Here is a 115,343-nt window from a genome sequence, read left to right on the forward strand (position 1 = left end):
GAAGAACCAGAAGAAGAACAGCCTGAGGAGACGAAATTAGATATTGATCCAGTAGATGATGGAGCGATACAATTAGAAGACGATGGGCAAGTGACCTTATCTTTAGAGTAAATAAAAAGCCGTTTCTTATTGAAACGGTTTTTTTTAAACCTGATTTTTATCGTGTTTTATGTTTTGAATTTGGTTTATTTTTGCAGAATAAACAAAAACTAATTCAATTAGTATGAAATTATTTCCTTCAGATATAGAAATTGCTCAAAAAAGCAAGATTTCTTTAATAAAAGACATTGCGCAAAAACTACAAATAAACGAAGACGATTTGGAGTTGTACGGTAAATACAAAGCCAAATTACCATTACACTTGCAAAAAGAGCAACCTAAAGGAAAATTAATTTTAGTTTCGGCTATGTCGCCAACTAAATATGGTGAAGGCAAAACCACCATGACAGTGGGATTAACAGATGGGTTAAGTAGCCTTGGCAAAAAAGCAATCGCAGTTTTACGTGAACCTTCTTTGGGACCTGTTTTTGGTTTAAAGGGAGGAGCTGCTGGAGGAGGTTATGCTCAAGTTTTGCCTATGGAAGATATTAATCTTCATTTTACAGGTGATTTTTCAGCCATTGAAAAGGCTAATAATTTGCTTTCTGCCATCATTGATAATCATTTTACATAATCCATCACCGGAATTAAATTTAGATCCTAAATCTATTGTTTGGAAACGTGTTATGGATATGAATGATCGTGTGTTGCGACAAATCATAGTTGGTGTTGGTGCCAAAGGAAATGGCGTGATGCGTGAGGAAAATTTCAATATTACTCCTGCCTCTGAAATTATGGCTATTTTATGTTTGTCCAAAGATATAGCTGACCTCAAAAAAACGTTTAGGGAATATTTATGTGGGAAAAACGGTAGAAGGTACTCCTGTTTTTGCCAGTGATTTGAAAGTGGTAGGGGCAATGGCTGCTTTGTTGAAAGATGCTATTAAACCTAATTTGGTGCAAACTATCGAAGGAAATCCAGCCATCATCCACGGAGGACCTTTTGCGAGTATTGCACAAGGAACCAATTCGGTGATTGCTACCAAAATGGGATTATCTTTGGGGGAATATGTGGTTACCGAGGCAGGTTTTGGAGCCGATTTAGGTGCTGAAAAATTTTTTCATATCAAATGTGAACAATCTGGGTTGCGACCGGATGCAGTGGTTTTGGTAGCTACCTTAAAAGCCATAAAGCATCACGCAGGTTTGATAGCAGAAGAATGTAAAGCACCCAATGTTGAGGCCATAAAAAAAGGCTTTTGTAATTTAGAAAGACATATTGATAATATTCAAAAGTTTGGCATACAACCTGTGGTTTGTATCAATGCTTTTCCTACTGATACACAAGAAGAATACGAAGTGTTAATGGCATTATGTGCTAAAAAAGGAGTTAAGGCAGCTGGCACGCTTTGCCTCCATCTGTAAAAGCAGTACTCACAGCTGCCTTAACTCCTTTTTTAGCACATAATGCCATTAACACTTCGTATTCTTCTTGTGTATCAGTAGGAAAAGCATTGATACAAACCACAGGTTGTATGCCAAACTTTTGAATATTATCAATATGTCTTTCTAAATTACAAAAGCCTTTTTTTATGGCCTCAACATTGGGTGCTTTACATTCTTCTGCTATCAAACCTGCGTGATGCTTTATGGCTTTTAAGGTAGCTACCAAAACCACTGCATCCGGTCGCAACCCAGATTGTTCACATTTGATATGAAAAAATTTTTCAGCACCTAAATCGGCTCCAAAACCTGCCTCGGTAACCACATATTCCCCCAAAGATAATCCCATTTTGGTAGCAATCACCGAATTGGTTCCTTGTGCAATACTCGCAAAAGGTCCTCCGTGGATGATGGCTGGATTTCCTTCGATAGTTTGCACCAAATTAGGTTTAATAGCATCTTTCAACAAAGCAGCCATTGCCCCTACCACTTTCAAATCACTGGCAAAAACAGGAGTACCTTCTACCGTTTTTCCCACATAAATATTCCCTAAACGTTTTTTGAGGTCAGCTATATCTTTGGACAAACATAAAATAGCCATAATTTCAGAGGCAGGAGTAATATTGAAATTTTCCTCACGCATCACGCCATTTCCTTTGGCACCAACACCAACTATGATTTGTCGCAACACACGATCATTCATATCCATAACACGTTTCCAAACAATAGATTTAGGATCTAAATTTAATTCCGGTGATGGATTATGTAAATGATTATCAATGATGGCAGAAAGCAAATTATTAGCCTTTTCAATGGCTGAAAAATCACCTGTAAAATGAAGATTAATATCTTCCATAGGCAAAACTTGAGCATAACCTCCTCCAGCAGCTCCTCCCTTTAAACCAAAAAACAGGTCCCAAAGAAGGTTCACGTAAAACTGCGATTGCTTTTTTGCCAAGGCTACTTAACCCATCTGTTAATCCCACTGTCATGGTGGTTTTGCCTTCACCATATTTAGTTGGCGACATAGCCGAAACTAAAATTAATTTTCCTTTAGGTTGCTCTTTTTGCAAGTGTAATGGTAATTTGGCTTTGTATTTACCGTACAACTCCAAATCGTCTTCGTTTATTTGTAGTTTTTGCGCAATGTCTTTTATTAAAGAAATCTTGCTTTTTTGAGCAATTTCTATATCTGAAGGAAATAATTTCATACTAATTGAATTAGTTTTTGTTTATTCTGCAAAAATAAACCAAATTCAAAACATAAAACACGATAAAAATCAGGTTTAAAAAAAACCGTTTCAATAAGAAACGGCTTTTTATTTACTCTAAAGATAAGGTCACTTGCCCATCGTCTTCTAATTGTATCGCTCCATCATCTACTGGATCAATATCTAATTTCGTCTCCTCAGGCTGTTCTTCTTCTGGTTCTTCATAAGGTAAAGGGGTTAACAAATTAACCTGTTTCAATTTGTCGGAGGTCACTTGATTCCCTAGGGCCTTAAAGCCTTTAACAGCAATAAAACTTTCAACGTCGATTTCTTGTCTTTCCTTTTGAACACCTTTTACCTTAGCAAAAATCAACTCTACTACCGGACGATAATCGGTGGCAACAATTTCTAATTTTGAATTGGGGTGATCTGTAATAAACGATTCTTCTTTATTTTCTACCTCCACCAAGAAACGTTTCAAAAAGTACCGTTCTTTTTCGCCATCAAAATAAAGGGCAGAAATTGGTTTTTTGGGATTCCATTTTTCCAACACAATCATATCCTCATCAAAATGAGTAGACAGCTCTGGAATAATAACTTTGAGTTTTCCTGTCTGAGAAATGACTAATATCTTGTCGCTTGGTCTAAATTCGCCCAACAACTCGCCTCTTCCATCGACATTTAAGCGCTGCACGGTATCGTCAAACCAAACTTTTCTAGGCAATAAAGTAGAAATCCCTTTCTCTTTCAATTCAATTTTTTTGATGGGATATTTGCTGACCAAATTTCCTTTTGAGGCGCGTCCTTTATGGCTAATTTGGCAAAATCAATATCAAATTTGAGCTTTTTGATACTACCAACTTGACGTAGGATGATATTAATTACCTCCGCTTCACCATTTGGATTGCATGAAAAATAAAGAATTTGCGAACCTGCAGCTCCATTGGTTAAATCGTAGGCTTTATCTCTAGTTACCCCAGAAACATTGAATCGTTTAATATAAGAAGGTCCTGATTTACCATCACGATAAATCAAATTGTAAATTGTACGTTTATCGCCTTTATCAAAAATAGCAACGTGAATAATGTCTTTACCCACAAATGTCTTAGCATCGACTTTGGTAATCATCATCGTTCCATTACGTAGAAAAACAATTACATCATCGATATCAGAGCAATCTACTACATATTCATCTTTTTTCAAGCTAGTTCCACAAATCCTTCTTCGCGATTGACGTATAGTTTGGTATTACGCAAAACCACTTTGGTCGCTTCGATGTCATCAAAAATGCGGAGTTCCGTTTGGCGTTCTCTTCCTTTACCGTATTTTTCTTTAAGTTTGGCAAAATAAGCTATCGCAAAATCGATAATGTGATCCAAATGATGTTGTACTTCCTTCATTTCGTCCTCCAATTTCGCAATGAAATCATCGGCTTTATCCGAGTCAAAACGCGTGATTCGAATCATTGGGATTTGCGTTAGTTTTTGCAAATCATCATCGTTAATTTCTCTCACAAAGGACGCTTTGAAAGGCTCAAAACGATCGTACATGTATTTGTACAACGCTTCTCTGTCCGAATACAATTTGAAGTCAATGTACATTTCTTCACGAATGAAAATCTTTTCAAGTGTAGCAAAATGCCATTTGTTTTTTAATTCTTCTAATTGAATTTCGAGTTCTTGACGCAATAAATCTACCGTGCGGTCTGTCGAAATTTTCAACATATCCGAAACCCCGATAAAAAGCGGTTTGTTGTCTTCAATCACACAACCTAACGGTGCCACTGACGTTTCGCAAGCAGTAAAAGCGAACAAGGCATCGATGGTTTTATCTGGAGAAACACCTGGGAAAAGATGGATTAAAATCTCAACCTCGGCAGCAGTATTGTCTTCGATTTTCTTGATTTTGATTTTCCCTTTTTCATTGGCTTTCAAAATACTATCAATCAAACTAGATGTATTGGTCGAAAACGGAATTTGTGTAATCACCAAGGTATTTTTATCCAACTGCGCTATTTTGGCTCGTACCCTTACGCGTCCACCACGCATTCCGTCATTATAATTGGACACATCAGCGATACCTTGTGTCATAAAATCTGGATACAAAGTAAATGGCTTTCCTTTCAGAATTTTTATGGAAGCATCGATTAATTCATTGAAGTTATGAGGCAAAACCTTAGTAGAAAGTCCCACCGCAATTCCCTCAGCTCCTTGTGCCAAAAGCAACGGAAACTTCACTGGAAGATTGTTCGGTTCTGCACGACGACCGTCATAGGATACGCCCCAATCCGTAATTTTAGGCGAATACAATACCTCTAAGGCAAATTTGGACAAACGCGCCTCGATATAACGAGAAGCAGCTGCTCCATCTCCCGTTAAAATATTCCCCAGTTTCCTTGGCAGTCAATCAATAAATCTTTTTGACCAATTTGCACCATTGCATCAGCAATACTCTGATCCCCGTGAGGATGGTATTGCATAGTGTGTCCCACCACATTCGCTACTTTGTTATAACGACCGTCGTCTAATTCTTTTAACGAATGCATAATACGGCGTTGTACCGGCTTGAATCCGTCTTCGATTGCGGGTACGGCACGTTCTAAGATTACATACGAAGCATAATCCAAAAACCAATCTTTGTACATTCCTGTAACTTTGGTAATGGTATCGTGCTCGTCTGCATTATTTTCGTAAAAATGGTGCATCCCACTTGAAGTCGATATATCATCAAAACCCTCTTGATCATTAGCATCAAAACTGGCGTCGTTGTTTTCGTCTTCGTTCGAAAGGATGTTATCTTCTTCTTCGTCTTTCATTTATATCTTTATAAATCTACTTAATCGTTATTTCAGTGCTAAAAAGAATACTTTTCTTTGCAAATATGTTCTTTTGTGGTCACCCAATTTCCGCTTTTGTCTTTCGTTTTTTTGGTCACTATTCCACATTCTTTGTGATCATTGCTTCTGATGATAAAAAATGTCCCACCAAAACCTAGGGCAAAAGCTAATATAATAATTACTACTGTTTTCTTGTTCATTTTTCATTACATTTCAATTCAAATTCAAAAGGCCTTTACGCTTTAAAAACTCCGTTTCTTCTTGAGGATCTTCAAAAGTTACAAAAAGTTTTATTCCAAATTTTCGAAATAGTTCTGCCATATCAGAATAACAATACTTTTGAAAACCTTCTAAATTGCCCGAATTATTTGAACCACGGCAATCAATACAAAACTCATTATAACCAAGAATTTTATTTTTTTTATCTCTAAATACTATCATGTGTCGAGGCATATAACATGCAGCTTCCATCTCTTGCGGAACACAAGTGTCGCTTATTAATAGATTTAAAAGTTCTTTTTCTTGAGTTTTATTTAATACTATTTTTTCTTGTATGAATGTACTATCAAAAGAAAACTCGCCATTTTCAACTAAAATATCACTGTAAGGCTCAACAACATTATAAGACATTGTATCCCATTTAGTTCTGTCGTAATAAGACAACAATTCAATCTTTGAAAAATTCTTTATTGGAAACTCTCTCTTGCTAATTATTTTACTAATTGATTTTTCAATCGGAATCCCTTCGGATTCTATTGGTTGTTGTGCAGCATTCTCATTTTTACAAGAAACTAATAGTAAAATAGCAATTAAAAATATTATTTTCCGCATAAACTAAATTTTCACTTTAAAACAATACTATTCTTTCTCAATGACATCCAAATCTACCTTCAAGTTTTTGATGATAAAATCTTGTCGATCTGGTGTATTTTTACCCATATAAAAAGACAATAATTGCTCAATTGAGGTATTTTTATCCATCATAATAGGATCTAATCGGATGGTTTCTCCAATGAAATTTTTGAACTCATCTGGCGAAATTTCCCCTAGTCCTTTAAATCGCGTAATTTCTGGTTTGGGTTTTAATTTTTCAATGGCATCCCTGCGCTCTTCATCAGAGTAGCAGTAAATGGTTTCTTTTTTATTTCGAACTCTAAAAAGTGGCGTTTGCAAAATATACAAATGCCCTTCTTTGATTAATTCAGGGAAAAATTGCAAGAAAAAGGTAATCAACAACAAGCGAATGTGCATTCCATCGACATCAGCATCGGTTGCAATTACAATATTGTTGTAACGCAAGTCACCCATATCTTCTTCGATATTCAAAGCCGCTTGCAACAAATTGAATTCTTCATTTTCATACACAATCTTCTTACTCATTCCGTAAGAATTCAAAGGTTTACCACGCAAACTAAAAACCGCTTGTGTATTCACATCACGCGATTTGGTAATCGACCCCGAAGCCGAATCTCCCTCGGTGATAAACAACGTACTTTCTAAATATCTTGGATTTTTGATATCTGGTAAATGCACGCGACAGTCTCTCAACTTCTTATTGTGCAAACTGGCTTTTTTAGCACGGTCTTTGGCTAATTTTCGAATGCCTGATAATTCTTTTCGCTCGCGCTCGGCTTGTAGAATTTTTCGAAGCAACAAATCGGCGGTTTCTGGATTTTTGTGTAAAAAATTGTCTAATTTATTTTTCACAAAGTCGTTTACAAACGTTCTTACAGATGCCATTCCTGGCTCAGAACCCATATCTGTAGAACCTAATTTCGTTTTGGTTTGGGATTCAAAAACAGGTTCCATCACCTTGATACTAACCGCACTCACAATGGATTTACGAATATCAGAAGGGTCGAAGGTTTTATTGTAAAATTCACGTATGGTTTTGACTACGGCTTCTCTAAAAGCTACAAGATGCGTTCCACCTTGCGTCGTATTTTGACCGTTTACAAAAGAATGGTATTCCTCGCTGTATTGAGATTTACTGTGGGTCATGGCTACCTCAATATCATCCCCTTTGAGATGGATAATAGGGTACACCATATCTTCCTCGGCAATATTTTCATCTAATAAATCTTTTAATCCATTTTCAGAAAAATATTTTTCACCGTTATAGATGATTGTTAGCCCAGTATTTAGGTAACAATAATTTTTTAGCATTTTGACTATATATTCATTTCTGAATTTATAGTTTTTAAAAATGGCTTCATCGGGGATAAAAGTAACTTTGGTTCCTTTACGTTTGGTGGTTTCGATAATATCTTCTTCTAAAACCAAATTCCCTGCTGAAAACTCAGCCGCTTTTTGCTTCTCATCACGAACCGATTCAACTCTAAAATAATTGGACAAAGCATTCACCGCCTTGGTTCCTACTCCATTCAATCCCACCGATTTTTTGAAAGCAAGAGAGTCATACTTTCCTCCCGTGTTCATCTTAGAAACCACGTCGATGACTTTACCTAAAGGAATACCTCGGCCATAATCACGAACCGCTACGGTTTTATCCTTAATGGTTACCTCGATTGATTTTCCGGCTCCCATGACAAACTCATCAATACAGTTGTCTAAAACTTCTTTTAATAAGATATAAATACCGTCATCCGGTGACGAACCGTCTCCCAGCTTCCCGATATACATTCCAGGACGCATTCGGATGTGTTCTTTCCAATCGAGTGAACGTATATTGTCTTCGTTATAAGTATTTTGCTCAACCATAAACCAATTTTGGATTTTCATGCAATATAGCACATATAACCAAAAAATGAAAGGCGATCATTTGCTATTTTTAGAAACCCAACATTACAAAGAGTTTACAAGATTTTTGAATAAATACCCGTGATTTTTTTTGAGAATTATGTCTTAATCCGAATGATCCCCTTATTATTTGAAACCCTACAAAAAGAAGTAAAAAAATAAAGACACAAAAAAAGCCTTGAATTTCTTCAAGGCTTTTATTCTGGGTGGCTGACCGGGTTCGAACCGGCGACCCGCGGCACCACAAACCGCTACTCTAACCAGCTGAGCTACAACCACCATTTTTGCTTAGCGGTTGCAAATATAGAACAATTGTTTGCTTCTGCAAAGGTTTTTTGAAAAAAAATACAATAAAATTACTTCAAATCACTTAAACTATTGACTGCCAAATACCTTTCGACTGTAAAACCTTCAGCATGTTCTACGCCTGTTAAGCGACCTAAATCGCGGGAGCGATAATTTAGGCTTTCTAAAAAGTTTTTACTTGATATGGGTGACTCCGGTTCCTTAGAATTTGGATCGTAAAATTGAGAACGATAAGCCAAAATAGCGGCAGTTTTTTCCGTTTCAAAACCTGAAACATCTACTACAAAATCTGGCACGATATTTTTCCACTGGATGTAATGGTAAACCACTTTAGGGCGCCAAGCTTTTTGCAATTGCCCATCAAGAGTAGTTTCGATACGCACCAAACCCGACAGAAAGCATGAGTCTGAAACCAGCTGACTCCCTTTGGCATGATCGATATGACGGTCGTCTACGGCATTACAAAGTACGATTTCGGGTTGGTATTTTCGGATCATTTTTATGACTTCGAGTTGGTGGGCTTCATCATTTATGAAGAATCCATCTCTAAAACTTAAATTTTCTCGTACGGAAACACCCAATATTTTGGCGGCTGCAGCGGCTTCTTGATCGCGAATTTCAGCTGATCCTCGCGTGCCTAATTCGCCACGGGTAAGATCTACAATACCTACTTTTTTTCCTAAAGCTATTTCTTTTAAAATGGTTCCCGCGCAGCCCAATTCCACATCATCGGGGTGTGCGCCAAAGGCTAGTATGTCTAACTTCATGATTGTTTAAAATATTTATTGGTAAATATACTAAAAAAGTACTTTTGCTCTAGAAGGATTGATGCGTCAAATGCGTCCCCTAAAGATCGTTCTTCTATCCACTTTGCTTCTCGTTCTTCTATTATGCCCCAGATAGTAGTGGAAAGCCCGGACCTCCAAACTGCCTTTTTTCTTGGCTCAAAAGAGCGACCAACGGAAGCTCCTTTTGGGCCTTAGAAAAAGACAGTTTGGAGGGAGGACTTGTAACGGATAGCTGGATTAGGCACATTATAAAAAATAGACTATTTTTACTTTTGGTTTTTACTCCGAATTAAGTGGGCAGGAAATAGAAATGATTTTTTTTCTACCACTAAGAAAATTAAGTTATTACTTTTTAAAAACCACACAATTAAGGATAAAACCTTATTTTTTATAAAATAGTACTATGACCAAACAGGAGAAAGTTGACTTTGTAATTGAAACTTTACAAGATTTATACCCTACAATTCCCATTCCATTAGATCATAAAGATCCGTATACATTATTGATTGCTGTACTACTTTCGGCACAATGTACGGATGTGAGAGTGAACCAAATTACGCCCCTTTTGTTTGCTAAAGCCGATAATCCGTATGATATGGTAAAACTTTCGGTGGAGGAAATTAAAGAAATTATTCGCCCCTGTGGCTTGTCGCCCATGAAATCAAAAGGTATTTACGGATTATCGGAGATTTTGATCGAAAAACACAATGGGCAAGTCCCTGAGAGTTTTGAACTGCTGGAGGAATTGCCTGCTGTGGGACATAAAACGGCCAGTGTGGTGATGTCTCAGGCTTTTGGTGTACCGGCTTTTCCCGTAGATACGCACATTCATCGTTTGATGTACCGATGGAATTTGACCAACGGAAAAAATGTAGTGCAAACGGAGAAAGATGCGAAACGATTGTTTCCAAAGGAGATTTGGAATGATTTGCACTTACAAATCATTTGGTACGGACGGGAATATTCGCCCGCAAGAGGATGGGACATGGAAAAAGACATTATCACAAAAACGATTGGGCGCAAATCCGTTCTTGAAGATTATTATAAAGGAAAATAATGATCTGAATATTCGTTGATAAAACAAAAAAGAGGTCGTCTGTTTATAGACCACCTCTCTGGAATAAGGATTTTAATTCTTTAGAATTTGATAGCTTTTTGTAGCGGTTTTTACAACGCTAAGGGCTTTGGAGTAATCTAAAAGAAAAGAAACTACGGTTGCCTTCGGTTTCATTTCTTGGATAACTGCCTTTTTTTTAGAGTAAAGTTTTGCCATATATTGCAATAATTATGAGTTAAAAAATTAAATAACTCTAAAATAACGACAATAATTAGTTTTTAGTATTAATTCGTTAAAATAATTTGATGTTTGTCTATCACTTTTCTCAAATTAAGCAAGGCATAGCGCATTCTTCCTAATGCAGTGTTGATGCTAACTCCTGTAGATTCTGATATTTCTTTGAAACTCATGTCTTGATACATGCGCATCATCACGACTTCTTTTTGATCTGCTGGGAGTTCCTCAATAATACGTCTCAAATCCCTTTCTACTTGATTAGTTATCCATTGATTTTCGATTGTCAAGCTATCATCTGACATGATGGAAAAGATTGAAAAATCCTCTGTTTCACGAAATAATGGCATTTTTTTATTTCTCCTAAAATGATCTATAATCAAGTTATGGGCAATACGCATCACCCAAGGCAGAAACTTCCCTTCTTCGTTGTATGTGGTTGTTTTTAAGGTTCGAATTACCTTCATGAAGGTATCTTGAAAGATATCATTGGCCAAGTCTCTGTCGGGAATTTTGGAATAGATGAATCCAAATATTTTTGATTCATGGCGTTTAATTAACAATTCTAATGCTGCTTCATTGCCTGAAACATAAGCTTGCACTAAATATGCGTCTGTGAAGTTTTTAGTTGCCATAACTATACTTTTTAGTTGAATTAAATTTGGGGAATTTTCTAAAAAAGTAATTTTATGCTATAGGCTCTACAAAATTTTGGTTGGTTAATTGTGTCAAATTTAACTATTTTTCCCAAAAACAAACTGTTTTTTTTAACTTTTTTAATAAAAAGCAATTCTTTGAAACAATACAAGTACTGCCATCAAAAAAGTAGTTTATGAATTCTCCTATTTATATAATTATTCCCATTGCAACAAAAGCCTAATAGGAAATAATAAAAATATAAAACCGTCTTAAGAAAATATCGCGATCAACCTTTGATCCTGAGATTTCCTTAAGACGGTTTTATTGAATGCCCCTATTTAAATACTAGTTGATTAATTGAAAATCAGCTTGTAACGTTTGAGCCGAGTTACCTCCTACAAACACTTTGAATTCCCCTTTTTCAGCTTCCCATTTATTATTGGCAGAATAAAATTCTAACATTTTTTCGTCAATGGTAAAGGTTACCTTTTTGGATTCGTTAGGTTGTAATTCAATCCTTTCAAAACCTTTTAGTTCCAGTACTGGACGCGTTACGCTGGCAAATAAGTCATGAATATACAATTGTACCACTTCTTTTCCTGCTACTTTTCCTGAATTGGTTAACACAACAGACACTTCAATTGTTCCATTTGATTTTAAAGTAGGAGCAGATAATTTCAAATCCGCATAATCAAACTTAGCATAACTTAATCCATATCCAAAAGGGTACAAAGGCGCGTTTTTTTCGTCAATAAAATGCGACCAAAAAACGGTACCAGGATCTAACGCATAAGGACGTCCTGTGTTTTTGTGATTGTAATAAATTGGTACTTGCCCTACGCTACGTGGAAAGGTCATGGGTAATTTTCCACTCGGATTGTAATCACCGTATAGCACTTGTGCAATGGCATTCCCACTTTGAGCTCCTAATTGCCATGCTTCAACAATGGCTGGAATGTTTTCATCTGCCCAAGGAATAGCCAAAGGACGTCCGTTTTGTAATACTAAGACAATATTTTTGTTGACTGCATAAATCGCTTCTAATAATTCTTGTTGCACACCCGGTAAGGTAATATCGGCTCTGCTTCTCGCCTCACCTGATTGTAGTCCGTGTTCGCCCAAAACCATCACCACTACATCAGCTTTTTGGGCAGCCGCAATGGCTTCTGGAAAACCACTTTTGTCAGTGGTATTAAGTTTGGCTTCAAAAACAAATTTAGGTTCTTCGGTCACCACCTCAGCCCCTTTGGCAAAAATCAATTCATTTTCGGTATAGGCTTGCATTCCTTCTAAAACCGATACAGCTGAATTTTCGTCAGCAGCTAAACGCCAGTTACCCAGCGGACTGGTTTTATCCGAAGCCAAAGCGCCAATTAAAGCAATTTTTTGACCTGATTTTTTCAAAGGCAACAACTCATTATTGTTTTTTAATAGAACAATAGATTTTTTGGCCATATCCAAAACGGTTTGTTGAAATTCGGGTTTCCCTACCGTGGCGGCTTCATACGCTTCATCACAATATTTGTACGGATCATCAAACAGGCCTAATAAAAATTTGGTTCTTAAAATACGTTTCACCGCATCGTCTACCAAGCTTTCTTTTACTTTTCCTTCGCGAACCAATTGTGCCAAATGATCAACATAGGCATAGGATTCCATGTCCATATCCGATCCAGCATTTAGAGCAAATTCAGCTGACTGTTTTAAATCCTTGGCATAACCGTGCAATTGCATTTCTAGAATAGATCCCCAATCAGAAACGACAAATCCTTGAAATCCCCAATCGCCTTTTAAAATTTTACGTTGTAAATATGCATTACCCGTTGCAGGAATTCCGTTGAGTTCATTGAATGAATTCATAAACGACAACACTCCAGCATCTACCGCTGCTTTAAAAGGAGGCATCACTATATTGTGAAGCGTTGATTCGCCAATGTCTACCGTATTATAATCTCTACCAGACTCGGCAAAAGCGTAGCCAGCAAAATGTTTGGCACAGGCCAAAATATTCTTATTCGAACTGAAATCGCCTTGAAAACCTTCGACTCTAGCTTTGGCAATTAAACTACCTAAATAAGGATCTTCTCCTGCTCCTTCCATTACGCGTCCCCAACGCGCGTCTCTACCAACATCAACCATGGGCGCAAAGGTCCAGTTGATACCAACGGCTCCAGCCTCTTCCGCAGCCATGGCCGCCGAGGCTTTAATGGCTTCTAAATCCCAACTCGCACTTTCCGCTAATGGAATAGGGCTTATGGTTTTGTAACCATGAATCACATCGAAACCAAATAATAAAGGAATACCTAAACGGGTTTCTTCTACCGCAATTTTTTGCAAGGCACGCACGTCTTTTACCCCTCTAACATTAAGCATCGAGCCAACATAACCCTTTCTTAGGTCTTCATATTTCTTGGCCGCTTTCCCCTCTTGTGGTTTGGGTCCCGTAACATCCCAAAAACCATTGTATTGGTTCAATTGTCCCACTTTTTCTTCGAGTGTCATTTTTTTTAATAACCCTGACACCTTTTTATCTAAACTAACCGCAGTGTATTTGGATTTATTTTGAGCCAAAACACTACTAATTTGCAGTATCAAACTCATAAGTATCAATAGTATTTGTTTTTTTCTCATTTGTTTATATTTAATTAGATTCAATTTCTTTCCAAGTTTATTAGTGTTCCAAATATTGTAAATCATGTAGAATACATCCGAAGTCACATCTTACAACAAACTTTTATTTATTTAAATGCAAAAAACAATACTACTTGCATAGTATTGTTTTTTTTCTTTGCTCCTTGAACAAAAAAACGAATAATTTACAAATAAAGGAAGCAGCACTATAACTTTATCATTTTTTTGACTAAATGAAGTATGTTTTCCTACTTTGTTAAGGCTTTCCTTTGATCCAATGCTTGTTTAATTTCTTTGGCTTTTTCTTCGCTCAAATCATAGTCTTTCATGATCCACATGGCGATCAAGGTCCCACAAATAGGAATTCCTGAAAAGAAAAGTCGTAAACCAGTAACAGCGCCTTCAGGTTGAGTAGCAGCACCTGCTTCAAAGGCCACAGCCGACATAATTACGCCTGTTAAAAGCCCTGCAATAGCAAAACCAAACTTTACCATCCACCAGTAAATAGCTCCAAACACTCCTTCCCTTCTTTTTCCTGAAGCTAATTCATCCATATCACACACATCGGCTGTCATAGACATCATCATGGTAAATAAACTTCCGATACCAAAGGAGAAGAAAGGCAAGGCAAACAAAAACATATAAGGTTTACCTGGAATAAAGAGAAACCAAAGCAAAATATAGCCAAAAATGGAAATACCTTGACAAATTAAAAAGGTTTTCTTTTTTTCGATTTTCTTAGACATCCAGGCTACAATCGGAATGACGATAAAAGTGGTCGACAATGCCCCAATACAACCAAAAAGTGTAGGCCAAATACCCGAAGCCGCGGTATCTCCATTAAACAAATAATAGACCACAATAAAAAAAGTAAATCCTGCTACTGTATTAAAGGCATTAAAGATAAAGAAGGTAGCAATACACAACTTTCTAAACGGTTTATTACGAAAGGCTTCTTTAAAATTCAACAAGATTTCTTTCATACTTCCTCCAATGGTTTTGAAGGTTAATGGCTCTAATTTATCATCAAATTGTGTGGATTTACTTTTGATAAAAATAGCTGGTACCATAGCCAAAATCATGAACACAATACCCACCCAAACTGCTAAAGTTCTAGTCGCAGTATCGGCATTAGGAAACCATGAAGGGTCGTACATAATTACCCAAAACCAAGGCGCAATTACCCATGCCCATTGACCAATCCATTGTGAAACAGCCATGATGGATGTACGCTCATGAAAATCATCGCTCATCTCATACCCCATGGCTACATAAGGAACACTAAAAATAGATAGTCCGATGTGAAAAATAAGCGACCAAATCAGGAAAAAAGTAAAATTGTACAACACACTATCTTCTCGATATAACTGCCACATAATTATAAATGAAATCCCCATAATTATGGAACCCAAAAAAACATACTGTCTTCTTCTGCCCCAAACTGATTTGGTATTATCTGAAATAAATCCCATGATAGGGTCGAAAAACGCATCGACAATTCGTGGTACAAAAAACAATACTCCCCACATCCAAGAGGGCATGCCTAAATTCTCTACCAAAACCACCATAAATATACCCAGTGCCGCAGGAAACATTTGGTTGGCTAACATCCCCAATCCAAAAGCTATTTTTTGTCCCATCGGTACTTTATTGACCAAGCTTTTACTAGTATTATTCATATTTTTTTTATTTAAAAAAGTAATGAGCTATCATATCGAAGCAGTTTTACCTCATCAACATTCCATTCCATTACTTTTCGTTACTTTAATTAATGCTTCATTGCGGGAGTTTTAACTTCTTTCCACAACGCTGCTTCGTTTCCATCGTAAGTTTTTGTAATGGACTTTCCATCACGGGTAAGGTTTTTAAAAACGCCTTGATCTACTAAATTCCATAGTGCATATTTGGCTTGGCCTTGTAAATTGATCAATCCAAAGTGATTTTCGGACCCCAAAGAATTTTTGCTGTCTTTCCATTGTTCGTCAAACCCTTCGAAGTAAAAAAGTGACACACCTGTTGAAGCACTCCAGTCTCTCATCAGTTGGTAATAGACCGCTGCTTTGTATTCGTCGGTAGCTTTGGAGCCTTCGGCACCGTAAAACTCGTTCGACACACTGGCCCAACCTGTTTCGCCAATATGCATCGGTTTGTTGATGCCTAAGGAGGTCATGTGTTTTTTTACGTTCGAAAATTGCGAAATGGCATAGTCTCGAGCGCGTTCCATCGCCTTGTCAATTTTTTCTTTTTCAGAAAGATTCGCTTCCTCTGGCAGCACTCCCCAAAATTGTGGGTTGTAATGCGTATCATGCATCGGATAGGTGTGCACTGAAATATAATCTATCGCTTTCATCAATTGGGTCAAGTCTTCCACATGATATTCTTTGTCGCCCCCGCCCCAAGAGGCAAAATTGTCGGAGCTGGTAATCCAAAGGTCTTTGGGTAGGTCGCCTTTTTGCTTTAAGGCTTGCAAATGATTCACCCATTTCAAAATAATATTGGGTTCTACATAATAGGCGTAGGCCCATTTGACCATGGCTTCATTGCCCACGGCAATTATTTTGATGATGTCGGGATACAATTTTGTCAAGCGAACGGCTTCGGCAATTTCGATAGGATTACGTTCGCTGTCTTGATTACGAATCAAAGGTTGATCGGTCCATGAATTCTTGCAATCGATCCAAGCGCCTAGCATCACGTACATTTCAAAAGCTGGGTTTTCCTTTCGGAGCAATCGAATGGCTTCTAACAGACGGGCCGTTTCCGCATAATGCACATTATAGGTGCGCAAGACTTTAACATTCATAGCCGAAAGTATCCTCAAATCGTCTGCAATTTGCGCCAACGTAGGCACCACTTCTCTGGAATTGGTTCGGTACCCACCATAACACATGGCTTGGTAGTTGGGATTGCCCAAGAGCGTTGCCGCCGAAACTTCTTTGGGTAAGGAAGTTTGGGTGGATTTACAACTCAAAAAAGCCATCGTTAGCAGTAGGACTACAATAATTGGGCTGTTTTTTTTCATTTTAAATGGACTTTAAAGAAACCGTAAGCAGCCTAATTTCACCAGTTCTGTTGGCAATTTTTTGGCTTAACTCGTGGGTCAAGGTAGTACCGTCCCACTTTTCTTTGGCTCCTGATTTAAAATGTACTTCGATTGCCTCTTGCTCCGCCAATTGGTACACTACAGGTACCTGACACACCGTAAAAGCCAAACTTTCAGGGTGTAACGTCAGGGTGTATTTCTCATTATGAAGATCATAAAACGTTACTTCTTCCGTTTGCGTCAAGAACTGATTTTTATCTAAAAAGGTAGGAGCAAATGACAAAACACCAGCTTTGACTTGCAATCCTAATTCGCCTTTTCGGGTCAAAATATCCTCTTTTACTTGTCCCGTCATACCCGGTTGTTGTGCGCCACGGTGTGATGGTGTATGCGAATACGGATCGGTGGTAAACACACCATACAATTTCGTGGTTTTATGTACGCCAATTCCGGCTTTCACTCCATAATAATGCTCGCGTAAAGCCCCAACTAGCGTTGGTTCTTTTTGTTCTTCGGTGGCTTTTTGCAGCACTTCTTGAACCGCTACGTGCAGTTTCGAAATCATGTGCCAGAATGTAGAACCTAAACCTTCATAACCAAAGAATGTCCCGGAGCGTCCTGTAAAAGCTTTATGATTGAATACCTCTTCAAAAATTTGAAAGATCAGTGCCGATTCTTGTGCCACTAAAGCGCTGTATTGCTCCTTTTTCTGAAGTTGTGCTAAGGATTTTTTCACATCATCGACATTATGGAAATTACCGTTAAAATGATACACCCCTTTCCTATCTTGATTCACAATAGCCCCATTTCCATCGGCTAATAATTGGGAAAGCAATTTTGATTTTTGAACGCTTAGTGCTGGAATACAGTTTTTTTCTAAAAACTTAGGTAAGTCTTTGTTCGGATACAACATGTAGGTGTTTTGATCTGCGCGATACAAAGCACTGTTTCGCATTGCATCAATCGTTTTTAGCGCCGCTTCTGAACTCAAATAGCCCGAACTTAAAACCGCCACTTGCCCTTCTAGCATTTCGCTTAAGTAAGAAATCGTTACGCCTTCATTTTCGATAGACATCAAATTGTAGGCGTGGTACAAGTCGTCTGTACGTTCATTGGCTTTGATCGTATGATCTAAAAAGCGTAACGTTAAAGCCGTGAAATCCAATAATTCCGACACTTGCAAGGCGTGTTTTTGCCCAGAGAAACCAAAACTATAAATGTGCAAACGGTATTTTGAAGCGGCTTCACCCAACTCATCCAAGATGGCTTTGCGTTGTACATTGTCAATTTTTCCTGCCAGCCCCTTTTCATTTTCGATGAAACATTCTGAAATACCAGCAAAAAACTGCAACAATTCATTAGAAATTGCTACACTTTCCTTTGGATAAGCAGCCAACATCGTACCGAATGAAGTCATGAAACGACGTAAATAATACAGGGTCACCATAGACACGCCATTCCCCACTAAAGCATTATTGGCATCATTCCATTCTGGACGTTGTGTGTTCATCCAAATTCCACCTTCGGGTATAAAGTTGGATAATTTGGCTAAGATCATCGCCAACATCTTTTCGATGAAATTCACATGATGAATTTCATTTTTAGCCGTCACCAACAAAGCGCCATCAGCTCCTAATTGGGCTTTACGCTCGAGAATTACTTTTTCCCAACTGTGACTGTAATCGATGGTCTCTTTTGAATTCTTTAAAATGTCTTGGTAAGGTTTGATGGTATACGGCACGGCAGCATATACGAAGCAATTTTTATCAAAATACTCTTGTAGTTTTCCAGGGTAGTATTTTTCGGCAAATTCTAAAAATTTCTGCAAGTAAATCACTTGATGATCGCCCCAGTAGCCGATGTAGGACCAAGGATTATCGGGTTCTATGGCTTCCCAATCGAAACCACTTTTGGTCACACGGTACGGATTGTAGCCATCAAAAGTAGAAGCATTCAAGAATTTATGAATCATACCTTCGATGAAATTAGGATAGGCATAGGCTAAGGCTTCCCAGTTTTGGAAAATATCTCTCCAATTGCCTTCATAATCTAGTACTTTGGAACCGTCTGACTCGTTGCGGGTGTTAATGGAAAATTTATTCCACGGACGACTTGGATCGCCATGACGACGACTGAATTTTAACGGTAAATATTCGGTACACAATCGCACTAGATCCTGATCTTCTTGATTTTCTAGGCTTTGCAATAAGTCGGTATAATTGAATTCTTGTCCTAAATTATCAAAGAAAGCTTGGTTTTTGGCAAAAACTTCGGCATTGGCTTTTTCAAAATAAGACACAAAATCGTCTTTTCCGATCAGATAATTTTCGTCAAAAATTCCGCCACGCATACAGTTGAACAGTACATTAGAGAAATGACGCGCATCGGAACGTTTGTCAGCGGTATATTGTAAGCCATCGGCTGCGGCATTGAGCGCCATTAAATTTTGGGTACCCAACACGACATCTTGATCCAACTGATTTTCTAGGGAAGCATCGGTAGTAATCGCTTCGCAAAGGGCCACTACTTGTGCTTGATTTTGATTCACATTGGTCACGAACTTCCAAGATTTGGTAGCATTCGCGGCTATTGAAAGTTCACTTACTACAAAATAAGCGCCTTTTTCACCTTTATTATCGGTTTCTTGAGTTACTTTTTGCCCTTTTCTAAAAGTAGGCAATTGTTTTGAAGACACTAAGTACGTTGGGTTTTCAGTACCTAATGACCATACTACATTGGCTTTCAGCGCCTCGCTAGGTTCGGCCCTGTCCACAATGATGGCACTTAAGGCAAAAATACCTAAACCGCTTTCTGCGTGCAATTCGGAACGTTTGTAGGCATCTACCAAGTTGCTCGTGCTGTTTTGTAAATCGCTATGCACCCCATATGGCATGACATTTTGAAGACCGTCTAACACGGTAATTTGATACTCTTTATCCGAGCTATTGATAACAGATGATTTTTTTACAAATCCAAAACGATCGCTAGAACTCCATTGGTAACGGAAGGTCAATTTCAAATCGGTATTGATTTCTTCAAAAATGATGCTATTGCCATAGAAACTTTTGTACAAATTTTTGGTCAAGGTGTACTTTTCGTTGAAACGATCGCTGAAAGGTTCCCAAAGTTGCGTTTGCCCGTCCAAATGCATTTGAACAATCGTTTTACTTCCGGTAGTATCTACTAATTCGGTAATTTTATCATCGGTATAATAAGGGAACAAAGCAAATTGGGCGTTTTTTCTACCTGCGGTTAGACCACCGTTGCTGGAAATAAACATCCAGTGATCGGAATCGCTAACGATGCTCATAAAAAATGGTCTTAACTCGTCGCTATTTTCTATTTTATAATATTTTTCTCCTTCTAATTCTACTAGAGTCATGAGATATTATTTTTAATTTATTATCTATTTAGTTCAATTGTTTTGGATATCAGAAACAAATTACTTCTGGTATTATTCCAATTATTTTATTTTTATTTTATTGACTTCAATGGCTTTTATCTTCTTTTGAAGTTTTGCCCTCGAGAAGTTTTTGGCATACGGATTAATTTGGTGTATTTCTTTCAAAAGATAATAGGCCAATCTCGGTTGTAGTCCATAGACTTCATTGTCAGCAGCTTTTTGTTTGGCACAAATCCCAAACCATTCCTCGTTCATGTTGTTTTTTCCTTTTTCGAAGTCAAAAACATATCCTCCGTTGGCCCATGATGCGTGGGTATCATGCACATTCAAATTAGTGGTTTGTCCCATTTTCCACCAACCATCACTAAATTGGAAAGTGAAACCGCCAATACAATTTTGACTTTTTCCCATTCCAGCGGCATTTTCATAAATTTCTTTCCAATTGCCTTTTAGAATTTCGGCTTGAGCTTTTTGGTCTTCTTTTTGGGTGATGGCATTAAAAGCATCCGATCCGAATTCGGTAAATACTACCGGTTTTCCGAATGATTTGACTGTTTCAAACAAATCACCAAAAGAAATGCCGCGATAGACATTGATGCCTAATATATCAACGGCTGTACACTCTTCCTTAATCATATTAAGGAACAACACATCACCATTACAAATAGCAACTGGATGCGCTACGTCTGCCGCTTTCATAGCAACTGCCGCTTCATTAAAAAGCTGATACATGGCTCTAGCGCGTTTGGTTGATTTTTTGTCTTCAACGGGAATATTCTCGGTTTCGGCACCTTCCCAAAAAAGACCATAATTATTTTCATTCCCCAATAAATACAATAACAATCCTTTGGTGTCTTTATATTCTAGGGCTAACTGTTGGACTTCTTTCAGGAGTGATTCCCGAACTTTAGTATCGGCATACTCGGTATTTGGCATCCAATTTCCATCCACAGCCACGCCGTAACGACCAAAAGAATGATTGAGCATGGTATAAATTCTAAACTTTGAATAAATGTATTCTATCCATTTTTTGGGGATTCCAGTGTACACTCTAATGGTGTTTACACCCATGTTTTTTAACAGCCCCATTTCATGATCCAAAGCCTTAACAATAAAAGCTTCGGGTTGTTCCCACAAGATGTAGGAATAATTTTTATCTATTGGAAAGTAATCCCAATTCATGCCATTGACCATGAATTTTTTTCCATCTACTTGAAGTGCTAAACCTGTCTTGTCTTGATGTACAACTACCTTGTTATTTTGAGCATAAAAAGATAATGAGCCGATTAAAAAAACAACTACTACAATAATTTTGTTCATGTAATTTTTTGATATTTTATTGCAATGTTTTTCTCAACATCCTTAGAAATTGAAAAAAGCATTAAAAAAAATGGTTGGAAAATATGATTTAAGCAGTATTGTATCGTACTACATTATAAAAAAAGCTTCAAAAACAGGTGTCAAAACTAAACACAAAACTGCTTTTGATTATAGTATCAATAAACGAGTAAGCTGCTTGTACAACTTACTCGTTATTGATTACTTAAAACTATTATTTACCATATACTCTAATATAATCTACTTCCATGGTAGACTGAGTGAAAGAGGATTCAACAGGCCCTCCTAAAGTTCCACCCATTGCCACATTCAAGATTAAGAAGAAATCTTTGTTGTAAACAGTAGCAGCATTGTTGTCTAATGAGCTATACAATTTATCATCTACATACAATTTGATAGAAGTCTCGGTCCAAATAGCTTTGTACACATGAAACTCAGTAGCTGCATTAGAAATAGTCGTTTTACCTACGATAGCATTGCCTCCTGAATTGCCAGGGAAATGGAACGCACCGATTACTTCATTTGGATTTTTTCCAACATATTCTAAGAAATCAATCTCACCACAATTAGGCCATCCTATTGTTTTAAAATCTTGACCTAAAGACCAAACAGCTCCCCAAGTACCCACACCTGCTGGCATTTTGGCTCTAAATTCAACTTTACCGTATTTGAATTTAAATTTATCTTCGGATTTAATTCTAGCAGAGGTGTAATTAGAACCGTCTTTTATTGCTGTAATTTTAAGCATTCCGCCTTCAACTTTTACATTTTCAGCTTTATTGGTATAGGTTTGCAATTCACTATTGCCCCAACCTCCAGCACCTAATTCATACGACCAGTTAGCCGTGTTAGGTGCACCAGCAGTATCAAAATTATCTTCCCAGATTAATTTGTTGAAATTATCCACGGGGCTTGTGTAGGTTTTGTAGTGGTCAAAATTAAATACCATGCTTCTGCAGGTACACTTCCATGCACAAAACGAACAACCATTCTATTCTCTGTGATAGAAAGGATTTCGAATTGTGTGGCACCAGCATAATAACCGATAAAACCTCCGTCAGAAATGTTCATCACTGTTCCTGTAGTTTGTGTCGCTGCTTCTTTGTTTTTAGTAACAAAAGAAGTAGATGGTGCTAAAGCAACAACTTTAGTCCCTGCTGAATTGAAAGGTAGACATTGATCATCACCACCATTAGTACCACCGCCAACACTCTTATATAATTTATTGAAAAACGTATTGCCTTTGTTGTCTTGAGTGTATTGAATTTTGCCATTTACCAGAGCAAAAGTAAAATCTCCATCATAAAAGCAAGTAGCTCCTTTTTCAAAAGGACCAGCACTATACCAAAGCGGGAAATAATTTTGTTTTTCATCTGTACTATTGGGGCCTACTCCAAAATGCCCTGCTTCGTTAGCAGCAATGTACCATTTTTTACCAGCAGCCGTTCCGCCAGTAAGTAAAGTAGTAGATTTTTCATCACTAAAATTACTGAATACTTTTACATCTACAGTGACAGAAGAAGTTACACCGCCTTTACCGTTGGCAATTACAGTAACGGTATAGGTATTGATTCCTACCGTGGTAAAACCATGTTCTGCCGTTCCTGAAGGAGCAATTTCTGAAACGCCGTCTCCATAAACGTATTTATAAGAAATTGCATTATCAGCTTTGGCTGTAAATTTCACTTTTCCTGAGCCATCTCCATCTGGAGTTTGTGCCGTTTTACCAACTATATCAAAGGTTACAGCCAAGTTAGTAGGTGCGCCCAAAGCGCCAAACTCTACGTTATCGTCTTGACAATTTACTAAAGCTAGTAAGCTGAAGAACGCTATTATATTTAAAAATACTTTTTTCATGTTCTTTTGAATTAATTAGATTGTTTCAAATCATCGAAATAATAAGTCGCTCCTGTTCCTGCCACATCGAAATCAGGAAAAACAGCTACCTTGTTATACGTTTTAGTAGCATCGTATTTACCTGCCAAATCAAAGGTCAGCACTTCCCACGCATTAGCAACGGTGGTTGTTGCTTTTACCTCAAAATTGATTCCACCGTTGGTTTTATCTTCCATTTTGAATAAAATAGTTGCACCAACTTTTGGAGACCATACGGCAATTTTTACTTTAGTTCCTTTGGAGAAATCAATTTTAGAATCCAACTCAATAGTAGCACCAGCCCATGTTTGAGCACCAGAAGGTTTTTCAATAGATACTACTTTATTTGATACATTAGCTCCAGACTTATCAGGATTAGCAATTACTTTTGCTTTTCCTTCAATACCTCCAAAACCTTCCCATCCATAAGTCAACAATGAAGACTCAAAATCAATAGGGAATTCTAATAAAGCACCCGGAGTTTTATAAAAATAGATGTTATCAATAAATACTGATCCTTTTCCAGAAGGAGTTCCTTCAAACTTGAATTGGAAAATATCGCTAACATCTAATCCTTGATCCGTAAAAGCTTTAATTGGGATCTCAATGCTGTTCCATTGACCCACCACCAAATCTTTGGTTACAGCTTTCTCAATCGGACCTGGCTTGATCAGTGAGGTTTCAATTTTTTCTAAATCGGTAGTCCAAACATCCATGTGAATGAATTCCATACCTGATACATCAATAGTAGTTCCATCTGCCAAAGCGATACCTTGATAACTCAAGTTAATATAATTTAACATTTTGTCGCCATTCAAATCAAACTCAGTAGCAGCATAACCCGCTTGAGATTGCCCCCAATATGGGAAAAAGTTGGTTCCGGCTACGTTAGTGTATTTTGAACCGTACAAAGAAATCACATCGCCAGCCTGACGGTTCGGGGGTGTTGGTGCAGCAGCAAAAGGCTTGTTAACTACCGTCACTGTAAAATCTTGACTAAACTCCGTGGTTTGAATAGCAGCACTTTTGGATACTATACGAATTTTGTACACACCCGGTTGATCATAAGTATAAGAAACCGCTTCTCCGTTGTTTCCAGAAATTGGATTAGGCTTCCCAGCTTCTCCAAAATAAACATCATAGAACAAAGCAAAATCAGCTTTGGCAGTAACGGTTACTTTTTTGGAAACTTGCTTATCGTTTTCAATTGTCACCACCAAATTTTGTGGAGCTTTAAACGAAACCACTACTTTTTGAATAGTTTCAGTTTTATTTCCATTTAAAGTAGTACCCACAATTTTAGCATCATAAACGCCTTCTTTGTATTTGTGATCAACCGTTCCACCTGGCACAACATAAGCAGGTTCTTTGGTACCGTCCCCAAAATAAATTTCGTAACGTGTAACTCCTTCCCCGCGAGGCAAGAAGGTAACCAATCCCGTATTGTCTTGTGTTACGGTGGTTAATGCCGAAATGTTCTTTGGGTTTTCCAATCCATTGATATCGACTACATCATTCTCGTTAGTACAACCCACCATGATGGCAAGCACTAACATATTTATAACATATACTATTTTTTTCATAATATTTATTGTTTAGTATCCAGGGTTTTGCTCCCAATTGCCGTTTGAAAATTGAATTTCTTCGATAGGTAAAGGGAAAATTTCGTTTTTTCCAGCTTTAAAGTTTGGAATGGCTCCTGCTGCTTTTCCAGTACGTACCAAGTCAAAGAAACGGTGCCCTTCGCCTAATAATTCTAATCTTCTTTCTCTGTAAATGAAATCAGTTAATGCTGCACCAGAAGCAGTAATATTGTGATTATCATCCGCAAAAGCACGTTGACGTATTTTATTTAAATACAATCTTGCTTTGGTATCATCAATTCCTCCACGGTTAAAGGCTTCGGCTGCCATTAACAACACATCGGCATAACGAATCGCTCTGTAATTGTTTGGATTAGTCAAGTTCAAATCTCCTGCAGCATCAGCACTACGTTTTCTTGGTAAATACTTTCTATTAAAATATCCTGTGTGTTCGTTTCCTTTTCCAAAAGTAGCTCCAGTACTTGCAGCCCAAGCTTCGATATCAAGAATGGCAACCGTTTTTCGGTTATCTCCACCTTCATAAGCGTTAAAAGCCTCTTTAGTAGGAACGTTAAAGCTAAACCCTGAAGTGAATAAACCACCTGAGTAGTTTCTCACACCATTAAACCCTACTGCTACGTTACCTTCACTACATTGTAAACATCCAAAACCAGCACCTTTAATATCAGTATACTGAACTTCAAAAACAGACTCAGCGTTGTTTTCTCCTGCCATTTCAAAAATAGAGTTGTAATCTGTAACCAAAGAGTACGTATTGGTAGTAATTAAACTCTCTAAAGTTGTAGCTGCTTGCGAAAATTTGTTTTGATACAAATACGCTTTTCCTAATAATGCTAATGCTGCTCCTTTGGTGGCTCTTCCTTTTTCAGAAGGAATGGCTGCCAAGTTTTGAGAAGCATAGATCAAATCGGCTTCAATAGCAGCATATACTTCTGCTGGTGTGCTTCTTTTGATGGTTTTTTCGTCTCCAATTTTAAAACGAGCATCTCCTTTCATTGGAACTCCACCAAACCATTTTACCAACTCAAAATGGTAATATGCTCTTAAAAAACGAGCTTCAGCAATAATTTGCTCTTTCCCAGTAAAATTAGTTTTGTCCTTAAATTCTAGGATATAATTAGTTCTTTGCACTCCAGCAAACATCCAATTCCAAATATCACGTAGGTTGTTATTTACGGGAGTATGAATCATGTCGTCAATTTGTTGAAAACCGATGACATCTGTTGGACTTTCACCACCTGCCAATGTATTATCAGAGGCAATTTCACCTAATAAAACATTCACATACGAAGATTGCAATAAGTCATAAGCTGCAATTAAAGCTCTGTCGTATTCTTCTTTAGAATTAAAATAATTTTCAGAATCAATTGAATATTCTGGCTGACGATCTACAAACTCATCCGTACAAGAAGTAACGGAGAGCGAAGTAACGATAAGTGTTACAATCGATATAAAAAGATATTTTTTCATTGTAATGGCAATTAAAAATTAATGTTTAACCCTAACAAATAGGTTCTTGGTATTGGGTAAAACCCGTAATCAATTCCTCCTCCAATAGGTTTTCCATCAGACGCTCCTGGATCATAACCTTTGTATTTAGTAAAGGTGTATAAGTTGTTTACTCCTGTGTACAACCTGAATTTTGAGATTCCGATTTTTTCAGTAAAATTTGGACTTAACGAGTACCCTATTTGAATATTTTGAATTCTTAAATACGAAGCATCTTCTACGAAATAATCAGAGAAAACATTGTTAGAAGTAGCACCAGTTGTTACTCTTGGCGTTGTGTTGGTAGAACCTTCGCCAGTCCAACGGTCTAAAACATAATTCAAACGGTTGGCATCAGATAATGTTCTTTCGTAATTACGCACCATATCATTACCCACTGAAGCAAAAGTATACACAGCAAAATCAAGATTTTTGTAATTCAATTGCACATTGAATCCCATGGTTGCAGCAGGAACTGGATCACCAATATTGGTTCTATCTTTAGTATCAATCACACCATCGCCATTGTTATCTACAAAACGAATATCACCAGGAGCAGCATTAGCACCTAGAGCTAATTGAGATGGATGTGCGTCAACTTCGGCTTGATTTTGAAAAACACCATCGGTTTTATATCCATAAAAATAGCCAATTGGTTTTCCTACTTCCATTCTTGACGGAGCGGGTTGACCTACTCCAAATGAACCTCCTTCAATAAAACCTGTACCGTTGTTTACCTCTAATACTTCATTATTCAAGAAAGTAACATTGTACCCAACACTTAAAGATAAATCATTACTAAATGTTTTTTTATAATCAAAAGACATTTCTAAACCAGAGTTACGAACGGTACCAGCATTGATTGTTGGTGAACTAGCACCTGGCGCATTGGTACCAATAATACCAGAAACTGGAATATTTGGAATTAATAAATCTTTACGAGTATCTATAAAATAATCGGCAATAACTGATAATTTATTGTCTAAAAATTTGAAATCCAAACCTACGTCAAATTTACGTGCTTCTTCCCATTTTAGGTCGGAATTAGGGGTTTGTCCTACGGCAGTACCATTGGTTAATATGCCATCAAAAACATAAGAAGCCTCACCATTTAAAAATCCTAAATATCCATTGTTAGGAATTTGATCGTTACCTAAAGTACCATAACTCGCTCTTAATTTCATGAAGTTGAATGCTTTTGGCTCACCAAAGAAACCTTCATCTGAGATAATCCATCCTGCAGTAAAAGAAGGGAAATAACCTACTCTATTGTTAGGGCCAAATTTAGTAGAAGCATCACGTCTTAACATCGCAGATAATAAATACTTTCCTTTGTAGTCGTATTGCATTCTACCAAAATAAGACAATCTACGCTCATCATACACATAAGAACTATTGGTTTTTGCTGCCAAAAATCCGGTAGTCAATGAAATATCGGCAAAATCCCAAGAGTTGTTTGGTACATCGTAACCTGTAGCAGATAATCCGCTTCCCCATTGTTTAAAAATAGTATTACCCAAGGTAGCTACTAAGTTGTGATCTTCACCAATTTTTTTAGTGTACGTACCATAAATATCGAAAGAGTAATCGTTATCATTTACTTTTCCTTGTGTTACTGAGCTACGCACTACATCAAATACTTTTCCACCGTAGCTTACTTGTTTGGCAAAGTTTCTAGAATCGCTATGAGCGGTATTGAAACCCATTGTAGCAGAAAGTACAAATCCGTCAAACATTTTGTAATCTAAACCAAAATTACCATTCAATTTTTTGAAATTGTAATCATTGTATGTATTGTCAATTTGCTCAAGCGGATTAATAATTTCATTTCCTAATCCTGCAGTACTTGGAACAAGTGTAAAATCACCTTGAGCATCATATGGTTTTAAAGTAGAAGGAACGTTCAAAGCGTTGAACAATACAGATCCTAAACCGTTCTCATTTAATGTTTTTCTATTGAAATAGGTATAAATAACATTGGTTTTCAACTTTAATTTATCAGTTAAATCTGCACCAAGAGAAATTCTAGCAGTGTTTCTTAAAAACCCAGATTTATCATTTCCTACGATACCTTCTTGGTCTAAATGAGAAGCACTAATGGCGTACGTCATTTTTTCGGCACCACCAGAGATGGTAAAATCATGGTTGATAATTGGAACACCCGTTTTGATAACTTCTTTTTGCCAGTTAGTTCCTTTTCCTAACCCAGATACATTTGGATAAGGAATGGTTTGTCCGCCATTAGCGTAGCTTTCGTTTAGTAACAAAGCATATTCGGTGGCATTTAAAGTAGGTAATAATCTTGAGGCTTCTTGAAAACCAACATAAGTGTTGAAGTTTACTTTTGTTTTAGCATTCTTTTTACCTGTTTTGGTAGTAATCAAAATGATACCATTAGCACCAATCGTACCGTAGATCGCTGCTTGAGCATCTTTTAATACCGTAATGGTTTCAATATCATTTGGGTTTAACAGTCCTAACTCACCAATGTAACCATCTATAATGGTAGTTGGTCTGTTTTCACCGTTTGTAGCAATACCACGAATTCGAATGTCTAACCCAGCTCCAGGCGCACCTGATTGTGCCGTTACGTTTACTCCTGAAACCGTTCCTTGTAAAGCTTGCTCTACTTTAATAGGTTTAATCACATCCAGAGATTTAGCATCCAAAACCGAAACGGCTCCTGTTACTTCTCTTTTCTTTTGACTTCCGTATCCAATAACCACTACTTCTTTGAGGGCATTGGATTCTTCATTCATTTTAATAACTAATTTTTCGTTACCTGAAACAGTAACTTTGTAATCAACATAACCTATATAACTAAAGATTAGAGTTGATTTTGGAGCCACTTTAAATAATTTAAAGCCTCCATCAAAGTCCGTTGAGGTACTTTGATTACTGTTGCTTACCTTAACATTAACACCTGGCAGTGCTAATCCCGTTTTGGCATCTAAAACAGTTCCGCTGATTTCATTTGATTGCGAATATCCTAAAATGGATAGCAACATAAATGAAATAAATAGTAGTTTCGATTTCATACTTTGTTTTTTTTATTGATTTGTTAAAATTAGCTAACTATCACGTTGTAGTTCCAAAAAGTACCTCAACAAAAAACATACAATCCTAAAAAAAACAAAAAAAACAACGGAAAGCCTTGTATTTAATAGCCTTACAAAAGTTAAATCATCCGGCATCCGGAAACAAAAAACACCTCGCATTTTATAAATGTTGAGGTGTTGTATAGGTAATTTTTAGATTTAATTAACATTTTAAACTTTCAAAATATAATCTACCAAGCTTTGTTCATGTAACAAGTCCATTTTTTTACGCAAACGATATCTTTTAATTTCTACACTACGTACCGATATATTTAACAAAGGAGCAATCTCTTTAGAGGACAAGTTCACTCTAAGGTAAGCACAGAGTCTTAAATCGTTTGGCGTTAATGTTGGATGCAATACTTTTACCTTCTTTAGAAAATCTTTATCTACATTATCAAACGCCTCTTTAAACACATGCCAAGAATCATCTTTAGTAATATTTTTATTAATAGTCGAAATCACTGTACGTATGTTTGAGGTAGAATGGGATGCAGACTTTTTTAAATCTTCTTTGATAAATTCTAACAATTCATTCTTATTATTCAAACTCATGGTGGAAACAGCCAATTCACGACTTTTGGAATCTACATCTTGTGATAGTTGCTCATTTCTAACGCGCATTAATTCCTTTTCGTTCTCCAATTCTTTAATTTCAAGTAAAAAATTGTTTTCCTCAATTAATTTTGCTTCTTGTTTAGCGTAATTTTTTTGATAAGCAGCATGAATGTAATAGCCCATGACCAAGGCCAAAATGAAATAAATCAATACAGCTAAATTAGTCCAATACCATGGTTTTAAAACCGAAAATTTATATTGAGCTGTCGTTCCCAATCTATTATCCGAAAATTTAGCACGTACTTTAAAAACATAATCACCTGTTGGTAAATTTTTGAAATTTATTGAAGATTTAGCACTCCAACTACTCCAACGCGCATCCAATCCCTCCAACATATATTGGTATTCAGCTTTCATAAACTTATTATACTCAGGCACAGTATAATTGAATAAAAAATTATTGAGTTTGTGGTTATATTCTCCTTCAGCCTCTGTTGAAAACGCTTCAGCTTCTTCATTCAACCGATTCACTGTAATATTAGTAATGGCTACTTTGTATTTCTTTAGCTTTAAGTCATCTAAATTTAAAGTATAATAACCGTCAACCGTACCAAATAAATAAACAGAATTAGAGAGTTGCGTGCAATTTTCGTAACCCACCATAGAATTGGTGATGTTTAAAGGCATTGGAAAGGCATTGTCTTTTAATTGTGCATCGAGTTTGCTTAGTGACAAATAATGAACATAATTTTTAGTAAATAACCATAAACGGTTGGCATCATCCACTATCATTCTTCCGGAAGTATATTCTTCTTTTTTAAAAATAGCACTTAAGAAAGCATCTTTTTCAAATTGTTTGGTCTTTGGATTTAACTTAAAGATTCCCTCTTTATAGGCATAGTAAATAACGCCATTGTATTTAATCAAACTTGCGTTCTTTCCTTTTTTAGGCGAGGAATACGTATAAAAAGACTTGGTTTTAGTCAATTGCTGATCCAACTGTAATCGAAATATTCCCTTGTATTCATGGCTAACATACACCTCAAGGGAAGGAGTGATTTCAAAATTCTTAGCCGAATAATTAAATCCTTCAATTTTATTTTTATACACCCATTGATTATTGATTTTCTGGAGTACTGAAATACCTCTATAATCACCTTGTAAAAGAACATCTTTCTTATTGGGAATAGTACTAAACTTCCAAGTACCTGAACCTCTATAAATAGGAACTGCAATTGCGCCTTTCACTACAAATGTCCCTGAATCATGTCCACAAAACAATTCACCATTCCAAGCAAACAAGGACCAGACCTGACCCTTCGTTCCAGAAACAAACCTAAAAGAATCATTAGCATTGTATTTTTTAAAGAAAAGACCTTGATTGGTTCCTACGTACAAAAAATCGTTTATTTTCTTTGAAACATAAATGGTTCCCAAAACACCCGAGTTATCTGAAAAAGTTTTAACAGGTGAATTCAAGTTGATGCAATTGATACCATTATCCAAACCTAACCACAAATTCGCATCATTATCCTCAAACAACGACAAAACGGTATTATTACTTAATCCGTTACTCTGATTGATGTGATGTTGCAATGCGCCATTCTTATCAATGATAAAAACACCGTTCGATATGGTTCCGATGGCAATTGCTCCATTGGACAACCTCCAACTACTATAAGCTTTGCTAGAAAACAATTGCGCATCAATAGAAGTTGTAAATTTAGAAACCGTACCTTCAATTAAAGTATAAAAACCTTGGTCCTGAGTTTGTATCAACAACCCTTTCTCTATGGCAAAAACATTAATAATTTTATTGCGCTTCAAGATAGGATCATTAGAAATTTTAATGGCTTTACCACTTACAATTTCATACAATTCATTATCGTTCGTTTGAAAACAAATAGCACTAGAAGTTCTAAACGATTTTAAAATACCCGATTTTGGATGGATTATTTTAAATGTATTTTTTTTAGTATTAAAAATAAAAATTTTGTTCAAAGACTGAAAAACAACCCAATGATCATAACTATGAATGTTCCAAAATTGCTCATCCGATTGAATTTTACTAAAAATTTTCTTGCTTAACGAAGTATACAGTAAGCGACCGTTTTTATGTCGAATCCAATATCCAAATTCCATATAACAGCCCGTGTAGATTCGCTCACCTATTACTTTCACTGATCGGAAAATCGTTTCGTTGGGAGAAGGATACAAGTCCCATTTTGAACCATCAAAAGTGAGCAAACCTTCATTATTGGCAAAATACAAATATTGATTTTGATCTTGAGCAATCATCCAATTTTGATTACCTCCTCCATAACTTATTGGAGAATGTTTTATAATGGGTGGAAGTTCCTGTGCAGATACATTTAAAAAAGTAAAAAAAGTAAGCAACAGTATCTTTTGAAGTAAACGCATAGTAGTATGATTTCTGTAAAATTATACATAAAAACCTTTAATAAGATTAAAAAGGAGCTATAAGAAAAGAAAAAAATATTAATACAAATAAAAATCAATAGTTTAAAAAAAGATCATTTTGTACCGCTACCGAACTTTTCTAAAGCAGCATCCCAACCAAAATTGTTTACTTTTGTACAAATTCATTTTTATTATGTCGATTGATCTTACTACACTAGACCCCAAAAAAAATATAATTATCAAAGGCGCTCAAGTTCATAATCTAAAAAATGTGGATGTGGTGATTCCTCGAAATAAATTGGTGGTCATCACTGGTCTTTCAGGTTCTGGTAAATCAAGTTTGGCTTTTGACACCTTATACGCCGAAGGTCAACGCCGTTATGTAGAAAGTTTATCGTCCTACGCCAGACAATTCCTTGGTAGGTTAGACAAACCCAAAGTGGAATATATCAAAGGTATAGCACCTGCTATTGCCATTGAGCAAAAAGTAAATACTACTAATGCACGCTCTACTGTGGGAACTTCTACTGAAATTTATGACTATATTAAATTATTGTATGCCCGAATTGGTCGTACGTACTCCCCAATTTCTGGACAAGAAGTCAAAAAAAACACAGTAACCGACGTCGTTAATAGTGTTAAAACATTGGCGCCTGACAGCAGATGGCTGCTACTTGCTCCTTTACATGTGGAAGAAGGAAGAAAAATTGACGATAAATTAAAAATACTACAGCAACAGGGCTTCGCAAGGGTTTTAGTCGATCATGAAATGCTCCGTTTAGACGATTTCATAGCTTCAATTGCCGATAAAAAACCAAAAGAAGTAGAAAAATTAGCCATCGAATTGGTAATTGATCGTATCGTGGTAAAAGACGAAGAGGAATTCTATAATCGCTTGGCTGATGCTGTCCAAACTGCATTTTATGAAGGAAAAGGCGAATGCTTTTTACAAGAACTAAATCAAACCCATCGAATCTCTTTTTCGAATAATTTTGAATTGGACGGCATTTCATTCTTAGAGCCCAATGTGCATTTGTTTAGTTTTAATAATCCTTATGGCGCCTGTCCGGCTTGCGAAGGCTATGGCAATATAATAGGTATCGATCAAGATTTAGTCGTACCCAACACCACACTTTCTGTATTCGAAAATGCCATTTATCCTTGGCGTGGCGAAAGTATGAGTTGGTTTAGAGATGAATTAGTCAATACCGCTTACAAATTTGATTTCCCGATTCATAAACCTTATTTTCAATTAACTCCTGAACAAAAGGAACTCATTTGGACAGGAAATCAATACTTTCAAGGGTTGAATGACTTCTTTAAAGAGTTAGAAGAAAAGAATTATAAAATACAAAATCGCGTCATGCTTTCTCGCTACCGAGGAAAAACCAAATGTCCAACGTGTAAAGGAAGACGCTTACGCCTAGAAGCATCCTACGTTAAAATCAATAGCAAAACCGTTTCAGACTTGGTAGATTTACCCATTAAAAATCTGGTAGCCTTTTTCCAAAACATCCAATTAGATAGTTACGAACAACAAATTGCCAAACGTTTACTTATTGAAATCAATAATCGATTGGCCTTTTTAACCGAGGTAGGGCTGGATTATTTAACTTTAAATCGCAACTCGTCTACCTTATCGGGAGGAGAATCACAACGTATTAACTTGGCTACTTCGCTCGGAAGCAGTTTAGTGGGTTCCATGTATATTTTGGACGAACCTAGCATTGGTTTGCATCCTAAAGATTCTGAACGCTTAATTACCGTTTTACTTTCCTTACGTGATTTAGGAAATACCGTGATTGTGGTAGAACATGACGAAGATATCATGAAAGCCGCCGATATGATTATTGATATTGGTCCCGAAGCCGGTACTTTGGGAGGAAATCTTGTAGCTCAAGGCACGTATACTGAAATTTTACAAGCGGACTCCTTAACTGCTCATTATTTGAGTGGCACCAAAACTATTGAGACGCCTAAAAAACGAAGACCCTTTAAAAATTATATCGAAATTATTGGCGCTAGAGAAAACAATCTTCAAAACATTGATGTTGTTTTTCCACTTGATGTACTGACCGTGATTACTGGGGTTTCAGGAAGTGGCAAAAGTACTTTAATCAAAAAGATACTGTTTCCGGCCATGCAAAAAAAACTGGAAAACATTGGCGAAAAAGCTGGTCAATTTACCGAAATAAAAGGCTCCTTTTCGCACATCAAACACATTGAATATGTGGATCAAAATCCGATAGGAAGAAGTTCTCGTTCTAATCCTGTAACGTACATCAAAGCCTACGACGACATTCGTGATTTGTTTGCCAAAGAAAAGCTTTCCAAAGTAAGAGGCTACCAAGCCAAACATTTTTCTTTTAATGTGGATGGCGGTCGTTGCGAAACCTGCAAAGGAGAAGGCAGCATCAATGTAGAAATGGTCTTTATGGCCGATGTACAATTGCCTTGTGAAACCTGCAATGGAAAACGCTTTAAAAAAGAGGTTTTAGAAGTTACCTTCGAAGGAAAAAGCATTCATGACATCTTAACGATGACCATCGATGATGCGATTTCCTTTTTCACCCAACACAAACAAAGCAAAATCATGCAAAAACTTCAACCTTTGCAAGATGTTGGCTTGGGCTATGTACAATTGGGGCAATCTTCTTCGACTTTGTCAGGTGGCGAAGCACAACGCATCAAATTAGCATCGTTTTTAGTGAAAGGAGCTACCAAAGAAAAAGCGTTGTTTGTATTCGATGAACCTACAACTGGACTACACTTTCATGATATCAAAAAACTACTCGCTTCCTTTGAAGCTTTGATTGACAAAGGACATTCAATTTTGGTGATCGAACACAATCTCGATTTGATAAAATGTGCCGATTGGATTATTGATTTGGGACCTGAAGGTGGCGAAAATGGAGGGCAATTATTAGCAGTTGGTACACCTGAGGCAATCGTTACCAACAAAAAATCGGTTACAGCTAAATATTTAAAAGACAAATTGAAATAATAGTATTCTAAATAAAAAGCCACGAATTCAGATACAACATATCTCAATTCGTGGCTTACTCTTCTACAAGTATAATTAACTAAGATCCCATATAACAGTTTTCCTGAAAAATATTGCCATCTTCGTCCATACCCACTACAATTTTCTTGGCTTTAGAAATATGGCTCAAATACAACCAAACAAAAGACCAAACGCCAAGCGTTAAACAAGACAATCTAAAGTTAAATTTATGGTTTACTCTTTTACGTTTTTTAGATAAAACGGCAAAAGGTAGCGTATCATTTTTTTCTTCTAAAACAAATCCTTGCTCTAACTTAGAGTTGATAGACTCGGTAAATCTGGCTAATTCTTGCGCACTCATAGGTTGGTTAATTTTGTATTTCTGTTTCGGTACATAGCAATTTTATACCGCAAATCTACCATAACAACAGCGCTTAAACAATACCCACTTTTAGTGATATTTTAGAAAAAAACAAGAAATTACAAAGTTCATTATTACAAAAAATTCATTTACTCGGTTTGTTGCTTTTTATCTTCAATAGTTACTCCAAAAGAAGTGGGTTTATAGTGTTCTGTTAAATACGCTTCAGGAATTGTTGATTGATTTCCATCACGAAGGGCTTTGTAATGTGGTGACATAATTTCGATGCCCGCTTCATTAAAACAATCTTGAATATTTTGATGCAAACTCGAATAAATTATGGGCTGTTTTTTAGGCGATTTTGTAAAAGCATTAATTTGGTATGACACGTAAAAATCATCCAAACTAGTTTGTAATACAAAAGGAATAGGATCTTTTTCAATTAATTCTGTTCGGCTTGCTGCTTCAAGTAAGGCTTTGTGAACTTCACGCCAAGGACAATCATAACCAATCGTCACCGTGCTATGAATCACCAAACCCGATGTATTCTTATCCGTATTTGAAGAAAAATTGATAGAAGAACTCGATAAAACTGTGGCATTTGGAATCGTTACATCTTCCATTTTTGTAGTTCTCAGCCGAATAACCAAGGCTGTTTTTTCAATAACTTCGCCACTTACCTCTCCAATTTTTATAAAATCGCCGGTTTTAAAAGGTCGCATGTATGTGATAACCAATCCAGCCACCATATTGGCAATGGCATTAGACGAACCGATGGAAAACAACACCCCTACAAAAACAGTAACTCCTTTAAAAATAGGAGAATCTGAACCCGGTAAATAGGGAAAAATAATCACCAACATAAACGCATATAAAAGAACACGAATTATATTGAAGGTAGGTTGCGCCCAATCACTATAAAACCCATTAATTTGTATTTTGCCTTTTTGAATTTCAATTACAAAAAAACGTAAAATCTTCACCAAATATCGAAATACCAGAAAGATTACCAATATTGAAAACAAATTAGGAAGGTATGCTAAAAAACTAGAAACAAAATATTTTGCAGGTTTCAAAATCCAATACATCAACTTTGTAGCATAACCTTCTGTTGAAGGAAAAACACTAAAAAGTAAGGGAATGGACAGATAGAAAACTAAACCGTAAAACACCAAACGAAGCGTTTTTATCAATTTTAAAGTAAAAAAGAGTTGGTTTCTAGGTGTTAAAACATGATAATTATTTAAAAGTACGCCTTTAAAAAATCGTTCATCGTTTTTCATGAGATAAAACATGAACCGTTTAAATGCCACGTTAATTGCATATAAAAGCAATACAATACAACCTACAAATAATGCTTCAAGTCCGATACGTTTTAGCCATATTAAGGGAGCATTACTGCTCTTTTCATTTTGAATAGCGGTAGCGATGATGGCCTTTCTTTTTTTAGCTAACGCTTCAGCATCCATCTTTTCGATACTTGCATCGGTTGTGGTAATTGAAAGTATTACAAAATTTTCTTTATAAACAACATCCAAAGAAATATCAGCAGGAGCAATTTTTAAAGAATCGGCTTCAAATAATGGATCGCTATAAATTTGACGGATACGATCCTCAATCGCTCTAGCTCTTTTTTCGGGTGTGAAAGCACCAATCTTGTTATGAATATAAAAAAGCGTGTCTTTAAAAGGAGCTACTGGATAACGCTCTTTTATAGTCGAAACAACATCTGAATTAATGGTTGTAGCGGTCTTTACATCAGGTTGTGATATTGAATTTTGACCCCACAAAATGGTAGTAAAAATGAATGAAATGAAAAGAATTCTAAAGGCTTTCGTGCGATTCATAGTAGTTGAATGTCTTTGAATTAAACTATGTAATTTCATTGTAATGCAAACAAGAAAGCCAAATGCTTCCTTTTAGCCCCGACAGCAGCGGCATCCTTTGCTTTTTTGCTGCCAAAAAAGCAAAGATATAGCGGATGGCGGGACGATGTGACCAAAAAATCCTTTGACCACTGCTCCTAAACATTATTTTTATGAAATTTTGCTTAACAAATATAACGACAAAACAACATACTTTTAACAGAATTCCTAGTATTTAAACCGAGTGAATGCTATTTTTTTATTTTTAATTTAATAAAAAGCGTATCGATAACCTGATTGATTTCGGGCGAAATGACCATTTTATAATTAACATAAACATAAACCACTGTAAGTAATATTGACTTTAAAGCAATCCCAAGTAAAGGATGAAAGGGAAATTGCCAAAAATAAAACAACACAAAAATAACTACTGAAACACCAATAGATTCAAGCGTTTGTTTGCTAAATGGATACAAATGCATACGCTTTACTACAAAAAATAATTTAGCCAAACTGTAGGCTGTAATCGACAATAATGTGGCAAAAGCTGAACCAATGATTCCGTAAAGTGGAATAAATAACCAATTCAATAAAAAGGTCAGTACAGCAAGCATCACACCAAGAAACAAGACCATTCGATAATACTTAGAATTGAAAATAATCGCGTTGTTGTTTCCTAAAATCAAATCGAAATACTTAGAAATTCCGATCATGAACACTACCAAAATACCACCAGCAAATTCTTTGGGTAACAATTCATACAACTGATTGATATTTACAAAAATACCAAGCATGACATAACCACCGACTATTTGAAGATTAATCGAAGTTTTTTTGTACAAACCATTCAATTCACCATATTTGTTTTCATGCATTAATTTGGCCGTAATAGGGTACACAATTTGATGCATGGCACGACTGGGAACCGATATTACCAACGCTATAAAGGTGGCCACAGAGTAAATTCCAATATCGCCAATATCAAGATATTGATTGAGCATGATTTTATCTCCATCAAGCAATAAATTGGCTACACTTCCTGAGAGGATAATATAAAAGGAATATTCAATAATTCCTTTCGCATTTTCAGGAATAACCCATTGAAAAACAGGCTTCTTGATTCGAAACGCATAAAACATGGTCGCCAAAAAAGCAATAAAATAAATTCCAGCCGTAAGATAAATAAACTCAACAGCCGTTATCCACTTAAAGAACATAGCCAAAAGAGCTAATAAAGAAAACAAACGCAGTCCTACTTCTTTAATGAAATTTCCAAAAACAGAATGCATATGTACTCTTGCCCACGCATAAAATATTTCGAAATACGCCATAGACAAACCTACAAACGGAATTAACCAAATAAAGTCTTTTACGATTGGGTTTTTCTTGGTGACAAAAAACAAAATTTCATCATAGAAAAACAACCCTATCAAAATCAATGGTATACTTAACAAAAGCGGAAACCATATGGTAAAAGACAAAAACTGATTCTTCTCTTCCTCGTTTTTACATTGCGAATAATATTTCACTAAAGTATTTTGCATACCAATAGCAAATAAAGGCATCAACACATTAGCACAAGACAAAATATAATTTGACAAACCGTAATAGGTTTTTCCCAAAATAGGTGGAAATAAAAATAAGGTACTTATCCCTCCTATTCCAAAACCGATGTAAGTTATTATTGTATTCTTTAATGATTGATTTAAAACAATGCCCATTATTGGAAGGTAGAATTTAGAAGTTAGAGGTTTGAAGTTACTGTTTTGAGGTTAAAAGAGTAGCTAATTCTTTGGTTAAACTTTTTCTGGAATATTTTTGTAAACCAACAGGATTCGACTGCAATTTTCCTTCCAAAAACTGTTGATAGTAGGATAAAATGGTCGCTTTTAATTGCTGTCTTTTATCATATTCAAAGAACACACCAGTATTGGTTCCTGTAATAATTTCGGCAAAATCAGAGTCTTTGGGACCAATAGCGATAATTGGTCTTCCAGAAACCATATATTCGAAAAGTTTCCCTGGAATGATGCTTTTGGTATCTTCTGAATCAATTTCGATTAATAATAAAACTTGTGATTTACGCTGATGCGCTACAGCTTCATCGTGTGACACGTAGCCTAAATTATTCAAATAGTCATTGAGTCCAAATCGGGTAATCGTATCCAATACTTCCTGACTAACAGCACCCATCAATTTAATTTCAAGTTGCTTTTTAAAGTCAGGGATTTCGGCAAGTAACTCTACTAAACTTTCCCAAAGAATCAGTGGGTTACGTTCCGATAAAAACGAGCCAATATGCGCCAATGTGAATTTGGCATCTAACGTTTGTGGCGCTACATTTTCCGTGTCATAGCCATTCGTAATAACTTCAATAGGTTTTGAAGTAATGGCTTGAAACTCCGTCTTAGTCGTTTTGCTAGTTACAATTATCGTATCAGCAGCATTCAGCACTTGATGTTCTAATTTTTTATGCTTATTGGCTGCATAACTAGACAAACGCAAGGCTTTGTGATAGCCAATAGTCGTCCAAGGATCACGAAAATCGGCGAACCATTTGACGTTTCCTTTTTTTTGCAACTCCAATCCAATCAAATGCAAACTGTGAGGAGGTCCTGAAGTAACGATAGTATCGATATTATTTTCAGCAATGTATTTTTCTAAATAAGCCACAGAAGGTTTTACCCAAAAAACACGGGCATCTGGAATGAATAAGTTCCCACGTATCCACAATAAAAACGCTTCCAAAAAGGATTGTTTTTTTTGATTAGGAATGATTCCAGAGCTTATTTTTTTGGTTTTGTTTTTAGAAAAAAAAGAAGCCAATTGATAGGGTTCAAAAATGCTTTTTTTCAAAACAATAGCTTGTTGCGACACTTCTTTTTCTAAATGAGCATCAACTATAGGATAAGTTGGATTTTCTGGAATATAAACAATCGGCTGTATATCAAAATCGGGCAAATATTTTACAAACTTAAGCCAACGTTGCACACCTGGCCCACCGGCTGGCGGCCAATAATATGTGATGATTAAGAGTTTTTTGATATCTTTCTTCAAGTTATTTGTTATTCAATTTATTTAATTCCTCAATATCCAATTGATCCTTTAATCGATTGGTCGCTTTTTTTGCCAGTATCAAACTATCATAATCAATAAAATACACAGGAACTTCGTTTAAGTAAACAATTGTTGCATTTTGAAGTAGTTCATCAAAATTTGCATTTTCCAATCCCTTAATAGATGTCATTACATCCAAACGTAAATCATACGAAATCGTAAAATCTGTATATCCTGCTACAAATTGCATCGTTTCAATTTGAGGAAAGTCTCCTATTCCAATTTGTTTAAAAGCGGCTCTAAGGTTGATTCTGTTTTCAGTAGTATCGTCTAATAATATATCAATATCACCAGTGTTTCTTGTATAGCCATAAATATTTACAGCAAGACCTCCAATAGTTAGATAACGAACATTTTTTTCGTTGAATATTGTCCAAATATTTACTATTTCTGGAAGCATTATTTTTTCTGTATAACTCTAGGTGCGTGTTTTAAAGCATATGAAAGTTCGACCAATGACATAAATCGTTCCAATCGCTCCAAATATATTTTTTGCAATTCAACCTTTTTAGCATCGATTTTAGCTTTAGTTTTCATCTCTTTCTTTACTCTATTTTCTTGATTTTTTTCTCTCTACATATATACCTCCTACCAAAAGCAATAGCATTCCAATAGAACTTACCAAGGCGATAATACTTCCTGTTTGAACCACTTGTGGCTCGAATTTGAATTCTACTTTGTATTTCCCAGCTGGAATTTCAATAGCTCTCAAAACATAATCTACTCTGTAAATTGGAGTTTCTTTACCATCAACGTAGGCTTTCCAACCTTTAGCATAATACATTTCAGAAAACACTGCTAAACCAGCATTAGCATTACTTGAAGTGTACGTTAAGTGATTCGGTTTGTAGTCCTCCAAAGTTATTTCCGCTGAAGTGTCTTTTACAAAGTTTTTATTTTGAATAGCAAACTCTTTTGTATTGACAATTGCCACATTTTTAGAATCAAACTTATCTAAAGCTTTCATTTCTTCATCAGCAGAAGAAACTGCTTTAATTTGACTTACAAACCAAGCATTGCCATTCGCATTAGGATTAACTGTTGGAAATTCTTTGCCTTCTTTATCGGTCTGAATGATGTATTTTACATTTAAAAAATCTAAAACCTCAATATTATTTTTAGCGATTTGATAATCGAATAATTGCTGAATTCTTCTAGGCTTAGCTGCGTGATAACCTCCCAGAGATTTATGAAAGTACGAAGCTCTTGCGCTTGATAGATTTCCACTTACCTCAAAAACTCTATAATTAGAAGGATCTCTCAAAATTTGAATATCAGCAGGAGTTTCCTGAAATGGAGCTGCCACTTCTCTACCATTCATAAAATCTTTTCCTGACACATATTTTTTATCCACGAAGAAAAGATCAAAAATCATCAAAACACCAACAATAATTATAGCGGTATTTTGTGCCAATCTTTTTTGAGTATAAAACCACAATACAGCTGCAATTAACACTATAAAAAAAGTAGAACGCAACAAATCGGCAGTGTATAAACTCATACGATCAGCTTTTAGCGCATCTACAAATCCAGGACCATAGTTTTGCAAATACAATCCATCACTGCTGCCAGCATAACTCCACGCGCCTTTGCTTACAAAAAGAATTATCATAACTCCCAAACCAAATAATGCGGTATGCAAAATTCCTTTAGTTTGTAGTTGCTTTTCCAAAGTAAAAAAGGATTGTAATCCCATAATAGCCAAAACAGGGAAACACAATTCGAGGATAACCTGAATAGACGAAACGGCTCTAAACTTATCATACATAGGAATATAATCGATGAAGAAATCCGTCACTAAAGAAAAGTTTTTTCCCCAAGACAAGACTAACGCAATCATAGCGCCTCCAAAGAATACATATTTAATTTTTCTTTTATCAATAAATAATGCTAAAACCGCCAAAAAGAAAACCACAACTCCAATATAGGCAGGTGCTGCTACAATTGGTTGATCACCCCAATACGTTGGTAATCCATTAGCAAAATCGGCAGCTTGATCTTCAGGAACACCTTGCCCAATCATAAATTCAAACATGGCGCTATCTTTTCCCAAAGCTTCACTATTTGAACCACCAAAGAGTCTTGGAGCAATCAAATTAAAGCTTTCCATAATACCATAACTGTATTCTGTAATATAATCTCGAGTCAACCCATTATCTCCTGATTTAGGAGAACCATCTGGATTAAATGTCAATTCACTTTTCCCACGCGTACTAAAAGCAGCATATTCAGAAGTCGCTAATAAATTGGTCGCATTGGCACCAATTGCAACTATCCCTGCAATCGCCAAAATCCCAAAACTTTTTACTAAATCCTGATATTGTTTTTCTTTGATGGCCTGATACGAATAATACCCCACCAAAATCAACAAAAACAACAACAAATAGTACGTCATTTGAAAGTGATTCGCATTAATTTCTAGTGCTGTAGCAAATAAAGTAACCAAACCTCCTACAATATATTTGCGTTGAAAAACAAGAATAAAACCAGCAACAACCATCGGCATATACCCAATGGCATGGGCTTTAGCATTGTGTCCCACTCCCAAAATAATAATCAAATAAGTAGAAAAACCAAAGGCAATTGCACCAAAAAATGCTTTTAACGGATCGATTTTTAAGACCAATAAAAGGCCGTAGAATCCTAGAAAGTATAAGAATAAATAATCAGCTGGTCTAGGTAAAAATCGGATTGCATCATCAAGAGCACCAATATAATCGTGAGGATATTTTGCACCTAACTGATAGGTAGGCATTCCACCAAAAGCAGAATTTGTCCAATAAGGTTCTTGATGTTCGATGGCTCTAAAGTCATTTTGCTCTTTGGCCATCCCAGTAAACTGAGCGATATCAGACTGAAAAATTTGTTTTCCTTGTAGAACAGGATAAAAATAAATTAAAGAAATAACTACAAAACCTAAAATAGCTAATGCGTGCGGATAGAATTTATTTATAACTTTCAATGGATTCAGATTTGAATTAGATTAAAAAAAGGGCTTCAGCGCACAAATTTAATCTATTTCTTCGTAATCCACATATTCTCCCACTTTTTTGGTTTCTTTTGGGTTTTTAGAACGTGCAGTATCTACAATAATCTCATCTTGATGAGTATAGTTTCTATTATTTTGATTGTACTGTTGTTGTGAATACTGTTGTTGCTGCTGAAAACTCTCTCCGGCTTTTTCAACCGCTTTTTTAACTAATATCGGCAAAAAAAGTTTAGCTAAAAATTTAAAAACATAGTAAAACATGATCATGTATAACAATGTCTTTATAAAACCACTAAATGAAGCTAGTTGCATATTGAAAAAATTTTTTCAAATTTACTAAATCCAACATTCATTTTTAAAACAAAAATCATAAATAAATAATAAAAAAACGCAACCAACAACAACACAAAACCAACAAGACACTTACTGTAAACGATTTGCATTTAGTTTTTAACTCATACGAAGTTACTTTTTTTTTGAGGTAAAAAATAATTATTAAAACAAATACAAGCTTTAAAGTACGATGATGATATTACCTGCCATCAAATCAAACATTATAAACTGCTAAAAATTATATTAGATTTAAGGCATCGCTCATTAATTCCTGCAAGAATTTAGAATTAAAAGTAGAAATCACGATCACTTTAATTGATTGTAATTATCTTTACATCAAATTTTACTATCAATGACAATTACTCAATTAAAATACGTGCTCGCCGTAGCAGAGCATAAAAACTTTACTCTAGCCGCTGAGAAATGCTTTGTGACGCAACCCACCCTCAGCATGCAAATTCAAAAAATAGAAGAAGAACTAAGTGTTCAAATTTTTGACCGAACCAAAAAGCCAATACAACTTACAGAGATTGGTCAAAAAATTGTAAATCAAGCCAAAAATATTGTTAACGAAGCAGATCGCATACAGGATATAGTAGAACAACAAAAAGGATTTATTGGAGGAGAATTTCGCTTAGGAATCATCCCTACTATCATGCCTACTTTATTGCCCATGTTTTTGAATAATTTTATTAAAAAATATCCAAAAATACGATTGATTATTGAAGAGCTCAATACTGCTGAAATTATCACCAAACTAAATAATGGACATCTGGACGCTGCCATTGCGGCTACTCCACTTCTAGAAGAAAAAATAAAGGAAATTCCTTTGTATTATGAACCTTTTGTTGCCTACATTCCTGAAGGTCATCAGCATTTTGACAAAAAAGAAATAGAGGTTAGCGATTTGAATTTAGATGAAATTCTTTTATTGCAAGATGGACACTGTTTTAGAGATGGCATCTTGAATTTATGCAAAAACAGCAATTCCAATCAAGTCAACCACTTCACTATTGAAAGCGGCAGCTTTGAAACTTTAATCAAATTAGCTGATGAAGGCTTAGGCACCACATTACTCCCCTATCTTCATACCTTGGATTTGAAAGAATCTGACAAAGGAAAACTAAAACATTTCAAAGAGCCAAAACCCGCTAGAGAAATTAGCTTAATTTACCCAAAAAACGAGCTAAAAATTCAAATCATTGACGCCTTGCGCAATACGATTGCCGGAGTAATTAAAGGAGCAATTGTATTTCAAAATGTTGAAATTATTAGTCCTGTCCAAAAAAAGTAAACATAAAGAAAGGAACCTAAACAGGTTCCTTTCTTTTATCTATTTACAATTATTAAACATTGTTTTAATTCTGGCTTTTTCTCAGTAAAATCAAACAACCATTCTCTTAATTGTTCCAATTCATAAGGCAACAAAGTTCTTATGGCTTTTTCTAATTCTTTACAAAAAAGACTATGGTCAAAACTTACTCTTTCTAGCACTGATTTAGTGTAATCAAACATTATTTTAGACATAATAAAATAAGATTTTGGGGTTATCTTGTTGTAAAAATACTTTTTTTATGCTTTGCTTTTACAAAGCAAACTAAGATTTATAGTTTTTTTATGCAATTAATAACGTTTTCGAAGTGCTATCAAGGCACGCACTTTGTGGCTCTAAACATTTCTCGTTTACCAGGTGGCCCTTCTAATTTTTCGACGGTAAAACCTACTTCTATCATACTTCTCTTTACAACGCCTCTAGCAGCATACGTAACCAAAACACCCTTATTCTTGAGTGCATCAAACATTTTTTTAAAGATCTCGGTACTCCATAAATCCGGCTGAACCCTATAACCAAAAGCATCAAAATAAATCAAATCATACTGCGCTTGATCACTAATGTCTTCAAAAAATTGTTGCCTTTTAGTTAACGAAAAATTAGAAGCTAACGCCACAGTTTTTTCCCAATCACTAGAATGAATAACATCAAAAACTGTTTGGTCGCTTGCTGCCTGCAATTCCGAAACATAATTCATACCCTGTAACTCTGCAACAGAAATTGGATAAGCCTCGACCCCAACATAACTTATGGTTTGCTGAAGTTTTTTGGCTTCTAGAAAAGTAATAAAAGTATTGAGTCCCGTACCAAAACCTATTTCTAAAATGGAGAGGGATTGCGCAGGAAAAAGAGCCAATCCGTTTTTGATAAACACATGTTTGGCTTCTTGTATTGCACCATGCTTAGAATGATAACACTCATCCCAATCCTCAATTTGGATCGTGGTAGAACCATCCAACGTTTGAATCACGTTTCTTTTCATAGCGGTAAAAGTAATTGTATTATCGTTATTTTTTGTTCAAAATATCACTAACCATTTGATCAACAATAACATTATCATTGAATTAAAACAAATTAAAATAAATTTGTGAATTTTGTTTTTAGTTTTAAAGCAAAATTAATCATTACTAACGTTATGCAACAGACAAAATCTCAAGTATTTATTTATTCTTTCATCAAAAAGACAATAAATAATTCTGATTATTAGAAAAATTACAAAACATTATCAAATTCAACAGAGAGAAAAATTTTAGGACTATTTATAGGCTTTTTTATTTAATTTTGTAAAAAAATAAAAATCATACAAAAGAAGCATTTTTTCTATGATTTTAGCTATTGAATTTAACTATTAAAACCTAATCATGAGTACTTCTCAAACAACAACAATTGATATCACAAAAGCTACTACTTCCAAAATAAACGATGTAGATTTTGATAATTTAAGTTTTGGTTCCGTTTTTACTGATCATTTATTGGAATGCGATTTTAAAAATGGCGCTTGGCAACAACCTGTAATTAAACCCTACCAACCTTTTCTATTAGACCCATCGGCCAAAGTTTTTCACTACGGACAAGCTATTTTTGAAGGAATGAAAGCTTACAAAGACGATAATAATGATCTATGGCTTTTTAGACCAGATGAAAATTACAAAAGATTTAATGCATCGGCAGTGAGAATGGCAATGCCTGAAGTTCCAGAAGAAGTTTTCATGAATGGACTGAACGAACTTTTGAAAATCGACGAAGCATGGGTGAAGAAAGGATTAGGCAATACGATGTACATCAGACCTTTTATGATTGCAACAGGTGATGGTGTAGTAGCCAACCCTTCAAGCGAATACAAATTCATGATTATTCTTTCTCCAGCAAAAGCATACTATTCTGGTGAAGTAAAAGTTTTAATTGCTGAGCATTATAGTAGAGCTGCCAATGGAGGAATTGGAGCTGCAAAAGCTGCCGGAAACTACGCTGCACAATTTTACCCAACTACTTTAGCCAACAAAGAAGGCTTCCAGCAAGTAATTTGGACAGATGACGCGACACATACTAAACTTGAAGAAGCTGGCACCATGAACGTATTCTTCAGAATCAACGACACATTGTTGACTGCTCCAGTAAGCGAGAGAATTTTGGATGGAATTACTAGAAAAAGTTTAATTGAATTAGCCAAAAAAGAAGGCATCAATGTAGAAGTACGACCAGTTTTGGTTAGCGAACTAGTAGAAGCTTCTAACAACGGAACATTAAAAGAAATTTTTGGAGCAGGTACAGCGGCAGTGGTTAACCCAATTGTTGGATATTCGTATAAAGATAAATATTACGAATTACCTAAAATCGAAAACTCTTACGCAGAACAATTGAAAAGCAAACTAACTAAAATGCAACACAAATTAGAAGTGGATCCATTTGGTTGGACTGTAAAAATCTAATATATACTTTATAAAAAATACGAAAGGCGATTTTCACGATGAAAATCGCCTTTCGTTTTATTTTGAATCTGCAACAATCTTGAGAATCTTAGAAAAATCAGGTTTGAAATAATTAGGTCCTTTCATAACTTTACCATCTTCTCTATAAATTGGTTTTCCGCCCTCGCCCAATTTACTCATATTGCTTCGTTGAATTTCATCAAAAACAGCTTCAATATGATCTTGTAATCCATGTTCGATGATTGTACCGCACAAAATATACATCATATCGCCCAAAGCATCAGCAATTTCAACAATATCATTATTATTGGCGGCTTCTAGATATTCTTCATTTTCTTCTTTCATCAAATTAAAGCGAAGCAGATGTTTTGCATCACCCAAATTAGCGTGGGGTTGTTCTTTATGCCCTATGGCAAAAGCAGTATGAAATTCCTTTACCGCTTCTATTTGTTTTTGCATACTTTTGATTTATGAATTGAAAGTACAAATTAGCAATAATTCCTAATCAATTCCTTAAATTTGTACAAAAAATTACCATTATGTTTAGTCAAGGACAATTAGTATTTGGAGCCTGCTTCGCCATCGCCTTTATTTTTGCAATGATAATTGCCTACCGAAAAGATGCGAATTTACATCGCGTTTTTTATAAAGGAAATTATAAAATTTTACTAGGATTTATTGCCTTTATTGGGATTTTGTTTATTATTAAGATTTTTTTGAAGCATTAAATTTCATAGACTCCTTTTTTGAATAAAATTTTTAACTTTACTCAAGTTTACATTTTACATCTCATGCAAATCCTAAAGTATCTTTTTTTATTATTTCTACTCAGTATTGTTGCCACTACTATCTTTATTGCTACGCAAAAAGGTGATTTTCAATTGGAACGCAGTAAAGTAATCAACTCACCTAAATCGGCCGTTTTTACTTATGTTAACGACTACCAAAACTGGCCCGATTTCAACACTTGGATGCTTGAAGATTCGAGTTTAAACATGACTTATTCTGGTATTACTTCTGGAAATGGAGCCTCATGTTCGTGGACAGGAGCAGAAGGAACAGGAGATATTGTGACGCTAAAAAGCAAAATCAATGAGAGTATTGTTCAAAAACTAAACAATAACGGAACCGAATCCGAGGTACTTTGGAACTTCAAGGATACTGTTGGAGGTACAAAAGTCACTTGGAAAACCAAAGGTAACTTGAGTTTCGAATTAAAAATGTTGGCCGCTTTAAAAGGAGGAGCTGAACGTAATTTAGGAAGTATTTACGAAAAGAGCTTGACCAATTTAGATAAAATCTTAGACTACGAAATGAATACTTATTCCTCTAAAGTAGTAGGAGAAGTTCGAAAAACTTCAACAAATTATATCAGCCAAACTTTTAGCAGTAAAACAAGTAATATTTCAAAAAACAGTAAAATTGTTTTTGAGAAATTAACTAACTATTGTAGTGAGAATGGCATTAAAATCTCGGGAGTACCCTTTATCATCTACCATCTTTACGACTTACCCAAAGAAACAGTAAAACTATCATTTTGCCTCCCGATCCAAGACGAAAACTTAATAAGTATTGAAAAAGACATAACTATCGGCAAGCTTGAAGGTTTCCCTGCGGTAAAAACGATAGCAAAAGGGGATTATAGCCACATGCTAAAAGCTTTAGATAAAACTGCTAGTTATTTTAACACAAAAGGCATTTCCAGAGCAACAACATTTTCTCATATCGAGGTATATACCGTTGGAAAGAATAAAAGCACAAAACCCTCTGAATGGATTACCACGATCTATACTCCTATTCAACCAAAAGTTGTTCCATCTCCAATTGTTCGAACGTATATCCCAAAGAAAAAACCTGTGGAAACTACTATTGAGGAAGAGATCCCATCTGAATTCTAAAAAAGAAGATCCACAATTAAACCTTCGTAGTAAATGCTAGTCTAACCCACAAAAAGTGTAACACTTGCAAGACGAAAAAGCATTTATCCAGCAATTACTAGATCCGAAAACGCAAAATAAAGCGTTCGAGCTGTTATTGAAGGAATACCAAAGACCGTTGTACCATCATATTCGAAACATAGTTTTGAATCATGATGATGCTGACGATGTTTTGCAAAATACATTTATTAAAATTTTTCGTTATTTAAAAGATTTTAAAGGAGACAGCAAACTTTTCTCTTGGATGTATCGCATAGCTACTAATGAAGCTTTGACTTTTCTAAATCAAAAGGCCAAAAAAAACAAGCTTAGTTCACAAGAGTTACAAGATAAAATACTGCAAAATCTGGAAGCTGATGTCTATTTTGAAGGCGATGCAATTCAAATTAAATTACAAAAAGCAATCGCACTCTTACCAGAAAAACAACAACTGGTTTTCAAAATGAAATACTTCGAAGATTTAAAATATGAAGAAATATCAGAAATCCTAGGAACATCGGTTGGAGGATTAAAAGCTTCTTACCATCATGCCACCAAAAAAATAGAAACTTTTATGACTGAAAATTAAACCATTTGCCAACTTATTAGTCTAAAAACATTATGAAAGAATTCAAATTAGATCAACATCCTAAGATATCTGCTGGATTTAAGGTTCCTGAAAATTATTTCGACACCTTTTCGGCTACACTTCTTGCGGATCTACCCAATAAAGAAGCCAAAGTAATTCCGCTTTTCTCAAAGAGAAAAAAATTAATTTGGGCAGCAGCAGCCATTTTTATTGGTGTATTGAGTATACCGCTTTACAATCATTTTCATAGTAGCACAACAGAATTTGACAGTACCTATTTAGAGAATTATTTAGCCTATCAACCCAATATTACTGAATACGACTTAATAAATGAAATAAACCTAAACCAATCTTTACCCCTGTTAGAATCAACGAGTGCAGATCTAACAACAGTTGAAGATTACTTAATTAAAGAAGGAAACATAGAGCAACTTATAATTGAATAAAGTCTACAAAATAAAATTAAAAAATACATTACAATGAAACATATTCTCCCATTGATTATTTTGCTATTATCATTTACTGCTTTTGGTCAAAATGAAAGATTAAAAGAAAAAAGAGATCAAATCAAAGCCATGAAAGTAGCTTTTTTGACTACCGAACTCAACTTGACTCCCGAAGAAGCAGCTAAATTTTGGCCTGTTTACAATGCCTATGACGACAAACAATTTGAATTAAGGCATCAAAAAATGAAAACATATGCCAAAAAATTAAACGACGGCTCCCTAGACAATATGAGCGAAAAAGAAGCCTTAGTTTTTTTGAATCAAATAGAAAACACTGATGATGAACAATATCATTGTAGAAAAAAATACAATCAAGCACTTCGAGGTATCTTAATACCCACTAAGATTCTAAAACTCAGAAAATCTGAAATTGATTTTGACCGCAAATTACTACAACAATATCGTAACAAAAACAAATAAAAAAAACAAAAGTTCATTCCACTTCCGAATGAACTTTTGTTAGAATAAAAAATGAAACATATAATCTTAAATTCTTAATTTATAAATCAACTTAAAATAATTACTTCCTACCAATGGAATTCCATTCAAACTTCTCCTATTATCCCAACTTCCATCACCATACATAGCATTAAGATCAACTCTTGGCAAAACATTAAATAAATATTCGATTGCTATTGAATCAGAAATATTAATTCTATAAGCCAAGTTTCCGCCCACCGAAATATGTGAACTTTTTTGATCATAGGAAATACCACCTCCCCAATTACCCCATCTATTGATTAAAGTTGGCTCCATTGATGGAATTATTGTTGACTTAATCAATAAGCTTCCTATGTTAAAACGTAAGGGAATATGATATCCAAAACCAATCGTAAACTTACTGAATTGGGTAATAGAAAAACTTTCGTATCCAACATTTACTTCATAATTTCTTGAAACCATAGCAAATTGAAGTAAATAATTGATTCCTGACTTATAATTAGTCGGTTCACTTCCTAAAAATAAATTTCTAGCATCTACCGCTCCTGAAAATGCAATGAAATTTTCTTTATCACTTTGTGCAAATGTAAACACACTCACCAATAATAGAATTAGAGTTTTCATAGCTTTAGATTTAAAATTAGATGTAAAAAAAACAGATAATAATCAATAAAAATGTTTTATCTATTGCTATTTAGACAAATCCATTTTCTTTCTACGATGCATCGTCTTTATAAAAAAAGTCAACTCTCTTGTAAATGTGTCAAGATCTGCAGCTGATTTTTTTATCAATTCAACTATCTCAAGATTATCAACATCCACATTATGTTCTGTGCTTAACAGATTTGTCAATCCTAGTATATTTGTGAGCGGCAACCTAATTTTATGAGAAATAATAAACATAATTTCCTCCAATCCTTCTTGGACATCATTCTTAGAGAATTGATTTGAATTGCTGTAATTATTTTTTTCGTGAAGTAACTGTAAATTTAATTTTTCTCTTTCTTTTTGTAATTCAACTACCGACTTTTCAAGAAAATTAATCTCCCTGATAAGCTTTTTTTGATTCAATAATAAACTTGTACTACTGCTATTGTTATTGGATTTAGCACTAGAGTTAGAAACAAAGCATTGAAAACTATTAAGGGATTTATTATTTTCCATAACTTCGTAGGTTTTAGGTTAAAACTTCAGGGCTTTTGAAAGGCAAAATCATCAACAAACATAAAATCAAAAAAACAGAATTTTTTTTACACCAAAAAGAACTAATCGATTTAATTAAAACAATCATCAATTTTATACTGTTAAATTTAACAATAAAACCAAACAAGTAGCTTTAAAATAAATAAAATTAATTTTAAGTGATTGTATTTTATTTTATTATTAATAAATTTCTTAAATTACATAAAATATATAAAAATATTAACATTCATTTATACATAAAAAAAGCTACGTATTTTTGCGTATATAAAAACTACAATGGAAACGAAATTTTACCCATACTAGAATATGGGGTGTTTTGAGTAACAGAATTAGAGTAGGAAGTCCCTGCTACCGTTTCATTTGCCAATAGAGCAAAGAGTATTGCTTCTTTAGCATCACCATCAATACCTAAATCAAGAGTGGATTGTATTGAAAAATCAAGTAACTGCCTCAAATTGTCCATTAGCAACGGATTATGCATACCTCCACCAGAAACATAAATAGATAAATTATTTGAAGTACATAACTTAGTAGCACTAATTTCAATAATAGCCTCCGCAATGGTTTCGGCTGTAAATCGAGTTAAGGTGGCCAAAACATCAGCGACACCTAATGTAGTAGTATTAGATTCTTGCATAGAGCGATTTAAATACTCCATACTAAACAATTCGGGACCAGTACTTTTAGGGAAAGGAGCTTTAAAGAAATCATGGTTTTTTAATGAGCATAACAAATCCGAAGATACTGAACCTGATTGAGCGATTTTTGAATCGACATCGAAGGCTAGATCAGGAAAATGCAGTCGAGTGTAAGCATCCATCAGCGTATTGCCAGTTCCAGTATCACTAACAAAAACATCTTGAAAATCTCCAGATTTTGGCAAAAAAGTAAAATTTGAAATTCCACCAATATTTAACAAAATACGATTTTCTAAATCGGTGCTAAACAAAAAATAATCTCCGTACACCGCCAATGGCGCTCCTTCACCTCCCAATGCCAAATGTTTTTGACGGAAGTCCGAAATCGTGATACATTGTGTAAGCACGGCAATATGATCTCCATCACCAATTTGCAATGTAGCATTTGGGAATTTTTCTTGTTGGTGTAAGGATTTTGGAGCGTGAAGCACCGTTTGACCATGAGAAGCAATCAAATCGACATCGTTACTCGATAAGTTCCATTGATTCAAACATTGATTTACCATGTTCCCATGCAATACGCCAATCCATTCATTCAAAAGCGTCAGCTGCTGAAAATCAATCATTTTTTTGGCAAAAACTTTTCGAATTTCGTTTTTTGTTTCAGTATCGTAAGGTATCGTTTCAAAATGAACCAATTTCACTTTAGAATGTATACCCTCTCCAGTAATTTTACAATAAGCAACATCTAAACCATCCAACGAAGTTCCGGACATTAAACCAATAATATTTCGTTCTTCTTTTTGTGCAATTTTAGATAATTTGATTATGTTTGAATTCATTTGAATGTACTGTTATTTATCTTTTCAAAATTAACTAAAATATCAACATTCAACTTCAAAAGCAATAAAACCTTGCTTTCGCTTATTAATAGTAATTATTTTTTTTCAACAGACCGAATGTTTATAAAACAAATATCTAAGCACATCAAATCTTCAAATAAAATTTAACAAACTTTAAATATTTACAAGTTGAATTTAAATCTATTTATTTCATCAATGGATTAATTGACTACAAAATGCTAAAAAAATGTTGAATTGCGGGTTTGATAATTAGTATATTACTATTTTTATGCCCGTTGTAAAATAAAAGTTATAAAATCTTAAATAAAAAAAATGTATTTTTTTTCAAACAAAACATTTTTACATATATTTGACTTTTTTAACGTATTAAAAATGAATTTATTCTTTTTACAGCAAGAATAAAAAACAAAAAACATTATATCGTTTTGAAAAACAGTTAAAAAACATATCTTAACATTAGTTTAAGAAAGTAAAACATTTATTTACAAGGCATTTATACAACAACAGTACCAATAAAATTCGAAAAATGGCATTAAAAGGTTTATTTAGAAAAAAAACAGTTCAAGACATTCTAAAACAAGTTGAAAAAAACAACCTCGAAGGACATGATGCCTTAGGAAAACACTTAACCGCTCGCGACTTAACTGCATTTGGAATTGCCGCCATTGTAGGTGCTGGAATTTTTAGCACCATTGGGAAAGCTAGTGCAGACGGTGGACCTGCAGTAATATTTTTATTTATTTTCACAGCAATAGCTTGTAGTTTTGCCGCATTTGCTTATGCTGAATTTGCCTCAATGGTCCCTGTATCTGGAAGTGCTTACACCTATTCCTATGTTGCTTTTGGAGAATTAATAGCTTGGATTATTGGTTGGGCACTGATCATGGAATATGCAGTTGGAAACATAACAGTAGCCATCTCATGGAGTGATTATTTCACTGGACTATTAGAAAGTGGAGGCATTATCCTGCCACAATGGGTACAAATGGATTATTTGACTGCCTCAAACGGGTTCAAAGAAGCCACCGCGTTAATGCAAGGCGGTAAATCATTTGAAAACTTAGAAACAGCTACACAAATGGCCTACACCGCTTGGACCACATCTCCTACTATTGGATCATTTCATTTGGTGGCTGACTTACCTGCTTTGTTAATTATTGTTTTAATTACAGCTTTGGTGTATCGCGGCATGAAAGAATCTAGAAATGCGAGTAATTTAATGGTCGCTATAAAAGTTTGTGTTGTACTATTAGTTATTGCTGTTGGTATTTTCTATGTAGACACTGCCAACTGGCAGCCCTTTGCTCCAAATGGTGTTTCGGGGGTTTTAAAAGGAGTTTCCGCTGTTTTTTTCGCATACATCGGCTTTGATGCGATATCAACAACTGCTGAAGAATGTAAAGATCCACAGCGCGATTTACCCAAAGGAATGATGTGGGCTATCATTATATGTACCTTATTATACATTTCGATTGCATTAGTATTAACTGGAATGGTAAGCTACAATCAATTAAATGTTGGAGATCCTTTGGCTTTTGTGTTTGATAAATTAGATTTAAAATGGCTTTCCGGCATTATTGCTGTATCAGCTGTGGTAGCCATGGCCAGCGTATTGTTAGTATTCCAAATGGGACAACCTCGTATTTGGATGAGCATGAGTAGAGACGGATTATTACCAAAGAAATTTTCAACCGTTCACCCTAAATTCAAAACACCATCCTTTGCTACAATCGTAACCGGTTTTGTAGTGGCAGTTCCAGCATTATTTTTAAACCTTACAATGGTGACAGACTTATGTAGTATTGGAACATTATTTGCTTTTGTATTAGTGTGTGCAGGTGTTTTATCGCTTCAAAATAAAACAGACATTCCTCGTGGAAAATTCAAAACGCCTTATGTAAATTCAAAATTCATTATGCCGTTATTCTTGATTGCAGGTCTAGTATTTGCTTTTACTTTCAACAAACAGGCAACCATGGATTTTATTACCAATACTACACAAGTAAACGAACCTTCAAGTATTGTCACCTCACTCAACAAAGAAGAATCTCAAACTGTAAGAGATTATTTAATTACTACAGAAGGAAGCAAAGCGCCAAAATCAGAGATCGATTTAGAGAATTTGTTAAGTATTCATGCTGAAAATAAGGCTGAATATAAAGCCATAGTAGCTGGATTGCCAATTGATGACAGTCTCAAATATGAAAGTGGTTTTGATTTATTTAAACATAAAATACCAATGTGGATCTTCTTATTCTCTTTAATAGGATTATCTATTTGGGCGTATCGTCAAAATCTGTCACTAATCCCATTACTAGGTTTGATATGTTGTTTATATATGATGGCCGAATTAAGTGTATGGAACTGGATTTACTTCGGTATATGGTTACTGATAGGATTGGTCATTTACTTTAGTTTTAGCCGAAAGAACAGTAAACTAAATGTAAAATAAATACAAGTAAATTCTTCAAAATAAAACCTTAAACCTCCTAGAACGATCTGGGAGGTTTTTTTTATACCCCAAAGCAATACAAAATTCAAAACACTGATTATCAATAATTTTATACAATTTTAATATCTTTATAAATAAAAAAAACATCTTAAAATAGTTTTTATCTATTGTAACTAATTTTTAAATAGATAAAAACGCGCTATCTTAGCAATCATAACGATCAATACATTAAAACAAAATACTATGGAAAACAATGCAAAAACCAATGCAAGTGGCAAATGCCCTTTTTCAAGCGGTACTCTAACTAAAAGTGCAGGCTCAGGAACCAATAATCGTGATTGGTGGCCTAATCAATTGAATTTATCCATTCTAAGACAAAATTCTTCGCTATCGAATCCTATGGGAGAACATTTCGACTACAAAGCAGCCTTTAATAGTTTGGACTATAACGCACTCAAAAAAGATATTTTTGACCTAATGACCGACTCCCAAGACTGGTGGCCAGCTGATTATGGTCATTACGGACCACTATTTATACGTATGGCTTGGCATAGTGCTGGTACGTATCGTACAGCAGACGGGCGAGGTGGCGCAGGATCTGGAACACAACGTTTCGCTCCACTAAATAGTTGGCCAGACAATGGAAATCTAGATAAAGCCAGATTACTACTTTGGCCAATAAAACAAAAATACGGAAAGAAACTTTCTTGGGCAGATTTGATGATCTTGGCAGGAAATTGTGCCTTGGAATCTATGGGACTACAAACGTTTGGTTTTGGTGGCGGTAGAGAAGATGTTTGGGAACCTGAAGAAGATATTTATTGGGGATCTGAAGGAAAATGGCTTGAAGACAAACGCTATACTGGAGATAGAGAACTTGAAAATCCATTGGCAGCTGTTCAAATGGGATTAATATATGTAAATCCAGAAGGTCCAAATGGTAATCCTGATCCATTAGCCTCCGCAAAAGACATTCGTGAAACATTTGCCCGTATGGCCATGAATGATGAAGAAACCGTAGCCCTAGTAGCAGGTGGACATACTTTTGGAAAAGCCCATGGAGCTGCAGACCCAAGTGTGTATGTAGGACCAGAACCAGCAGGAGCTTCTATAGAAGAACAAGGTCTTGGTTGGAAAAACACATTTGGAACCGGTAAAGGTGACGATACAATTACTAGTGGAATTGAAGGCGCTTGGACTCCAAACCCTACACAATGGGACAACGATTATTTCAATGTTTTATTAGGATACGATTGGGAATTAACCAAAAGTCCTGCAGGCGCACATCAATGGACACCAACTGAAGCTTCCAATGCCAAAATGGCCCCTGCTGCTGGCGACCCAACCAAAAAACAACGATTGATGATGACTACTGCAGACATGGCCTTAAAAATGGATCCTGTCTATGAAAAAATATCTCGTAGATTTCACCAAAACCCTGATGAACTTGCCGATGCATTTGCACGAGCATGGTTCAAACTAACCCATCGTGATATGGGACCTGTTTCACGCTATTTGGGACCTGAAGTTCCTAAAGAAGAATTAATTTGGCAAGATCCAGTTCCGAAACCAATTGGCACACTAATCAACAATGAAGATAGTAACACTTTAAAAGCCGCTATAGCAAATTCATCTTTAACTATTTCAGAATTAGTTTCCACTGCTTGGGCATCTGCCTCAACATTTCGTGGTTCTGACAAAAGAGGTGGTGCCAATGGAGCACGAATCCGATTAGCACCTCAAAAAGATTGGGACGTAAATCATCCAGAGCAATTGAATAAAGTGTTAGGAATTCTTGAAACTATTCAACATGACTTTAATGCTGCGCAAACCGATAACAAAACAGTATCTCTTGCTGATTTGATCGTATTAGCCGGAAATGTTGGTATTGAAAAGGCTGCTAAAAATGCAGGACATATCCTAACCGTTCCGTTCACTCCAGGTAGAACCGATGCTACACAAGAACAAACAGACACAGAGTCTTTTGAACTTTTAGAACCTAAGGCAGATGGATTTAGAAATTACTCCAAAACTAAATTTACGGTTTCTGCAGAAGAAATGCTGATAGATAGAGCACAATTACTTACGCTAACAGCCCCAGAAATGACTGTTTTAATTGGTGGATTACGTGTTTTAAACACCAATTTTAATCATTCAAAACTAGGCGTATTCACCCATCAAGAAGATGTATTGAGTAATGATTTCTTTGTAAACCTCTTGGATTTAAGTACTTCTTGGAGTGCTGTTAATAGCTCGGATGACGCATTTGAAGGTCGCAACAGAGCAACAGGTACTGCAAAATGGACTGGAAGTAGAGTCGATTTAATATTTGGTTCTAACTCAGAATTAAGAGCAATTGCTGAAGTATATGCCTGTTCCGATGCCAAAGAAAAATTCGTTACAGATTTCGTAAAAGCTTGGACCAAAGTCATGAATGCAGATCGTTTTGATTTAGTGTAATACTAAAAATACAGCCTAATGCTATTCATTACAGCATTTTGCGTTAGGGATTACTTCACTTATACTATTTTAATAGGAGTTCAGTGAACTTCGTTTGAAGCGAAAATCCTTTTTGAGGCTTTTCTGCCTCAAAAAGATTGTAGCGTAAAGCCCGACCCTTGTGGTAACGCCCAAATAATAAGTTGCGAAAATGCTGTTTATTACAGAATCAAGCAAAAGGAACATAATAAAAACAACAAAAACGGCTGCCTAAATAGACAGCCGTTTTTTAGTAACGATATTTAAGAATGATTTCGTATCTTAGATAGCAGTGATGATAGCTACAAAATCAGAAGCGTTCAACGCAGCTCCACCAATTAACCCACCATCAACGTCTGGTTTAGAGAAAATTTCTTTAGCATTGTCTGGTTTAACACTTCCACCGTACAAGATAGAAAGATCTTCTGCAATTTCACTAGTAAATGCTTTACGAACAGTTTCTCTAATAAATTCGTGCATTTCTTGTGCTTGCTCAGGAGAAGCTGTTTCCCCTGTTCCAATAGCCCAAACTGGCTCATATGCTAACACTACTTTTTCCCAATCAGCAGCAGCAATATGGAACAATCCGTCTTTCAATTGGTTTTCAACAACGTTAAAATGATTACCGGATTGACGGTCTTTTAACTCTTCTCCAAAACAGAAAATAACAGTCATGTCATGCTCTAAAGCTGTATTTACTTTACTTGCAATTAGGGCGTCTGTTTCGTGAAAAATAGCTCTACGCTCTGAATGACCTAAAATAACATGATTCACTCCTACACTCTTAATCATATCAGCAGAAATCTCCCCAGTAAAAGCACCGCTTTCTGCTTGATGAAGATTTTGAGCTGCAACCTCAACTGCAGAACCTTCTACTTTAGCTACAGCAGCAGCCAAATTAATATAAGTAGGCGCTACAATAACTTGTGCGTTGGTTTGAGCTGGTATTTTAGCTAATAAATCGGATAATAATTCTTGTGTTTGAGTAGCATTTTTATGCATTTTCCAGTTTCCTGCAACAATCTTCTTTCTCATCTTTTTTGTATTTATAGTTGAATTTGTAATTTATTTTAAACTGTTTAAGGTTTCTTCAATAACATCAAAATCGGTTTCAACGGCTCGATAACGCACAATTTTGCCTTTTTTATCGATTATAATATACCTTGGAATCCAATCAAGATCAATTGCTTTGGCAAATACTCCTTTCATCTGGTCATTGGCCATATAGTGATCTCCTTTTATTTCATGCTTTTCAATGCCTTGTTTCCATTTGTCGGCTGTTTTATCCATAGAGATAAAAACATAATTCACTTCGGGATGGTTAGCTTGTAATGCTTTCAATTTAGGCATCGCTTTTACACAATCACCACACCAAGACGCCCACATTTCAACAACCACAGTTTTACCTTTGTTCTTTTTTAAAATATCCTTAAAAGCAACTTGTTGGTCTGACAAGGACAATAGTTTTTCATTCAAAGCAACAGGTGAAAAATTGGTTTTTTGCGCTTGAGAACAAGAAAAACTAGCAAAAGCGATAAAAATAGCTAGCATTTTTTTCATAAATGTATTTTTTTGGTTTTTACAAATTTAAAGAAAGTATTTCATCTATCACGAAATTGATTTTACAGTTTAGTTGTTTTTTTGTTAAATAACCAAAAAAATAACGTTATCGTTAATAAATAAAAATCTGCAAAAAAGATGATGCCTTATTTGGGTCTGACAAATCTTCCTTGTAAAGCGCAGTTAAGATTTTATCACGACACTTCACTATACATAAACCAAGATAGAACACCTTCTTAAAAAAGCGATAACACAAAAAAAATGCGCCTATTACAAGAATAGCCGCACTTTATAAAGTTAAAATTAAATCAATTACAACTTTAAATCTTCGATATCATTGTGGTGTACTTTTTGCACAACCACTGCCTTAGAAAGCAACACTATGCTTGGATTAGCACGCTCCACTGTTTTCAAAGCAATCGGGTCACAGAAATAAAAATCAAAGGTTAATCCGTATTGTTTTTGAGCTTTTGCTATTTGCTCTGGAGACGAAGCTGTCATACCAATAACTTTGTATCCCTTTTTCACAGCTTTTTGATGCAATGCTTTCAGTTTTTTCATTCCATCGGCATCTGCATTTTCTAAATCGTAGGCTACCATTAGCATGAATTTTTCATTTCTTAAAAAAAGGTCTCTATACTCCACTCCATCTTTCTCCATGGTAAAATCATGAATGGGAGGCACATACCCTTCTTTAATAACTTTATCTTTACGATCTACAAAGGTGGCTCCTTCAGGAATTTGCATTAACTCCTTATCAGTAAACTCTTTATTTTCGCCATTTACATTATAAATGAACACCATTTCTACCACACTTTTGGGTGCATCATCAGGGATAACCATTCCTTCATTGATATTATTTCCTACTTTAAAAGGTCTAAAATCTATTAAAGGCAAATGATTTAAAACCCAATATCCCATGAAACAACTCAAGAAAAAAGCGGCTAAAACAATCACTTTTTGGGTACCCAAACCAAACAATGGTTGAATCCATTTTTGATTGAAATACAAAATCAAAATAAAGACCAATAAAACAATGTCTTTTCCAAAGGTTTCCCATGGCTTCAATTTTAATGCATCGCCGAAACAACCACAATCTTTTACTACATCAAAATATGCCGAGTAAAACGTTAAAAAAGTAAAAACAATGATTAAGAGTAATAAACTCCAAATAGTCCATTTGGTCTGATATCCTAACAGTAACATGACACCCAAAACTACTTCAAGAATTACTAAAAACAAGGCAATCGCTAAAGCAAATGGTGACAAAAAAGGCACATTAAAAACCGCTTCGCTAAAATATTCTACCAATTTATAAGAAAATCCTAGAGGATCATTTAGCTTAATTAATCCAGAAATAATAAATAAAACCCCAACAAAAAGTCGAGAAAAATGAGTGAGCAGTTGTCGCATAATAATAATTTATTTTATGAAAAAAATTTGGGTAAAAATTAGGGATAAACACTGATAAAAGCAACTATTATAGGTTAAAATCATCCAAAAAAAAACCGTGAAAATTATCTGAAAGCAGATAAAAACAAAACAACCAAAAAAACAGCTGTTCTTTTGGTTGTTTGTATACAAAATTATCGTAATAAAGATATTTCCCTAAGGTAATAATCTATTGAACTGCATTTTCTTTTCGCTCTAATAATGCCATATAAAACCCATCAAAACCCGATTCAGAAGCTAAAATTTTATGCTCTTTGATAAAAGTAAATTCTTTACCAATATCAGTAGTTAAAAAGCGTTTCACTTGTTCTTGATTTTCAGAAGGAAGTACTGAACAGGTTGCATACACCAATTTTCCACCTGGTTTCACAATTTTAGAATAGTTTTCTAAAACCTCGGATTGTACTTTTCTGATGTTATCAATAAACTCAGGTTGTAATTTCCACTTAGCATCAGGATTTCTTTTTAAAACACCAAGTCCACTACATGGAGCATCAATCAATACTCTATCCGCTTTTTGATGTAACTTTTTGATGACTTTAGTTGAATCAATGATACGATATTCAATATTAAAAGCACTATCTCTTTTGGCTCTTATTTTCAATTGCTTGAGTTTGCTTTCGTATAAATCCATAGCAATTAACTGACCTTTATTTTCCATCAAGGCGGCTATATGCAACGTTTTTCCTCCTGCTCCTGCACAAGTATCTACAACGCGCATTCCAGGTTTAACATCCAAGAAAGCAGCTACTAACTGTGAGTTAGCATCTTGAACTTCGAACAATCCTTGTTTAAAAGCATCCGTTAAAAAAACATTAGCTCTTTCGCGTAAAACTAAGGCATCAGGTTGATCTGGTAAGGTATCAGTTTCAATATTCAAATCCATCAAAAGCGCTCTTAATTGCTCTTTTGTAGTTTTCAACGTATTTACTCTTAACACCACTTTGGCTGGTTGATTTTGAGCAGCGATTTCTTTGGACCACACTTTTTCACCAAGCTCCTTAACTCCTACTTCATCCATCCAATCTGGAATAGATTCTTTAAAAGCACGAATTTTTGAAAGCTCATCGAATCGACCTTTAATTTTTCGTTCTGGCGTACCTTCAAGCTGTCTCCAATCTGGAATTGGATAGCCTCTTAATACGGCCCATACCGAAAACATTCTCCATAAATTATCTCTATCAAAAGGCTCCTTTACTTCGGCAATTTCAGCATATAATCGTTTCCAACGTACTATTTCGTATATGGTTTCGGCAACAAACTTTCTGTCGGAACTTCCCCAACGTTTGTCTTTTTTTAAAGAACGTGCTACAACTTTATCGGCATATTCTCCTTCATTGAATATCGCATTCAAAGCGTCTATCGTAGTGTAAACTAAATTTCTGTGTAATCTCATTTTAAATAATTGAAATGCAAAGGTACTATTTATTGGTTGAATGTTAAATTTTTAGTACGCATTGTTCTTTGATAATTTTAATCCCCAAAAAAAAACACTGCAAAAAACAGTGTTTTTAAAGTATGTATTATTTGATTCTGTGCAGTCCGAGATTTTCGGGAGCGTGAAGCACCATTGGGAATTTTTCTATTTTCACAGAACTACTATCCAAACCGAAAGCACTTTCTTCAGATAAACTCAATTTTTTAATTAAAAAATAAGAATTCATAATGATTTTTTCATGCCACAATAAATCGGAATCATTGGATAAGAATTTTTCTGAAAGCACAAATTTAAAGTCTCCAATAATATTGTTTTTATTTAAAGACTCATAACGGCTGGTCACATCTACTTCACCCCTTTTAACCATATCAAGAATCACTTCACGAAACATCAAATTAATTTTGGTAGGCTCTCTAAATCCTAAATTAAAATCTATTCTGTATAAATCGTCTTTTACAATTTCGGTTACTTTGTATTCTTTTTTGTACGGTTCGTTTAAGACATTTACATGAACAAACCAATAAATATCAGCTCTTTTTGGTCTTTTCTGAAGAATGGAGTACATCACCTTTTCTTCAATTTCATCTATTCGACCAGCATTAGTCAAATAGATTAAGTGTGTTGCATATTTAGGAATGGTCAGATCATTACTCAATTCCACTAATACTTTTTTGAAATTGTCAATTTTTACAATTTTAGTATAGCTTTTATTAATTTTTTTAGCCAAATACCAAATGGTCATTACAGATATTAAAACTAATGCAATAAATAAAGTTACATATCCACCTTCGGAAAATTTTGTAACATTTGCAGCCAAAAAGCTAAATTCAATGATTAAATACAAGGAAATAAGGGGCATGAAAAAATACCATTTCACACGCTTCATTATTAAATAATAATTCAATAATATGGTAGTCATTATCATACAAAGTATAATCGCTAAACCATAAGCATGTTCCATATTACTTGATTCTCTAAAATGAAGCACAATACCAATACAACCCGCTAACAACAACCAGTTAATGGATGGAATATACAATTGTCCTTTCAATTCCGTAGGATATTTAATTTTGACTTTAGGCCAAAAATTCAATCTCATGGCTTCATTTATTAAAGTAAACGAACCACTAATTAAAGCTTGAGAAGCAATTACTGCCGCAAGTGTTGCAATAACAATTCCAAATGGTTGGAACCAACTTGGCATAATTAAATAAAATGGATTTCCATTCTTTCCTCCAAGAGATTGTAAAGTTTCACCCCCTTGATTGATCAAGTAAGCTGCCTGACCAAAATAGTTCATCATCAGCGCTACTTTTACAAAAATCCAACTGATGCGGATGTTTTTTCTTCCACAATGCCCCATATCGGAATATAATGCTTCTGCACCTGTAGTACATAAAAAAACAAATCCAAGTACAAAGAATCCTTCAGGATGAATAGATAATAAATTGTAGGCGTAATATGGATTAATCGCTTTAAATACCTCAGGGTGTGAAAAAACCTGTATAGTTCCTAAAATCGCTAACATACTAAACCAAATGGTCATCATTGGAGCAAAAAACCTCCCTACTAACTTAGTACCAAACTGCTGAATTGTAAACAACATCACCAAAATAGCAATAACGATTGGTACCGTATTGATTTCAGGGTTATACGTCTTAATCCCTTCTACAGCTGACGAAACCGAAATTGGAGGGGTAATTATACCATCGGCTAATAAAGCACTACCACCAATAATTGCAGGAACAATAAGCCACTTGATCTTAGTTTTTTTGACCAAAGCATATAGCGCAAAAATCCCTCCTTCTCCATGGTTATCGGCACTTAAGGTCAGAATAACATATTTTAAAGTAGTTTGTAATGTTAAAGTCCAAAAAACACAGGAAACTCCTCCTAATACAACATCGGGATCAATTATGTGTGTGCCAAGTATAGCTTTCATTACATATAAAGGTGATGTACCAATATCACCATAAATAATCCCTAAAGAAATTAATAAACCACCTAATGTCAATTTACTATGCAGGTCTTTGTGCGATGTGCTCATGAAAAAAAATTAAAAAACTGCACCAAATTTAGTATTTTAAAATATATAACAAGATTTTATTACAACAAATAATTAAAAAAAGCACGACCTAATTGCCGTGCTTTATGTTTAGAAAATTAAATTCTTCTATTACCTACCCTGCTTATCCTATTGCCATCTGCTGGGTTTACTGATTGTGAATGCTTTCTTGACATTTCATCACTATCATTTTCATTTGATGAAGCGGATCTTGACTCTCTCATTTTATCTCTCGCCCCTTGTCCTTGCGAGCGTTTTGTATTTATTTCGCTCCAATTTGATTCTCCTCTATTTACATCTGATTGTGACTCGATTACTCTTCGGTTTGAATAAGTATCTCGTGATTCGTTATTTACTGAATGACTATTGTACTCGTTGCGATTCGCTCTTGTATTCGATGTACGATTAGGATATATTGCTGGATTTTGATACACCGTTTCTCTTCTTTCACTTTCTCCTCTAGTATTCAAATAATGATTTACTTCATTACCTTCTTTATTACCTCGATTTCCGCCACGTCTTTCTAATTCATATCTGTTAGTAACGTATTTATTCCTATTGGAAAATGAATAATTAGGATATCTTTTTTCATAATAATTTTGACGATAAGGCGCACAAATACTATGCGCTCTGTTGCTTTTTCTATAACTTACATAATAATAGGCATTATGATTATCGATACAAGAAATTATGTTATCACGGTATCGGTATACGGGAAACGGACGCCATGAAGCATAATAAGAAGGATAATAATTCCAAGTCCAAGTAGAACAATACGGACGATAGTTTCTACTATAAAAAGTGGCGTATATGGCAGGAGTTTGATAATATACTGGTTCGTAAATATAATTTGGACCATATAAAAAAACATCACCCACCACTTGTATGCTCAACGTATTGTAACGATCAGTCTCAATGTCAATGGTGGCAACATCTTGAAATAAATTCCTTCCTAACACCGCTTGAATCACCACTACATGTGTTCGGTTTTCTACAGATTCAATCACTCTCAAATAATCCACTTGATTATCGTAATTAAGATCTAAATTAGAAAGCTGTCTTCTTGGATCATTTAATCGTTGTTCAAAATCCTGAATGTTTTGAGAGGCGCCAAAAACAGAAGCCACCGCTTTTAAATCCAAATGATCGCTTAGTTCATTGTTGGCAACTGTAATCGAAGTACGTCCTTGAGCAGTAGTAGTTGCTATACTTACAATGCTTAGTAGGGCTGAAAAAAGTAGTTTGGTTTTCATAATTATTAGTTTTAGATTCTAATAACTACAAACCAATTACTGTGCCAAGAAGATCTTACAGTGCCTGCGTTATTCTTCTTAAAATCGTATTTTTGTCTATAAAAAAAAGAACAAAATGAAACCAAAACCAACAATATCTCTATGTTTCAGCATATTATACAGTATATTTAGCAATGGCCAAAACAGTAAATCAACAACAATAAATTTTAATAAAGTAACGATAGATACTCTTTTTACGGATACCATCAGCATACGCACTTTGAATCTTGAAAAAGACAAAGTTTGGTTTGCTGCAGATAAAAATCGCTACGGGTATTTCGATTTAACTAAAAAGGAACGAATTATTAAAAAAATTGAAAACCCCGGTCATAAACTAGAGTTTCGCAGCTCGGCACTCACGCCTACACATCTTTTTACACTCTCTATCGCTAATCCTGCTTTTTTGTATAAGATTGATAAAACTAAAGGAACAACTGAATTGGTGTATCAAAACAACCATGAAAAAATATTTTTTGATAGTCTCCAGTTTTGGAACACAAAAGAGGGGATTGCTTTGGGTGACCCAATAGATGACTATTTTAAAATACTCATCACCCGCGATGCAGGCACCACTTGGAAGGAATTACCAACAACCTCCTTCTTTAAAAACACAACTGAAGAAGGCGCATTTGCAGCAAGTAACACCAATATCATCCTACAAGGCCATCATACTTGGCTGGTTTCTGGTGGAAAAAAAGCAAGAGTTTTTTATTCTTCTGATAAAGGAAATTCATGGCAAGTGTATGAGACCCCAATTGTTCAAGGCAAAACAATGACTGGGATTTTTACCGGAGCGTTTTATGATTCAAAAATTGGTTGTATTGCTGGAGGCGATTATGAGTTACCAAAGCAAAATCATAGCAACAAAGCCATCACTTTTAATGGTGGAAAAAGCTGGAAACTTATTGGAGAAAACAAAGGTCCTGGATATATTTCATGTGTACAATTTATCCCGAAAAGCAAAGGAAAAGGGTTGCTTACTGTTGGAGCAACCGGTATCCATTATTCAAAAGATAGTGGTACGACTTGGCATGAAATTAGTTCAGATCCCACCCTTTACACTCTTCGTTTTTTGAATCCCACCACTGCCATTGCTGCTGGAAAAAACAAGATGATCAGAATCGTTTTCAAAACAAAATAATCGTAAGAAACAACACAACTTTTAGTTGGATTTTTAACTATAATTCATATTTCTATGCTAAAAAAAACTATTTTTGAAAGCGTTATAAATGATGTACTGATGACCAAACACAAACACTTCTTTCCACTATTCCTTTTATTCCTTTTTTGTATTACCAATAATGGCATTGCCCAAAGAAAAGAACATCATCCAAAAAATGAATTTAGAGCAGTTTGGATAGCAACGGTTGTGAATATTGATTGGCCGAAAAAAAGCACCGATTCGGTTGCAAAGCAAAAAGAAGATTATTTAGCAATTCTAGACACTTATCAGCAACTAAACTATAATGCGATTATTGTCCAAATTCGTAGTGTTGGAGATGCTTTTTACCCATCAGATTTAGCTCCTTGGTCTCGTTTTTTGACTGGAAAAGAAGGAAAAGCCCCCGAACCAAATTATGATACTTTAGAATGGATGATCGAAGAAGCTCATAAAAGAGGATTCGAATTCCACGCTTGGCTCAATCCGTACCGTGCTACTTTTGACTTGAACAAAGCGCAATTGAGCCCAAACCACGATGTTTTCAAACATCCTGAATGGATGATTTCTTATGGAGGAAAAATATACTACAATCCTGCTCTCCCTCAAGTTCAAGATCATTTGGCCAAAATAGTAGAGGAAGTAGTGGTCAAATATGACATTGATGCCATACATTTTGATGATTACTTTTACCCTTACAAGATTAAAGGAGAAAATTTCAATGATACTGCCTCATTTAAGCAATATGGCAATGGAATGAATTTAGAAGATTGGAGAAGAAACAACGTTACTACTTTCGTTCATAAAATTCATACCGTAATCCAACAACACAAACCTTGGGTACAATTTGGTATTAGTCCTTTTGGTGTATGGCGCAACAAGTCAGTAGATCCTAAAGGCTCTGACACCCAATCTGGACAAACCAATTACGACGATCTGTATGCAGATCCTTTATTATGGATGCAAAACAAGTGGATCGACTATGTCCTACCGCAATTGTATTGGAGCATCAATCACAAAACAGCTTCTTACGCTAAACTTTTAAAATGGTGGTCTGAAAACACTTCGGATGTCAACCTATACATCGGTAACGGTACCTATAAAATAAAGAACGATTCGGATAGAAATTGGAACAACATTCATGAAATCCCAAATCAAATTGACTTAACCAGAAGCTATCACAATGTTCAAGGAAATGCCTTTTATAGCGCTAAATGGTTCATCAACAACCATAAGGAAGTAACCAATATATTGCAAAATCATCATTATAAATATCCTGCAATTCCGCTACCTGTTCCAAGATCAAAACATATTGTTATTGATAACCCGGTGATCAACCATATTGAAATTGATTCTACAAACTGCACCTTCACTTTACCAATACCTTTAAATACTAAAGTTCGATACGTAATGGTCTATGCTGCAAAAAAAGATGCTAAAATCGACATCAACAAACCGGAACAGATTATTGAAAAATATTTTATAGACCCAAAATCAACAGTCATTAACTTTAGCATTCCGCTAATCGCAATTGATGAAAACAAATCCTTTGCCTTCTCTTTTATTGACTTTTATGGCAATGAAAGCAAAGAAACCATTGTTGATTTACCCAACGAAGACTAATCCAACTTGACCCCTATTTTATGAATTCCGAAAAATCACCTTGGTATTGGATACCACTATTAAATTTTGCTTCAGGTTTTCCGTATGCCATTATCATTTCAGTATCTGTTTTAATGTACAAAAATTTAGGCATTAGCAACGAAGATATCGGGATGTATACGAGTTTATTATACTTACCTTGGGTGATCAAACCACTATGGAGCCCTTTCATTGATTTGCATGCTACCAAAAGAAAATGGTTTTTGGCCATGCAACTGCTGATCTCCCTTGCATTTTTGATTGTAGGATTAACCATTCCTATGCATCATTTTTTCTTTTTGAGTTTAGCTCTATTTTGGGTAGCTGCTTTTGCGTCTGCTTCCAATGATGTTTCCATTGATGGCTTTTATTTATTGGCATTAACTAAAGACAAACAATCTTTTTTCTTAGGGATCCGAAGTACTTTTTATCGTTTATCCATGCTTACTGCCAATGGTGTAATTGTACTTTTGGCGGGTTATTTGGAAGAAAAATATAGCGACAATACTAAAGCTTGGTCTTATACCATGCTCGTGGTAGCTAGTATCATGGTTTTTATTACTGTTTATAATTTTTTCATGACTCCCAATCCCGAAGTTGAGGAGGAATACCTTCGTAGTAACGCCAATCACAAAGCAAGTTTTACAGAAGTATTCGTGACTTTTTTTCAAAAAAAGCAAATTGGATTGATCCTAACCTTCATTTTAGTGTATCGATTAGGGGAATCCCAATTGATGAAGATGCTCACTCCTTTTTTAATTGATGACGTTACTAAAGGCGGAATGGGATTGAGTACCGAAGATGTAGGCGTAATTTATGGTACATTTGGAGTAGCCGCTTTGGTTATTGGAGGTATCATTGGAGGTATCGTAATTTCGAGAGATGGTCTAGGTAAATGGATGCTCCCCATGATTTTAACGATGCATTTACCAATACTTGGTTTTATCTACCTATCGCATTTTCACCCTTCCGACATCATCAATATTCATTTTGAATTTTTGAAAACTATTTTTGATTACAACTTAAATCCACACATTACTGCAGTTGTCGTTATAGAGCAATTTGGCTATGGCTTTGGTTTTGCAGCTTTCATGATGTACTTGATTCATGTTGCCGAAGGAGAATCTAAAACCTCCCACTACTCTATTGCCACTGGTTTTATGGCCTTGGGAATGATGCTTCCTGGAATGGTAAGCGGTTACATTCAGGAGTATTTGGGCTATGGCAACTTCTTTATTTGGGTCTTTTTAGCGACAATTCCTGGGATTATTTTATCTCGCTTTTTGATTTTTCCTTATGATTTTGGAAAAAAAGAAACAGAAAAACAATAACACAACACATGACAACCGAACAAAAAATAGGACAATTCTTTTTTCCTGCCGTATTTATTAACGACAGCGAAGAAAACATTCAAGCAACCGAACGCTTGATTCGTGAATACAATATTGGTGGCTTAACCTTTTTTCACAGTCGAGCTAGTGCAGCCACCAACTATGAAGGTAACAAAAAAATTGAGGTTAATGACGAAAGTTACGAACGATTAAAAGCCTTAATTATACGTTACCAAAAAGCAGCACAAACTCCGCTATTAATGAGCATAGATGCCGAATGGGGCTTGGCAATGCGTATTGAAAAAACACCGCAATATCCTTATGCTATTACACTTGGAGCTATTCCAGTGACCGAAAAACACTTGATTTATGAAGTTGGCAAACAAATTGGCAACGATTTAAAATCAGCAGGCATTCATTATAATTTGGCTCCTTTGGCAGATATCAATACCGATCCAAACAATCCCGTTATTGGATATCGCTCTTTTGGCGAAGACAAAAATAAAGTCGCCACCTTCGCTTTGGAATATTTAAAAGGAATGACAGCTGCAGGAATTTTGGGCTGTTTAAAACACTTTCCAGGTCACGGTAATACTAATGTTGATTCTCATTTAGGATTACCTGTTCTGAATGAAAAATTAGACGAATTACTGTCGAATGAATTAGTTCCCTTCATCAAAGGAATTGAAAACAAAGTCGACTCTATCATGATTGGTCATTTGGCTGTTCCTGCTTTAAATGATGGAGAAAATACTTCGGCGACACTTTCTAAAGCAGTGATTGAAGGATTACTCCGAGAACGATTGGGATACGATGGTTTAATCATTTCGGATGCATTGAATATGCATAGCGTTTCCAAACTGTATCCTCAAAAAGGAATTTTAGAATGGGAAGCTTTCAACGCGGGCAACGATGTGTTATGTTTTGCCGAAAATGTTCCTGAAGGAATTCAGGAAATCTTAAAAAGAGCCGATGTTTCAAGAATTGAAGCTAGTTTTGAACGTATTTGGAAATGCAAAGTACAAGCTGGACTTATTACAGAAAACGAAATCAGCTTACCAAACTTAGATTGGAAAACTACAGCAACAATTAACCAAAAATGTGCTGAAAAATCGATCACGCTCGTTCAAAAAAACTGCGCAACCTCTATAACCGAATTTATCAATTCGGGCCAAAAAATAGCCAAAGTAAGTCTTTACAAAGACAGTAATAATCCGTTTTTTAAAGGATTGGAAAAGACCATTCAAGGCGATTGCTTTTCGATTGCATTGGACGAGGAAAATCTAGACGAAAAACTACAAGAAATAGACAAATATGACACTTTGGTTATTGCTTTATTTGTTCCAAAGGCCAAACCCATCGCTAATTTTGAAATTGAAGATGCAATAATCAATTGGCTAAGTGAAGTGGTGTTAACAAAGAAAGTGGTCTTACATTTGTTTGGCAATCCGTATGCGCTGCAAGTGCTTCCAAATAGTACGGCCGCATCGGTAGTAGTGATTGCTTATCAAGATCTTCCTGAATTTCAAGAAATAGCGGCTCAAAAAATCGTTTTGAACCAAGAATACGAAGGGACTTTGCCTGTGACTTTGCTCTTGAAGTAATACAACATTGAAAAATATTCTTTAAAACCTTACTATTTGGGCGTTACCACAAGGCTCGGACTTTAGGTTATAATCCAATCCCAATGTCATTAAGTTAAGAGATTTTAGATTGAAGATTAACGATTCTTGATTTTGGATTTTGGAGCAAGTGAATTAAAAATTAAATGATTTTCAGCATCTTATACATCAGAAATCAAAAATCGTTAAACAAAAATCAGCAATCATTTTATCATTTAATCCTTAACTTAATGACATTGACTCCAATCCCTAACTCAAAATACTGCAATGAACAACAATAATCCATATTAAATAACGATAGTAATGAAGCTATCGTTTTTTTTGCTTATAAATAAGACACCCATTCTTACTTCGTAGCCCCGATGGGAGGGAAAATCCTTTTTTTATAGTTAACAGGTTGGCATAACCTGTTAACTATAAAAAAAGATTGGAAGGACAGCGGGACATTATCTCTAAAAAAGCGCTTTGTATCCCGCTCCAAAAGAAGCAGAAAACTAGCCAAGTTACTAATTGTCAGTTTTTTAAATATTATACAACGTTTTCGTTAAAAAGTGTTATAAATTTATTAAATAAGCAATCGTTATTCGATAATAGTAATTTATAATTACTTTTTATTGCCCCACCCGTACTTAGTGCTTATTTTTGCCACAGAAATAAAAACAAAATTTAAAATCATATAATTATGTCATTAGTAGGTAAAAAATTTCCAAGTATTGCGGTTGATGCTATCTCTGAAATGGGAGACAATTTGAAAATCAACATTTTTGAAGAAGCGGTAAACAATAACAAAAAAGTATTGTTGTTTTGGTACCCAAAAGATTTCACTTTTGTTTGTCCAACAGAATTACACGCTTTTCAAGCTGCTTTACCTGAATTTGAAAAAAGAAATACAATCGTAATTGGTGCTTCTTGCGATACGAACGAAGTTCACTTTGCTTGGTTGAATACTCCAAAAAATAACGGTGGTATTGAGGGAGTAACGTATCCAATCTTGGCTGACACCAATAGAAACTTAGCTAACATTCTTGGTATTTTAGATATTGAGTCTACAAGCTACAGCGAAGAAACTGACTCTGTAATTGTTGAAGGTTCAAACGTAACCTACAGAGCTACTTATTTGATTGACGAAACGGGTAAAATTTTCCACGAAAGTGTAAACGACATGCCATTGGGTCGTAACGTAAACGAATACTTACGTATGGTAGATGCTTACACGCACGTTCAAGAAAAAGGTGAAGTATGTCCAGCAAACTGGGAAGCTGGTAAAGAAGCAATGAGTGCTGACAGAAAAAGTACTGCTGAATACTTAAGCTTAAACTAATAACAAATTCCAAATTTTAAATTCCAAATTCCAATGTAGTTCATTGTAGTACTATCAAAAATTGGAATTTGGGATTTTAAAAATTGAATTTTAAAATTTAAATTATGTTAATCGAATTAAACGAAGATACATTAGGTGCTTTGGTAGCACAAAACGAAAAAGTGGTAGTACAATATTCTGCTTCTTGGTGTGGTAATTGTAGAATTATGAAGCCAAAATTCAAAAAAATGGCTACCGAAAACGAAAACTTGACGTTTGTTTTGGTAGATGCTGAGAATTCGCCAGAATCTAGAAAATTAGCCAATGTGACTAACTTACCAACTTTTGCAACATTTGTTGGAGGAAAATTAGTGAACGAAACGCAAACCAATAAAGCGGAAGTTTTGGCTGATTTAGTGAAAGAAATCGCCTAATAGCTTCTCAAAAAAAATATTTCAATTTTATACCTTTACAAGAATGAAACTCCCTGTTATCAAACACCTCACACAATTTATAGAAGAAAACGATCAAGATTATATTATTGAAGCTATTGAAGTTTTAGAAGCACTTACTGAAGTTTCTTCTTTAAAAGATGAAGAGATGGACGTGATTGGCGAATTGATTTCGAATATGTACGGTGCATTAGAAGTAAACAAAATGGTAAAAACAGGTACCGATAAAAAAGAAGCCTTAAACACGTTCATGAAACGCGTTTTAGGTTCGATTGATAAATAAATTCGGTTTCCTAAATCTAAAAAGCCTGCACATCAAGTTGATTGCAGGCTTTTTAGGTTTAACTCAATTGAGAGCTATTCCAAATCTTCGATAAGCTCCGCTTTTAAAGCCTCGGCTTCGTAAGTATCTGTCGTGAATTTAGGAGCCGTAGAAGCTTTCAAGGTATTGAAACGCTCCAAGGCTTCAGCTTCGTCCTCTTCTCCACTAAAATATGGAAAAATATCCACAATAGGAGATTCAGAAATAGCCGGAATAGCATACTCACCCATAGTATTTTGCATGGCAAAAATAGTGTTATCAAACGCCTCTTTCACATCATTGGCTTGTACCAAAAGATACATATTGGTTTTTCGTTCTTTACCACTTTCTTCGTCAAAAGCTAATAACGACACTTTGGACTTGAACCAACGATCGGCATTTTCAAAAGGGTGAATTTCGGCGTAATTGCCAACTTTAATATTGGTGATTTTAAATTCTTCGCTAATGTAGGCTGCCATTTCTTCATTGATACGCTTCTCCGCTTCGGTATAGGATAAAGCATCCACTAAATAAGGTTCGGTGGTAATCTTTTGACCGCCAGTTTCATCCGTTTTTCTATATTTTACTTTGCATTCGTACCAAGTTGTGCTCATCTTATATTATTTTTAGGGTGCCAAAGATAGATTTTAAGCCCTAGAAAACGAACGAATCTCAAAATAGATATTCACAATTTTAAAAAGAACCAAAGCAACTGTTTTTTAAAAAAAATAGTGAATTTTACGCCCACAAAACTAAAACAAAACGCGAAAGAAATAATATTTTTGCAAACGCTTCAATACCAATCTTATGCCACATAACAAATTAATATTTTGCCTTGAAGGAGTCACCGATGCCAGCGTTGCTGAAGATACGGAAGTCCTCAAGCACCTTGAAAAAATGGCTTTTCAAAGCAAGTTAACCAGTATCTACAAAGCCTGCGATAGTATTGATGGCCTCGAGGAAAGTTTAACCACTTTACTGTACGGTGACAATAATTTCAAAGCCTACGAAATCATTTATTTGGTCATGCCTGGAGAAGCCAATTCGATTTGTTTAAACGATTATTTGTATAGTCTAGAAGAAATTGCCGAGTTATTTGATGGTAGAATGAAGGGCAAGATCATTCACTTTGCTAATACCAAAATTTTAGATCTCGAAGAAGAAGAAGCGCAATATTTTCTGGACATCACCGGCGCAAGAGCCATTTCTGGTTACGGTGTAACCGCTACAGCAAACAGTTATGTTTTAGATAAAGTTTTTTTTGAATTGTGTCAAAATGAAGAGTATGTAACCGATGTGGTAGAAGCTCTCTTTGAAAAGCAATACGCCCTTTGTCAATTACTAGATTTTAGGCTTTATTATTGAGCCTGCGCTACTTTTTTTCGATCTATTTTTTGCTTATAATGCGCTTTACTACTGATGTAAATTGTCTTCTCTAATTCTGAAAAAATAATTTGCTTACCATCAGTAATCGTTAAATACTTTACAAAGTTGACTTCCTTTTCAGTAATCACACGACGCTGGATTTCGTCAATTTCATCCTTAGTGAAACAAAAATCAGCATAAGCCACTGTGTACGCTGGTTTTTTGAAACGGATAACAGACGCCTTATCCCAAACTACATATTCTTTACCCAGAATTTGCATCAATTGGATCATATAAATTGGATCCGTAGCCGCAAAAAGACTACCGCCAAAAATGGAACCCACATAATTTTTGTTTTTATACGTCAACGGTATTTTTACTAGAACGGTATGTAAATCTTTCGATGCGTGAATGATTTTACCACAACTTCTTCGATACATCGGCGACCAATTGAACAACACTTTGAACAATGTAGCCGCCTCAAAATAACGGTTCAAAACGGAGTATACTCTTTCGTACATACTAACCTACTAGACCTTTAACAATTTCACGAAGCGGTAAAATGGCTTTAGTATTTTCAATACTCGGTCCAGCAACCCAAACGGTTTTGTAAGTAGCTTGCGTTGCGGCTTTCTCGGTAGCTTTCATACCTATGTAAAAACGGATCATTTTAACCCATTTTTTTAGACTTTTATTTTTATTCAAAAGAGCTTCTAAAGCGGTTTGTTTGGTGCCAATTTTTTGCACATAAGGTGTATTGATAACAGTACAAGGCGTTCCCGAAATACGTTCGGTCATCACAATATCTTTGGCGCCGTAATCCACACAAGCTTGTTTATATTCTTGAGAAACACCAGCTTCAACAGAGGCAATAAATGGGCTACCCACAGATACTCCAGCAGCACCAAAACTCATCATTTGTTCAAGATCGGCTTTGGAACCTACACCTCCAGCAGAAATAACAGGCAGCTTGGTTTCTTTGTTCAATAATCGAATTAAAGCTTCGGGAGCAGTATTTCCACGGTGTCCACCTGCAAGATTATTAACAGCAATAATCGCATCTGCCCCCAAACTTTCGACTTTTTTTGCAAAGGCCAAATCAGTTACATCACAGAAGACCTTTATACCAGCTTTGTGTGCCTCTTTAATCGTTTCTTCTGGAGAACCCAAGGAAGTGATAATAAAATCCACTCCCTCTTCACATAACACTCGTAATTGTTCTTTGTATTTTACATTCGATTTATTGACAATCAAATTGAAGCCAAAACTACCCCCAGCAACTTTGGCTTTTTTCAACTCTAGAATGGACGCACGTAAATCTTCAAGGGTTCGATAATTTAAGGCTGGAATACATCCTGCAATACCACTATGCATCCCTTCGATCACCATTTTGGTATTAGACACTAAAAACATGGGAGCCATAATCACTGGATGTGTGATCTGCAAAAGAGACTGTAACGATTGTTTTTCCATTTTTAAAATTTTATAACAGTCAAAAATAGAAAAAGAAAACGATATATTATGCATGCATATAAAATAAATGAAAACGTTTTCGTGAATTCAGTTTTCTGTGATGATTAACTTTTTCTATGTAAGATGGAAGAAGGTATTAATGTTTATAACGTAGAATATAAAGAATAGCTTTTTATTAATTCTTCAAAATCTTTCCTTTATATATTTTAACATAATTACATAAAATGTACCGAAATCTATTAGTTATTAAGATAATAGTTTAATACAAAAAGATGATTCTCGAATTTATAAATGAAGACTAAAAAGTTAACTATAAAAACATTTCACACATAATTAACAATAATAACAAATATTTATTATTTGCTAAAAAAAAGTAAATAAAACACACTAGTGTTTTAAATTTGACGTAATTATTTAAAAAAAAAATAAAAATCAACCAAAATAGACTTCATTAAAGTCAAAATCACAAAACAATAAACAACAAACAATTAGCTAAATTTTAAAATTAAATTAAAAAAAGACAACAAAAAGAAATATTTAACAATAAACAGAATAAAAAATCAATTTTTTAATAAAAAAATACTATTTAAAAAAATTTAACAAAAATATCCTTTTGTGTTTAACATTATATTAAGATATTTGACCCAACTAATCTTTAATAATAGCAACATGAGAATCAATTTAAAGCATTTTTTGAGTTTGCTTTTTGCCTTGTTTGTGCAAATCGCTGTCGCCCAAGAATTCACTGTAACGGGAACCGTTACCGATCAGGCCGGAATTCCTATCCCAGGGGCTAACGTACTAGTAAAAGGAACGAAAACAAGTACACAAACAGATTTTTCGGGAGTCTTTGCTCTAAAAGCTTCGACTAATGATGTGTTGGTCGTGAGTTTTGTGGGGATGTCAACAGTTGAAGTAAAAGCTGCATCAAAAGTTTCCGTAAAACTAAAAGATGCTTCTAACGTACTGGAAAATGTGGTCGTTGTAGGTTATGGTACGCAATCCAAAGGAAAAATGACTGATGCAACTGTAGGAGTTAAAGCGAAAGACATCCAAAACGTACCTGTTTCAAATGTACAAAGTGCCTTAGTTGGTAAATTAGCTGGGGTTCAAATTACCCAAACAAATGGTAAAGTTGAAGGAGGTATTAACATCCGTGTTCGTGGTCAAGCAAGTATTAGTGCTGGTACACAACCTTTGTATGTTTTAGACGGAATGCCTTTGATCAATCAAAACGAGTCGACTAATGGTGCACCATTGAATCCACTTTTAACTTTATCACCAAGCGAAATTGAATCTATTGATGTATTAAAAGATGCTTCATCTGCTGCAATATATGGTTCTAGAGGAGCTAATGGGGTTGTTGTAATTACTACCAAAAAGGGGAAAGCTGGAAAAACTTCTTTTGCTGTTAATTTTTCTCAAGGTGTAAGCGAAGCAACTAACAAACTAAAATGGTTAAATGCAGATCAATACATTGAATTATTTACAGAATCTAGACTAAATGCCAACAGAAGTAATCCACAAAACCCAGGAAATAAGTTTGACCAGTTAGCAGCGGGAACAGATTGGAGAAAAAGAGAGGTAAATACTGACTGGCAAGACTTAGCTTTCAGAACCGGTTTCACTACTGATGCAGATATCTCAGCTTCTGGCGGAAATGACAAAACTACTTATTTCCTTTCTGCAGCTTACCAAAAAAACGAAGGTATACTAGTTGCGAATGACTTACAAAAATTTAATTTTAGAAATAACATTTCTACAAAAATTTCTGATAAGTTTTTAGTAGGTATGAATATGTCGTTCTCTCGTTCAAGTATTCACCGTAATACTAATGACAACTCATTTACTACACCATTACAAGCCGTAGCTCAAGCACCAATTTCTCCTGCACGAAATGCAGATGGCACTGCTAATACGGCTACTCAGTATGTAAATTTCTTAGCCGCTCTTGACAATCAAAGCAATGAAACCATCATAAGAAGAGTTACAGGAAAATTCTTTGGTGAATTAAAATTAGCTAAAGGATTAAAATTCAATTCAGACGTATTGTATGATTTATACTCTCAAACACAAGATAACTGGTATGGAGCTAAATATCCATTCATTGCTACTGACGGAGAAGTATTTGCAGCATCGGTTAACAACGAATCATATACTTTATCTAATTACTTCACTTACGATAAAACTTTTGGAGAAGCCCATAATCTAAACCTGGTTGGCGGACATGAGTTTACAAGCTTCAATAGTCGTTACCAAGATGTTACCTCTATTTATTTCCCAAGCGATAACTTTCAAACAATCGATGGTGGAGCAGAAATAATCAATGGTTCTGGTAGTGAGACGGATTATGCTTTTGACTCCTTTTTTGCAAGAGCATCTTACTCTTACAACAATAAGTATTTGTTCAAAGCTAGTATCAGAAGAGACGGATCCTCTCGCTTTGGTGAAAACAACAGATATGGTATCTTTCCAGCTGTTTCTGCAGGTTGGGTAATTTCAGAAGAAGATTTTCTAAAAGACAACAGTGTACTTTCCAATTTAAAATTAAGAGCTTCTTATGGTGAAACAGGAAATGCAGAAATTGGAAACTTCCAATCTAGATCACTATATTCTATGGCTGCTTACGACACTAAAGCTGGTTTATTACCTACACAACCAGGCAATAATGATTTAACATGGGAAAAATCAAAACAACTGGATTTAGGGATTGATTATGGTTTCTTAGACAATAGAATTACAGGAGAAATCGACTATTACAACAAAAGAACGGACGGTTTGTTATTTAATGTTCCATTATCAATAAGCTCTGGAGCCTCAACTATTGCAAGAAATATTGGTTTGGTTGAAAGTAAAGGTTTTGAGTTTGTAGTTAATGGTAAAGTTATAGATAATGACAACTTTAATTGGACTACATCCTTTAATCTAACGACAAATAATTCTAATGTATTAGAATTACCAGATAACAATCAGGATATCATTGGTTCATTTACCATTAACCGTGTAGGTGAAAATATCAACTCTTTCTATTTAGTAGAATATGCAGGTGTTGATTCAGAAAATGGAGATGCTTTATTTTACAAAAACACTAAAAAAGCAGATGGATCTATAGACAGAACTAAAACCAACAATTATAGTGAAGCACAAAGAATTGTTGCTGGTAATCCTTTTCCAACTTTGATGGCGGGTTTAACTAATACAATGAATTACAAAGGATTAGATTTATCATTTACTTTTCAAGGAGAATGGGGAGCTAGTATTTACAACTCAGCCGGTATTTACCAATCTGCGAATGGTGATTTTTGGGATAACCAAACCGTAGACCAAATGACACGTTGGCAAAAACCAGGTGATATCACCAATGTACCTCAAGCTAGATACTCAAGAGGTAATGGAACACAAGCCTCTACAAGATATTTGGACGGTGCCGATTTTATTCGTTTAAGAAATTTAACTATCGGTTATTCTTTACCAAAATCAGTTATCGAAAAAGCAGGTTTAAGCAAAGTTAGAATCTATCTTACTGGTGTTAATGTTTTGACATTTACAAACTATAGCGGTTACGACCCTGAAGCTAGAGCAGATCAAGGAAACAGAATTGGAGAAGAATTCTATTCTGCTCCTCCTGCAAGAACTTTTGCTATAGGTGCTAACTTTAATTTCTAAAAATACATACAAATGAAAAATATAAAAATATATCTAACAGCCTTGCTAACCGCTACTTTACTAAGTTGCGAAAGTGAATTGGAACTTAATCCAAAACAAAGTGTAGATAGTAATTCAGCATTATCAAATGAAGAAGGCATAAAACAACTTCTTGTTGGGGCATATGCCAACTTAGCCAATGGATCGCTATACGGTGGACGCACTCAAATCATGGGAGATTTATTAGGTGCTAGTGATAACGAAGATCTTGCACATGTCTTTTGGTGGGGAACTTTTGCTGGGTTTAATGACATCTATTACAAAACCATTCTTAATGACAATACTTTTGCTGAGGATTTATACCGTGAGAGCTATGATGTGATCAACGCTACCAACATTGTAATTGAAAATGCGGATAAAATTTCAGATCCAAACAATAGAAAAAAGGCAATTGCTGAAGCAAAATTCATCCAAGCTTTAGTATATTTTGACTTAGTACGTTTCTTCGCTTTGCCCTACGAAAATGGAAAAACTAACTCACAATTAGGAGTCGTAATTCGCACAAAAGCAATCTACAACTATCTTGGAGTTGATCTATCTGCCGAAAGAAATACCGTTGAAGAAGTATATGCATTAGTCGTAAATAATTTAAAAGCATCCATTACTGATTTACCTAGTACAAATGGAATTTTTGCAAATAAATATGCAGCTGAGGCTTTATTGGCAAGAGTGTATTTGCAACAACAAAAATATCCAGAAGCTTTGGCTAGTGCAAACAATGTAATCAATAGTGGTAATTACAATTTATCTGCAAATTTAATTGCAACCTATAACCATGCTGCTGATCAACCAGAAGATGTTTTTTCTATTCAAATCACAAAACAAAATGGTGATAACCAAATAAACAACTCCTACGCATCTACACAAAATGGCGGTAGAGGTGGAGATATTTCTATAGGACCTGGTTACTTCGATCTATTTACTGATTCCAATGATAAAAGACAAGATTTTTATTATGAAAATGATTTTGGAGACGCATTAACTTCAAAATACAAAGACCAATTTGCCAATGTATCCCTTATTCGTTTGGCCGAACTGTTATTAATTAGAGCTGAAGCTAATATTAGATTAAATTCTGCAGTTGGTGACACACCAGCAAATGATTTAAACAAAATCAGAAATCGTTCAGGAGCAGGCAACATAGCTACCCCAACTTTAGCAAATGTATTAACAGAAAGAAAATTAGAATTAGCTTTCGAAGGATTTTGGATTCATGATGCCAAGAGAAACAAAGAAGATGTTATTGGTGAAGATTTAGTTTACAAATATAATGATCCTCGTTTAGTGCTTCCAATTCCATTACGAGAATTGAACACCAACAAAAAAATCACTCAAAATCCTGGATATTAATATTTTTTTTTGAATTAGTTTTTCTAAACCACTCCAACATTCGGAGTGGTTTTTTTTGTATATATCAAATAAAAACCAACATTTACTTGAGCAAAAAAAAAGCTTAAAATCAGAGCGATTTTAAGCTTTTTCAACCAAATAAATATAAAAAACCTACTTACTCAATGGGCAACAACAAAGTTGAAGTAACCGCCTCAAGAACCTGAAATGCCGTCTCTGCCATTTTATTCCCTTTGGTATCCAACAAAGGATTCACCTCAACTACTTCAATACAAACTACTTTTTTGGTTTTAATAATTTGATCTATTATAGCAATCACTTCATGTTGATCAAATCCTTTGGCTACTGGTGTCCCTGTTCCATACGAAATCAAGTCGCAATCCATCGAATCAACATCAAAGGATATATACAAAACTTCGCAATGCGACAGCTTTACTAAAGCTTCTGCCACACAAGTTTCTAAACCTCTATAACGTACTTCGTCTACTTTATAATTGCGAATAGACAGTCGCTCCATTTGTTGATCTTCTGCTTCTTCAGTATCACGAACTCCAAAATACATCAAATTTTCTGGCTGAATTTTAGGTCCTTTGTACCCTATTTGCTTCATTTCTTCCCAATACTTTTGAGTATCAGGATCTACAGCATTTGTTTTAGAAGCCAAATTATCATTTGCCAATGCTGCTGCCAAAGGCATTCCGTGAATATTCCCAGAAGGTGACGTATAAGGCGAATGCAAATCGGCGTGGGCATCAATCCAAATCACCCCAACATTTTGCTCTGGAAATGCAGATTTTATCCCGCTAATGGTTCCTAAAGCCGAAGAGTGGTCTCCTGAAAGCACAATAGGAAAATAATCCTTTAAGTTTTTCTGAATCGAGTTGTTCAAACGAATACACTGCTCCACTACGTGTTCGATACGCTTGGCTACTGTACTTCTATCTTTATCATAAATCGACTCGTTGTGCGTTTTAATATCTTCAAAAGGAAACTGGTTAAAATAATCACTTCCTTGATTGATAGCTGCAATTTCAATAGCGTCTACCCCTAAATCAGAGCCACGAGTACCCGCCCCGATATCGGATCTATTTTTAATTAATTTAATAGGCTTCATACAACTTCCTAGATAAAGTCATTTAACGCTTTTTCAATAATCGCTAAACACTCTTGAATTTGCTCTTCGGAAATAACCAATGGTGGTGCAAAACGAATTTTGTTCCCGTGAGTGGGTTTGGCCAACAAACCATAATCTCTAAATCGTAAACAAATATCCCAAGCCAAATCAGAATCTTCATCGCTGTTGATAACAATAGCATTCAACAAACCTTTTCCTCTTACCAAAGTGATCAAAGGATTTTTGGCAGCTATATCATTTAAACCTTGTCTTAGTATGTTTCCTAAACGATCTGCGTTAGCAGCTAAATTCTCATCTTTTATCACTTCCAAAGCAGCAATAGCCACGGCAGCAGCCACTGGATTTCCACCAAAAGTAGAACCGTGTTGCCCTGGTTTAATCACATTCATAATCTCATTATTGGCCAAAACTGCCGATACTGGATACACTCCCCCAGAAATGGCTTTTCCGAGAATAAGAATATCTGGTTTTACCTCAGGTGTTTTTTCACACCCTTTTTCACAAGAACAATTTCCGCAAGTAGCCAATAAACGACCGGTACGAGCGATTCCTGTTTGTACTTCATCGGCAATGAAAAGAGCATTATGCGCTTCACAAAGTGCTTTAGCTTTAGCCAAATACCCTTCAGAAGGTACATATACTCCTGCTTCACCTTGGATAGGCTCCACTAAAAAACCAGCAATGTTAGGTGAAGATTGCAACGCTTTTTCTAATGCATCGATATCATCATAAGGTATTCTGATAAAACCTTCGGTGAATGGACCAAAACTTTTACGCGCTCCTTCATCATTAGAAAAAGAAATAATAGTAGTTGTTCTTCCGTGGAAATTATTTTCGCAAACAATCACTTGTGCTTGATTCTCTGGAATACCTTTCACTTCATACGCCCATTTACGGCATAATTTTAAAGCCGTTTCTACTGCTTCTGCACCAGTATTCATTGGTAAAACTTTGTCAAAGCCGAAATAATCCGTAATATATTCTTCGAATACGCCTAATTTATCATTATGAAAAGCACGAGAAGTTAAGGTTAACTTTTGAGCTTGCTCAATCATTGCTCCAATAATTTTTGGATGACAATGTCCTTGATTCACCGCGGAGTAGGCCGATAGAAAATCAAAGTATTTTTTGCCGTCAACATCCCAAACATAAACTCCTTCTCCACGTTCTAAAACTACCGGTAACGGATGATAATTATGGGCTCCAAATTGGTTTTCTTTTTCGATTAAAACTTCCGATTTTGAAGAAAGTATTAGTTCAGATTGTATCATTTTTTTGGTCTTTAATTTATATCTATAAAGCAAAAATACTAATTTTATTTAAAAATAGGATAAAAAAAATGTATTTTGACTTAATATTTTAAAAATAAAAACAAATTTTCGTTTTTTTATAAATATATAAAGTCATTTTGTTATTTTTGAAGTCTCATTTGTACTAAAACTTTGAAATGAAATAAAAATAATTACTTTTATAAAGAATATAAAAAGTGATTTTAACTTTAAAAAAGCCTTTCGAAATGGAAATATTAGACGAATTTGACATTAATATCATTAAAGAATTAGAAAAAGATGGCCGTATGGCGTACTCTGCCATTGCTTCCAATCTCAAAATTTCAAACACCATGGTTCACCAACGAATTAATAGGTTAATGGACCAAGGTGTACTAACCGGAATCAAACCCGTAATTAATGAAAAAAAAATCGGCTATGACTGGGGTGCCTTTACTGGTATCACTTTAAACAAAGATGCCGATTCTAAACGTGTAATCGATGAATTAAAGAAAATACCTGAAATAACCGAATGCTATTTCATTACAGGCTCATTTACCTTATATATCAAAATGATTGCAAAAGATCATGAGCACATGAGAAAGTTACTTTACGAAAAAATAGATAATATTCCCGGTATTGCCAAAACCGATTCTATTATCGAGTTAGGGTGTGCCTTTAAACGCAATGTAACCTTATAAACCACTAAATAATGTTCCCTGATTTTCTAACCAAACCAACCAAAAATGGCGTTTTACTAACTTCTTCTTTTCTTTTATCGTTCAGTTTATTAGCCTGCAGTAGTGATTCAAACGAACCCGAAAAACCAACTCCAACCCCCGCCTACACTGCTATCCCTTCTTCGATAGGGATTGTTGGAGATCCAAAAGATGTTACAGTAACTACTAGTGCTGGGACCGTTTTAATGGGAGGCTCTACCGATGTAGACGGCGCAATGAAATGGATGATCAATAAAAGCATCGGAGGAGATGTAGTAATCATTAGAGCATCAGGGACAACAGGTTATAATCAATACTTATACGATTTAGTAAAAGTAAATGGCATCCGCCAAGTAAATTCTGTTGAAACCTTACTTATAAATAGTGTAGAACTTGCCAATAATCCAAAAGTAGCGGAACGCATCAAAGAAGCGGAAATGCTTTTCATTGCTGGTGGAGACCAAGCCAATTATATTCGCTTTTGGAGAAACACTCCCGTTGAAGAGGCACTGAATTACCTAATTAATGTGAAAAAAGTACCCGTTGGCGGAACTAGCGCAGGTTGTGCCATTCTTGGTGAAGCCGTTTTTACCGCCGAAAACAACACCATAACTTCCGAGGAAGCGCTTTTAAATCCTTTCAATTCAAAAATTACTTTAGCAAAAAGTGATTTTATCAACAATCCTTTTCTTAAAAATACAATTTCCGACACCCATTATAATAACCCTGATAGAAAAGGCAGACAAATCACTTTTCTAGCACGTTTAGCTACTGAATTTAACTGGCAACAACCCAAAGGAATTGGTGTGCAAGAACAAACAGCCGTTTGTATTGACGAAAATGGTAAAGCGGTAGTTTATGGAACTGGTTTTGCTTATTTTTTGAAAGCCAGTAGTGAAAAACCTGAGAAATGTGTAGCAGGCAGCAAGCTTAATTGGATAAATAATAAGAAAGCCGTTCAAGCCTACCTAATTGGAGGAAAAGAAACTGGAAATGGTTCTTTTGATTTGACCAATTGGACCACTGTTTCTGGTGGAATTTATCAAAACATGTATGTTACTGATGGTGTTCTTTCTATAGAATAGCCCCACCACTCTATTTCTTCTTGAATATTTTTTTACTATTAATACCATTTATTATGCAATTGCCAAAAGTAAGACTAAACCAGCTTTTTATTACCCTACTTTTACTTTCAACCACTATAGTTGAAGCTCAAAAAAGCAAAGGAAAATTATTCATCATTGGTGGCGGAAAACGCTCTGATGTATTGATGAATCAGATGCTAAAAGTAGCTGATTTAAAAACCAAAGACTTTATTGTAGTGCTTCCAATGTCTAGCGAAGAACCCGATAGTGCTTATATTTATTTCAAAAAACAGTTAAGCAAATTAACCCCACACCCTATCGTGATGCTCAATTTTGACAAAACCACAAGTCAGAATAAAGTTCTTACCGATTCGCTTCAAAAAGCCAAACTCATATTCATAAGCGGTGGCGATCAAACCCGTTTTATGGGAGTCGTTCGCGGAACTTCTATTTATGATGCCATTCACAAAGCGCATCAAAACGGCAGTACGATTGCAGGAACTAGCGCTGGTGCAGCTGTGATGTGCGAAAATATGATTACTGGCAACCAAAAATTAGAAACCAAATACACCGAGACCTTTGACAACATCCGTTATGATAATCTTGAAATCAACTCAGGTTTGGGCTTAGTTAAAAACGTCATTATTGACCAACATTTTCTAAAAAGAAGTCGATACAATCGCTTACTAACAGGCTTAGTCGATTTTCCAAATCACATTGGAATTGGAATTGACGAAAGTACTGCCATTGTCGTGAGAGACAAAACCGTAGAAGTCGTAGGCGAAAGCGAAGTCATCGTGGTCAAAAATCCTAAAGAAATCAAGAAAGCGCCAAAGAATCATCTCGTTAGTATCAAATCTTTAGAAATGAGAGTTTTGATTGAAGGTCAAAAATTTAATATTCAATAAAATGAAAACAAAACACTATTGGGCGATTGTTTGGATGCTACTATTGAGTCCCATGACTTCGATTTGGGCACAACAATTAACGGCTTCAGAAGTAAAACGAATGGAGCAACAGGCCAAACAAGTCACCATCATCAGAGACAATTGGGGCATTGCCCACGTGTACGGAAAAACCGATGCTGATGCTGTTTTTGGGATGTTGTATGCCCAATGCGAAGACGACTTTAAGCGTGTCGAGATGAACTATATTGATAAGTTAGGACGTTTGGCCGAAGTAAAAGGTGCTGGTGTTTTGTACAACGATTTAGAAACCCGTTTACTTATTGACGCAGAAGAAGCCAAAGCCGATTACAAAAAAGCAACACCTTGGCTCAAAAAACTAATGAACAGTTATGCGGATGCCATCAAATATTACTTGTACAAGCATCCTGAAGTAAAACCATTATTGCTAACTCGTTTTGAACCTTGGTTTCCTTTACTTTGGACCGATGGCAGTATTGGCGCAATTAGCACCGCCGATTTAAGTACGGGCGAACTAAAAGCTTTTTACTCTGGCAACAACGACAAAGTTGCTTACATAGAAAGAGACGTAAATGTGCAAACAGGCTCCAATGGATTTGCTATTGCACCTTCAAAATCGGTGACGGGTAATGCGCTTTTGTACATCAATCCACACACTACTTTTTATTTCAGACCCGAAATCCAAATCAGTAGCCAAGAAGGACTGAACGCCTACGGAGCAGTGACTTGGGGACAGTTTTTTATTTACCAAGGTTTTAATGAAAACTGTGGCTGGATGCATACTTCTTCAAATGTAGATGTAGCCGATATGTATGCAGAAAAAATAGTCGAGCAAAAAGGAAAACTATTTTATGAATACGATGGAAAATTATTGCCTGTAAAAGAAAAAAAAATCGTTCTAAAGTATTTGGATAAAGGACAAATGGCTTCCAAAACAATCAAGACCTATTTTACGATTCACGGTCCGATTATGGCTAAGCGAGACGGAAAATGGATTAGTTTGAAATCCAAAAACCGCAATATGGAAAGTTTGGTGCAAAGTTGGGTGAGAACCAAATCAAAGGATTTCAAGGATTACCAAAAAGCGATGGATTTAAAAGCCAACACGTCTAACAATACGGTCTATGCCGACAACAAAGGAAACATTGCCTATTGGCACGGAAACTTTATTCCGATGCGCGACAAAAGTCTCAATTGGGCCAAAGTAGTCGATGGCACCACTTCCAAAACCCAATGGAAAGGTTTGCATCCAGTATCCGAAACCGTGCATTTGTACAATCCAAGTAACGGATGGCTCCAAAATTGTAACTCCACTCCCTATTCTGTAGCAGGCAACAATAGCCCAAAAGAATCCAACTATTTGCCGTATATGGCGCCTGACGGGGAAAACTTTAGAGGAATCAATGCCGTTCGTATTTTTAACCAAGACAAAAAATACACCTTAGACAACTTGATTGCGGATGGTTACGACACCAAACTGTCAGCCTTTGAAACATTACTTCCTGCTTTGATTGCCAATTTTGAAAAAGACGCTAAAGCTCAAGAACCCAAATTCAAAGATTTGGAAGCTCCTATTCAAGTATTGGAAAATTGGAATTATTACTCTAATGCAAACTCTGTGGCGACTACCTTGGCCAATGAATGGGCGTTCAAGTTGAATCCAATTTTACAAAAAGTCTACATTGACGAAGGCGAAAAAGACCAAGTAGAAAATATGACCGAGTTTGCCAAAACAGCGGGCATTAATGATATGTTGCCACAATTAAGAGCAGTTGTTCAAGAACTGCAAGCCAAATTTGGAAAATGGGAAATTCCGTGGGGCGACATCAACCGTTTTCAACGTCCTTCGGGAGCTATTGATTTAACCTATGACGACAACCAAGAAAGTTTAGCAATGGGTACCGCTTCTGTATTGTGGGGAAGTTTACCTGCTTTCAAAAGTTCGTACCAAAACAACAGCAAAAAACGATATGGTTACAACGGCAACAGCTTTATTTGCGCGGTTGAATTTGGTCCAAAGATAAAAGCAAAGTCTTTATTGGCAGGAGGAAATTCGGGAGACCCAAACTCGAAACACTTTTTTGACCAAGCCAAAATGTATCAAAACGTCCAATTCAAAGACGTTTTATTCTACAAAGAAGACGTCCAAAAAAATGCTGAGAAAACCTATCATCCTGGTGAGTAATCCCAATCTATACTTGAAATGCCCTTGTAAATTTTTCACGAGGGTGTTTTTTTTATTACTCATTTAAAATAACATACCTAGCCGCAAATTGTTAGTAAATCATAGTAAAAAATAATATGCGCTTTTTTTGTAAATAAATAACATACATTAAAATTTAATTTACGAATTTGCAATAAATAAAAATTAGCATTAGTAACCATATTAACCCACAACACTATCAAAATAATTTGCGAATTTGCGGTAAATAAAATTAGTGCATTCGTGGCCATACAAACCACAGCTTTCTCTAAAATTATTTGCGAATTTGCGGTAATCAAACAACACACTTAAAAAAAATAACCGCAACGATTAACAAAAATAATTTAGTGTATTCGTGGCCATACTAACCCACTACATCATCTAAAATAATTTGAATCTGCGTTAAATAAAATCCTTAAAAATGATCCAAAAAGCACTAGTATGTGCTGTACTTGTTAGCCTTTCCTGTACAGCGCAAAACAAAACCAAAGCAGCGCCTATACAAAAATACCTTGCCACCATTACCCAAACCGACCTGAAAAAACACCTCACTATCGTTGCCTCCGATGAAATGGAAGGACGCGACACAGGAACCGAAGGCCAAAAAAAAGCCGGTCGCTATCTCATCGAACAATACAAGAAAAATGGTATTTCGTTTCCCGATGGTGCCACCGACTATTACCAAAAAGTACCCGCCGAGTTCATGAAATCCAATTATGGCCCAAAACTCAACGATTCCGAAAACATTTGGGCCTTCATCAAAGGAACTGAAAAACCAGACGAAATCTTGGTCATTTCTGCCCATTACGACCATGTTGGCGTTAAAAATGGTGACGTTTACAACGGTGCCGACGACGATGGCTCAGGAACCGTGGCACTTTTAGAAATCGCGCAAGCCTTTCAACTGGCAAAAAAACAAGGTCACGGTCCAAAACGTTCCATCTTAATTTTGCATGTTACAGGCGAAGAACACGGCTTGCACGGCTCTCGTTATTATGCCAAAAACCCATTATTTCCTTTAAAAAATACCATTGCCGACATCAACATTGACATGATTGGGCGACGCGATTTTGACCATCCCAAAACCAACAATTATGTGTACGTTATCGGTGCCGATAGATTGTCGAGTCAGCTACACGACATCACCGTGGCCGCCAACGAAAAATACACCCAATTGGATTTGGATTTCAAATACAACGACAAGAAGGACCCCAATCATTTTTATGAGCGTTCCGACCATTACAACTTCGCTAAAAATGGCATCCCGTCAGTATTTTTGTTCAATGGCGTACACGAAGACTACCATAAAAAAACCGATGAAGTCAGCAAAATCGAGTTTGATGCCCTAGCCAAAAGAACCCAATTGGCCTTTGCTATGGCTTGGGAATTGGCCAACAGACCCGAACGCATCGTGGTAGACAAACCTCTACAATAGTTTTATTCTAAGGAGCAGGAAATACAGGCTTTTTTGGCCAGCAAAGGATGCCGCTGCTGTCGGGGCTAAAAGGAAACATTTTTGATGATTTGTAAGAAAAAATTATATTTTTGAACAATCATAAAGCAAGTCTACTACGTTCGGTGTGAATAGACTAAAATTGATAATCACTTGTATAACAACATCAGCGAGAATGACAATTACTCAAAAAAAAACATTTAAAATCATAGCGCTCCTATTGCTGGCCTTTACTTTTCAATTTTCAAAAGCCCAAATAACCCTTAGCAATAATGTTGGGACAACACTAATTAGGACGGATATGTATTCTTGTCCTGAAGAAGAAACTTGGGGTAAAGTATTTAAGTTATCTGATTTTGGCATTGCTCCCAATGAACAATTTGTTATCAAGTCAGGCCAGATAGGAATTGCTCAATCAGATATTGGTTCACAATTATATTTTTCAGTATACATTGTTGATGAAAGATTTCCTGCCATATATAATTCCAACTGGGATAAGCCTATATTAGGGTCAACGGGCGGTAAAGCTACCAAAGCCATAAATGGAAATCCAGAAATAATGCATTTCGATTTTGAGCAACCAATCATTGTGCCTGCTGGTATTCAAAAAATTTTGGTAGTAGTCGATAAAACAAGAGATTATACCAATAATACAATTGCTAAAGTTTTTGTAGCTGGCACAACAGAGGACAAAGGAGTGTCATGGTATAAAGGTTGTAATGATAACCAACGTTTAGTGCCAACGACGGATTTAAATATCCCTGTACCCAATGCGAATTTTTATATAACTGTAAAAGGCGATGTTTTTAATTCAAAAAGTCAGGGATCTGTTACCCGATTATCACACAATGTATGCGACGATTTGGTAAAAACAGATATGTATGCTTGTTCTCAGCAAAATTTTTATTGGGCTAGAGATTTTGACTTAAAAGATTTTGGCATATCACCCAAAGAAGAATTCACAATTACTTCTGGGCAGGTTGCCGTAAATGGAACTGCATGGGGAGCTAATGCCAAATTTAATATTTACAAAATCGACGCTAATTTTCCAACATCTTTTTCTGAAACTAATCTAATTGGAAGTAGTCAAATTGCTGACCTTCCTCGAGTTATCGGCAGGGAATCTCAGATAATGCAAATGGACTTTACTACACCTGTAAAGATACCTGCAGGTATTGAAAAAATATTAGTTGAAGTAGAAGTTGGAGGTGGATCATTAGGTGTTTTCATAGCTGGATCTACACAAGACAATGGCACTTCATGGTTTAAAGGTTGTAATCGCTCACCTAATATTGGATACAATCAATATTTCTCTACAGCCGATGATGGAATTACAAATGCCAATTTCTACATCAATGTAACTGGAAATGTAAAAAACATTTCAAATCATTTCGAAATGAATTTCACCAATATCTGCTCTGAATTTCTAAAAGAGTTTAGCATTGATGATGAGTCAAAAATAGCTTCAATTGTCTGGAATTTTGGAGATCCAGCTTCAGGAATACAAAATAATTCCACAGATTTATCTCCTTTTCACGATTTTTCAATAGATGGAAAATATACAGTTACTGCCACCATTATTGGAAAAGATGGTACAGTAGAAATTTTAACCGAAATAATTGATATAAAAGAACCACCAAAAGCATATGGAATCAACAATATTTATGCATGTGAAAATGAAGCCGCTACGGGCATTTCAAAATCTTTTGATGTTTCTATGATCACACAACAAGTTTTAAGTGGGCAAACGGATAAAGTCGTTACATTCATAGATGGAAAAGGAAATAAGTATACATCATTACCAAATCCTTTTACTAATAGCATAAAAGATAAAGAGACAATAACAGTTAGAGTAAGTCATAAGGATAATCTATGCTGTTACTCTGAAACTACTTTTGATTTAATTGTAAAACCGTTACCAAAACTACTTACTGTTTCTGATCTCATTATATGTGACAACGATACCGATGGTATTGGACAATTTAATTTAAAGCCTATAGAAAATTTAATTATTGGAAGTGCTACAGATATAAAAGTAGAATTTTATCATGAAAACGGACAAAAAATTGTAGCTCCATTAACTGCAATTCCAAATTTAATAATCAATGAAGAAAAAATAAAAGTAAAGGCCATAAATACAAATACAAATTGTTATAATGAATCAAGTTTTAAATTAATAGTAAGTGTTTTACCAAAAGCAAATTCATTACAAGAAATTATTGGTTGTGATGATAATAATGATGGTATTTCGGAATATTTTGACACTTCAAATATAGCGTCCAACGTTTTAGGAAATCAAACAGGAATGGAGGTGAGTTACTACGACATTTATGGAAATCAACTTCCAAGTCCTTTACCCAATCCATTTACTAACACTATAGTAAACAAGGAGATTATTACAGTAAGGGTTACAAATCCACAAACAAAATGTTATACCGAAACATTTTTAAACTTAATAACATCAACTAAACCACTAATTAATCAACCAAAAACATTATACGCTTGCGATGAAGGGAACGGGTTTTCTTATTTTGACACAGCAGCTATTGAAAGTCAATTGATAGCAAACAAAACGGGATACCGTATATTATATAGAGACGACAATGGAAATAAATTGCCAAGTCCTTTACCAATAAAATACCAAAATACGGTTGCGTGGTCTCAAACTATTACTGTACGAGTTGAGAATGAATCTAATCCACTATGTTTTTCTGAAACTAGTTGTAAACTAGTTGTAAATGAGTTGCCAAAAATTGATTTAGAAAAAGAATACTTTTTATGTGATTTAGAACCTTCTTTAAAAATCACAACTGATTCTGATTTAGATACTTGGGAATGGACAAATGAGGATAATTCAATTATTTCAAATTCTTTTCAAGCAAATTTAGTAGCTGCCGGACAATACATACTTAAAGTTTCTAAAATAAATAATGGAATAAATTGTGAAAATTCATTTTCATTCACTCTAATTCGCTCAACTTTGCCTAAAATTGTCGAGGTAAAAATTCAAGATATGTCACAAAACAATTATATTGAAATTAAAACCTCTGGTGATGGTGAGTTTGAATATTCTATTGATGGAATTAATTTCCAAAACAACAACACTTTTAATAACATTTCTGGAGGAGTCTATGAGGTTCAAGTTAGAGATAAAAAAGGTTGTGGTTTTGATAAAAGAGAAATTGTCCTGGTAGATTATCCTAAATTTTTCACTCCTAATAATGATGGATATAATGATTATTGGCAAATCTTAGGCATAGAAAAATTTCCTGAATCAATTACAAGCATCTATGATCGCTATGGAAAACTTCTAAAAAAATTAACATTTAAAGATTCAGGTTGGGACGGAACTTTAAATGGGGAAAAATTATTTGCTACAGATTATTGGTTTACTGTCGAACTAGGTAATGGAAGAAATTTTAAAGGCCATTTTTCACTTAAGCGGTAATTCAAATTGTACTTACACCCGCTCCACAATAGCCAACTAATTTGTCGCTCTAGCTGTAAAAATATCTCCAACTTCGCAACATTATGGTTTTGTGTTGTACTCCTTGTAACGTCAAAAATCTCCCTAAAATTGATTTGCAAAGTTTGAATAGGAATGGGCTTTAGCCCATTCTTTAAAATAAGTTTTGTGTTGGGCTTTAGCCAAAATCTATATCATCTCACTAAAGCAAAATGCAATTCAATATAATACTCTCTCCACAAAGACCGATGAATTCATCCTTCAATCTGCAAACATTTCCTTTCCGAGCAAATTTAAAATTCGTAATTAATTAAAAATAAGGTGTTGTAAAAAATCACTGCTGTTTGGGTTCTGCCTCCTAGATAAAAATCACAAAAAAGTTATTGAATATTTTCAATTAAAATAATCCATCTAAAAACTTTTCATCTTCAAAAAAGAATAAAACCAAACGAATAATTCCTAACAATACTACAAAATACAAGCACAACAATTACTCCTATCACCTAAATTCTTACCTTAAAGGAAACCCTAATCTTAAAAAAAATTCATACTTTTGAAACTCAAAAAAAACAACCATATGGCAACAGTAACATTAGGTGGAAATCCAATTCACACTTCAGGAGAGCTTCCAAAAGTAGGAAGCAAATTAGTAGATTTTAAACTGATTCAAAATGACTTATCAGTAGCTTCACTAGCTAATTTTGCTGGTAAAAAATTAGTTTTAAACATCTTCCCAAGTATCGACACCGGAACTTGTGCTACCTCAGTTAGAAAATTCAACGAAAGCGCAAGTACCCTAGACAACACCGTTGTTTTGTGTATTTCTAGAGATTTACCTTTTGCTCAAAAACGTTTTTGTGGTGCTGAAGGATTAGAAAACGTAATCAATTTATCTGATTTCCAAGTGGGTAGTTTTGGTAAAGCAAATGGTTTAGAAATTACGGATGGCCCGTTGACTGGTTTACACTCAAGAGCAATCATCGTTGTTAATGAAAATGGAATTATTACGCACACAGAACAAGTTTCAGAAATTGCTAACGAACCCAATTACGAAGCGGCATTAGCTGTACTATAAATACTATATGGAATTTCAAAAAGACAATTCTTTTGTAACCGGAAGATTAAAAAGTGTTACCTATGCCTTCAAAGGCGCCCTAAAATTGATTAGTACAGAGCATAGTATTATGGTTCAATTTTCAATTGGAATACTCATTAGTATTTTAGGTGCTATAATGAAAATTTCGGCTACGGAGTGGTTGTTTCAAACCTTTGCTATTGGTCTAGTAATGAGTATTGAGGGTTTAAACACCGCTGTTGAAAAAATAGCCGATTTTATTCATCCAAGCTACAGTAAGAGAATTGGTTTTATAAAAGATATTGCTGCAGGATCTGTTTTCTTTGCAGCAATTACTGCTATCATTATAGGTTTAATCATTTACATCCCAAAATTCATTTAGGCATACTTTAAAATAAGAATGGCAAAATCAAACAAAAAAAACACCGCAGCATCCGCGGCTGATACTACAACTCCAAATGTCCCTTTTTGGGAATTATCCAAGCAAAGAAAACTAATAATAGGCAGTATATTGATTTTATTTTCAATAGGTCTTTTAGTTTCCTTTGTTTCCTTTTTTCTTCACGGACACGAAGATCAAAGTGCCATCAATACCATGACGGATCGATCAGAAGTGGTACAAAATTGGCTAGGAAAAATTGGTGCTTTTTTAGCAGATGCTCTCATTTACAAAGGGTTTGGCATTGCCTCTTTTCTCTATGTGCGTTTACTTTTTTTGACTGGATTATTTTTATTTTTAAACCTTAAACTAAACAAGCTCAAATCCATTTGGTTTTGGGATTTATTTCTAATAGTTATTTTAGCTGTACTACTCGGTTTTTTCTTTGATTCGATACCCGAATTAGGAGGAACTGTAGGCTACGAAGTCAATCTTTTACTACAAGATTATTTAGGGAAAACAGGTACTTTGTTGCTGCTATTATTTGGCGTATTGATTTACTTGATTTTTAAATTGAAAATTTCTCCCGAGAAAATTCAAAATATCTTTCTATCAACCAAAGAAGAAATCAAACAAGAAATAGCCAGTAGTGCTTATGCTCAAGATAGCGGAAGCGCCTACAATTTAGAAGAATTTGCTCTCGAAGAAGAGGTTATGACCGATGACACTCTTCATTTAAAAACAACTGGGTCACAATTTGAAATCAATAAAGAAGCACTAAAACCAACCATTAGCAATTCGTCTGAAATTAATTTGGATCTGCAAGTTAAACCTAAACCAGAGCCTCTCTCGGTATCGCCAGAAGTAATTGCAACGAATGATAATGCCTTTGTAATTGAAAAAGCGGCAGAGGAAACCATTATCGAAGAAAACTTAGCCTCTCGCCTAGTTTCAGATTTTGGCTTGTTCGACCCAACTTTGGATTTGTCGCACTACAAATACCCTACACTAGATTTATTAAAAGAATATTCTACGGGAGGCATTACCATCAACCAAGAAGAATTAGAAGAAAACAAAAACAAGATTGTCGAAACTTTACGCAATTACAAAATTGAAATTGCACAAATTAAAGCTACCGTTGGCCCATCGGTTACCTTGTACGAAATTGTACCCGAAGCCGGTATTAGAATTTCGAAAATTAAAAGCTTAGAAGATGACATTGCCTTATCACTTTCGGCTTTAGGCATTCGTATCATTGCCCCAATTCCAGGAAAAGGAACCATTGGAATTGAAGTTCCGAATAAGAATCCGACCATGGTTTCGATGAAAAGTGTGATTGGTGCTGCTAAATTTCAAGAAGCTGAAATGGAGTTGCCGATCGCTTTAGGAAAAACCATTTCAAACGAAACCTTCGTAGTTGATTTGGCCAAAATGCCTCACTTACTAATGGCTGGTGCGACTGGACAAGGAAAATCTGTAGGGTTAAATGCGGTTTTAACTTCGCTTTTATACAAGAAACATCCGGCAGAAGTGAAGTTTGTATTGGTCGATCCTAAAAAAGTAGAGCTAACCCTTTTTAATAAAATAGAAAGACATTATTTAGCCAAATTACCCGATACCGAAGACGCCATTATTACCGATAATGCTAAAGTTGTTGCGACTTTAAATTCGCTTTGCGTAGAGATGGACAATCGTTATTCGTTGTTGAAAGATGCCATGGTGCGTAACATTAAAGAATATAACGAAAAATTCAAATCTAGAAAATTAAATCCCGAATTAGGTCACCGCTTTCTGCCTTATATCGTATTGGTGGTCGACGAGTTTGCCGATTTGATTATGACCGCTGGCAAGGAAGTAGAAGTACCTATTGCTCGTTTGGCTCAATTGGCACGTGCCATCGGAATCCATTTGATCATTGCCACCCAAAGACCATCGGTAAACGTAATTACAGGTTTAATTAAAGCGAATTTTCCCGCTCGTATTGCGTTTCGAGTGACTTCAAAAATCGACTCTAGAACCATTTTAGACACCCAAGGCGCCGATCAATTAATAGGTCGAGGCGATTTATTATACACTAACGGAAATGATGTGGTACGTGTACAATGTGCCTTTATTGACACTCCGGAAGTAGAAAAAATAACCGAATTTATCGGATCACAGAAGGCGTATGCTACTGCTTATTTACTACCTGAGTTCGTAGGAGAAGAAAGTGGCATTAATCTTGATGTAGATGTTTCCGAAAGAGATCCCTTATTTAGAGAAGCCGCAGAAATCATTGTAAATGCCCAACAAGGTTCTGCTTCTTTATTACAACGCAAACTCAAACTTGGCTACAATAGAGCAGGAAGATTAATAGACCAATTAGAAGCCGCAGGAATTGTGGGCTCATTTGAAGGCAGCAAAGCACGAAATGTAAATATATCGGATATGAGTTCTCTTGATCATTTTTTCAACAACGAACTAAACAATTAAAACAATGTTACTTAGTCTTAAAAAAAACACACACAACACACTGAAATCCAATTTTAAAACCCTTTTAAACTACAGTACGTTAGCCTGCTTCTTGCTTTTTAATTCGTTTACATTTCAAGCGCAAGATAAAAAAGCCAAAGATTTACTAGATCAGGTTACTGCCAAAGTCAAAAGCTACAAAAACATTACTATTGATTTCAAATACAGTTTACAAAACGCAAAAGAAAACATCAATCAAGACAGTAAAGGAAATGTTACCCTAAATGGCAACATGTATGTGTTGAATTTCATGGGTGTAACCAAATTGTTCGATGGTAAAAAAACATACACCATCGTTCCTGAAGATGAAGAAATTACCGTTTCAAAACTGAATGAAAATGACGATAACGCGATTACGCCTTCAAAAATGTTGACTTTTTTCAATTCAGGTTACAAGTACTCTATGGATATTGTTCAAAATGTAAGAGGCCGTAAAATTCAGTACATCAAATTAATCCCGAACAATACCAAAGACCAACGTAAAGAAATATTATTAGGAATTGACATTCAAACCAAACACATTTACAATTTGATTGAAATTGGCAAAAAAGGCACCAAAACCACCTTAACGGTGAATTCTTTCAAAACAAATCAACCATTATCAAAAAATCAATTTACCTTTGTTCCGAGTAAATACCCCAATTACTACATTAACAAATTAGATTAAACTTAGGTGAAGATACTTGACAAATATTTATTAAAATCATTTTTGGTTACATTTACAACGGTTTTTGTTATCCTTTTTTTTATTTTTATTCTTCAAACCGTTTGGCTATTCATTACTGAATTAGCAGGAAAAGACTTGGATTTAATCATGGTTGTTAAATTCTTACTTTTTTCAATGCCAAGAATCATTCCTTTAGTTTTGCCTTTATCCGTATTATTGGCTTCCATTATGACTTTTGGTAGTTTTTCAGAAAATTATGAATTGGCCGCCATCAAGTCCTCAGGAATTTCACTACAACGATGCTTTAGAACCCTAATTGTTTTTATAACACTGTTAAGTATCGTGGCTTTCATGTTTGCCAACAGTGTCATTCCTTATGCTGAATACAAATTCATAAGCTTCAGAAGAAATATTGCTCAAGTAAAACCTGCGTTAGCCATTGCCGAAGGACAATTTAACACCGTAGGCATTTACAACATAAAAGTGAACAAAAAATCAGGTGAAAAAGGCAACCTACTCTCTGATGTCACTATTCACAAAAAATCGATTATGGGCGATGGTAACAAAACAGTTATCAAAGCCAAAACAGGTGAATTAATTAGCAACGAAGCCTCTAACCTACTTCAATTAGTTTTGAAAGACGGTTATTACTACGAAGATGTTATCCCTAAAAAATACGAAGACCGAGACAAAATGCCTTTTGTAAAAAGCGCCTTCAAAAAAGACATTATCAATATCGACTTGTCAAAATTGAACACACCTACAGTAGAGGAAACCAAAGAAACCAATACAAAAGGAATGCTTGATGTGGCCGAGTTGAGATATACTATTGATTCCTTAACCAAAAACAAGGCGACAGAGCTAAAATCGTTCACTGAAAACATCAGTCAAAAAACAGCAACATCACTGATATCAACTCCAATTACTGCAAATGATACTTTAGAAAAAAGAAAAATCATCAACAGTAAGGATCCTTTAGCTATGTTTACAATCGACGAAAAAGCTTCTATCTTTAAAAATGCATTAGCCAATACTCAAAGTACTGTATTTTCGATAGATGGAACCCTTTCGGATCTAAAAATGAAGCAAAAAAACATCAATGCACATGAATTTGTCATTTATGAAAAGTTCGTAATCGCCTTTGCTTGCTTTTTAATGTTTTTCATCGGAGCACCCTTAGGAGCCATTATTCGCAAAGGAGGCATTGGACTTCCGATAGTTTTTGCAGTATTAATTTTTATAACCTTTCACTTCATCAACACTTTTGGCAAAAGAGTCTCACAAGAAGATGGACTCACACCTTTTGTTGGCGCTTGGATGTCCTCGTTTATATTAACTCCCCTAGCCATTTTACTAACCTACAGAGCTATAAACGATATCGGAATCATCAATTTGGATCGTATAACAGAACCTTTTCAAAAATTGGTCAAAAAAATATTTCCCTCTAAAAACTAACACTACACATGGTAGCAGACAAAATACAACTCAATACAATTGAAGAAGCCATCGAAGACATTCGTCAAGGCAAAGTGATCATCGTAGTAGATGATGAAGATCGTGAAAATGAAGGCGATTTTTTGGCCGCCGCCGAAAAAGTAACTCCTGAAATGATCAATTTTATGGCCACTCACGGTCGTGGATTGATTTGCGCGCCCTTAACAGAAAGTCGTTGTAAAGAATTAGGCCTTCATGTTATGGTGAGCAACAACACCGACCCAATGGAAACCGCATTTACTGTTTCGGTAGATTTGAGAGGTAATGGCGTAACCACTGGAATTTCGGCATCAGACAGAGCCAAAACAATCCTTTCGTTCGTAGATTCAAACACCAAACCACACGACCTAGCCAGACCGGGACACATTTTCCCGCTTATCGCCAAACAAGGCGGTGTTTTGAGAAGAACTGGACACACGGAAGCTGCTATTGATTTTGCCCGTTTAGCAGGCTTTAAATCTGCTGGAGTCATTGTCGAAATCATGAACGAAGACGGCAGCATGGCACGTTTACCACAATTAGTCAAAGTCGCCAAAAAGTTTGACTTAAAATTAGTTTCTATCGAAGCTTTGGTCGCTTACAGAATGCAACACGATAGTTTGATTGTCAAAAAAGAGGATTTTGACATTCAGACTCGTTTCGGTACTTTTAGATTACGTGCCTACCAACAAACCACCAATAAACAAGTTCATATTGCCTTAACCAAAGGCACTTGGAATACAGGCGAATCTATTTTGACTAGAATCAATTCTTCACAAGTTAATAACGATTTATTAGGCACCTTGACCAATAATGCCGATAAACAGTTAGACGACATGTTTACCATCATCAATAAAGAAGGCAAAGGCGCAGTGATTTTTGTCAATCAAGACATGCAAGCTATCAACCTTTTAAGCCGAATTGCCGAACTAAAAGAACTACAAGCCAGCGGAGAGCTAAAAGCACCAAAAATTAAAATTGACAGTAAAGATTTTGGTATTGGCGCACAAATTCTTCACGACTTAGACATTTCAAAAATTCGTTTGGTAACCAATACCGCCCAAGGAAAGCGTGTAGGAATGATTGGTTACGGTCTTGAAATTACCGAATATGTAAGTTATTAAACTAAGGACTCTTTTTTTTTATTTTTTTCACACTTGTAAATCAAACAGTATGAAACACTTAAAAAAAACTTCAAAAAGCAACCGTAATTTTTTTAAAAATACGCTTGCACAACCAAAAAAGAGTCTTATATTTGCACTCGCAATCACGAACTGATAGCAACATATTGGAGGAATGGCAGAGCGGTCGAATGCGGCAGTCTTGAAAACTGTTGACTGTAACAGGTCCGGGGGTTCGAATCCCTCTTCCTCCGCCAGCTGAAAAGCAAATTGAATTAAAACCCTTTAAATCCTATGATTTAAAGGGTTTTTTAATTAGTACCCTTTACTAATCATTCAAAATTTCACATTTTAAAGGAGTACTTCATTTTATAAATTCAAAATGCCTGGACATAAATAGCATCTATCAATATCTTTGTACATTCACAAACTATATGCTTTTACATATAAAAAAATAATATTTACACAAACTATATGCTTTAACATATAATTTAGTATATTTGTTTATAATCAATGCAAAAGCATATAATCATGAACACACTGGCTAATTTTGTAAAAGAGAAAAGAAACGAGGTAAAACTAACGCAGGAAGCCTTTGCAGAGCGCGCTGGAGTGGCACTGACCGTGATTCGAAAAATAGAACAGGGTAAAGAGAACCTGAATTTGGAAAAAGTGAATCAAGTACTCAAAATGTTTGGACATACCTTAGCACCAGTTAACGCAAGAGAATTATCAAAAAATGAAGCACAAGGAGCATGAGAAAAGCGGCCATATATTACAAAGAATACCTAGCTGGAATACTCACTGAAACCAATGAAGGGGAATACACTTTTCAATATGAGGAAACGTACGTACAAGATCATCCAAAAGAATGCCTCTCGCTAACGATGCCTGTCAGCGTCAAAATGTATACTGAAAAACGATTATTCCCATTTTTTGAAGGACTAATTCCCGAAGGCTGGCTATTGGACATTGCTTCCAAAAGCTGGAAAATCAATCCAAACGACCGCATGGGACTACTGCTGGCTTGTTGCCAAAATTGTATCGGAGCGGTCAGTGTACAACCAATACCAAACGATAATGAGTAAGAAATGTTTACATTGTTATCAGTCATTGAACGATACTAACGTTGGCGATTTTCACGAGCAGTGCAGTGTCGTTTTTTTTGGTACCGAGCAACAACCGATCTTTGAACACTCGCTAAAACAAATGGCGGAGCTGGCCAAAAATGTGGTGGAGAGGAGCGTGGCCGTTCCGGGAGTGCAACCCAAATTATCCTTATCCATTGTAAGCGACACCATAAATGATGGCAATAAAGGCCGACTAACCGTAGTAGGTGCTTTGGGAGGAAATTACATTTTTAAACCGCCCTCAGACCACTTTTCCGAAATGCCCGAAAACGAACATGTTACCATGCGCATCGCCGAAGCTTTTGGCATCAACACGGTAAAATCAAGCTTGATCCGATTGCAATCAGGCGAACTCTCCTATATCACTAAACGTATCGACAGAACGGATACAGGAGAGAAGATCCACATGCTCGATATGTTCCAAATCACCGAAGCATTCGATAAATACAAAAGCTCGATGGAAAAAATTGGTAAAGCATTGCACGAGTATTCCGATAACACCCTGCTCGACAAATTGTACTTTCTAGAATTGGGTATTTTTAGTTTCCTGACCGGAAACAACGACATGCATTTGAAGAACTTTTCCATGATCTATTCCAACGATACCTGGACACTATCTCCTGCCTACGATTTATTAAATGTAGCCATTGTCAACCCAGACGACACCGAAGAGTTAGCCCTAACATTAGAAGGAAAAAAGAAAAAACTCAAATGGGAACATTTCGAAAGATTAGGAATTGGCCTAGGACTAAACCAAAAGCAATTGAAAGGCATAGCCAAACGCTTCCAAAAAAACAAACCCATAGCCATCAGATGGATTGATCATTCCTTTCTGTCTCAAGAGTACAAAGAAAAATACAAAACAGTGTTAGAGGAAAGGTATCGCATCTTGTTTCATGAGGAATAACCAAATGCTTTTTTTATAATTTTATACTTCTTGATAAAAAGTTAAGAGCAGTTATAAGTAAGTAAAAGCCCGATCAAAGCTATAGATAGAGTATGAAAACAGAAAACAAGAGGCTGTGTATCTACCCAAAAGACATAAAACGTATCACCGGCAAAAGTTATCGTCAAAGCATTCGTTTATTACAAAAAATCAGAACGAAGCTTAACAAGCAAGAAAATGAGTTCTTCTCCATCGAAGAGTTTTGCCAATACACCTGCCTAAAAGTTGAACAGGTTCAACCTTTAATTTTAGGGTAAAGACAAGAGTAACTTGTTCATTAAATAGTTAACTATGCCCTATAGTTTTATGACATTATTCAAATAAAATTTGATTAATTGTTCGTGAAATTGTTTTATCAACAAGAAGTAAATGCCACTAAATTTAAAGGGGTACAATTCGGGGTAGTTGAGTAAATCAGTTAGCACAAATCGTAGTATATATGCGGTTTAGGGTTTTTAAACAAATCCCTCTTCCTCCGCGAAAAGCACCTCAACGAGGTGCTTTTTTCATTTTAATACTTTCGCGCTATTGTATAGGATCAACACCAGAAACTTGGAGTCCCAATATCTAGTTAACCCAAGAATAAAAACTACACTACTATCTCATTCAAAAGAGTAAAAGACAAAAGATACAACCCTGAGTTAATTCTAATCTCTTATCAATTGCTACGCTCTTTTCATATATTTTAAGGTTTCCCGCCTTTCTCTTCCATAAAATTTCGGTACTTTTAGCGCTATTTTATATTCATTTTAATACAAAACAGTACTTGCTTCATGGCAGCCGAACAAAAACAAAAGTTAGAACAACAACTATGGAATATTGCCAACACCCTTCGCGGGAAAATGGATGCCGATGATTTCAGAGATTACATATTAGGGTTTATTTTTTACAAGTACTTAAGTACAAAGATGGACTTGTATGCCAACACCATTCTGCAACCCGATGGATTAACCTTTCAGGACATTGAAGGACATGCAGAAGAAGCCGCAATTTTAGAAGAAATCAAACAATTAGCTTTAGACAAATTAGGTTACTTTTTATTGCCATCGGAATTGTTTTCAGAATTGGCACGCAGAGGCAACGCAGGCGGTAAAAACAATTTTATCTTGGGCGATTTGTCCAAAGTATTGACACATATTGAGCAAAGTACTATGGGTTCCGAAAGTGAAGAAGATTTTGGAAACCTCTTTTCTGACCTCGATTTGACTTCGCACAAACTTGGAAAATCCGAAGCCGACAAAAACGAGCTCATTGTAAAAGTCCTCGTGCATCTCGACGAAATCGACTTTGATTTAGAAAATACCGATAGCGATGTGCTGGGCGATGCCTACGAATATTTGATTGGGCAATTTGCTAGTGGCGCTGGAAAAAAAGCTGGCGAATTCTACACGCCCCAACAAGTAAGTAGCATTTTGGCTCAGCTTGTGACCGTTGGCAAAGACCAACTCAAAAGCGTTTACGACCCTACTTGTGGTTCGGGTTCCTTATTGTTGCGTGTAGCCAAAGAAGTAAAAGACGTCAGCGCTTTTTACGGACAAGAAATGAATCCTACGACCTACAACCTCTGTCGTATGAACATGATTATGCACGATGTGCATTACAAACGCTTTGACATCAAAAACGAAGATACCTTAGAACGCCCACAACATTACGATTTGCGTTTTGAAGCCATTGTAGCCAATCCGCCGTTCTCGGCCAATTGGTCTGCGAGTCCTTTGTTCATGAACGACGACCGTTTCTCCGCCTACGGAAAACTAGCGCCAAATTCCAAAGCCGATTTTGCCTTTGTGCAACACATGGTACACCAACTAGACGAAAACGGGACCATGGCCATAGTGCTCCCACACGGCGTGCTGTTTCGTGGCGGTGCCGAAGGACACATACGCGAATATTTGATCAAAGAGAAAAATTACCTCGATGCCGTAATTGGGCTACCCGCCAATATTTTTTATGGTACCAGCATCCCGACTTGTATTTTGGTATTGAAGAAAAAACGAACCGATCCCGAAAACATTTTGTTTATAGACGCCAGCCAACATTACGAAAAGGTAAAAACCCAAAACGTATTGCGCAAAGAAGATATTGACAAAATAATCGAAACCTATAAAAACCGCACCGAGGAAAAGAAATATTCGCATATCGCCGCCATTTCCGGCAATCGTACAGACGCCATGAATCGTACAGACGCCATGCATGGCGTCTCTTCAAGCATCGCCGAAAATGATTATAATTTAAATATCCCTCGCTATGTAGACACCTTCGAGGAAGAAGACGCCATAGACCTACAAGCCATAACAGAGGAATTGCGCACCTTAGCCACCCAAAGCAAAACAACCGATGCTACCATTGCCGATTTTTGTACCGAATTAGGAATCGAAACCCCATTTTAATCATGAATACCAATTTGTACACACAAGAGTATTGGGGCGTTCCCCGCCAGAAAAAGGCGGGTCGGGCTATCCGTTACAATCTTTTTTGCCCGAAAAAAGGCAAAAAAGGATTTTCACTTCTATCCCTAACGCAAAAAAATACCTGCCATGAATAAGCTAAAGGTACCACAATTGCGATTTCCTGGGTTTGATGGGGAATGGGAATTGAATTTACTAGGAAATACGTGTATAGTTAAAACCGGAGGCAGTGATACGCAAGATAGAACTGAAGATGGTCTCTATCCATTTTATGTAAGATCAAATACTGTTGAAAGAATTAATACTTTTTCATATGATGGTGAAGCAATTTTAACTTCAGGTGATGGTGTTGGAGTTGGAAAAAACTTTCATTACATAAATGGGAAATTTGATTATCATCAAAGGGTTTATGCTCTAAGAGAATTTAAAAAAGACTACAGTGGAAAGTTTATATATCAAGTATTTAAGGAACAGTTTTATAAAAGGGTAATTAAATTAAGTGCAAAAAACTCGGTCGACTCTGTTCGTATGAGTATGATTACTGAAATGGAAATTTCATTCCCAACCCTCCCCGAGCAACAAAAAATAGCATCCTTTTTAAGTGCGGTCGATGAAAAAATACAGCAATTGTCCCGCAAAAAAGAATTATTAGAACAATACAAAAAAGGCGCCATGCAACAATTGTTCTCAGGCAAATTGCGCTTCAAAGACGAGAATGGAAAGGACTATCCGGATTGGGAGGAGAAAAAGTTGGGGGAGGTTCTTAAAATCGGAAGCGGTAAAGATTATAAACATTTAGACGAGGGTAATATTCCTGTCTTCGGAACAGGTGGTTATATGCTATCAGTAAATAAATTTCTTCATAGTGGTGAAACCGTATTTATTGGCAGAAAAGGAACAATTGATAAACCTTTTTATTTCAAAGGTGATTTCTGGACAGTAGACACTTTATTTTATACACATTCGTTTAAAAATACTATTCCAAAATTTATCTATTGTGTATTCCAACAGATTAATTGGAAATTACATAATGAAGCATCAGGTGTACCAAGTTTATCAAAATCAACAATTGAAAAATTGAGATTTGATTTTCCTTGCATTCCAGAACAACAAAAAATCGCCAATTTTTTATCCAGCATCGATGCCAAAATAGAAAACACGCATAGCGAATTAGAAAAAACACAAGGATTTAAAAAAGGATTGTTGCAAAAAATGTTCGTGTAGAGACGCGATGCATCGCGTCTGTACGGTACGTTGGTGAATATGCGTTGTAGATGCGATGCGTCGCATAACCGTAGAGACGCGATGCATCGCGTCTGTACAATGCAATGCAATGCAATTCAGGATGAATGATTTATCGCGTATTAAAAAAATAATGAAATATGAAAAAATTTCAAAATAAATATCGCATTCCATCTGCCCGATTGCAAAATTGGGATTATGGCGCCAATGGTGCCTATTTTATCACGATATGTACCCAAAACCGAATACATTTTTTTGGCAATATTGTAAATACGTTTTCACAAAATGAAATGATATTAACCGATCTAGGAAAAACGGTGGAACAGGAATGGTTAAAAACAATTACATTGCGCCCCGATATGAATTTAGAATTGGGCAATTTTGTGGTAATGCCCAATCATTTTCACGCCATATTAATCATTGGGCAAAACGAATTTAATTCGGGTTCAAAAACCGACACCAATAACCACAATTCGATTACCAATACCGCAAACAAATTTGGACCACAATCCAAAAATTTGGCATCCATTATTCGCGGATTCAAATCGGCGGTAACCATTTTTGCAAAAAAAAATGGTTATTTGGATTTTGGTTGGCAACCTCGTTATCACGATCATATTATTCGGAATTCAATTGAATTTGAACGAATACAAAATTATATTGCAAACAATATTGAAAACTGGAACAAAGATAAATTTTACATTTAAAAAATGAGCCATCAATCCGAAGCCCTACTAGAAAACAACCTAATTAAGCAATTGCTTAGTTTAGGCTATGCGTCTACTCCAATTCAGGATGGTGCAGCTTTGGTTGCCAATCTTAAAAGCCAATTAGAACTTTTTAACGAAACCACCTTTACAGTTAAAGAGTTTGATGCCATTTTGAATCATTTGGCCAAAGGCAATGTGTTCGAAAAAGCCAAAACGCTTCGGGACCGTTATCAATTGACTAAAGAAGATGGGACTTCGTTTTATGTACGCTTTTTCAATACCGAAGATACAAGCCAAAATTTATATCAGGTTAGCAATCAAATATCGTTAGAAGGAAGCTATCTCAATCGCTATGATGTTACGCTTTTGGTTAATGGTTTGCCATTGGTCCAAATAGAATTGAAACGTTCTGGTATCGAAATCAAAGAAGCATTCAACCAAATCAATCGCTACCAAATGCATTCCTTTTGGAGCAACCACGGTTTGTTTCAATACGTGCAATTGTTTGTCATCAGCAATGGGGTCAATACTAAATACCTAGCCAACAACAAACTGCAATCTGTAAAACAAACCTTCTTTTGGGCGGATGCCAACAATAAAAATATTACGGAGTTACCCGAGTTTACCTCTGCCTTCTTAACCCCAGACCACTTGGGTAAAATGATTGCGCATTATATCGTAATCAACGAAACCCACAAAGTAATGATGGTGCTGCGTCCGTACCAATATTTCGCCACGGAAGCCATTATCCATCAAGTTAAAAACTCCAATGACAACGCTTATATTTGGCACACTACAGGTTCAGGAAAAACCCTGACATCATTCAAAGCGAGCCAAATTTTAATGGATTTACCCGAAGTCTACAAAGTGGTTTTTGTGGTCGACAGAAAAGATTTGGATTACCAAACGATGAATGAGTTCAACGCGTTCAAAAAAGACAGCGTAGATGTGACCAACAACACCCAATCGTTAGTCAGACAATTAACAGATAACACAAAACTGGTTTTAACCACGATTCAAAAACTAAACAATGCCATTTCAGAACGTTTTTCAGGCAAAATAGAAGCCTTACGCCATCAGAAAATCGTATTTATATTTGATGAGTGTCATCGTTCGCAATTCGGAGATACGCACGACCGCATTACCAAGTTCTTTGAAAAAAGCCAATTGATAGGCTTTACAGGAACACCCATTTTTGCCGAAAATGCCTCCAAGAATGAATATGGAAAACGAACTACCAAAGACCTTTTTGGCAATTGCTTGCACAAATACGTAATTACCGATGCTATAAAAGACCAAAATGTACTGCGTTTTGGGATTGAGTACATTGGTAAATACAAAAACAAAAGCAATACGTTTATCGACATCGAAGTCGAAGATATTGACAAACAAGAAGTATTGGATTCCGAAAAACGAATCAACAAAATAGTCGATTATATTATCGCCTATCACAATCAAAAGACCTTCAATAGAGACTATTCTGCATTATTGGCAGTAAGTAGTATTGACAATCTAATCAAGTATTACGATTTATTCCAACAAAAGAAAGAAGCTGGAGCACACGATTTGCGAATAGCAACTATTTATACCTACGGCACCAATGAAGATTCAGAAGAAGCAAAGGATTATCTACCCAGTGATGAAGTCGATTTTGATGTATTAGCAGAAGCGCCAACTCCTTATGAATCCAAGCGTACCAGAGACAAATTGGAAACTTACATTGGAGATTACAACAAAATGTATGGCACCAGTTTTTCCACCAAAGACAGCCAACAGTTTGAAAATTATTTCAAAAACATCAGCCAACGCTTAAAAGACCGTGAAAAAGAAAACTTCAATCACGAGAAAGATAGATTGGATATTGTCATAGTCGTAAATATGATGCTTACGGGTTTTGATGCCAAAAAAGTAAACACCCTTTACGTTGATAAAAACCTGAAACAACACGGTTTAATACAAGCCTATTCTAGAACCAATCGAATCCTTGGGGAACAGAAATCACAAGGAAACATTCTAGCCTTTAGGAACCTCAAAAAAGCCACCGACGATGCCATTACGTTGTTTTCGAATAAAGAGGCCATCGAAGTAGTCACTATGCCAGACTATGAAAAAATAGCCGAGAAATTTGACGAAGCCCTAAAGTTGTTGCGAGAAATCACCCCAACGCACCAAAGCGTAAATGACTTGAAGAGCGAAGAAGACGAAGCAAAGTTTGTACAAGCCTTCAGAAAGTTAATGCGTGCCATGAATGTCTTGCAATCCTACGCAGATTTTGATTGGGAAGATTTACCAATTGAGGAACAAGAATTTGAAGATTACAAAAGCAAATACCTAGACATTTACGAAAAAGTAAAACAAGATACGCAAAAGCAAAAAACATCTATTTTGGATGATATTGATTTTGAATTGGAATTAATTCATCGTGATCAAATTAATGTGGCCTATATCCTGAAATTGTTAGCGCAATTGAAAGGAGAAAAAACACCATCGGCAGCAGCTGCACAAAAGAAAGCTATCATTGATTTATTGGGAGGCGATATTCAGTTGCGAAGCAAACGCGAGTTGATTCAGAAATTCATTGACGAAAACCTCCCCAACATCAAAGACGGCGACAACATCGAAGACGAATTTGAAAAATACTGGCTAGACCAAAAAGTTTTGGCGTTAGGCAAATTGTGCGAAGAAGAACACCTGGACAAAGCCCAATTCAAAGCCCTAATAGATGCCTACATCTACAGCGGTAGAGAACCCATAAAAGATGAAGTATTCCAATGCCTTGACAACCGACCCAGCATCCTACAAGCCAGAACTATCGGCGACCGCATCATTGCCAAAATGAAGGAATTTGTAGAGATCTTTGTGAAGGGAATGATGGCTTAGAAAAAAATTATAAAAGCAATATCCATATTAAAAATCAAGATGTTAAAACTTTTGTAACTATTCAGGTTGTCGTGCTTTCAATTGGCTCCAGCTTTAGCTGGAGTTATTGGGATGGATTGTGTTGGCTTTAGCCAAATAAAAGCAGCTGATTTTGGCTAAAGCCTTTAAATATTTAAAATTTCACCCCTCCAACTAAAGTTGGAGGCAATTAATGTCCCAAAAAACTAAATAGTTACGATATTCCAAGTTTTAACTCTATCATCCCCCAATCTTAATCATGCTTCTATTCTGAGAGAAAAAATCGGGATTCTGGAACTTGGCATCGTCATCCATACCGCCGCGCATGGCGTGTTTAGATTGGATATTTTTATAAATGAGGGGGGCTATGGCTTCTCCTGCTCTCAAACTGGGCAACAAAGCCGTTTCTGAATTGGAAAATAAGCAGTTTTTTAATTTCCCATCTGCGGTGAGGCGAATGCGGTTGCAGGTACTGCAAAACGGATTGGTAACAGAACTAATGATGGAGAAACTACCTTTAAACCCTTCGATTTTATAATTTTTAGCGGTATCGTTGGGCTGGTCTTGCATTCGGAGCAATTGGGTTTCCGAATAGACCGAATGGACTTGTTCGATGATTTCGGCATAGGAAACCAATTTTTCTTTGTTCCATTGATTGCCATCGAAAGGCATGAACTCGATAAATCGGATTTGAAGCTTTTGTGCTTTGGTCAATGCAATAAAATCTAAAATTTCATTGTCATTAAATCCCTTAATTAGCACCACATTCAATTTGACTTGGAACTCATTTTGCTGTAGCAATGCAATATTGCTCCATAACTGATTAAAAGAATCCCTACGCGTTATGGCTTTGTATTTTTCTTTTTGCAAGCTATCAATACTAACATTCAAGGCTTTTATTCCTGCTTTCTTAAACGTGGGAATAAAATCGTGAACCAACAATCCGTTGGTCGTCAGAGTAAGCTGAACCCCCAATTGTCCCAATCGCTCGATAATGCTGTGCGCTTCCTTACGCACTAAAGGCTCACCGCCCGTTAGTCGAATTTTGGTCACGCCCAAATCCACAAAAGTTTGCGCTATGGCAACAATCTCGTCTTCGGTCATTAGATGCGGTCTTGGCGTTAACGCAATTCCTTCGGCAGGCATGCAATAGGTACATCTCAAATTGCATTTTTCGGTAATCGAAATGCGTAAATAAGAATGCGTACGAAGATGCGTGTCCTGCAACAAAGGGGAATTATTGACCATGATTGAATCCATTTAAGAGTTTGAACAAATGCAGTACTGACGGAAAAACTGCATCCATAGATTCACTAGCTCCTGCCGTAGAACCCGGCAAAGCCATAATTAACGTATTGCCTTTGAAACCCACCACACTTCTAGATAACATAGCATAAGGCGTGCGCTGTTGCCCGTAAGAACGAATCGCTTCTTCAATACCAGGAATACGACGATCTAATAATGGAATAATCGCCTCTGGTGTAACGTCTCGATTGGACAAACCTGTGCCGCCGGTTAGAACAATTAACTCTTTTTGGTCTTCACAGAGTTGGTTGATAGTGGTTTGAATGTTTTTGATTTCATCTGGAATAATGGCATAATGAGATATCTTCAACCCTAAATTCGTTATTTTCTCCGTAATCACTTTACCCGCACGATCTTCTTTTTTTCCTGCCGACACACTATCGGAACACACGATAACCGCTACAGACAAATCGTGTCTCTCTTTGGTTCCAAAATCGGATTTGCCACCTTTTTTATGCAGGAGTTTGATGGTTGAAATTTCGACTTGTTTGTCGATAGGTTTGAGCATGTCATACATAGTCAACGCCACAATAGAAGCACCGTGCATGGCTTCAACCTCAACACCTGTTCGGTAAATGGCTTTTACGGTTACTTTTATTAGTATAGAATCCTCTAATAATTCGTATTCAATTCCGGTGTATTCAATCGGTATAGGATGACAATCCGGAATGGCATTGGAGGTGTTTTTTACCGCGAACAAACCAGCAGTTCGGGCTACTTCTAGAACGTCTCCTTTGGGTACGGTTTTGTTGACAATCGCTTGCATCGTGGCAGGTGTCCCAACTTTTACTATCGCTTGAGCCGTTGCAGTACGTTGGGTGATTATTTTATGGGTGATGTCTACCATTTTTAGAGTTTGTGGGTTAATAGTTTAGGGTTTAAAAGTTTAAGGTTTAAGGTTTAAAATTTAATGTTAGTTATTTAAGTCTTTATCTAAAAGCTAAGGACTGACAGCTAATTACTAAAAACCTATCACTTATTCTCTTTCCAAACATAGGTTTCGTCTTCAAAAATTTCTTTTCCGAAAACGGGGACTTTTTCTTTGATTTCTTCCACCAAATATTCCAAGGCTTCGAAAACTACTTTGCGTCTCGGAGCGGAAACAAAGACAAAAAGGCAAATTTCGCCCGCATTCACCTTCCCTAAACTATGGTAAATGTGCATACAGGTTAAATCGTATTTTTCGAAAGCCGATTCGCGTATGTTATGGAATGAAGCTTCTGCCATTTCTTCATAAGCGGAATACTCAATAGCCGTTACTTTTTTTCCGTTGATTGCGTCGGCTCGTACTTGGCCAAGAAAAATATTATGAGCTCCAATGCTGGTTTTGCTTTGGTGCTTGGCTATGGAATTCCCAATGAACTCGGAGGTGATTTGTCCTTGAATGAAGGAACTTTTGCGCCCCACCCCAGCCCTCCCCGAAAGGGAGGGAGCAGCATTAGGAACTGTATTTTCTTTTTTGCTCATAATTTATATATTTTTTTTTAACGTTTAGAAGTTATTTACAGACTTAATCCTTTGTGTTTCTATCTAGTTTACGTGAAATTTGACTCGCAAAGGAGCGAAGACGCTAAGTATAGCCTCAATAGTTAGAGTCTTGGCACGAGTACACTATTCATACTTTTTTACTTTTCAAGGATACGATGCCTTTTTCCAAATGGGAAACACTAGTAAATCCTGATTTTTGCAGGTACTGCATCGCTGCAAGACTCCGCTGACCTGTTTGGCAAAACAGTATTATTTCCTGATTTTTATTCAATTTTTCACTGTAATCCGCTAATTCACTCAAAGGAACCTGAAAGATATTCGTTACTTTATGTTCAGGACTTTCATCCAATTCCCGAACGTCAATCACAACTATTTCAGGATGATTGCATTTTTCTAAAAAAATGGCTGAGCTCAGAACATTGTGCGGTTTCTTACTATTCAATATCTTATGTCCGTTAACGACTCCATTTTCAATGGCTTTTTGATTTTTGGCGAAATTTATGATTTGGGTTGGACCATTCAAAGCATCATACAGCAAGACTTTCCCTGACAAGACATCTCCGATTCCTAAAATAATTTTCAGCACTTCCGTAGCTTGAAAGCTTCCTAAGACTTGTGGAACCACTCCCAGAACACCCGACATCGCACAACTCGGAATGGTTATTCCCTCTTCATTTTCAGGAAACAAACAGCGATAAGAAGGTCCATTTTGATAGTTAAACACCGAAACTTGCCCTTGAAATTTGTGAATCGAAGCGTACACGACTGGAATTCTTTTGGCCACCGCCACATCGTTAATCAAATACCGAACGCTAATGGTATCAGTACAATCGACTATGATTTGGTACTTTGCTACAATAGTTCCTGCATTATTAGGCTCGAAAAATTCAGGAAAAACTTCAATTTCCACTTCAGGATTGAGCGCTGTTAAGGCTTGTTT

The 115,343-nt window shown here is 35.7% G+C and carries 84 protein-coding genes, 2 tRNA genes and 3 pseudogenes (1 of these 89 running past the window's edge); 42 read left to right on the forward strand and 47 right to left on the reverse strand.

Annotation, left to right across the window (positions count from 1 at the left end; translation table 11 throughout):
- Positions 1–223: 223 nt before the first annotated feature.
- Positions 224–1,437 (forward strand): annotated as a pseudogene (locus tag BXU11_RS08460) (formate--tetrahydrofolate ligase); the annotation flags it as partial.
- A gap of 1 nt (position 1,438) precedes the next feature.
- Here BXU11_RS08460 and BXU11_RS08465 read toward each other — a convergent pair.
- The 7 genes and pseudogenes from BXU11_RS08465 to bshB1 all read right to left on the reverse strand — a co-directional run.
- A pseudogene (locus BXU11_RS08465) lies at positions 1,439–2,693 on the reverse strand (formate--tetrahydrofolate ligase); the annotation flags it as partial.
- A gap of 112 nt (positions 2,694–2,805) precedes the next feature.
- A pseudogene (locus BXU11_RS08470) lies at positions 2,806–5,508 on the reverse strand (DNA gyrase/topoisomerase IV subunit A).
- Positions 5,509–5,546: 38 nt separating this feature from the next.
- On the reverse strand, positions 5,547–5,729 hold the full coding sequence (locus tag BXU11_RS08475; protein ID WP_078212179.1) for a hypothetical protein: 183 nt from the start codon (positions 5,727–5,729) through the stop codon (positions 5,547–5,549).
- Between the two features lie 13 nt (positions 5,730–5,742).
- Complete coding sequence (locus BXU11_RS08480) at positions 5,743–6,360, reverse strand: hypothetical protein (RefSeq protein WP_078212181.1); 618 nt, start codon at positions 6,358–6,360, stop codon at positions 5,743–5,745.
- Positions 6,361–6,387: 27 nt separating this feature from the next.
- On the reverse strand, positions 6,388–8,250 hold the full coding sequence (locus BXU11_RS08485; RefSeq protein WP_078212515.1) for a DNA topoisomerase IV subunit B: 1,863 nt from the start codon (positions 8,248–8,250) through the stop codon (positions 6,388–6,390).
- 244 nt (positions 8,251–8,494) lie between these two features.
- Positions 8,495–8,568, reverse strand: a tRNA-His gene (locus tag BXU11_RS08490).
- Positions 8,569–8,645: 77 nt separating this feature from the next.
- Positions 8,646–9,362, reverse strand: coding sequence for a bacillithiol biosynthesis deacetylase BshB1 (bshB1, locus tag BXU11_RS08495; protein ID WP_078212183.1), 717 nt, complete (start codon positions 9,360–9,362; stop codon positions 8,646–8,648).
- A gap of 424 nt (positions 9,363–9,786) precedes the next feature.
- Here bshB1 and nth point away from each other — a divergent pair, with 424 nt between their 5' ends.
- Complete coding sequence (gene nth, locus BXU11_RS08500) at positions 9,787–10,440, forward strand: endonuclease III (RefSeq protein ID WP_078212185.1); 654 nt, start codon at positions 9,787–9,789, stop codon at positions 10,438–10,440.
- Between the two features lie 284 nt (positions 10,441–10,724).
- On the opposite strand, the gene BXU11_RS08505 is transcribed toward nth, so the two are convergent.
- From BXU11_RS08505 to BXU11_RS08555, 12 genes are all read right to left on the reverse strand, one after another.
- Positions 10,725–11,309, reverse strand: a complete 585-nt coding sequence (locus tag BXU11_RS08505) for a sigma-70 family RNA polymerase sigma factor (RefSeq protein WP_024980035.1) — start codon at positions 11,307–11,309, stop codon at positions 10,725–10,727.
- Between the two features lie 349 nt (positions 11,310–11,658).
- Positions 11,659–13,944: a beta-glucosidase BglX gene (bglX, locus tag BXU11_RS08510; protein ID WP_078212516.1), complete on the reverse strand. Its 2,286-nt coding sequence runs from the start codon at positions 13,942–13,944 to the stop codon at positions 11,659–11,661.
- Between the two features lie 248 nt (positions 13,945–14,192).
- A complete protein-coding gene (locus BXU11_RS08515) occupies positions 14,193–15,623 on the reverse strand; it encodes an MFS transporter (RefSeq protein ID WP_078212187.1) in 1,431 nt (476 codons plus the stop codon).
- Between the two features lie 89 nt (positions 15,624–15,712).
- On the reverse strand, positions 15,713–16,966 hold the full coding sequence (locus BXU11_RS08520; protein WP_223253710.1) for a glycosyl hydrolase family 17: 1,254 nt from the start codon (positions 16,964–16,966) through the stop codon (positions 15,713–15,715).
- Between the two features lies 1 nt (position 16,967).
- Positions 16,968–20,369 carry a hypothetical protein gene (locus tag BXU11_RS08525; protein ID WP_078212189.1) on the reverse strand — a complete coding sequence of 1,134 codons (3,402 nt, stop codon included), beginning with the start codon at positions 20,367–20,369 and terminating at the stop codon, positions 16,968–16,970.
- 81 nt (positions 20,370–20,450) lie between these two features.
- Positions 20,451–21,710 (reverse strand): hypothetical protein, encoded by a 1,260-nt coding sequence (locus BXU11_RS08530; RefSeq protein ID WP_078212200.1) that lies wholly within the window; start codon positions 21,708–21,710, stop codon positions 20,451–20,453.
- Positions 21,711–21,942: 232 nt separating this feature from the next.
- Complete coding sequence (locus BXU11_RS18055) at positions 21,943–22,635, reverse strand: family 16 glycosylhydrolase (protein WP_223253711.1); 693 nt, start codon at positions 22,633–22,635, stop codon at positions 21,943–21,945.
- On the reverse strand, positions 22,614–23,585 hold the full coding sequence (locus BXU11_RS18060) for a PKD domain-containing protein (protein ID WP_223253712.1): 972 nt from the start codon (positions 23,583–23,585) through the stop codon (positions 22,614–22,616). The genes BXU11_RS18055 and BXU11_RS18060 overlap by 22 nt, the downstream gene beginning before the upstream one ends.
- 11 nt (positions 23,586–23,596) lie before the next feature.
- Entirely contained in the window at positions 23,597–25,186 is a 1,590-nt protein-coding gene (locus BXU11_RS08540) for a hypothetical protein (protein ID WP_078212202.1), read from the reverse strand.
- Positions 25,187–25,198: 12 nt separating this feature from the next.
- Positions 25,199–26,677 carry a RagB/SusD family nutrient uptake outer membrane protein gene (locus BXU11_RS08545; protein ID WP_078212204.1) on the reverse strand — a complete coding sequence of 493 codons (1,479 nt, stop codon included), beginning with the start codon at positions 26,675–26,677 and terminating at the stop codon, positions 25,199–25,201.
- A gap of 11 nt (positions 26,678–26,688) precedes the next feature.
- Complete coding sequence (locus tag BXU11_RS08550) at positions 26,689–29,733, reverse strand: TonB-dependent receptor (protein ID WP_024980044.1); 3,045 nt, start codon at positions 29,731–29,733, stop codon at positions 26,689–26,691.
- Between the two features lie 231 nt (positions 29,734–29,964).
- Positions 29,965–32,772: a triple tyrosine motif-containing protein gene (locus tag BXU11_RS08555; protein WP_078212206.1), complete on the reverse strand. Its 2,808-nt coding sequence runs from the start codon at positions 32,770–32,772 to the stop codon at positions 29,965–29,967.
- Positions 32,773–32,965: 193 nt separating this feature from the next.
- Between BXU11_RS08555 and uvrA the strand changes: the two genes are divergently transcribed.
- Positions 32,966–35,776: an excinuclease ABC subunit UvrA gene (uvrA, locus tag BXU11_RS08560; RefSeq protein ID WP_024980046.1), complete on the forward strand. Its 2,811-nt coding sequence runs from the start codon at positions 32,966–32,968 to the stop codon at positions 35,774–35,776.
- Between the two features lie 79 nt (positions 35,777–35,855).
- On the opposite strand, the gene BXU11_RS08565 is transcribed toward uvrA, so the two are convergent.
- From BXU11_RS08565 to BXU11_RS08595, 7 genes are all read right to left on the reverse strand, one after another.
- Positions 35,856–36,137: a hypothetical protein gene (locus BXU11_RS08565; RefSeq protein WP_024980047.1), complete on the reverse strand. Its 282-nt coding sequence runs from the start codon at positions 36,135–36,137 to the stop codon at positions 35,856–35,858.
- A 149-nt stretch (positions 36,138–36,286) separates the two neighbouring features.
- On the reverse strand, positions 36,287–37,984 hold the full coding sequence (locus BXU11_RS08570) for a mechanosensitive ion channel family protein (protein ID WP_078212518.1): 1,698 nt from the start codon (positions 37,982–37,984) through the stop codon (positions 36,287–36,289).
- 269 nt (positions 37,985–38,253) lie between these two features.
- The gene (locus tag BXU11_RS08575; protein WP_024980049.1) at positions 38,254–39,723 is read right to left on the reverse strand and encodes an oligosaccharide flippase family protein; all 1,470 of its coding nucleotides are present in this window, start codon (positions 39,721–39,723) and stop codon (positions 38,254–38,256) included.
- A 37-nt stretch (positions 39,724–39,760) separates the two neighbouring features.
- Positions 39,761–41,059 (reverse strand): glycosyltransferase family 4 protein, encoded by a 1,299-nt coding sequence (locus tag BXU11_RS08580; RefSeq protein ID WP_078212208.1) that lies wholly within the window; start codon positions 41,057–41,059, stop codon positions 39,761–39,763.
- 1 nt (position 41,060) lies between these two features.
- A complete protein-coding gene (locus BXU11_RS08585; RefSeq protein WP_035717231.1) occupies positions 41,061–41,519 on the reverse strand; it encodes a hypothetical protein in 459 nt (152 codons plus the stop codon).
- A 150-nt stretch (positions 41,520–41,669) separates the two neighbouring features.
- Positions 41,670–44,081, reverse strand: coding sequence for a YfhO family protein (locus BXU11_RS08590; protein WP_078212210.1), 2,412 nt, complete (start codon positions 44,079–44,081; stop codon positions 41,670–41,672).
- Between the two features lie 48 nt (positions 44,082–44,129).
- Entirely contained in the window at positions 44,130–44,420 is a 291-nt protein-coding gene (locus BXU11_RS08595) for a DUF4834 family protein (RefSeq protein ID WP_024980052.1), read from the reverse strand.
- Positions 44,421–44,793: 373 nt separating this feature from the next.
- On the opposite strand from BXU11_RS08595, the gene BXU11_RS08600 reads away from it, so the two are divergent.
- Complete coding sequence (locus BXU11_RS08600; RefSeq protein WP_024980053.1) at positions 44,794–45,735, forward strand: LysR substrate-binding domain-containing protein; 942 nt, start codon at positions 44,794–44,796, stop codon at positions 45,733–45,735.
- 35 nt (positions 45,736–45,770) lie between these two features.
- Here the strand turns inward: BXU11_RS08600 and BXU11_RS08605 are convergent, their stop codons facing one another.
- Together BXU11_RS08605 and mnmD are read right to left on the reverse strand one after the other, a co-directional pair.
- Positions 45,771–45,968, reverse strand: coding sequence for a hypothetical protein (locus BXU11_RS08605; protein ID WP_024980054.1), 198 nt, complete (start codon positions 45,966–45,968; stop codon positions 45,771–45,773).
- Positions 45,969–46,087: 119 nt separating this feature from the next.
- Entirely contained in the window at positions 46,088–46,756 is a 669-nt protein-coding gene (gene mnmD, locus BXU11_RS08610) for a tRNA (5-methylaminomethyl-2-thiouridine)(34)-methyltransferase MnmD (RefSeq protein WP_078212212.1), read from the reverse strand.
- Positions 46,757–47,135: 379 nt separating this feature from the next.
- Here mnmD and BXU11_RS08615 point away from each other — a divergent pair, with 379 nt between their 5' ends.
- Entirely contained in the window at positions 47,136–48,203 is a 1,068-nt protein-coding gene (locus BXU11_RS08615) for a branched-chain amino acid aminotransferase (protein WP_078212214.1), read from the forward strand.
- A 57-nt stretch (positions 48,204–48,260) separates the two neighbouring features.
- Here the strand turns inward: BXU11_RS08615 and BXU11_RS08620 are convergent, their stop codons facing one another.
- A complete protein-coding gene (locus BXU11_RS08620; protein WP_078212218.1) occupies positions 48,261–48,662 on the reverse strand; it encodes a nucleoside triphosphate pyrophosphohydrolase family protein in 402 nt (133 codons plus the stop codon).
- Between the two features lie 332 nt (positions 48,663–48,994).
- Here BXU11_RS08620 and BXU11_RS08630 point away from each other — a divergent pair, with 332 nt between their 5' ends.
- From BXU11_RS08630 to BXU11_RS08645, 4 genes are all read left to right on the forward strand, one after another.
- Positions 48,995–50,101 (forward strand): SRPBCC family protein, encoded by a 1,107-nt coding sequence (locus tag BXU11_RS08630; RefSeq protein ID WP_078212220.1) that lies wholly within the window; start codon positions 48,995–48,997, stop codon positions 50,099–50,101.
- A 64-nt stretch (positions 50,102–50,165) separates the two neighbouring features.
- Positions 50,166–50,708 (forward strand): RNA polymerase sigma factor, encoded by a 543-nt coding sequence (locus BXU11_RS08635; protein WP_078212222.1) that lies wholly within the window; start codon positions 50,166–50,168, stop codon positions 50,706–50,708.
- A gap of 32 nt (positions 50,709–50,740) precedes the next feature.
- Positions 50,741–51,154 (forward strand): hypothetical protein, encoded by a 414-nt coding sequence (locus BXU11_RS08640; RefSeq protein WP_078212224.1) that lies wholly within the window; start codon positions 50,741–50,743, stop codon positions 51,152–51,154.
- A 33-nt stretch (positions 51,155–51,187) separates the two neighbouring features.
- Positions 51,188–51,634, forward strand: a complete 447-nt coding sequence (locus BXU11_RS08645) for a sensor of ECF-type sigma factor (RefSeq protein WP_306372101.1) — start codon at positions 51,188–51,190, stop codon at positions 51,632–51,634.
- 66 nt (positions 51,635–51,700) lie between these two features.
- Here the strand turns inward: BXU11_RS08645 and BXU11_RS08650 are convergent, their stop codons facing one another.
- From BXU11_RS08650 to BXU11_RS08660, 3 genes are all read right to left on the reverse strand, one after another.
- Positions 51,701–52,279: a hypothetical protein gene (locus tag BXU11_RS08650; RefSeq protein WP_024980063.1), complete on the reverse strand. Its 579-nt coding sequence runs from the start codon at positions 52,277–52,279 to the stop codon at positions 51,701–51,703.
- Between the two features lie 66 nt (positions 52,280–52,345).
- Entirely contained in the window at positions 52,346–52,819 is a 474-nt protein-coding gene (locus tag BXU11_RS08655; RefSeq protein WP_078212226.1) for a hypothetical protein, read from the reverse strand.
- A 310-nt stretch (positions 52,820–53,129) separates the two neighbouring features.
- Positions 53,130–54,338 carry an anhydro-N-acetylmuramic acid kinase gene (locus BXU11_RS08660; RefSeq protein ID WP_078212228.1) on the reverse strand — a complete coding sequence of 403 codons (1,209 nt, stop codon included), beginning with the start codon at positions 54,336–54,338 and terminating at the stop codon, positions 53,130–53,132.
- A gap of 547 nt (positions 54,339–54,885) precedes the next feature.
- On the opposite strand from BXU11_RS08660, the gene BXU11_RS08665 reads away from it, so the two are divergent.
- Together BXU11_RS08665 and katG are read left to right on the forward strand one after the other, a co-directional pair.
- Complete coding sequence (locus tag BXU11_RS08665) at positions 54,886–56,811, forward strand: amino acid permease (RefSeq protein WP_078212230.1); 1,926 nt, start codon at positions 54,886–54,888, stop codon at positions 56,809–56,811.
- Between the two features lie 243 nt (positions 56,812–57,054).
- On the forward strand, positions 57,055–59,271 hold the full coding sequence (gene katG / locus BXU11_RS08670) for a catalase/peroxidase HPI (RefSeq protein ID WP_078212232.1): 2,217 nt from the start codon (positions 57,055–57,057) through the stop codon (positions 59,269–59,271).
- A 300-nt stretch (positions 59,272–59,571) separates the two neighbouring features.
- Here katG and tpiA read toward each other — a convergent pair whose 3' ends face one another.
- The 6 genes from tpiA to BXU11_RS08700 form a co-directional block, all read right to left on the reverse strand.
- A complete protein-coding gene (gene tpiA, locus BXU11_RS08675; RefSeq protein ID WP_024980068.1) occupies positions 59,572–60,324 on the reverse strand; it encodes a triose-phosphate isomerase in 753 nt (250 codons plus the stop codon).
- Between the two features lie 30 nt (positions 60,325–60,354).
- Positions 60,355–60,849, reverse strand: coding sequence for a TlpA disulfide reductase family protein (locus tag BXU11_RS08680; RefSeq protein WP_024980069.1), 495 nt, complete (start codon positions 60,847–60,849; stop codon positions 60,355–60,357).
- A gap of 312 nt (positions 60,850–61,161) precedes the next feature.
- The gene (locus BXU11_RS08685; protein WP_078212234.1) at positions 61,162–62,262 is read right to left on the reverse strand and encodes a BT_3928 family protein; all 1,101 of its coding nucleotides are present in this window, start codon (positions 62,260–62,262) and stop codon (positions 61,162–61,164) included.
- Positions 62,263–62,470: 208 nt separating this feature from the next.
- Positions 62,471–63,697 (reverse strand): RsmB/NOP family class I SAM-dependent RNA methyltransferase, encoded by a 1,227-nt coding sequence (locus BXU11_RS08690; RefSeq protein WP_078212236.1) that lies wholly within the window; start codon positions 63,695–63,697, stop codon positions 62,471–62,473.
- A gap of 127 nt (positions 63,698–63,824) precedes the next feature.
- Positions 63,825–65,786 carry a KUP/HAK/KT family potassium transporter gene (locus BXU11_RS08695; protein WP_024980072.1) on the reverse strand — a complete coding sequence of 654 codons (1,962 nt, stop codon included), beginning with the start codon at positions 65,784–65,786 and terminating at the stop codon, positions 63,825–63,827.
- Positions 65,787–65,902: 116 nt separating this feature from the next.
- Positions 65,903–67,057 (reverse strand): hypothetical protein, encoded by a 1,155-nt coding sequence (locus BXU11_RS08700; RefSeq protein ID WP_078212238.1) that lies wholly within the window; start codon positions 67,055–67,057, stop codon positions 65,903–65,905.
- A 115-nt stretch (positions 67,058–67,172) separates the two neighbouring features.
- On the opposite strand from BXU11_RS08700, the gene BXU11_RS08705 reads away from it, so the two are divergent.
- From BXU11_RS08705 to BXU11_RS08735, 7 genes are all read left to right on the forward strand, one after another.
- A complete protein-coding gene (locus BXU11_RS08705; protein WP_078212240.1) occupies positions 67,173–68,237 on the forward strand; it encodes an oxidoreductase in 1,065 nt (354 codons plus the stop codon).
- A gap of 54 nt (positions 68,238–68,291) precedes the next feature.
- Positions 68,292–69,878: a glycoside hydrolase family 10 protein gene (locus tag BXU11_RS08710; RefSeq protein WP_139363478.1), complete on the forward strand. Its 1,587-nt coding sequence runs from the start codon at positions 68,292–68,294 to the stop codon at positions 69,876–69,878.
- A gap of 20 nt (positions 69,879–69,898) precedes the next feature.
- Positions 69,899–71,227, forward strand: a complete 1,329-nt coding sequence (locus tag BXU11_RS08715) for an MFS transporter (protein ID WP_078212242.1) — start codon at positions 69,899–69,901, stop codon at positions 71,225–71,227.
- Between the two features lie 8 nt (positions 71,228–71,235).
- A complete protein-coding gene (locus BXU11_RS08720) occupies positions 71,236–72,831 on the forward strand; it encodes a glycoside hydrolase family 3 protein (RefSeq protein WP_078212244.1) in 1,596 nt (531 codons plus the stop codon).
- Positions 72,832–73,531: 700 nt separating this feature from the next.
- The gene (locus BXU11_RS08725) at positions 73,532–74,170 is read left to right on the forward strand and encodes a peroxiredoxin (protein WP_024980078.1); all 639 of its coding nucleotides are present in this window, start codon (positions 73,532–73,534) and stop codon (positions 74,168–74,170) included.
- Positions 74,171–74,274: 104 nt separating this feature from the next.
- The gene (locus tag BXU11_RS08730) at positions 74,275–74,583 is read left to right on the forward strand and encodes a co-chaperone YbbN (protein ID WP_024980079.1); all 309 of its coding nucleotides are present in this window, start codon (positions 74,275–74,277) and stop codon (positions 74,581–74,583) included.
- Between the two features lie 43 nt (positions 74,584–74,626).
- Positions 74,627–74,884 (forward strand): hypothetical protein, encoded by a 258-nt coding sequence (locus tag BXU11_RS08735; RefSeq protein ID WP_024980080.1) that lies wholly within the window; start codon positions 74,627–74,629, stop codon positions 74,882–74,884.
- A gap of 74 nt (positions 74,885–74,958) precedes the next feature.
- Here the strand turns inward: BXU11_RS08735 and BXU11_RS08740 are convergent, their stop codons facing one another.
- Positions 74,959–75,516 (reverse strand): DUF4494 domain-containing protein, encoded by a 558-nt coding sequence (locus BXU11_RS08740; protein WP_024980081.1) that lies wholly within the window; start codon positions 75,514–75,516, stop codon positions 74,959–74,961.
- A gap of 193 nt (positions 75,517–75,709) precedes the next feature.
- Here BXU11_RS08740 and BXU11_RS08745 point away from each other — a divergent pair, with 193 nt between their 5' ends.
- Positions 75,710–76,267: a DUF6642 family protein gene (locus BXU11_RS08745; RefSeq protein ID WP_078212246.1), complete on the forward strand. Its 558-nt coding sequence runs from the start codon at positions 75,710–75,712 to the stop codon at positions 76,265–76,267.
- Here BXU11_RS08745 and BXU11_RS08750 read toward each other — a convergent pair.
- Both BXU11_RS08750 and BXU11_RS08755 read right to left on the reverse strand, forming a co-directional pair.
- The gene (locus BXU11_RS08750; protein WP_078212248.1) at positions 76,261–76,788 is read right to left on the reverse strand and encodes a DUF4442 domain-containing protein; all 528 of its coding nucleotides are present in this window, start codon (positions 76,786–76,788) and stop codon (positions 76,261–76,263) included. The two genes, BXU11_RS08745 and BXU11_RS08750, sit on opposite strands and share 7 nt — an antisense overlap.
- Position 76,789: 1 nt before the next feature.
- Positions 76,790–77,740: a nitronate monooxygenase family protein gene (locus tag BXU11_RS08755; protein ID WP_078212250.1), complete on the reverse strand. Its 951-nt coding sequence runs from the start codon at positions 77,738–77,740 to the stop codon at positions 76,790–76,792.
- Positions 77,741–78,409: 669 nt separating this feature from the next.
- Here BXU11_RS08755 and BXU11_RS08760 point away from each other — a divergent pair.
- On the forward strand, positions 78,410–81,406 hold the full coding sequence (locus BXU11_RS08760; RefSeq protein ID WP_078212252.1) for a TonB-dependent receptor: 2,997 nt from the start codon (positions 78,410–78,412) through the stop codon (positions 81,404–81,406).
- A gap of 12 nt (positions 81,407–81,418) precedes the next feature.
- A complete protein-coding gene (locus tag BXU11_RS08765) occupies positions 81,419–82,795 on the forward strand; it encodes a RagB/SusD family nutrient uptake outer membrane protein (protein WP_078212255.1) in 1,377 nt (458 codons plus the stop codon).
- A gap of 157 nt (positions 82,796–82,952) precedes the next feature.
- Here the strand turns inward: BXU11_RS08765 and BXU11_RS08770 are convergent, their stop codons facing one another.
- Both BXU11_RS08770 and rocD read right to left on the reverse strand, forming a co-directional pair.
- Entirely contained in the window at positions 82,953–83,909 is a 957-nt protein-coding gene (locus BXU11_RS08770) for an arginase (protein ID WP_078212257.1), read from the reverse strand.
- A gap of 8 nt (positions 83,910–83,917) precedes the next feature.
- Complete coding sequence (rocD, locus tag BXU11_RS08775) at positions 83,918–85,201, reverse strand: ornithine--oxo-acid transaminase (protein WP_078212259.1); 1,284 nt, start codon at positions 85,199–85,201, stop codon at positions 83,918–83,920.
- 245 nt (positions 85,202–85,446) lie between these two features.
- Here rocD and BXU11_RS08780 point away from each other — a divergent pair, with 245 nt between their 5' ends.
- The 21 genes from BXU11_RS08780 to BXU11_RS08885 all read left to right on the forward strand — a co-directional run bounded on the left by BXU11_RS08780 (position 85,447) and on the right by BXU11_RS08885 (position 111,592).
- Positions 85,447–85,899 (forward strand): Lrp/AsnC family transcriptional regulator, encoded by a 453-nt coding sequence (locus tag BXU11_RS08780; protein WP_024980089.1) that lies wholly within the window; start codon positions 85,447–85,449, stop codon positions 85,897–85,899.
- An 11-nt stretch (positions 85,900–85,910) separates the two neighbouring features.
- A complete protein-coding gene (locus BXU11_RS08785; protein ID WP_078212261.1) occupies positions 85,911–87,002 on the forward strand; it encodes a cyanophycinase in 1,092 nt (363 codons plus the stop codon).
- Positions 87,003–87,055: 53 nt separating this feature from the next.
- Entirely contained in the window at positions 87,056–87,910 is an 855-nt protein-coding gene (locus BXU11_RS08790; protein WP_078212263.1) for a cyanophycinase, read from the forward strand.
- 1 nt (position 87,911) lies between these two features.
- Complete coding sequence (locus BXU11_RS08795) at positions 87,912–90,113, forward strand: penicillin acylase family protein (RefSeq protein ID WP_078212265.1); 2,202 nt, start codon at positions 87,912–87,914, stop codon at positions 90,111–90,113.
- A gap of 439 nt (positions 90,114–90,552) precedes the next feature.
- Entirely contained in the window at positions 90,553–91,566 is a 1,014-nt protein-coding gene (locus BXU11_RS08805; protein ID WP_139363479.1) for a M28 family metallopeptidase, read from the forward strand.
- Between the two features lie 193 nt (positions 91,567–91,759).
- The gene (locus BXU11_RS08810) at positions 91,760–95,032 is read left to right on the forward strand and encodes a T9SS type B sorting domain-containing protein (protein WP_139363480.1); all 3,273 of its coding nucleotides are present in this window, start codon (positions 91,760–91,762) and stop codon (positions 95,030–95,032) included.
- Positions 95,033–95,627: 595 nt separating this feature from the next.
- A complete protein-coding gene (gene tpx, locus BXU11_RS08815; protein ID WP_024980101.1) occupies positions 95,628–96,125 on the forward strand; it encodes a thiol peroxidase in 498 nt (165 codons plus the stop codon).
- Between the two features lie 7 nt (positions 96,126–96,132).
- Positions 96,133–96,507: a diacylglycerol kinase family protein gene (locus BXU11_RS08820; RefSeq protein ID WP_024980102.1), complete on the forward strand. Its 375-nt coding sequence runs from the start codon at positions 96,133–96,135 to the stop codon at positions 96,505–96,507.
- Between the two features lie 18 nt (positions 96,508–96,525).
- Positions 96,526–98,976: a DNA translocase FtsK gene (locus BXU11_RS08825; RefSeq protein ID WP_078212269.1), complete on the forward strand. Its 2,451-nt coding sequence runs from the start codon at positions 96,526–96,528 to the stop codon at positions 98,974–98,976.
- Positions 98,977–98,980: 4 nt separating this feature from the next.
- The gene (locus tag BXU11_RS08830) at positions 98,981–99,682 is read left to right on the forward strand and encodes an outer membrane lipoprotein carrier protein LolA (RefSeq protein ID WP_024980104.1); all 702 of its coding nucleotides are present in this window, start codon (positions 98,981–98,983) and stop codon (positions 99,680–99,682) included.
- A 6-nt stretch (positions 99,683–99,688) separates the two neighbouring features.
- Positions 99,689–101,137: an LptF/LptG family permease gene (locus BXU11_RS08835; protein ID WP_078212272.1), complete on the forward strand. Its 1,449-nt coding sequence runs from the start codon at positions 99,689–99,691 to the stop codon at positions 101,135–101,137.
- A gap of 8 nt (positions 101,138–101,145) precedes the next feature.
- Complete coding sequence (ribB, locus tag BXU11_RS08840; protein ID WP_024980106.1) at positions 101,146–102,279, forward strand: 3,4-dihydroxy-2-butanone-4-phosphate synthase; 1,134 nt, start codon at positions 101,146–101,148, stop codon at positions 102,277–102,279.
- Positions 102,280–102,445: 166 nt separating this feature from the next.
- Positions 102,446–102,533 (forward strand) — tRNA-Ser (locus tag BXU11_RS08845).
- Positions 102,534–102,807: 274 nt separating this feature from the next.
- Positions 102,808–103,035, forward strand: coding sequence for a type II toxin-antitoxin system Y4mF family antitoxin (locus BXU11_RS08850; RefSeq protein ID WP_024980137.1), 228 nt, complete (start codon positions 102,808–102,810; stop codon positions 103,033–103,035).
- Complete coding sequence (locus BXU11_RS08855) at positions 103,032–103,364, forward strand: HipA N-terminal domain-containing protein (protein ID WP_078212274.1); 333 nt, start codon at positions 103,032–103,034, stop codon at positions 103,362–103,364. The genes BXU11_RS08850 and BXU11_RS08855 overlap by 4 nt, the downstream gene beginning before the upstream one ends.
- Complete coding sequence (locus BXU11_RS08860) at positions 103,357–104,313, forward strand: HipA domain-containing protein (protein ID WP_024980139.1); 957 nt, start codon at positions 103,357–103,359, stop codon at positions 104,311–104,313. Before BXU11_RS08855 ends, BXU11_RS08860 begins: the two co-directional genes overlap by 8 nt.
- 92 nt (positions 104,314–104,405) lie before the next feature.
- Positions 104,406–104,609 carry a hypothetical protein gene (locus BXU11_RS08865; RefSeq protein ID WP_074917582.1) on the forward strand — a complete coding sequence of 68 codons (204 nt, stop codon included), beginning with the start codon at positions 104,406–104,408 and terminating at the stop codon, positions 104,607–104,609.
- A 516-nt stretch (positions 104,610–105,125) separates the two neighbouring features.
- The gene (locus BXU11_RS08870; RefSeq protein WP_078212276.1) at positions 105,126–106,742 is read left to right on the forward strand and encodes a type I restriction-modification system subunit M; all 1,617 of its coding nucleotides are present in this window, start codon (positions 105,126–105,128) and stop codon (positions 106,740–106,742) included.
- 147 nt (positions 106,743–106,889) lie between these two features.
- Positions 106,890–107,984 carry a restriction endonuclease subunit S gene (locus BXU11_RS08875; RefSeq protein ID WP_078212278.1) on the forward strand — a complete coding sequence of 365 codons (1,095 nt, stop codon included), beginning with the start codon at positions 106,890–106,892 and terminating at the stop codon, positions 107,982–107,984.
- A gap of 158 nt (positions 107,985–108,142) precedes the next feature.
- Positions 108,143–108,709, forward strand: a complete 567-nt coding sequence (locus BXU11_RS08880) for a transposase (protein ID WP_078212280.1) — start codon at positions 108,143–108,145, stop codon at positions 108,707–108,709.
- A 3-nt stretch (positions 108,710–108,712) separates the two neighbouring features.
- The gene (locus BXU11_RS08885; protein WP_078212281.1) at positions 108,713–111,592 is read left to right on the forward strand and encodes a type I restriction endonuclease subunit R; all 2,880 of its coding nucleotides are present in this window, start codon (positions 108,713–108,715) and stop codon (positions 111,590–111,592) included.
- Between the two features lie 258 nt (positions 111,593–111,850).
- Here the strand turns inward: BXU11_RS08885 and moaA are convergent, their stop codons facing one another.
- The 4 genes from moaA to BXU11_RS08905 form a co-directional block, all read right to left on the reverse strand.
- Positions 111,851–112,858 (reverse strand): GTP 3',8-cyclase MoaA, encoded by a 1,008-nt coding sequence (gene moaA, locus BXU11_RS08890; RefSeq protein WP_078212522.1) that lies wholly within the window; start codon positions 112,856–112,858, stop codon positions 111,851–111,853.
- Complete coding sequence (gene moaCB / locus BXU11_RS08895) at positions 112,848–113,762, reverse strand: bifunctional molybdenum cofactor biosynthesis protein MoaC/MoaB (protein WP_078212282.1); 915 nt, start codon at positions 113,760–113,762, stop codon at positions 112,848–112,850. Before moaCB ends, moaA begins: the two co-directional genes overlap by 11 nt.
- Positions 113,763–113,887: 125 nt before the next feature.
- The gene (locus BXU11_RS08900) at positions 113,888–114,382 is read right to left on the reverse strand and encodes a molybdenum cofactor biosynthesis protein MoaE (protein ID WP_078212283.1); all 495 of its coding nucleotides are present in this window, start codon (positions 114,380–114,382) and stop codon (positions 113,888–113,890) included.
- Between the two features lie 148 nt (positions 114,383–114,530).
- A protein-coding gene (locus BXU11_RS08905; RefSeq protein ID WP_078212284.1) for a HesA/MoeB/ThiF family protein crosses the window boundary here: on the reverse strand, positions 114,531–115,343 show its 3' portion. 255 nt of this gene lie beyond the right edge of the window; the window shows 813 of its 1,068 coding nt (coding positions 256–1,068); the start codon falls outside the window, past its right edge — the gene reads right to left on this strand; the stop codon is at positions 114,531–114,533.

Source organism: Flavobacterium sp. LM5, from assembly GCF_002017945.1.
GTDB lineage: Bacteria > Bacteroidota > Bacteroidia > Flavobacteriales > Flavobacteriaceae > Flavobacterium > Flavobacterium succinicans.

Coding starts and splice junctions, on each gene's coding strand:
- BXU11_RS08475 (WP_078212179.1), bottom strand. CDS start 5,729: ATGAACAAGAAAACAGTAGTAATTATTATATTAGCTTTTGCCCTAGGT.
- BXU11_RS08480 (WP_078212181.1), bottom strand. CDS start 6,360: ATGCGGAAAATAATATTTTTAATTGCTATTTTACTATTAGTTTCTTGT.
- BXU11_RS08485 (WP_078212515.1), bottom strand. CDS start 8,250: ATGGTTGAGCAAAATACTTATAACGAAGACAATATACGTTCACTCGAT.
- bshB1 (WP_078212183.1), bottom strand. CDS start 9,362: ATGAAGTTAGACATACTAGCCTTTGGCGCACACCCCGATGATGTGGAA.
- nth (WP_078212185.1), top strand. CDS start 9,787: ATGACCAAACAGGAGAAAGTTGACTTTGTAATTGAAACTTTACAAGAT.
- BXU11_RS08505 (WP_024980035.1), bottom strand. CDS start 11,309: ATGGCAACTAAAAACTTCACAGACGCATATTTAGTGCAAGCTTATGTT.
- bglX (WP_078212516.1), bottom strand. CDS start 13,944: ATGAGAAAAAAACAAATACTATTGATACTTATGAGTTTGATACTGCAA.
- BXU11_RS08515 (WP_078212187.1), bottom strand. CDS start 15,623: ATGAATAATACTAGTAAAAGCTTGGTCAATAAAGTACCGATGGGACAA.
- BXU11_RS08520 (WP_223253710.1), bottom strand. CDS start 16,966: ATGAAAAAAAACAGCCCAATTATTGTAGTCCTACTGCTAACGATGGCT.
- BXU11_RS08525 (WP_078212189.1), bottom strand. CDS start 20,369: ATGACTCTAGTAGAATTAGAAGGAGAAAAATATTATAAAATAGAAAAT.
- BXU11_RS08530 (WP_078212200.1), bottom strand. CDS start 21,710: ATGAACAAAATTATTGTAGTAGTTGTTTTTTTAATCGGCTCATTATCT.
- BXU11_RS18060 (WP_223253712.1), bottom strand. CDS start 23,585: ATGAAAAAAGTATTTTTAAATATAATAGCGTTCTTCAGCTTACTAGCT.
- BXU11_RS08540 (WP_078212202.1), bottom strand. CDS start 25,186: ATGAAAAAAATAGTATATGTTATAAATATGTTAGTGCTTGCCATCATG.
- BXU11_RS08545 (WP_078212204.1), bottom strand. CDS start 26,677: ATGAAAAAATATCTTTTTATATCGATTGTAACACTTATCGTTACTTCG.
- BXU11_RS08550 (WP_024980044.1), bottom strand. CDS start 29,733: ATGAAATCGAAACTACTATTTATTTCATTTATGTTGCTATCCATTTTA.
- BXU11_RS08555 (WP_078212206.1), bottom strand. CDS start 32,772: ATGCGTTTACTTCAAAAGATACTGTTGCTTACTTTTTTTACTTTTTTA.
- uvrA (WP_024980046.1), top strand. CDS start 32,966: ATGTCGATTGATCTTACTACACTAGACCCCAAAAAAAATATAATTATC.
- BXU11_RS08565 (WP_024980047.1), bottom strand. CDS start 36,137: ATGAGTGCGCAAGAATTAGCCAGATTTACCGAGTCTATCAACTCTAAG.
- BXU11_RS08570 (WP_078212518.1), bottom strand. CDS start 37,984: ATGAATCGCACGAAAGCCTTTAGAATTCTTTTCATTTCATTCATTTTT.
- BXU11_RS08575 (WP_024980049.1), bottom strand. CDS start 39,723: ATGGGCATTGTTTTAAATCAATCATTAAAGAATACAATAATAACTTAC.
- BXU11_RS08585 (WP_035717231.1), bottom strand. CDS start 41,519: ATGCTTCCAGAAATAGTAAATATTTGGACAATATTCAACGAAAAAAAT.
- BXU11_RS08595 (WP_024980052.1), bottom strand. CDS start 44,420: ATGCAACTAGCTTCATTTAGTGGTTTTATAAAGACATTGTTATACATG.
- BXU11_RS08600 (WP_024980053.1), top strand. CDS start 44,794: ATGACAATTACTCAATTAAAATACGTGCTCGCCGTAGCAGAGCATAAA.
- BXU11_RS08605 (WP_024980054.1), bottom strand. CDS start 45,968: ATGTCTAAAATAATGTTTGATTACACTAAATCAGTGCTAGAAAGAGTA.
- mnmD (WP_078212212.1), bottom strand. CDS start 46,756: ATGAAAAGAAACGTGATTCAAACGTTGGATGGTTCTACCACGATCCAA.
- BXU11_RS08615 (WP_078212214.1), top strand. CDS start 47,136: ATGAGTACTTCTCAAACAACAACAATTGATATCACAAAAGCTACTACT.
- BXU11_RS08620 (WP_078212218.1), bottom strand. CDS start 48,662: ATGCAAAAACAAATAGAAGCGGTAAAGGAATTTCATACTGCTTTTGCC.
- BXU11_RS08630 (WP_078212220.1), top strand. CDS start 48,995: ATGCAAATCCTAAAGTATCTTTTTTTATTATTTCTACTCAGTATTGTT.
- BXU11_RS08640 (WP_078212224.1), top strand. CDS start 50,741: ATGAAAGAATTCAAATTAGATCAACATCCTAAGATATCTGCTGGATTT.
- BXU11_RS08645 (WP_306372101.1), top strand. CDS start 51,188: ATGAAACATATTCTCCCATTGATTATTTTGCTATTATCATTTACTGCT.
- BXU11_RS08650 (WP_024980063.1), bottom strand. CDS start 52,279: ATGAAAACTCTAATTCTATTATTGGTGAGTGTGTTTACATTTGCACAA.
- BXU11_RS08655 (WP_078212226.1), bottom strand. CDS start 52,819: ATGGAAAATAATAAATCCCTTAATAGTTTTCAATGCTTTGTTTCTAAC.
- BXU11_RS08660 (WP_078212228.1), bottom strand. CDS start 54,338: ATGAATTCAAACATAATCAAATTATCTAAAATTGCACAAAAAGAAGAA.
- BXU11_RS08665 (WP_078212230.1), top strand. CDS start 54,886: ATGGCATTAAAAGGTTTATTTAGAAAAAAAACAGTTCAAGACATTCTA.
- katG (WP_078212232.1), top strand. CDS start 57,055: ATGGAAAACAATGCAAAAACCAATGCAAGTGGCAAATGCCCTTTTTCA.
- tpiA (WP_024980068.1), bottom strand. CDS start 60,324: ATGAGAAAGAAGATTGTTGCAGGAAACTGGAAAATGCATAAAAATGCT.
- BXU11_RS08680 (WP_024980069.1), bottom strand. CDS start 60,849: ATGAAAAAAATGCTAGCTATTTTTATCGCTTTTGCTAGTTTTTCTTGT.
- BXU11_RS08685 (WP_078212234.1), bottom strand. CDS start 62,262: ATGCGACAACTGCTCACTCATTTTTCTCGACTTTTTGTTGGGGTTTTA.
- BXU11_RS08690 (WP_078212236.1), bottom strand. CDS start 63,697: ATGAGATTACACAGAAATTTAGTTTACACTACGATAGACGCTTTGAAT.
- BXU11_RS08695 (WP_024980072.1), bottom strand. CDS start 65,786: ATGAGCACATCGCACAAAGACCTGCATAGTAAATTGACATTAGGTGGT.
- BXU11_RS08700 (WP_078212238.1), bottom strand. CDS start 67,057: ATGAAAACCAAACTACTTTTTTCAGCCCTACTAAGCATTGTAAGTATA.
- BXU11_RS08705 (WP_078212240.1), top strand. CDS start 67,173: ATGAAACCAAAACCAACAATATCTCTATGTTTCAGCATATTATACAGT.
- BXU11_RS08710 (WP_139363478.1), top strand. CDS start 68,292: ATGCTAAAAAAAACTATTTTTGAAAGCGTTATAAATGATGTACTGATG.
- BXU11_RS08715 (WP_078212242.1), top strand. CDS start 69,899: ATGAATTCCGAAAAATCACCTTGGTATTGGATACCACTATTAAATTTT.
- BXU11_RS08720 (WP_078212244.1), top strand. CDS start 71,236: ATGACAACCGAACAAAAAATAGGACAATTCTTTTTTCCTGCCGTATTT.
- BXU11_RS08725 (WP_024980078.1), top strand. CDS start 73,532: ATGTCATTAGTAGGTAAAAAATTTCCAAGTATTGCGGTTGATGCTATC.
- BXU11_RS08730 (WP_024980079.1), top strand. CDS start 74,275: ATGTTAATCGAATTAAACGAAGATACATTAGGTGCTTTGGTAGCACAA.
- BXU11_RS08735 (WP_024980080.1), top strand. CDS start 74,627: ATGAAACTCCCTGTTATCAAACACCTCACACAATTTATAGAAGAAAAC.
- BXU11_RS08740 (WP_024980081.1), bottom strand. CDS start 75,516: ATGAGCACAACTTGGTACGAATGCAAAGTAAAATATAGAAAAACGGAT.
- BXU11_RS08745 (WP_078212246.1), top strand. CDS start 75,710: ATGCCACATAACAAATTAATATTTTGCCTTGAAGGAGTCACCGATGCC.
- BXU11_RS08750 (WP_078212248.1), bottom strand. CDS start 76,788: ATGTACGAAAGAGTATACTCCGTTTTGAACCGTTATTTTGAGGCGGCT.
- BXU11_RS08755 (WP_078212250.1), bottom strand. CDS start 77,740: ATGGAAAAACAATCGTTACAGTCTCTTTTGCAGATCACACATCCAGTG.
- BXU11_RS08760 (WP_078212252.1), top strand. CDS start 78,410: ATGAGAATCAATTTAAAGCATTTTTTGAGTTTGCTTTTTGCCTTGTTT.
- BXU11_RS08765 (WP_078212255.1), top strand. CDS start 81,419: ATGAAAAATATAAAAATATATCTAACAGCCTTGCTAACCGCTACTTTA.
- BXU11_RS08770 (WP_078212257.1), bottom strand. CDS start 83,909: ATGAAGCCTATTAAATTAATTAAAAATAGATCCGATATCGGGGCGGGT.
- rocD (WP_078212259.1), bottom strand. CDS start 85,201: ATGATACAATCTGAACTAATACTTTCTTCAAAATCGGAAGTTTTAATC.
- BXU11_RS08780 (WP_024980089.1), top strand. CDS start 85,447: ATGGAAATATTAGACGAATTTGACATTAATATCATTAAAGAATTAGAA.
- BXU11_RS08785 (WP_078212261.1), top strand. CDS start 85,911: ATGTTCCCTGATTTTCTAACCAAACCAACCAAAAATGGCGTTTTACTA.
- BXU11_RS08790 (WP_078212263.1), top strand. CDS start 87,056: ATGCAATTGCCAAAAGTAAGACTAAACCAGCTTTTTATTACCCTACTT.
- BXU11_RS08795 (WP_078212265.1), top strand. CDS start 87,912: ATGAAAACAAAACACTATTGGGCGATTGTTTGGATGCTACTATTGAGT.
- BXU11_RS08805 (WP_139363479.1), top strand. CDS start 90,553: ATGATCCAAAAAGCACTAGTATGTGCTGTACTTGTTAGCCTTTCCTGT.
- BXU11_RS08810 (WP_139363480.1), top strand. CDS start 91,760: ATGACAATTACTCAAAAAAAAACATTTAAAATCATAGCGCTCCTATTG.
- tpx (WP_024980101.1), top strand. CDS start 95,628: ATGGCAACAGTAACATTAGGTGGAAATCCAATTCACACTTCAGGAGAG.
- BXU11_RS08820 (WP_024980102.1), top strand. CDS start 96,133: ATGGAATTTCAAAAAGACAATTCTTTTGTAACCGGAAGATTAAAAAGT.
- BXU11_RS08825 (WP_078212269.1), top strand. CDS start 96,526: ATGGCAAAATCAAACAAAAAAAACACCGCAGCATCCGCGGCTGATACT.
- BXU11_RS08830 (WP_024980104.1), top strand. CDS start 98,981: ATGTTACTTAGTCTTAAAAAAAACACACACAACACACTGAAATCCAAT.
- ribB (WP_024980106.1), top strand. CDS start 101,146: ATGGTAGCAGACAAAATACAACTCAATACAATTGAAGAAGCCATCGAA.
- BXU11_RS08850 (WP_024980137.1), top strand. CDS start 102,808: ATGAACACACTGGCTAATTTTGTAAAAGAGAAAAGAAACGAGGTAAAA.
- BXU11_RS08855 (WP_078212274.1), top strand. CDS start 103,032: ATGAGAAAAGCGGCCATATATTACAAAGAATACCTAGCTGGAATACTC.
- BXU11_RS08860 (WP_024980139.1), top strand. CDS start 103,357: ATGAGTAAGAAATGTTTACATTGTTATCAGTCATTGAACGATACTAAC.
- BXU11_RS08865 (WP_074917582.1), top strand. CDS start 104,406: ATGAAAACAGAAAACAAGAGGCTGTGTATCTACCCAAAAGACATAAAA.
- BXU11_RS08870 (WP_078212276.1), top strand. CDS start 105,126: ATGGCAGCCGAACAAAAACAAAAGTTAGAACAACAACTATGGAATATT.
- BXU11_RS08875 (WP_078212278.1), top strand. CDS start 106,890: ATGAATAAGCTAAAGGTACCACAATTGCGATTTCCTGGGTTTGATGGG.
- BXU11_RS08880 (WP_078212280.1), top strand. CDS start 108,143: ATGAAAAAATTTCAAAATAAATATCGCATTCCATCTGCCCGATTGCAA.
- BXU11_RS08885 (WP_078212281.1), top strand. CDS start 108,713: ATGAGCCATCAATCCGAAGCCCTACTAGAAAACAACCTAATTAAGCAA.
- moaA (WP_078212522.1), bottom strand. CDS start 112,858: ATGGTCAATAATTCCCCTTTGTTGCAGGACACGCATCTTCGTACGCAT.
- moaCB (WP_078212282.1), bottom strand. CDS start 113,762: ATGGTAGACATCACCCATAAAATAATCACCCAACGTACTGCAACGGCT.
- BXU11_RS08900 (WP_078212283.1), bottom strand. CDS start 114,382: ATGAGCAAAAAAGAAAATACAGTTCCTAATGCTGCTCCCTCCCTTTCG.